Origin of the sequence: Sphingobium soli (assembly GCF_020782245.1) — a bacterium.
Classification (GTDB): Bacteria; Pseudomonadota; Alphaproteobacteria; order Sphingomonadales; family Sphingomonadaceae; genus Sphingobium; species Sphingobium soli.
This window is the reverse complement of sequence record NZ_JAJGNP010000007.1, coordinates 1-113719: the sequence shown is the minus strand read 5'-3', so window position 1 is coordinate 113719 and position 113719 is coordinate 1. Positions and strand designations below refer to the sequence as shown.

The 113719-nt window shown below is 62.8% G+C and carries 106 protein-coding genes and 2 pseudogenes (1 of these 108 cut by a window edge); 52 read left to right on the top strand and 56 right to left on the bottom strand.

What is annotated here, in order from left to right; all coding sequences use genetic code 11:
- The 3 genes in view from LL253_RS10855 to LL253_RS10845 are tightly spaced (at most 59 nt apart) and all read left to right on the top strand, a layout consistent with a single transcriptional unit that may run on beyond the window.
- Positions 1 to 909, top strand: partial view of a Rieske (2Fe-2S) protein gene (locus LL253_RS10855; RefSeq protein ID WP_009823724.1) — the 3' portion only. 30 nt of this gene lie to the left of the window's left edge; only the last 909 of its 939 coding nucleotides appear in the window; its start codon lies beyond the left edge, outside the window; its stop codon occupies positions 907 to 909.
- A gap of 14 nt (positions 910 to 923) precedes the next feature.
- Positions 924 to 1997 (top strand): aromatic ring-hydroxylating dioxygenase subunit alpha, encoded by a 1074-nt coding sequence (locus tag LL253_RS10850; RefSeq protein WP_062731378.1) that lies wholly within the window; start codon positions 924 to 926, stop codon positions 1995 to 1997.
- Positions 1998 to 2056: 59 nt separating this feature from the next.
- A complete protein-coding gene (locus tag LL253_RS10845; protein ID WP_062731507.1) occupies positions 2057 to 3133 on the top strand; it encodes an LLM class flavin-dependent oxidoreductase in 1077 nt (358 codons plus the stop codon).
- Between the two features lie 92 nt (positions 3134 to 3225).
- Here LL253_RS10845 and LL253_RS10840 read toward each other — a convergent pair whose 3' ends face one another.
- From LL253_RS10840 to LL253_RS10785, 12 genes are all read right to left on the bottom strand, one after another.
- Positions 3226 to 4881, bottom strand: coding sequence for an FAD-dependent oxidoreductase (locus tag LL253_RS10840; RefSeq protein ID WP_062731508.1), 1656 nt, complete (start codon positions 4879 to 4881; stop codon positions 3226 to 3228).
- 75 nt (positions 4882 to 4956) lie between these two features.
- Entirely contained in the window at positions 4957 to 5937 is a 981-nt protein-coding gene (locus LL253_RS10835) for a TIGR03619 family F420-dependent LLM class oxidoreductase (protein ID WP_009823728.1), read from the bottom strand.
- Between the two features lie 27 nt (positions 5938 to 5964).
- Positions 5965 to 6513 (bottom strand): 2-phospho-L-lactate guanylyltransferase, encoded by a 549-nt coding sequence (gene cofC, locus LL253_RS10830; RefSeq protein WP_037543848.1) that lies wholly within the window; start codon positions 6511 to 6513, stop codon positions 5965 to 5967.
- 23 nt (positions 6514 to 6536) lie between these two features.
- A complete protein-coding gene (gene cofD / locus LL253_RS10825; protein WP_062731379.1) occupies positions 6537 to 7463 on the bottom strand; it encodes a 2-phospho-L-lactate transferase in 927 nt (308 codons plus the stop codon).
- Positions 7460 to 8197 (bottom strand): coenzyme F420-0:L-glutamate ligase, encoded by a 738-nt coding sequence (gene cofE, locus LL253_RS10820; RefSeq protein WP_062731380.1) that lies wholly within the window; start codon positions 8195 to 8197, stop codon positions 7460 to 7462. The genes cofD and cofE overlap by 4 nt, the downstream gene beginning before the upstream one ends.
- A gap of 10 nt (positions 8198 to 8207) precedes the next feature.
- Positions 8208 to 8864 (bottom strand): NADPH-dependent F420 reductase, encoded by a 657-nt coding sequence (gene npdG, locus LL253_RS10815; protein ID WP_062731381.1) that lies wholly within the window; start codon positions 8862 to 8864, stop codon positions 8208 to 8210.
- A gap of 43 nt (positions 8865 to 8907) precedes the next feature.
- Positions 8908 to 11247 (bottom strand): 5-amino-6-(D-ribitylamino)uracil--L-tyrosine 4-hydroxyphenyl transferase CofH, encoded by a 2340-nt coding sequence (gene cofH / locus LL253_RS10810; RefSeq protein WP_062731382.1) that lies wholly within the window; start codon positions 11245 to 11247, stop codon positions 8908 to 8910.
- Complete coding sequence (locus LL253_RS10805; RefSeq protein WP_062731383.1) at positions 11244 to 12251, bottom strand: LLM class flavin-dependent oxidoreductase; 1008 nt, start codon at positions 12249 to 12251, stop codon at positions 11244 to 11246. The genes cofH and LL253_RS10805 overlap by 4 nt, the downstream gene beginning before the upstream one ends.
- Positions 12252 to 12352: 101 nt before the next feature.
- Positions 12353 to 14734 (bottom strand): TonB-dependent receptor, encoded by a 2382-nt coding sequence (locus LL253_RS10800; RefSeq protein ID WP_062731384.1) that lies wholly within the window; start codon positions 14732 to 14734, stop codon positions 12353 to 12355.
- Positions 14735 to 15022: 288 nt separating this feature from the next.
- Complete coding sequence (locus LL253_RS10795; RefSeq protein WP_062731385.1) at positions 15023 to 16117, bottom strand: CaiB/BaiF CoA transferase family protein; 1095 nt, start codon at positions 16115 to 16117, stop codon at positions 15023 to 15025.
- Positions 16117 to 17046: a BKACE family enzyme gene (locus LL253_RS10790; protein ID WP_062731510.1), complete on the bottom strand. Its 930-nt coding sequence runs from the start codon at positions 17044 to 17046 to the stop codon at positions 16117 to 16119. The genes LL253_RS10795 and LL253_RS10790 overlap by 1 nt, the downstream gene beginning before the upstream one ends.
- 83 nt (positions 17047 to 17129) lie before the next feature.
- On the bottom strand, positions 17130 to 19811 hold the full coding sequence (locus LL253_RS10785; RefSeq protein ID WP_228227161.1) for a LuxR C-terminal-related transcriptional regulator: 2682 nt from the start codon (positions 19809 to 19811) through the stop codon (positions 17130 to 17132).
- 237 nt (positions 19812 to 20048) lie between these two features.
- Here LL253_RS10785 and LL253_RS10780 point away from each other — a divergent pair, with 237 nt between their 5' ends.
- The 3 genes from LL253_RS10780 to LL253_RS10770 are packed head-to-tail and all read left to right on the top strand — an operon-like array spanning position 20049 to position 22374.
- Entirely contained in the window at positions 20049 to 21050 is a 1002-nt protein-coding gene (locus LL253_RS10780) for a quinone oxidoreductase family protein (protein WP_009823739.1), read from the top strand.
- Positions 21047 to 21823, top strand: coding sequence for an SDR family oxidoreductase (locus tag LL253_RS10775; protein ID WP_009823740.1), 777 nt, complete (start codon positions 21047 to 21049; stop codon positions 21821 to 21823). The genes LL253_RS10780 and LL253_RS10775 overlap by 4 nt, the downstream gene beginning before the upstream one ends.
- A gap of 44 nt (positions 21824 to 21867) precedes the next feature.
- Positions 21868 to 22374 (top strand): nuclear transport factor 2 family protein, encoded by a 507-nt coding sequence (locus LL253_RS10770; RefSeq protein ID WP_009823741.1) that lies wholly within the window; start codon positions 21868 to 21870, stop codon positions 22372 to 22374.
- A 35-nt stretch (positions 22375 to 22409) separates the two neighbouring features.
- On the opposite strand, the gene LL253_RS10765 is transcribed toward LL253_RS10770, so the two are convergent.
- Genes LL253_RS10765 through LL253_RS10745 form a run of 5 tightly spaced genes read right to left on the bottom strand, consistent with a single transcriptional unit; the run spans position 22410 to position 28694 of the window.
- Positions 22410 to 23237: an SDR family NAD(P)-dependent oxidoreductase gene (locus LL253_RS10765; protein WP_062731386.1), complete on the bottom strand. Its 828-nt coding sequence runs from the start codon at positions 23235 to 23237 to the stop codon at positions 22410 to 22412.
- A complete protein-coding gene (locus LL253_RS10760; RefSeq protein WP_062731387.1) occupies positions 23234 to 24112 on the bottom strand; it encodes a MaoC/PaaZ C-terminal domain-containing protein in 879 nt (292 codons plus the stop codon). The genes LL253_RS10765 and LL253_RS10760 overlap by 4 nt, the downstream gene beginning before the upstream one ends.
- Before the next feature lie 23 nt (positions 24113 to 24135).
- Positions 24136 to 25293, bottom strand: a complete 1158-nt coding sequence (locus LL253_RS10755; protein ID WP_062731388.1) for an acyl-CoA dehydrogenase family protein — start codon at positions 25291 to 25293, stop codon at positions 24136 to 24138.
- Complete coding sequence (locus LL253_RS10750) at positions 25290 to 27458, bottom strand: 3-hydroxyacyl-CoA dehydrogenase NAD-binding domain-containing protein (protein WP_062731389.1); 2169 nt, start codon at positions 27456 to 27458, stop codon at positions 25290 to 25292. The genes LL253_RS10755 and LL253_RS10750 overlap by 4 nt, the downstream gene beginning before the upstream one ends.
- Positions 27459 to 27491: 33 nt before the next feature.
- Entirely contained in the window at positions 27492 to 28694 is a 1203-nt protein-coding gene (locus LL253_RS10745) for an acetyl-CoA C-acetyltransferase (protein WP_062731390.1), read from the bottom strand.
- A gap of 152 nt (positions 28695 to 28846) precedes the next feature.
- On the opposite strand from LL253_RS10745, the gene LL253_RS10740 reads away from it, so the two are divergent.
- Together LL253_RS10740 and LL253_RS10735 are read left to right on the top strand one after the other, a co-directional pair.
- Entirely contained in the window at positions 28847 to 30517 is a 1671-nt protein-coding gene (locus LL253_RS10740; RefSeq protein WP_062731391.1) for a class I adenylate-forming enzyme family protein, read from the top strand.
- Positions 30518 to 30558: 41 nt separating this feature from the next.
- Entirely contained in the window at positions 30559 to 31341 is a 783-nt protein-coding gene (locus LL253_RS10735; RefSeq protein WP_062731392.1) for an SDR family NAD(P)-dependent oxidoreductase, read from the top strand.
- Between the two features lie 7 nt (positions 31342 to 31348).
- Here LL253_RS10735 and LL253_RS10730 read toward each other — a convergent pair whose 3' ends face one another.
- Complete coding sequence (locus LL253_RS10730; protein WP_228227160.1) at positions 31349 to 32059, bottom strand: GntR family transcriptional regulator; 711 nt, start codon at positions 32057 to 32059, stop codon at positions 31349 to 31351.
- A 128-nt stretch (positions 32060 to 32187) separates the two neighbouring features.
- Here LL253_RS10730 and LL253_RS10725 point away from each other — a divergent pair, with 128 nt between their 5' ends.
- From LL253_RS10725 to LL253_RS10675, 11 genes are all read left to right on the top strand, one after another.
- On the top strand, positions 32188 to 33039 hold the full coding sequence (locus tag LL253_RS10725) for a fumarylacetoacetate hydrolase family protein (RefSeq protein WP_009823750.1): 852 nt from the start codon (positions 32188 to 32190) through the stop codon (positions 33037 to 33039).
- 52 nt (positions 33040 to 33091) lie between these two features.
- On the top strand, positions 33092 to 34048 hold the full coding sequence (locus tag LL253_RS10720) for a VOC family protein (RefSeq protein ID WP_062731394.1): 957 nt from the start codon (positions 33092 to 33094) through the stop codon (positions 34046 to 34048).
- A gap of 5 nt (positions 34049 to 34053) precedes the next feature.
- Entirely contained in the window at positions 34054 to 34794 is a 741-nt protein-coding gene (locus LL253_RS10715) for an alpha/beta fold hydrolase (protein ID WP_083951077.1), read from the top strand.
- A complete protein-coding gene (locus LL253_RS10710) occupies positions 34791 to 35567 on the top strand; it encodes an SDR family oxidoreductase (protein ID WP_062731395.1) in 777 nt (258 codons plus the stop codon). The genes LL253_RS10715 and LL253_RS10710 overlap by 4 nt, the downstream gene beginning before the upstream one ends.
- Position 35568: 1 nt before the next feature.
- A complete protein-coding gene (locus tag LL253_RS10705) occupies positions 35569 to 36123 on the top strand; it encodes an NADPH-dependent FMN reductase (protein WP_062731396.1) in 555 nt (184 codons plus the stop codon).
- A 62-nt stretch (positions 36124 to 36185) separates the two neighbouring features.
- Entirely contained in the window at positions 36186 to 37349 is a 1164-nt protein-coding gene (locus LL253_RS10700; RefSeq protein WP_062731512.1) for an acyl-CoA dehydrogenase family protein, read from the top strand.
- A gap of 9 nt (positions 37350 to 37358) precedes the next feature.
- Positions 37359 to 37817, top strand: coding sequence for a hypothetical protein (locus tag LL253_RS10695; protein WP_062731397.1), 459 nt, complete (start codon positions 37359 to 37361; stop codon positions 37815 to 37817).
- Positions 37814 to 38203, top strand: a complete 390-nt coding sequence (locus tag LL253_RS10690; protein WP_062731398.1) for a MaoC family dehydratase — start codon at positions 37814 to 37816, stop codon at positions 38201 to 38203. The genes LL253_RS10695 and LL253_RS10690 overlap by 4 nt, the downstream gene beginning before the upstream one ends.
- Positions 38204 to 38223: 20 nt before the next feature.
- A complete protein-coding gene (locus LL253_RS10685; protein WP_228227159.1) occupies positions 38224 to 38778 on the top strand; it encodes a VOC family protein in 555 nt (184 codons plus the stop codon).
- A gap of 14 nt (positions 38779 to 38792) precedes the next feature.
- Positions 38793 to 39632, top strand: coding sequence for an alpha/beta fold hydrolase (locus LL253_RS10680; RefSeq protein WP_228227158.1), 840 nt, complete (start codon positions 38793 to 38795; stop codon positions 39630 to 39632).
- Complete coding sequence (locus LL253_RS10675; RefSeq protein ID WP_062731400.1) at positions 39629 to 40384, top strand: SDR family NAD(P)-dependent oxidoreductase; 756 nt, start codon at positions 39629 to 39631, stop codon at positions 40382 to 40384. Before LL253_RS10680 ends, LL253_RS10675 begins: the two co-directional genes overlap by 4 nt.
- A 15-nt stretch (positions 40385 to 40399) precedes the next feature.
- On the opposite strand, the gene LL253_RS10670 is transcribed toward LL253_RS10675, so the two are convergent.
- Positions 40400 to 41458: an alpha/beta fold hydrolase gene (locus LL253_RS10670; protein ID WP_228227157.1), complete on the bottom strand. Its 1059-nt coding sequence runs from the start codon at positions 41456 to 41458 to the stop codon at positions 40400 to 40402.
- 85 nt (positions 41459 to 41543) lie between these two features.
- A complete protein-coding gene (locus LL253_RS10665) occupies positions 41544 to 42068 on the bottom strand; it encodes an ester cyclase (protein WP_017180908.1) in 525 nt (174 codons plus the stop codon).
- Positions 42069 to 42230: 162 nt separating this feature from the next.
- Between LL253_RS10665 and LL253_RS10660 the strand changes: the two genes are divergently transcribed.
- From LL253_RS10660 to LL253_RS10640, 5 genes are all read left to right on the top strand, one after another.
- The gene (locus LL253_RS10660) at positions 42231 to 42686 is read left to right on the top strand and encodes a nuclear transport factor 2 family protein (protein WP_017180907.1); all 456 of its coding nucleotides are present in this window, start codon (positions 42231 to 42233) and stop codon (positions 42684 to 42686) included.
- A gap of 39 nt (positions 42687 to 42725) precedes the next feature.
- Positions 42726 to 45062 carry a membrane-bound PQQ-dependent dehydrogenase, glucose/quinate/shikimate family gene (locus tag LL253_RS10655; protein WP_017180906.1) on the top strand — a complete coding sequence of 779 codons (2337 nt, stop codon included), beginning with the start codon at positions 42726 to 42728 and terminating at the stop codon, positions 45060 to 45062.
- A 141-nt stretch (positions 45063 to 45203) separates the two neighbouring features.
- Positions 45204 to 45647: a nuclear transport factor 2 family protein gene (locus LL253_RS10650; protein WP_174302225.1), complete on the top strand. Its 444-nt coding sequence runs from the start codon at positions 45204 to 45206 to the stop codon at positions 45645 to 45647.
- On the top strand, positions 45640 to 46641 hold the full coding sequence (locus LL253_RS10645) for an NADP-dependent oxidoreductase (protein WP_062731402.1): 1002 nt from the start codon (positions 45640 to 45642) through the stop codon (positions 46639 to 46641). Before LL253_RS10650 ends, LL253_RS10645 begins: the two co-directional genes overlap by 8 nt.
- Positions 46642 to 46663: 22 nt before the next feature.
- Positions 46664 to 47389, top strand: a complete 726-nt coding sequence (locus LL253_RS10640; RefSeq protein WP_017180903.1) for an SDR family oxidoreductase — start codon at positions 46664 to 46666, stop codon at positions 47387 to 47389.
- A 30-nt stretch (positions 47390 to 47419) separates the two neighbouring features.
- On the opposite strand, the gene LL253_RS10635 is transcribed toward LL253_RS10640, so the two are convergent.
- Positions 47420 to 48568 (bottom strand): NADH:flavin oxidoreductase, encoded by a 1149-nt coding sequence (locus LL253_RS10635; protein ID WP_083951079.1) that lies wholly within the window; start codon positions 48566 to 48568, stop codon positions 47420 to 47422.
- A gap of 113 nt (positions 48569 to 48681) precedes the next feature.
- Positions 48682 to 48888, bottom strand: coding sequence for a ferredoxin (locus LL253_RS10630; protein WP_062731404.1), 207 nt, complete (start codon positions 48886 to 48888; stop codon positions 48682 to 48684).
- A gap of 96 nt (positions 48889 to 48984) precedes the next feature.
- Here LL253_RS10630 and LL253_RS10625 point away from each other — a divergent pair, with 96 nt between their 5' ends.
- From LL253_RS10625 to LL253_RS10585, 9 genes are all read left to right on the top strand, one after another.
- On the top strand, positions 48985 to 50370 hold the full coding sequence (locus LL253_RS10625) for an aromatic ring-hydroxylating dioxygenase subunit alpha (RefSeq protein WP_017180900.1): 1386 nt from the start codon (positions 48985 to 48987) through the stop codon (positions 50368 to 50370).
- Between the two features lie 28 nt (positions 50371 to 50398).
- Positions 50399 to 50974, top strand: coding sequence for an aromatic-ring-hydroxylating dioxygenase subunit beta (locus LL253_RS10620; RefSeq protein WP_017180899.1), 576 nt, complete (start codon positions 50399 to 50401; stop codon positions 50972 to 50974).
- 14 nt (positions 50975 to 50988) lie between these two features.
- Entirely contained in the window at positions 50989 to 52158 is a 1170-nt protein-coding gene (locus tag LL253_RS10615) for an NAD(P)/FAD-dependent oxidoreductase (RefSeq protein WP_062731405.1), read from the top strand.
- Positions 52155 to 52967: an SDR family NAD(P)-dependent oxidoreductase gene (locus LL253_RS10610; protein ID WP_009823773.1), complete on the top strand. Its 813-nt coding sequence runs from the start codon at positions 52155 to 52157 to the stop codon at positions 52965 to 52967. The genes LL253_RS10615 and LL253_RS10610 overlap by 4 nt, the downstream gene beginning before the upstream one ends.
- Positions 52964 to 53596, top strand: coding sequence for a TetR/AcrR family transcriptional regulator (locus LL253_RS10605; protein ID WP_009823774.1), 633 nt, complete (start codon positions 52964 to 52966; stop codon positions 53594 to 53596). Before LL253_RS10610 ends, LL253_RS10605 begins: the two co-directional genes overlap by 4 nt.
- A 4-nt stretch (positions 53597 to 53600) precedes the next feature.
- The gene (locus LL253_RS10600) at positions 53601 to 54827 is read left to right on the top strand and encodes an acyl-CoA dehydrogenase family protein (protein WP_228227156.1); all 1227 of its coding nucleotides are present in this window, start codon (positions 53601 to 53603) and stop codon (positions 54825 to 54827) included.
- Positions 54828 to 54915: 88 nt separating this feature from the next.
- On the top strand, positions 54916 to 55836 hold the full coding sequence (locus LL253_RS10595; RefSeq protein WP_062731407.1) for a quinone oxidoreductase family protein: 921 nt from the start codon (positions 54916 to 54918) through the stop codon (positions 55834 to 55836).
- Positions 55837 to 55840: 4 nt separating this feature from the next.
- Complete coding sequence (locus LL253_RS10590; protein WP_062731408.1) at positions 55841 to 56425, top strand: gamma carbonic anhydrase family protein; 585 nt, start codon at positions 55841 to 55843, stop codon at positions 56423 to 56425.
- A gap of 10 nt (positions 56426 to 56435) precedes the next feature.
- Entirely contained in the window at positions 56436 to 57035 is a 600-nt protein-coding gene (locus tag LL253_RS10585; protein ID WP_062731409.1) for a malonic semialdehyde reductase, read from the top strand.
- A 43-nt stretch (positions 57036 to 57078) separates the two neighbouring features.
- Here LL253_RS10585 and LL253_RS10580 read toward each other — a convergent pair whose 3' ends face one another.
- The 3 genes from LL253_RS10580 to LL253_RS10570 form a co-directional block, all read right to left on the bottom strand.
- Positions 57079 to 58302, bottom strand: a complete 1224-nt coding sequence (locus LL253_RS10580; RefSeq protein WP_062731410.1) for a cytochrome P450 — start codon at positions 58300 to 58302, stop codon at positions 57079 to 57081.
- An 80-nt stretch (positions 58303 to 58382) separates the two neighbouring features.
- Positions 58383 to 59546, bottom strand: coding sequence for an acyl-CoA dehydrogenase family protein (locus LL253_RS10575; RefSeq protein ID WP_009823780.1), 1164 nt, complete (start codon positions 59544 to 59546; stop codon positions 58383 to 58385).
- A 2-nt stretch (positions 59547 to 59548) separates the two neighbouring features.
- The gene (locus tag LL253_RS10570; RefSeq protein WP_228227155.1) at positions 59549 to 60268 is read right to left on the bottom strand and encodes a GntR family transcriptional regulator; all 720 of its coding nucleotides are present in this window, start codon (positions 60266 to 60268) and stop codon (positions 59549 to 59551) included.
- 196 nt (positions 60269 to 60464) lie between these two features.
- Between LL253_RS10570 and LL253_RS10565 the strand changes: the two genes are divergently transcribed.
- The gene (locus LL253_RS10565) at positions 60465 to 60821 is read left to right on the top strand and encodes a hypothetical protein (protein ID WP_009823782.1); all 357 of its coding nucleotides are present in this window, start codon (positions 60465 to 60467) and stop codon (positions 60819 to 60821) included.
- A gap of 53 nt (positions 60822 to 60874) precedes the next feature.
- Here the strand turns inward: LL253_RS10565 and LL253_RS10560 are convergent, their stop codons facing one another.
- Genes LL253_RS10560 through LL253_RS10550 form a run of 3 tightly spaced genes read right to left on the bottom strand, consistent with a single transcriptional unit; the run spans position 60875 to position 63223 of the window.
- Entirely contained in the window at positions 60875 to 61582 is a 708-nt protein-coding gene (locus tag LL253_RS10560) for a TetR/AcrR family transcriptional regulator (protein WP_062731412.1), read from the bottom strand.
- Positions 61583 to 61589: 7 nt separating this feature from the next.
- Positions 61590 to 61955, bottom strand: coding sequence for a nuclear transport factor 2 family protein (locus LL253_RS10555; protein WP_009823784.1), 366 nt, complete (start codon positions 61953 to 61955; stop codon positions 61590 to 61592).
- Positions 61956 to 61972: 17 nt separating this feature from the next.
- Complete coding sequence (locus LL253_RS10550; RefSeq protein WP_228227154.1) at positions 61973 to 63223, bottom strand: acyl-CoA dehydrogenase family protein; 1251 nt, start codon at positions 63221 to 63223, stop codon at positions 61973 to 61975.
- Between the two features lie 222 nt (positions 63224 to 63445).
- On the opposite strand from LL253_RS10550, the gene LL253_RS10545 reads away from it, so the two are divergent.
- From LL253_RS10545 to LL253_RS10525, 5 genes are all read left to right on the top strand, one after another.
- Positions 63446 to 64282: an SDR family NAD(P)-dependent oxidoreductase gene (locus LL253_RS10545; RefSeq protein WP_062731414.1), complete on the top strand. Its 837-nt coding sequence runs from the start codon at positions 63446 to 63448 to the stop codon at positions 64280 to 64282.
- Between the two features lie 23 nt (positions 64283 to 64305).
- On the top strand, positions 64306 to 65883 hold the full coding sequence (locus LL253_RS10540) for a phytoene desaturase family protein (protein ID WP_062731415.1): 1578 nt from the start codon (positions 64306 to 64308) through the stop codon (positions 65881 to 65883).
- A gap of 3 nt (positions 65884 to 65886) precedes the next feature.
- A complete protein-coding gene (locus tag LL253_RS10535; protein ID WP_228227153.1) occupies positions 65887 to 66981 on the top strand; it encodes a phosphotransferase in 1095 nt (364 codons plus the stop codon).
- A gap of 15 nt (positions 66982 to 66996) precedes the next feature.
- Positions 66997 to 68139 carry an epoxide hydrolase family protein gene (locus LL253_RS10530; RefSeq protein WP_062731417.1) on the top strand — a complete coding sequence of 381 codons (1143 nt, stop codon included), beginning with the start codon at positions 66997 to 66999 and terminating at the stop codon, positions 68137 to 68139.
- A gap of 138 nt (positions 68140 to 68277) precedes the next feature.
- On the top strand, positions 68278 to 69426 hold the full coding sequence (locus tag LL253_RS10525; RefSeq protein WP_062731418.1) for a protein kinase family protein: 1149 nt from the start codon (positions 68278 to 68280) through the stop codon (positions 69424 to 69426).
- Between the two features lie 69 nt (positions 69427 to 69495).
- Here the strand turns inward: LL253_RS10525 and LL253_RS10520 are convergent, their stop codons facing one another.
- The gene (locus LL253_RS10520) at positions 69496 to 70710 is read right to left on the bottom strand and encodes an aromatic ring-hydroxylating oxygenase subunit alpha (RefSeq protein ID WP_062731419.1); all 1215 of its coding nucleotides are present in this window, start codon (positions 70708 to 70710) and stop codon (positions 69496 to 69498) included.
- Positions 70711 to 70849: 139 nt separating this feature from the next.
- Between LL253_RS10520 and LL253_RS10515 the strand changes: the two genes are divergently transcribed.
- Positions 70850 to 71944 (top strand): phosphotransferase, encoded by a 1095-nt coding sequence (locus LL253_RS10515; RefSeq protein WP_062731420.1) that lies wholly within the window; start codon positions 70850 to 70852, stop codon positions 71942 to 71944.
- Between the two features lie 13 nt (positions 71945 to 71957).
- Here the strand turns inward: LL253_RS10515 and LL253_RS10510 are convergent, their stop codons facing one another.
- Genes LL253_RS10510 through LL253_RS10500 form a run of 3 tightly spaced genes read right to left on the bottom strand, consistent with a single transcriptional unit; the run spans position 71958 to position 74053 of the window.
- Positions 71958 to 72785 carry an SDR family NAD(P)-dependent oxidoreductase gene (locus tag LL253_RS10510; protein WP_062731421.1) on the bottom strand — a complete coding sequence of 276 codons (828 nt, stop codon included), beginning with the start codon at positions 72783 to 72785 and terminating at the stop codon, positions 71958 to 71960.
- Between the two features lie 58 nt (positions 72786 to 72843).
- On the bottom strand, positions 72844 to 73224 hold the full coding sequence (locus LL253_RS10505) for a VOC family protein (RefSeq protein WP_062731422.1): 381 nt from the start codon (positions 73222 to 73224) through the stop codon (positions 72844 to 72846).
- 16 nt (positions 73225 to 73240) lie between these two features.
- A complete protein-coding gene (locus tag LL253_RS10500) occupies positions 73241 to 74053 on the bottom strand; it encodes an SDR family NAD(P)-dependent oxidoreductase (protein ID WP_228227152.1) in 813 nt (270 codons plus the stop codon).
- Between the two features lie 159 nt (positions 74054 to 74212).
- Here LL253_RS10500 and LL253_RS10495 point away from each other — a divergent pair, with 159 nt between their 5' ends.
- On the top strand, positions 74213 to 74845 hold the full coding sequence (locus tag LL253_RS10495) for a glutathione S-transferase family protein (protein ID WP_009823797.1): 633 nt from the start codon (positions 74213 to 74215) through the stop codon (positions 74843 to 74845).
- A 4-nt stretch (positions 74846 to 74849) separates the two neighbouring features.
- Here the strand turns inward: LL253_RS10495 and LL253_RS10490 are convergent, their stop codons facing one another.
- From LL253_RS10490 to LL253_RS10475, 4 genes are all read right to left on the bottom strand, one after another.
- Entirely contained in the window at positions 74850 to 75632 is a 783-nt protein-coding gene (locus LL253_RS10490) for a hypothetical protein (protein WP_062731424.1), read from the bottom strand.
- Positions 75633 to 75666: 34 nt separating this feature from the next.
- Positions 75667 to 76509: a dehydrogenase/reductase SDR family member 1 gene (locus LL253_RS10485; protein ID WP_062731425.1), complete on the bottom strand. Its 843-nt coding sequence runs from the start codon at positions 76507 to 76509 to the stop codon at positions 75667 to 75669.
- An 80-nt stretch (positions 76510 to 76589) separates the two neighbouring features.
- The gene (locus LL253_RS10480) at positions 76590 to 77963 is read right to left on the bottom strand and encodes a phosphotransferase (RefSeq protein ID WP_062731426.1); all 1374 of its coding nucleotides are present in this window, start codon (positions 77961 to 77963) and stop codon (positions 76590 to 76592) included.
- Positions 77960 to 78352 (bottom strand): nuclear transport factor 2 family protein, encoded by a 393-nt coding sequence (locus tag LL253_RS10475; protein WP_062731427.1) that lies wholly within the window; start codon positions 78350 to 78352, stop codon positions 77960 to 77962. The genes LL253_RS10480 and LL253_RS10475 overlap by 4 nt, the downstream gene beginning before the upstream one ends.
- A gap of 161 nt (positions 78353 to 78513) precedes the next feature.
- Between LL253_RS10475 and LL253_RS10470 the strand changes: the two genes are divergently transcribed.
- Genes LL253_RS10470 through LL253_RS10460 form a run of 3 tightly spaced genes read left to right on the top strand, consistent with a single transcriptional unit; the run spans position 78514 to position 80066 of the window.
- On the top strand, positions 78514 to 79215 hold the full coding sequence (locus LL253_RS10470; RefSeq protein ID WP_062731428.1) for a hypothetical protein: 702 nt from the start codon (positions 78514 to 78516) through the stop codon (positions 79213 to 79215).
- Entirely contained in the window at positions 79215 to 79796 is a 582-nt protein-coding gene (locus LL253_RS10465) for a cytochrome c oxidase subunit 3 (protein WP_062731429.1), read from the top strand. The genes LL253_RS10470 and LL253_RS10465 overlap by 1 nt, the downstream gene beginning before the upstream one ends.
- Before the next feature lie 12 nt (positions 79797 to 79808).
- Positions 79809 to 80066: a cytochrome C oxidase subunit IV family protein gene (locus tag LL253_RS10460; RefSeq protein WP_017183047.1), complete on the top strand. Its 258-nt coding sequence runs from the start codon at positions 79809 to 79811 to the stop codon at positions 80064 to 80066.
- 5 nt (positions 80067 to 80071) lie between these two features.
- Here the strand turns inward: LL253_RS10460 and LL253_RS10455 are convergent, their stop codons facing one another.
- From LL253_RS10455 to LL253_RS10435, 5 genes are all read right to left on the bottom strand, one after another.
- Positions 80072 to 80509 (bottom strand): nuclear transport factor 2 family protein, encoded by a 438-nt coding sequence (locus tag LL253_RS10455; protein WP_037544051.1) that lies wholly within the window; start codon positions 80507 to 80509, stop codon positions 80072 to 80074.
- Between the two features lie 43 nt (positions 80510 to 80552).
- The gene (locus LL253_RS10450; protein WP_062731430.1) at positions 80553 to 81359 is read right to left on the bottom strand and encodes an SDR family NAD(P)-dependent oxidoreductase; all 807 of its coding nucleotides are present in this window, start codon (positions 81357 to 81359) and stop codon (positions 80553 to 80555) included.
- 71 nt (positions 81360 to 81430) lie between these two features.
- Entirely contained in the window at positions 81431 to 82483 is a 1053-nt protein-coding gene (locus LL253_RS10445; protein WP_062731431.1) for a class I SAM-dependent methyltransferase, read from the bottom strand.
- A complete protein-coding gene (locus LL253_RS10440; RefSeq protein WP_037543856.1) occupies positions 82476 to 83498 on the bottom strand; it encodes an LLM class flavin-dependent oxidoreductase in 1023 nt (340 codons plus the stop codon). The genes LL253_RS10445 and LL253_RS10440 overlap by 8 nt, the downstream gene beginning before the upstream one ends.
- A gap of 12 nt (positions 83499 to 83510) precedes the next feature.
- Positions 83511 to 83885, bottom strand: a complete 375-nt coding sequence (locus LL253_RS10435; RefSeq protein WP_228227151.1) for a limonene-1,2-epoxide hydrolase family protein — start codon at positions 83883 to 83885, stop codon at positions 83511 to 83513.
- 219 nt (positions 83886 to 84104) lie between these two features.
- Here LL253_RS10435 and LL253_RS10430 point away from each other — a divergent pair, with 219 nt between their 5' ends.
- From LL253_RS10430 to LL253_RS10420, 3 genes are read left to right on the top strand one after another with little or no spacing between them, the layout of a single operon-like run.
- Positions 84105 to 85481: a hypothetical protein gene (locus LL253_RS10430; RefSeq protein ID WP_062731432.1), complete on the top strand. Its 1377-nt coding sequence runs from the start codon at positions 84105 to 84107 to the stop codon at positions 85479 to 85481.
- Between the two features lie 16 nt (positions 85482 to 85497).
- Entirely contained in the window at positions 85498 to 86910 is a 1413-nt protein-coding gene (locus LL253_RS10425; protein ID WP_062731433.1) for an acyl-CoA reductase, read from the top strand.
- The gene (locus LL253_RS10420) at positions 86907 to 87986 is read left to right on the top strand and encodes an aldo/keto reductase (protein WP_062731434.1); all 1080 of its coding nucleotides are present in this window, start codon (positions 86907 to 86909) and stop codon (positions 87984 to 87986) included. The genes LL253_RS10425 and LL253_RS10420 overlap by 4 nt, the downstream gene beginning before the upstream one ends.
- Here LL253_RS10420 and LL253_RS10415 read toward each other — a convergent pair whose 3' ends face one another.
- The 9 genes from LL253_RS10415 to LL253_RS10375 form a co-directional block, all read right to left on the bottom strand.
- Positions 87987 to 89699 carry an N-acyl-D-amino-acid deacylase family protein gene (locus tag LL253_RS10415; protein WP_062731435.1) on the bottom strand — a complete coding sequence of 571 codons (1713 nt, stop codon included), beginning with the start codon at positions 89697 to 89699 and terminating at the stop codon, positions 87987 to 87989.
- Positions 89700 to 89714: 15 nt separating this feature from the next.
- Positions 89715 to 91172 (bottom strand): acyl-CoA reductase, encoded by a 1458-nt coding sequence (locus LL253_RS10410; RefSeq protein ID WP_062731436.1) that lies wholly within the window; start codon positions 91170 to 91172, stop codon positions 89715 to 89717.
- 8 nt (positions 91173 to 91180) lie between these two features.
- Entirely contained in the window at positions 91181 to 92596 is a 1416-nt protein-coding gene (locus tag LL253_RS10405; protein WP_062731437.1) for a long-chain-fatty-acid--protein ligase, read from the bottom strand.
- A gap of 157 nt (positions 92597 to 92753) precedes the next feature.
- Positions 92754 to 93641, bottom strand: coding sequence for a helix-turn-helix domain-containing protein (locus LL253_RS10400; RefSeq protein ID WP_062731438.1), 888 nt, complete (start codon positions 93639 to 93641; stop codon positions 92754 to 92756).
- An 84-nt stretch (positions 93642 to 93725) separates the two neighbouring features.
- Entirely contained in the window at positions 93726 to 95009 is a 1284-nt protein-coding gene (locus LL253_RS10395; protein WP_062731439.1) for a spinster family MFS transporter, read from the bottom strand.
- Positions 95010 to 95386: 377 nt separating this feature from the next.
- Positions 95387 to 95665, bottom strand: coding sequence for a hypothetical protein (locus LL253_RS10390; protein WP_439646642.1), 279 nt, complete (start codon positions 95663 to 95665; stop codon positions 95387 to 95389).
- A 135-nt stretch (positions 95666 to 95800) separates the two neighbouring features.
- Positions 95801 to 98233 (bottom strand): TonB-dependent receptor, encoded by a 2433-nt coding sequence (locus LL253_RS10385; RefSeq protein ID WP_062731440.1) that lies wholly within the window; start codon positions 98231 to 98233, stop codon positions 95801 to 95803.
- 296 nt (positions 98234 to 98529) lie between these two features.
- Complete coding sequence (locus tag LL253_RS10380) at positions 98530 to 99924, bottom strand: phosphotransferase (RefSeq protein ID WP_062731441.1); 1395 nt, start codon at positions 99922 to 99924, stop codon at positions 98530 to 98532.
- 119 nt (positions 99925 to 100043) lie between these two features.
- Positions 100044 to 102416, bottom strand: a complete 2373-nt coding sequence (locus LL253_RS10375) for a TonB-dependent receptor (protein ID WP_062731442.1) — start codon at positions 102414 to 102416, stop codon at positions 100044 to 100046.
- Between the two features lie 338 nt (positions 102417 to 102754).
- On the opposite strand from LL253_RS10375, the gene LL253_RS10370 reads away from it, so the two are divergent.
- The 3 genes from LL253_RS10370 (at position 102755) to LL253_RS10360 (ending at position 106868) form a co-directional block, all read left to right on the top strand.
- Positions 102755 to 103666, top strand: coding sequence for an SMP-30/gluconolactonase/LRE family protein (locus LL253_RS10370; protein WP_062731443.1), 912 nt, complete (start codon positions 102755 to 102757; stop codon positions 103664 to 103666).
- A 92-nt stretch (positions 103667 to 103758) separates the two neighbouring features.
- Positions 103759 to 105381: a GMC family oxidoreductase gene (locus LL253_RS10365; RefSeq protein WP_062731444.1), complete on the top strand. Its 1623-nt coding sequence runs from the start codon at positions 103759 to 103761 to the stop codon at positions 105379 to 105381.
- On the top strand, positions 105378 to 106868 hold the full coding sequence (locus LL253_RS10360) for an aldehyde dehydrogenase family protein (RefSeq protein ID WP_062731445.1): 1491 nt from the start codon (positions 105378 to 105380) through the stop codon (positions 106866 to 106868). The genes LL253_RS10365 and LL253_RS10360 overlap by 4 nt, the downstream gene beginning before the upstream one ends.
- Before the next feature lie 9 nt (positions 106869 to 106877).
- Here the strand turns inward: LL253_RS10360 and LL253_RS10355 are convergent, their stop codons facing one another.
- The 5 genes and pseudogenes from LL253_RS10355 to LL253_RS10335 all read right to left on the bottom strand — a co-directional run.
- Complete coding sequence (locus LL253_RS10355) at positions 106878 to 107627, bottom strand: SDR family NAD(P)-dependent oxidoreductase (protein WP_026149569.1); 750 nt, start codon at positions 107625 to 107627, stop codon at positions 106878 to 106880.
- A gap of 112 nt (positions 107628 to 107739) precedes the next feature.
- Positions 107740 to 108915, bottom strand: coding sequence for a hypothetical protein (locus LL253_RS10350; protein ID WP_228227149.1), 1176 nt, complete (start codon positions 108913 to 108915; stop codon positions 107740 to 107742).
- The gene (locus tag LL253_RS10345; protein ID WP_228227148.1) at positions 108902 to 110047 is read right to left on the bottom strand and encodes a sulfotransferase family protein; all 1146 of its coding nucleotides are present in this window, start codon (positions 110045 to 110047) and stop codon (positions 108902 to 108904) included. The genes LL253_RS10350 and LL253_RS10345 overlap by 14 nt, the downstream gene beginning before the upstream one ends.
- Before the next feature lie 136 nt (positions 110048 to 110183).
- Positions 110184 to 111077, bottom strand: a complete 894-nt coding sequence (locus LL253_RS10340) for an AraC family transcriptional regulator (RefSeq protein ID WP_228227147.1) — start codon at positions 111075 to 111077, stop codon at positions 110184 to 110186.
- A gap of 49 nt (positions 111078 to 111126) precedes the next feature.
- Positions 111127 to 111324, bottom strand: a pseudogene (locus tag LL253_RS10335) (integrase core domain-containing protein); the annotation flags it as partial.
- Between the two features lie 58 nt (positions 111325 to 111382).
- Here LL253_RS10335 and LL253_RS10330 point away from each other — a divergent pair.
- Entirely contained in the window at positions 111383 to 112606 is a 1224-nt protein-coding gene (locus tag LL253_RS10330) for an IS256 family transposase (protein ID WP_062731446.1), read from the top strand.
- A gap of 49 nt (positions 112607 to 112655) precedes the next feature.
- Positions 112656 to 113300 carry an IS630 family transposase gene (locus LL253_RS10325; protein ID WP_157078242.1) on the top strand — a complete coding sequence of 215 codons (645 nt, stop codon included), beginning with the start codon at positions 112656 to 112658 and terminating at the stop codon, positions 113298 to 113300.
- 132 nt (positions 113301 to 113432) lie between these two features.
- On the opposite strand, the pseudogene LL253_RS10320 reads toward LL253_RS10325, so the two are convergent.
- Positions 113433 to 113719, bottom strand: a pseudogene (locus LL253_RS10320) (hypothetical protein); the annotation flags it as partial.

The window sequence follows — 113719 nt, the reverse complement described above, 5'->3', positions numbered from 1 at the left end:
GTCGCACGGTCCGAGGAAGTGACCTCTCAAAAGCCCCTGTCCGTCGACATCGGCGATCAGCCGGTCGTGTTGTGGCGCGACAATCAGGGTATCGCCCGCGCGCTGGAGGATCGCTGCCCGCATCGTCGCGCGCCTCTGTCGCTCGGCTGCATCCGGGACAATGGCCAGATCCAGTGCGGCTATCATGGCTGGAGCTATGACGGCGAGACGGGGCGGCTCAAAGAAATCCCGAACATGAAGGATCAGCAGAAATTCCCGCCGATCTACAAGGCCAATGCCTTTGCGGTGACCGAACAGGCCGGCTTCGTGCGGGTCTGCCTCAACCCCAAGGCGCAGGCGCCGCTCAGCGCCGACCCGAAATATACCTATGTCGGCACCGTCAACGTCAGTTGCAGCCATCAGGAATATCTCAACGCTCTCTATGATGACCCCAGCCTGATCCTGTCGATCCGTGGTGTCCGCTTCAGCCCCTATCTGATGTCGGAACTGCACGAGGAAAACGGCCTGCTGGTGATGGAGCGCAACTGCCAGTGGCATCCGCTGCATTGGCCGTCGCACTTCGTGGCCGAATTTCCGCTCACCCTGCTGACGCGCACCCATCCGCTGACCGGCGAAACGCAACTGACGCTGCGTGACGACCAGTTTAACGATCTGCTCCATGCCGTCCTCTCGCCCGTGCCTTCGGCGCGGGGCGTGACGGCGGTACGCTGGCGCGCCGAACTGGGCGTGCGCCATCCAGGTGTGCGGGGCGCCGTGCTGCGCGGGATCAATCCGTTGTCGGTTCTCGCGTCGGTTGACGGATCGAAATTGCGCGCCACCAAGCCCACCGTCTCGCTGCATGGCGAGGATTTGCGCAAGGTGATGCTGGAAACCACGCCAGCGACCCATGATCAGACCGTAGCGGCCTGAAGGAGGATTTGAAGATGCTCGAAACCGCCGATCGTCCCGTCTCGCACGACGACAATTCCGCCGCGCCATCGGGTGGCAGCCCGATCGCGCTGAATGCCATCAACCGCTGGGTGCCGCATAATCTGGTGATGCGCGACAGCTGGTTTCCGGTAGCGCATGATTATTCCGTGACCGGCAAGCCCGTCCGTCGCGCCGTCTATTCACACCCCATCTTCCTGTGGCGCGACAATGGCGTCGCCGTGGCGAGCGAGTTCCATCCCAATGAGCGGATCGCCCGCGACAAGAGCGAGTTCACCAACGCCCAGGGCCGCTATCCGGTAATGGAGCATTATGGCGTCGTCTGGGTATGGTTCGGCAATCCGCTGGCCGCCGATCCCCGCCATTTGCCCAGCCTGCCCTTCCTCCCGCCCAAGGGGGGCCTGCCGCGCCACATGACCGCGACCGTCCGTTTCGAAAGCTCAGCGCCGATCAGCCTGGAAAACCTGATCGACCTCACCCATGCCGACTTCCTGCACGCCGATGTCGTCGGCGACGAACGGTCGGACAGCGAGACAGTGGAAACCTTCTACGACAGCGAGACCGTCACGATGGTCCGCACCTGCGTCAACAAGTCGGTCGCGCCGGTGATGAAGTTCTTCAGCGGCATCAAGCAGCCGACCCAGAATGTGCGGCAGGTGATCCGCATCTATCTGCGCTCTCACTGCGCGATTGCCTATGGCCGCTTTAGCCCCGGCGACGATGTGCCTCTGTTCCACCCTTGCACGCCCGAAACACGGGACCGCACGCGGATGGAAATGGTCATGAACACGTCCAACGCGGGACTGATGTTCCGTCATGTCATGCCCAAGGCAGGCTACAAGGTGTCGCGGCAGGACAGCTATATGACGTCCCCGCAAAGCCCGCGCTACATGCGCCATACCGACCGCAAGGACCTGCACAGCAAGTTCGACCAGGCCGGGCAGCGCTATCGCATGGCGATGATGGAGCTTGCGGACCGGCAGGCGAATGGCGATTTCGCCTATCGTGACAATGTCAGCGCCGATTGCAGCGACATCATTGGCCTGCGCAAGGAACTGTTCCAGTTCTGATCTGATCTCTCCCCATGGGCGGACGGCAGCGTCCGCTCTTTTTTCTTTTCGGAGACGCCATGTCCACGCTCGTCAATGCCGTCGGCGGTCAACGCCGCTGGTGGGCCGTCATGCCTACCCTGCCCGCCCCCGCCATGGCGGGCATCGGCCAGCAAATGGAACAGGCGGGTTTCGAAGGCTGCTTTTCGCTGCAGATTTACGGGCCGCCCTTCGTGCCGATGGCCGCTACCGCCGCGCTGACCGACAGCCTGAAGGTCGGCACGGGCGTCGCCATCGCGGGAACGCGCAGTCCGGTGGAGACCGCTTATGCGGCGATGGACGTCGATCGCATTTCCAATGGCCGTTTCGTGCTGGGGCTGGGCTCCAGCATCAAGAGCTGCGTCACGGGCATGTATGGGGAGCCGGAACGCAAGCTGCTGTCGCACCTGCGCGAAAGCGTCAAGGTCATCCGCTACGTCATCGCCAACGCGCATAAGGGGCTCGATCCGGTCGCAGGGGAATATTTCTCCGCCGATTTCGAGGAAATGATGCTGACCGCCCCGCCGGTGCGGGAGGAAATCCCGATCTGGATCGCAGCACTGCAGGACAAGATGACCGCGCTGGCGCTGGAGGTCGGCGACGGCCTGATGGTCCATGCCCTCTGGTCGGCAGCCTATACCAAGAGCCGCCTGCCTTTCATCACCGACACGCTGGCCCAATATGGCCGCAAGCGCGGGGATATCGAAATCAACGCCTGGCCGTGGATTGCGGTCAATGACGACAAGCAGAGGGCGATCGACGACAGCCGCGCCACCGTTGCGGCCTATTCGGGCTACAAGGAATATGAGCCCTTCTTCGAGGCGATCGGCTTCGGCGATCAGGCCCGCGCCTGCCAGCTCAGCCTGGGCGAGCATGGCGATATCGGCAAGGTCATCGGCAATGTTTCCGACGATATGGTCGAAGCCTTCGTGACCTGCGGGCCGGTGGACGAAGTGCTCGAAAAGATCGAGCCGTTCTGGGATGTTGTGGATTCGCTTTGCCCGATGACGCCCTATCGGGACCTGACCATGGAGCAGTTGACCGACTATAATGCGGGCCTGTTCAAGCTGGTGGCGACCGCCCGAGCGCGCGCGGGCATGGTTGCCGAACCGGCGTAGCAGCCTGCGGCCCTCTCAGAAGTTGAAACGGCAGAAGCCGGGATCGGGATATTCCTTATCCCGGCTTTTGCCGTTAACCCGCCCGAAAAGGATCATGCCAGCACCAGTGTCTCGGCCATGGCTTTGCCCGCGATGAAGCCGGTCACCATGGCCGGGCCGACATTGCAGCCATGGGCCGGCGACTTGCCGCGCCAAATGGAATTGGCGTCGAGTCCTGCGGCGAACAATCCCTCCACCGGCGCGCCATCGGTGCCGATCACGCGGCACTGCGCGTCGATCTTGAGGCCCACGGTCGTCGACCCGTCGCCCGGATGGATTTTGATGGCATAGAAGGGCGCGGTTTCCACCCGGCCCAGGCACGGGTTGGGCTTATGCTTGGGATCGCCGATCTCGATGTCGATCTGCGTGTCGCCCTTGCCGAAATCCGGATCCTTGCCGGTCTCGGCATAGCGGTTCATCTTCGCGACCGTCGCCATCAGGCCATCGACGTCCACCCCGATCTTGCCGGCCAGTTCGCGCAGGCTGGGCGCTTCCGTGACATAGCCCGCCGCGATCAACTTTTTCAGGCCGCCACCGCCGGGATAGACCATGCCCATGCCATATTTCTTGATGAAGGCGGCGTCGCCGATGATGTGGGCGGGCACGGTGCCGCTCTTGTGCATGGCCTCCACGAAATGGACCGAAGCCTCGTTCCCGAACCGCTCGCCCTTGGCATCGACCGCGATGCAGCCGGGCTTCGACATGTCGATCAGATGGGCATAGCGCGCGACATAGCCGTCCGGCCGCGTCATCTTCGACACCACGGCCCAAACCGCATTGACAAGATTGTCGCCGTCCAGCGAAGCGCCGGCATCCAGCCCCATATTCATCCCGTCGCCGGTATTTTCATAGGGGAGGATCGAGACATGCTCCTCGGCATAAGGGATGTAAGCCTTGCGCAACTGCTCGCTGGCGGAAAAGCCGCCCGACGCCAGAAGCACGCCGACCCGCGCCGCGATATCCTCGCCATTAACGCGCACACCGGTCACGCGGCCGGCCTTCACCAGCAACCGATCGACGGCGGCGTCCTTGCGGAGCGTGACGCCGGTATCGATCGCCGATCGGATCAGCCGCGCCGCCAGCGCGTTGCCCATGGTCAGCCGCGTACCGCGCGGATAGCGACGAACCTTATCCAGGCCGAACTTCGCGGCCAGCTTGCCGAAATGGAACAGCGACTTGGGCGAGGGCATTCCCGCCAGATAGGGTAGATCGAACAGATCGATCATGAAGCCGCCCGGCGCATTGAACTCCTCGCGCGCGGGACGAAGATCGGCGAAATGATCGCCCAGTTTCTTACCGTCATATTCCTGCGGCGACAGCAGGCGGCCATGATCGGCCGCACCGGGGACTTCCGGATACCAGTCACTACTGGGCGGCGAGAGCAGGAAATGCACCTGGCTGTTCTGGTCCAGCCATTCCACCATTTCCGGACCGGCATCGAGATAGGCGTCGATCAGCGCGGGATCGGCCGTCGGTCCGATGACGTCCAGCACATATTGGCGCGCCACGGCGCGGCTGTCCTCGACACCGGCCGCCCTGGCCTGCGGACTGTCGGGGATCCAGATGCCGCCGCCCGAAACCGCAGTCGTGCCACCGAAATGTGCGGCCTTTTCCAACACCAGAACCGACAGCCCGGCAGACGCGGCCCTGATCGCTGCCGTCATGCCGGCCGCGCCCGATCCCACCACCACAACATCATATTCGGCCATCAAGTCCTCCCGATCCTTCTTTCGAGAACCAAGAGGGAAAAGCGCAGCCTTCCGCGCCTTTCCCCCGGCAGGTTTTCAGATTTTGGGCATGATTTCCTCGGCCACCCATTGGAGCCGATCGAGATATTCGGTCAGCCCGGATATCCCCGGCGGCAGAGGAACGATGGTTTCATTGACCCCCAATCCCTTCAACCAGCCCACCTGATCGATGACCTTCTGCGCATCCCGCGTTCCGGGCGCGCGCGGGTCATCCATGATCTCGTGATGGGCGCCGACGTTGAGCATTTCCAGTGCAAAGAACAGATCGATCGGCCGCCCGTCATATTCCGGCTGCGAACGGATGAAATCGAGGCATTCGGGGAATTTTTCCGGTGGCGTACGGAAGGGCGACCAGCCATCGCCGAATTTCGCCACCCGCCTGAGCACCGGTTCGGCGTCGCCCCCGAGCCAGATCGGCAAGCGCGGCTGCTGCACCGGCTTGGGCGCGAAACCGACATTCCTGAACCGAACGAATTCGCCTTCAAATTCGGGCTTTTCCGACGTCCACAATTCGATGATCGCGGCGATATACTCGTCGGCCATGCGTCCGCGCTGGTGGAAATCGACATTCAGCATGTCGAACTCTTCCTTCAGCCAGCCGACGCCGAACAGGGCCGTGGCCCGCCCGCCGCTCAGCCAGTCGAGGGTCGACCAGGCCTTGGCCTGAACGATCGGACTCTGCAGCGGCAGGATTGACACCGAGGAGCTTAATTTCATCGTCTTGGTGCGGCCGGCCAGGAAGGAGAGGGCAACCGTGCCATGGACATAATGGTCGCCTGACAGGCCAATATGATCTTGCGGAATGATGAAATGTTCGCCCAACATGCACTTGTTGAAGCCCAGTCGATCGGCCGTCGCCATCGCCTGTCCGATGTCGTCCCCGGTCAGGCTGTATTCCCAAGCTTGCGTCATTGCCGCGACATGCATGCTGTTGGGCACGCCCACGTTCAGTTTCATCGACCGATCCTCCCTGATTTCCAGATCGGCAGGTAGAATGGCCGGGATCGGTTCGACCACACCTTCCCTTGGGAAGGATAGCGCCGGTCAAGATTTCAGTCTTGCCGCGCACATATCATGCAGTTCAGCCAAATCGGCGGGCGTGTCGATATCGAAGCCAAGAGCGGCCCGTTCCACGATCGCGGCCCCCGGACGCTGCTGCCTGTGGGGCGTAAGGCTGTCCCGTCCGAAGGCGAAGCGGAAGGGGTTGGCGTCCCGGAGTGCCACCGCATTTGTGCCGCGGCCGTGCCGATCCGGCGCGAAGGCACAGCCGCGATCGTCAGCGGCAGTCAGCAAGGCCTGGACGTCTTGCACCGTCAGATGCGGCAAATCGGCATGGATCACGAGCAAGGGGCGATTGCCCAATTGCGCCCGCGCGCTCTCCAACTCTGGATTGAGGCCTCTGCCGCTGTCGGGCAACCAATGCGACGGCCATTCGGATACTTCCGTCGGCGCAAGAAGGTATAGGGAATTGATCGCATTCACATTGGACAGACAGGTCATGACCCGCGCGGCCATCGCCGACGCCAGCGCCATGCGTTCGGCCGGTTCCAGCGCTTCCCGAAGTCGCGACTTACTTTCCACACCCTGTTTCAAGGGGACGAGGGCAGCCCAGTCCGTCACGAACGAAAGCTGATCGCGAGATCGAGCGCCGCCTGCGCCACGCGAATCTTGTCATCCGGAGTCGTCATCAGGGTCGCACAACGCCCAACGACAATGTCCGGCGCCTCGCAACGGTCTCCGTTATCGATCAAGATGGCGTCGATCAGCCCGGCATAATGCCGGGCGATGCTGTCATTATCGACCGCCATGCTCAATTCCTGCATCAGCTTGGCGGTCGGGCCCTTGACCGCCGTGCCGCCGACAAGTGGAGACACGGCGATGACGGGCGCCTTGGTCTGTTTGATCGCGGAGCCTATGCCGGGCACCGCCAGTAACGGATCGATACTCAGAAATGGGTTTGATGGGGCCAGCAATACAGCGTCGGCCGACTGGATCGCCTCGATGACGCCCGGGGCTGGAACGGCGTGCGTGGCGCCCTCGAACATGATGTGTCGCACGGCCGGCGCGCAACGCTGTTCGACGAAATAGCGTTGAAACTCAAGCCGTCCCTGGTCCGTAACCAATATCGTCGCGAGCGCCTGGTCGCTCATGGGCAGTATCCGGGTGGCGATGCCCCACTGGGCGGCAAATCGCGCCGTGATCTGCGACAGGCTCTGCCCTTGCGTCAGGGCATGGGTCCGCGCCACATGCAGGGCCAGGTCGCCATCACCCAGTTGAAACCAATCCTCTCCCCCCAATTCGCGAAGGGCCGCCATGAAACTCCAGCTTTCGCCTTCTCTGCCCCAACCCTGCGCACTGTTTGCCTTGCCTGACAAGGTATAGAGCAAGGTGTCGATATCGGGCGATATATGCAGTCCCAGATGCTGGAAATCATCCCCAGTATTTACAATCGCCGTCAACGCATCACTGGCCGTGATGCGCGACAGACCCAGAACCAGCTTTGCGCCGCCGACGCCGCCGGTCAAAACAACGACGCGCTTCATGCAAACAGGTCTTCATGAACGGGGCGCACAAGATCGGCGGCAGGGCGAGCCGTGCCGGTCAGCGGGTAACCTCGCACCAGAGCTGCCGGTATGCCCTCCGCGCCTTCTCCGGTAGCGAGGCAAGCGGCCGTCGCGACAATATCGGCCAAGGCAACCTGGGTAACTTCCAGCGTCCGGCCATCGCGATCCAGTTCACCCCTGCGATCCTGCAACGCCGGCAATCCGGCGGCGCCGATGGCCACCGCCACCACGCCCATCCGCCAAGGCCGACCGAAACTGTCAGAGATGACCACGGGCAGGCCCAAGCGCGCGTGCAATTGCGAAGCCGTTCCATCGGGATCGACTGGAAGGAGCAGGGCGCGATCTCCCTCCCCCGCCCCGATATTGGAACGATCGATTCCAGCATTGGCCATGACATGACCCAGCCGGTGGCGCGCAATCAGGACATGAGGTACGGCGCGCAGGACGGCGCTGGATTCATCCAGAACCAGTTGCACGAGCCGAGCATCCTTGCGCGTAATATCGGCGAGGCGCTGCGCCTCTTCACCGGGCTTTACGTCAGCCAGGGATATAAACCGCCCCTCTGCTTTCGACACGATTTTTTGCGTCACGACCAAGATGTCGCCCGCGCGAGGTTCGACACCGCACTGGCCCAAAGCCATATGAAGGATGTCAGCCAGATCATCGCCCGGTCTGACCTCTCCAATCCCGGTCAAAGGTACGATTTCGATCATCGACTAAACCTCAAGCTTCGGGCGGGATCAAATCTCCTGTGATACGAATGCCCGCGCCGTCAACCTTATAGGTCTTGTTCATGAAAATGAGGATCGACGTCAGCGCCTCGGCGGCGGCGGAGTTTACCAGCGCGCCGCCGTGAAGCCCTCTCAATCCCATGGCGTCTGCCAAGGCAACGACGCGACCTCGGGCATTCTTGTCGTCGCCAAAGACCAGCACGTCGCAACCGACATCGATGTCCTTGGACAGCTTGTGCGCGGCGACATTGTGAAACGCAGACACGAGCGTCACGCCCTCTCCCAAAACCGCCTGCGCCTTTTGGGCGGCGGAGCCTTCGTCGGGCAACTGGACCCGCATCACCTTGGGCGGGACGAGGGGAACGGTCGTATCCACGACCAACTTGCCAACAACATGCGGTGCGATGTCGCGAAGTGTCGCCTCCTGCGCGGCGAAGGGCACCGTCACGATGATGATGTCCGCATTCGCGACGACATCCACATTGGCGCCGCCCCGCAGGCCATGCCCCAATTCCGCAGCGGCCTTTTCCGCACTTTCGGCGTTGCGCGATCCGATCGTAACAGGATAGCCGGCACGCGCCAGCCGCCAGGCGATTGCAGCGCCCAGATTACCGGTGCCGCCCACGACGGCGATGGCGGGAAGAGTCATATATTTTCCTTCAATGAAACTGGCGAGCGACGTTGCAGGTCGGTCACGATGGTTCAGCCAATACGGCGCGACGCGGCAGCACCGGCTCATAAAGCGTTGTGCGCTGGCGCACCGGGCGCCCGACGGATGCCGCCAGAGCCTGCATTTCCCTGGGACCGAATTCCTGCCCATTGACGCCACCGGCGGCCCGGGTGATCGATTCGTCCATCAGCGTGCCTCCCATGTCATTGGCGCCCGCCTTCAGAATCGCAGCGGCGCCCTCCGGCCCCATCTTCACCCAGGACACCTGGATATTGGGGATCACCGGATGCAGCGCGATGCGTGCCACGGCGTGCATCAACACCGCTTCGCGATAGCTGGGCCCCGATCGCGCCAGCCCTTTGCGCCATATCGGCGATTCCATATGGACGAAGGGCAGCGGAACGAATTCGGTGAAGCCGCCCGTCTCCTCCTGCAATCCGCGAATGCGCAGCAGATGGCGCGCCCAATGCTTATATTCCTCGACATGGCCGAACATGATCGTGGCCGTGCTGCGCAGGCCCACCCCATGGGCCACGCGCATCACCTCGATCCATTCGTCCGCTGTCACCTTGTCCGAGCAGATGATGGCGCGAACTTCGGGGTCCAGTATCTCCGCCGCCGTACCGGGCAGCGTGGACAGCCCCGCTTCCTTCAACCGCGCCAGATAATCCTCCAGCGGCAGGGCAAGCGTGCGGGCGCCATGCGTCACTTCGAGCGGCGAAAAGGCATGGATATGGATGTCCGGCGCGGCCTCGCGCACCGTCTTAAGGACATTGAGATAGGTATGCCCGTCATAATCGGGATGGATCCCGCCCTGCAGGCAGACTTCGGTCGCGCCGCGATCCCAGGCTTCGGCCGCGCGGCGTCCGACCTCTTCCATGTCGAGCCTGTAGGCCGGACCGCGCATGGCCTTGGTGCTGCCCTTGGAAAAAGCGCAGAAGCCGCATTTATAGAGGCAGATATTGGTATAGTTGATGTTGCGGTTGACCGCATAGGTCAGCATGTCACCCACGGCCTGCCGCCGCAATCGGTCGGCCCGCTCGACGATGGCGGCAAAATCATCCTGCTCGGCATCGAACAGGGTCACGATGTCCGCTTCGCTCAGCCGTTCACCCTCCTCCGCAGCGTCAAGGATGGACAGGATCGATCGGGAAGCGAGAACCGGCTCCATCACCATGGTGTCGGGCGCGGGATCGCCATGCCCCGCGGACCATTCGTCCACCTTGGGCAAGCCCCGCCCGTCGATGGCGCGCAGGATCTGGGTGGCAATGGCTGGCGCAGCCCAATCCCGCGCAGCAAGCGCATAACGCGGGCCGATGGCGAGCCGCTGCATCAATATGCGGCCTGCGGCCTTTGTGGCGTCCTCCAATATCTCCAGATGCGGCCAGGGCGCCTCCGGGTTCACATGGTCAGGAGTGACCGGCGACACCCCGCCCCAGTCATTGACGCCGGCCCGGATGAGCGGCGCCAGATCGACGCGATCATGGAGATTGGGCGGCGCCTGGATCGTCATCTGCGGCCCCAAGATGATCCGGGCGGCGGCGATGGACCAGAGATGATCGTCGAGCGACGGTTCGGCATGATCCGCCATGCGCGTCCCCGGCTTTGCCCGGAAATTCTGGATGATGACTTCCTGAATATGCCCGTAGCGGCGATTCAGATCGCGAATGGCGACGAGCGCCTCCACCTGTTCGTCGCGCGTTTCGCCGATACCGATCAGCAGGCCGGTCGTGAACGGCACGCGCGCCCGCCCGGCTTGCTCGATGGCGGCCAAGCGCAGGGCAGGCGTCTTGTCGGGCGATCCGAAATGCGGGCCGCCGCGCGCGCACAGGCGATCGGAGCTGCTCTCCAGCATGATACCCATGGAGGCGGCATGAGGCCGCAACTGCGCATAATCCTCGCCGATCATCAGGCCGGGATTGAGATGCGGCAGCAAGCCCGTCTCGCGGAACACCAGTTCCGCCATTTCGGCCAGATAGGACAGGGTCGAGTCATGCCCGAGCCCGCTGAGAGCCTCTCGCGCGGCGGCATAGCGGGCCTCGGGCCGATCGCCGAGCGTGAAGAGGGCTTCCCGGCAACCGGCCGCCGCGCCAGCGCGGGCGATGGCCAGAACCTCGTCTCTGCCAAGATAGGCATCACCCGCGCGGGCCGGCGTGGTGGCGAAGGTGCAATAGTGGCACACGTCGCGGCACAATTTGGTGAGGGGAATGAAAACCTTGCGGGAATAGGTCACGCGACGGCCATGCGCCGCCACCGTCATCGCCTCCGCCGCCTCCATCATGTCGCCGAGCGACCGGGATCGCAGCACCGTCGCGATGCCCACTGCTTCGTCTTCGCTCAGATACAGTAGATCCAGTGTCACATCATACTCCGCGCTCGGGCAAGCCCGCGAATGGTTTCTAGCGGCGCGGCGTGCCCGGGCAAGGCCGCGATGAAGGTCGAGACACCCATCGCCTCCATGCGCCGCAGCATGTCCACCGCCGCATCGATTGGTCCCGCCAGCGTATCGAAGTCGGCCAGAAACTCGGTCAAACCCAATTCCTCCATCAGGGCCACATTCCTGCCGCCCACGACCACATGCTCGGTCGGATCATAACGCGCGTGCAAGGCGTCGATCTTGCCGCGAAACTGCGTCGGGACACGCGCCAGGGTTTCGGGCGTTCGGAAGGCCATGCCGTTGACGACGATGAACGCCTTGAGATCGTCTATGGCCTCGGCCCGTGTGGGGCGGATCGAGGCGAAGGATACGACCCAGATATCGATCGACAGGGGATCGCGGCCCGCCGCCTGCGCGGCATCCCGGACGGTATCGATCCGGTCCTTCAGCGCGTCGAGATGGCGTTCGCCCGCGAACAATATGACGCCGTCGGCCTGCTCACCCGCCAGCGCCAGCGCCTTGGGACCGAAAGCGGAATAATAGATCGGAATCGGGCGAGCGAAACGGAGCGGTGTGATCTGCATGCCGTTCATCTGCGTTGGCCGTCCGGCGAACAGATCCCGCAGCGCCGCCAGTTCCGTTCGGATTTCCCGCTGCGTGGCGGGCGGGCGGCCGATCGCCATGACCGTGCTACCGCCCGTCGCCAGGCCCAGCGCCACGCGCCCGCCGGAGAGATCGTCGATGGTGCTGAGGGCGGAGGCCGTCACCAGCGGATGTCGCATGAAAGGCGAGGTGACCAGTGGCGCCAAAGTCGCTTTCGGCGCGTCAAGCGCGGCGAGGGTCAGCGACACGTAGAGTTCATGCCAACCCGCCGGCGAATCGCCCACGCTGATAAGCTCAAAACCAAGATCGGAGGCAAGACGGACCTCTTCGCGAAATCCGTCCAGCAGATCCCCCCACATGCTGCATATGCCGAGCTTCATGGTCATCCTCTCGAGAACTCCCTACGACCTGTCGTCTCGCTGCAAACCTGTCCTTGTAGAGGGGGAAAGGCGGGCAGGTCGCTCACCCCTCCCCTCTCACGGGCGCGTCAGAACGTGTATTTAGCCGTGACGCCCCACGTCCGCGGATCGCCGGCATAGACCGAACTGGTTGGGAAGGACGGCAGAAGAACGCTGGAAGCCGAGACATATTTCTCGTTGAAGAGGTTCTTCACATAAATGCCCAGATCAAGGCCCGTACCGCCTATCCCGCGCCAATCCAAACGCGCGTTGGCAAGTTGGTAACCCGGCAGCTTTTCGCCATTCTGACCGCCAAAATCGTCGGTCATGAACAGGTCGGCGTTGACCACCACATCGCCGTCTGCCGGGCGGATCGGCAGTGTCCAACTCACGCTGGCCGTGCCGGAGAAACTGGGCGAATATTTGTTGATCTGGCCCTCGCCCAGCGCGATGGTCGAAGGCAGTCCGGCAGGAACGGTCAGGCTTTCCACCTTCACATTGGTATAGGCGGCATTAAAACCGACGGTGAGGCTGCGCACGGGGCTGATGGACGCCTCCAGTTCGACACCCCAGATCCGCAGATCGGCGACATTCGCGGCCAGGGAGCCGTTGGTCGGCGAATCCGGCGTGCCGTTCGGAACGGTCGTCTGCGTGTTCAGGAACTGAAGTGCATTCTTATATTTGCTGTAATAGGCGGCCAGATTCAGGCGCCCACGCGCGGACCCGACTTGATAGTCATATTTGGAGCCGATCTCGACGTCGGTGATTGTTTCCTCACCCGTCTTCTGGAAGGGACGAAGGTCTGCGCAGACGCCTCCGGTCGCCACGCAGGCCGGATCCGTGCCGCCCGTGGTAAAGGGTGTTTCGAACAGCGGCGTGTTCACATTGACGCCCCGATAGCCCCGTCGCGACACGATATAGAGCAGCCAGTCCGGGGTCGCTTTATAGTCGAGGCCGATGGTCCAGCTCGGCTCCTCGCCCTTGTTGGATACGGTGCCGACGCCGTCGGCCAGATTGAGGGCCGCCGTGCTGAGGCAGGTGGATTCGTCGACATAGGTCGTGCCGATGGTGCCGCCGCAGGCCGACACCTTGTCCCAGCTGTAGCGAGCGCCGAGATTGAGCTTCAGCTTGTCGGTGAATTCATACCCGATCTGGCCATAGACCGCCCAGTTCTTGTTGCGGACGTGGGCCGTCACCGCAGGCGCCGGGACGCCGCCCACCGAAAATGCCGTGAACTGCGATCCACTGGGACCATCGGGCTTATCATTATTATAGAAGGCGCCGACGATGAAGTTGAACGAGCCAAAATCGCCTAGCAACTGGGTTTCATTTGTTAGATATTGCCGATCCAGCACGGAAGACGCCGTGAAAAGGGTAAACGGCACGGCCGAGGGCGCGGGAGACGGCAGACCCGTGGGGATTTGCAGTTGCGGCAGCCCGCCGGTGTTGATCAGCTGATAGCTGTAGTTCTTTCGATAACCGAAAATGTTGCGTAGCGTCAGATCGCCGAAGCTGAAGGACGTGTCATTGGTGATCGCCCTGGTCTTGCGATAGGCCGCGCCGCCGTTGATGCCGCCGTCGAACGACCCGCGACGATTGGCTTTCTGTGCCTGCAAAGCTGCCTGCACCTGTGGCTCGACAACCCCCAGGCCCAGCGCGGCAAAGGGGAAATTCTCGCGCAGCAGATAGAGACCGCCGGCGAGTTCGTCGCCTTTGAAATATTCATAGATGGTGGTGCTCTTGAGGCCCTCGAACGGCTCGACCAGCAGCGAGAACCGGTAGGCGTCCTGATGGATATTGTCGAATCCCGGGCCGCCGTCGAAGGCGATCGTCCGGGGGTCTTGACGACGGATCTGGCCTGCAGCGCGGAAAGCGACCTTATCCTCGATAATCGGGATATTCACCGCGCCTTCGAGTTCGCGATAATCGAACCGTCCATAGGTGCCCTCGACATAGCCTTCGAAGGCGTAGCTCGGCTTCTGGCTGCCGATCACGACCGCGCCGCCCAAAGTGTTGCGGCCGAACAGCGTCCCCTGAGGCCCCTTGAGCACCTGAATGCTGCCAATGTCATAGGTCGGGACGTTCGAGCCGACCGAAGGCAAAGGGGTGTCGTTGAGATAGATGACAACACCGGGAGTCACCTCGCCCAGGGGCAACTGGCCAATGCCGCGCAGGGTCAGCGCGACATTGTCCTTGCCCCCTTCGGAGGAGAAGGTGAAGCCGGGGGCGATCGTTTTAACGTCGCTTACCGTCTGGACGGTGCTGCGCTCCAGCGCCTCTGATGAAAAAGCGGAAATGGAAACCGAAACGTCCTGCAGTCGTTCTTCCCGGCGGCGAGCCGTGACAACTATGTCACCGGCATTCGCACTATCCGCCTGCGGCGCGGGCGAAGCGACGGACTGCGCCCATGAGGGAAATGCCACCGCTGCGGCACTCGCAACCAATGCCAATTTCAGTGCGGCCAATCGCATAAAAATCCTCCCAATCAATTAGTTTTCCCGTGCGACCTGCGTGCGGCGCAGGTCTGGTCGCCTGTGGCAAAATCGACATTAGTCGCGATTTACCACCTATCGCTGGACAGGATTTCTATGGATCGGATGTAATTGATCTGGATGTGGTATTTGCACCGCAGTGGCGCGACAAGCCGCCGCGCACCGGTCTTGCCGTTCGACATAGCCAGCGACCCGGCGAACGCCCCGCCCTGATCCGAGCACGTTTTCTACGGAGGCGAATGCCGCTGTCCTGGCGCGATCCGCGCCTTAAGACCAAGCCGCGATCAGGTCCGCCGCCGACGCGACGGACGGCTCGCCAATGGCACCCGCGTCGACAGACAAGCGGGGCGCCGGCGATGGCTGGACCACTCCATGACGCTGTACGAAAGTCGCCCGCGCTTCATTATGCGCGTGCCGGGGCGCTTCCTCCATTGACAGAACCGGCGTCACGCAAGCGTCGCTCGCAGCAAATAGAGCGGCCCACTCATCCCGGCTCTTGGCCAGAAATGCCGCGGCAAATTCAACCTGCATCGCGGGCCAGCCTTCGCGGTCGTTCTGGTCATAACATCTGTCGGAGAGACCCAATCCGTCCACCATCTGGGCAAAGAATTTCGGCTCCAGACATCCTACCGCGACGTGCCGTCCGTCGGCGCATTCGTAACAGCGGTAGAAGGGCGCCGCACCATCCAGCAAATTGGAGCCGGGCGCATCTTCCCACAAACCCTTGGGCTGCCATGCGTAAAATAAGCTCATCAACGACGCGACGCCATCCGTGATACAGGCGTCGACGACCTGCCCCCGGCCCGTCCGTTGCGCCGCCAGCAGTGCGCTCAACAGTCCGAAGATCAGGAACATGGCGCCGCCGCCATAATCGCCTACCAGATTGAGCGGTACTGGCGGCGTACCCTGTCGCTCTCCCATCGCGTGGAGCGCGCCGGTGATCGACAGATAATTGATGTCATGGCCGGCCCGCAGCGCAAGCGGCCCGGACTGGCCCCAGCCCGTCATCCGCCCGAACACGAACCGCGGATTGCGCGCCAGGCAGACATCGGGGCCAACGCCGAGGCGTTCCATGACGCCGGGCCTGTATCCCTCGATCAGCCCGTCCGCCCGCTCGATCAATGCGAGCAACCGTTCCCGATCCGCGTCCTGCTTGAGATCGAGATAGGTCACAACCCGGCTGCGGTGCAGGATGTCCCCACCGACATCATCCCAGTCCCCCGCCGCGACCGATGGCGGCCGGGCGATGCGGACGATCTCGGCGCCCATATCGGCCAACAGCATCGCAGCGAGCGGTACGGGGCCGATCGCGTCGATCTCCAGCAGGCGAATACCGGCCAGGGGCCCGTTTTTTTTCGTCATCAGATATTCGTCCGGTCCGCGCCCTTGAGGTCCAGCATGGCACGCGCCTCATCGGGCGTGGCGATTTCAAGACCCATGCCTTCGACGATCTGCCGCGCAGTCTTCACCTGCTCCGCATTGGTCTCGGCGAGCCGGCCCGGGCCGCCCCACAGCGAATCCTCCAGACCGATACGGACATTGCCACCCATGGACGCCGCCATGGCGACAATGCTCATCTGACGCGCACCGGCCCCCAGCACGGACCATTCATATTGGTCGCCGAACAGCCGGTCGGCCGTTCGCTTCATATGCATGATATCGTCGGGGTGGCTGCCGATGCCGCCCAATATGCCGAAGCAGGTCTGGATGAACAGCGGCGCCTTGACGAGGCCGCGATCGAGAAAATATTTCAGGTTATAGAGATGGCTGGTGTCATAGCATTCGAATTCGAAGCGCGTGCCCAGCGGCGACAATGTGGTCAGTAGATGTTCGATGTCGGCATAGGTGTTCTTGAACACCAGGTCGCGCGATGCTTCGAGCGCGGCGGGTTCCCAGTCATGCTGGAACGACTTGTAGCGATCCAGCATCGGGAACAGACCAAAGCCCATAGTCCCCATATTGAGGCTGGCCACTTCCGGGGCGAAAGTTTGGGCGGGACGGATCCGTTCCTGCACCGTCATGGAGGGGTGCCCGCCCGTTGTCAGGTTCAATACGGCGTCGGTACGCTGCTTAATGACTTTAAGGAAGGGTTCGAACAGGTCGGGATTCTGGTCCGGCCGCCCATCGACGGGATTGCGCGCATGGAGATGGATGATGGCGGCGCCCGCCTCCGCCGCGCCGACCGCCGATGCCGCGATCTCCTCCGCCGTCACGGGCAGATAGGGCGACATGGAGGGCGTGTGGATTGCGCCTGTAATCGCGCAGCTGATGATGACCTTGCGTTTTGCCATGATATTTCCTTTCGCGCACATTGCGCCGGTCGCAGGTTGCGCGAACGGTGCAATCTATCCTTCGATAGGATATGGCGTGCGCTTCAGGGCAGGATGCCGAGCTGCCGCGCCCGCAGAACCGCCTGCGGCCGACGGCGCACGCCCAGCTTGTCGTAGATTTGCTGCATATACCATTTGACGGTGCCTTCGGTCAGGCCGAGACGGTCGCCGATTTCCCGGTTGCGCAGGCCTCCGCTCACCATCGTTAAAATGTCGACTTCCCGGTTGGCGAGGCGCCCGGTCAGGCCGAAATCATCCTCCTCTTCTTCGTCCGCTTCGATCTGTGGTCCCCGCCTCAACATCGACACAAGGCGGACGGCGAAGCGATCAGCGGGCGTTTCCAGTTCCGGCCCCTGCGAATAGGCTTCGATGATGAGAGACGCGATGACTTCTCCCTCATCGACGAAGACCCGCACCCAGGCGGCCGGTTCGGCCATCTCTACGGCAGCGCGAACGGCCCTGCGCGCCTCGGACCGGTTGCCCTGAAGCACCGCGATTTCCGCCAGCAGCAATTCGAAGATCACGGCGGACCGGACCGCTCCCGCGCGTTTGACGAATTCCAGCCACCGATAGGCGACCTTGCGCGCTCGGCCCAGCCGATGGCGCTGCATCTCGATCCTGAGCCAGGCAATCGCGATATTCTCATTGCGCCGCGTCGGGTGCAGGGTGGGAATGGGTTCGCCGTCCAGTTGCGGATCGCCCGCCAGGAAATGCTGCTCCGCCTCGTCGATCTGCCCCGCCTTGATCAAAAGCCGCACCTCTTCAGCCACGATGAAGGAGCGCAGACGATCAAGCCCACATTCGATCGCCACGAGATGGGCATCGTTAAGCGTCGACAGCGCGCTGGGCAGATCGCCCCTTGCCGCCCGCAGGCGCGCGCTGACCAGATAGCCCGACGCCATCTGATCGGAAAATCCCCATTGCCGCACGACTGGCAGATACTGGTCCGCCAGTTCCGCCGCCTGTTCAAGGTCGCCTGCATCATAGAGCAGTTCGGCCAACGGCAACGCGGGCAGCGCGGCCAGACCGGAACCTGCGCCATGGATTTCAACAGCTAACGCGAAGGCCTCTTCCAGAAAACGTCGCGCCAAGGGAATCTTGCCCTGCGCCATCATGGTCGGCGCGACCGAGGCCTTCAGGGCGATGGATGCGAAGGCCGAGCCGGGACGCGACAGCGCGCGGCTGGTTTCCGCCTCCAGCTTGAGCATGTCCTGAAAATGATAAAGTTCGCGCCGCGCCGACATGAGCTGCGCCAGCAAGGTGCAGCTGAGATAGGCATGGCTGTCGGCCAGTTCGGCGAGCAGCGGCTCCGAATCGGCCTCGACCCTGACCATGTCGTCTCGCGCCGCCGCAAGCATGACGAAGCGATGGCGGATCAGCAGGTCGAGTTGCTCGATTTCGTGCGCGGGCAGGGACTGGGCCTCGCGCTTCGCTTCACAGGCCTGCCGCGCGGCGGAAATCAGCCTGTCAGCCGAGGAAAAGGCCAGTTGGCGGATGCGTCTCCAGGCCAGCGCCAGGAGCAGATTAGGCCGTTCGGCCAGGATCGGCCAGGGCAGTTCCGCGCCGAGTTCGTCGATGCGGTAGAGATAGCCCGAATAGGTCAGTCCCTCCGCCAAGCGATCCAACTGGTCGGCGAGAAAAGCCTTGTCCCCGCTCAGCCGCGCATGTTCGATCGCCAGGGCAAGCTGGCCGGCTTCGGCAAAATATTCGCTCGCCCGTCGATGCATGACAGCAGCGCGGTCCGGTGCCCGATCGATCAGCCGGCCCAACACCATTTCGCGGAACAACCGGTGATAGGCATAGCGGCTATGTTCCTGATCAATCGCGTTCAGAAACAGGCCTTCACGAAAGACATGGTCCAGCATCGCGCGCGCATTTTCGTCGCCGGTTACCGCAGCGCAAGCGGAGGGCGTCAATTCATCGAGGATCGAGGTGTCGACGAGGAAGCGGCGGACGTCGTCCGGCTGCAAACTTAACACTTCATCATGGAAATACTCGGCAAATTCTGGGCGCAGGCCAGTCAGCCGGAGCTTGGCCGCGCTGTCGCTGGTGCGGCGATAGAGATCGCAGGCAATAACGATACCGGAAACCCAGCCTTGGGTATCGCCCACAATGTCCTGAAGTTCGCGCGAATCCACCGGCGTCCCGATAGACCGCGTGACCAGTTCCGTCGCTTCCGCCAAGGTGAAGGACAGATCGGCGACGCCCACTTCGACCAGAAATCCGAGCGCACGCATACGCGCCAGCGACAGGCCGACCGCACCGCGTGCGGCGATGATGATGGTCAATGCGTCGCGCGCGCTCGACGATAGTTGCGCCAGAAACTCCAGAATCGGCTTTGCCAGAAACTGCGCGTCATCCACAATGATAACCGGCTTTACGCTGCCCATCGTCGCGAGGGCGGATAGCCAGCTTTCGTCGGCAGCGTCACTGTCCAGTGCATCCCACGGCATACCCGCGGCAATACCTGCGGCCTTGAGCGCTTGGAGAAAGGACCGCTTACTTTCTATGCCTGCCCTTGCCGCGAGCCACAAAACGGGGCGCCCCTGCGCCCTGAGTTCATCCGCCCAGAACAGCATTGCGGTGGTTTTTCCGCTCCCAGCCGGCGCAGACACCACGGTCATGCGCGACTGCGCCACTCTTTCCGTCAGCGCCACCAATGCAGCACGCCGGATCGGCATATGAGTCGAACGCGGCGGCAAGATAGCTGTGGGCACAACGGTCATGCTCTTCTCTCCTAGCGCGGTTGGCGCGATTCGTTTGTTATGCGAAATATATTCTGCTGTTATGCGAAATATATTCTGCGCGATGAATCTATAACGCAATCCCTTTTTCCTATCGGCAGATAGGTTCCCAATGAGATGGAAAAATGTCCAGCTTTCCACCTAGGAAGCCGAGGTCGTTATGCAGCCAGCGTTGCCATACAGACCGCGGCGCGAGCAGGATATTAGGAAAGGTTGACCATGAAGGCCCTTTATCTCGAACGGATCGACGGCCCTGAATCCGTCGTGGTGGCGGAAGTCGACACGCCAGTGCCCGGTCCGGGAGAGGTGCGTGTTGCGCTGCGGGCCGCATCCATAAACCATCGTGAACTGTTCATCACCCACGGGCAATATCCCGGCATGACGGTGCCGATCACGCTGGGCTGTGATGGTGCGGGCGTCGTCGACATGATCGGCGAGGGCGTCACCGGCGTCCGCGAGGGCGATGAGGTTGTGCTCTATCCTGCACGCAACTGGGGGTCGAACCGCCACGCGCCAGCCGCCGATTTCGGCCTGCTCGGTATGCCCTTCGCCGGCACGATCGCCGAATATATCTGCGTGCCGGTCGACAATCTGGCGCCCAAGCCGGCCTTCATGAGTTTCGAGGAAGCCGGGGCCATGCCGCTGACGGCGCTGACCTCGTGGCGCGCGCTTATGTTCAAGGGACGGCTGGAAGCGGGAGAGACGCTGCTCATCAGCGGCGTAGGCGGCGGCGTGGCCACGTTCGGCCTGGCCTTTGCCGTGGCCAAGGGCGCCAATGTCTATGTCACCGGTGAAAACCAGGACGTGATCGATCGTGCCGTGGCAATGGGGGCCAAGGGCGGTCTGCTGTACACCGATCCCGACTGGCGCAAGCAGGTCGGCAAACTTACCGGCGGCATCGACGTGGTGCTGGACGGCGCGCCATCGCCCAGCTTCGCCAATTATGTCCGCGCCATCAATCCGGGCGCGCGGATCGTCATCTACGGGTCTACCGCCGGCAACGAGATCAAGTTCAACGCCACCGACATCTTCCTCAAGAGCGCCAGCATCGTCGGCAGCCAGGTCGGCGATCCGCAGGACTTCAAGGAAATGCTCGCTTTTGCCGAGCAACATGCAATCAAGCCGGTGATCGAGGCGACCTATCCGCTTGCCCAGGCCAAAGAGGCGCTTCTGCATCTGCGCGACCAGCACAAGTTCGGCAAAGTCGTGGTGACGATGTGAGCGATCTGTTCAGCCTGACCGGCAAGAAGGCGCTGGTCACCGGCGGCGCGCAAGGTCTGGGCCGCATGATCGCCGAAGGTCTGCTGCGGGCTGGCGCGACAGTCGCGATCACATCCCGCAAGGCCGACATCTGCGAAGATGCCGCCCGGGAGATGGCCACGCTGGGATCGTGCATCCCCCTCCCCGCTGACCTGTCGACGCCCGAGGCGGCGGTCGACCTCGTCGCCCGTTATCGCGAAGCGGTCGGAGAATGCCATATATTGGTCAACAACGCGGGTAAGACCTGGGGCGGGCCGATCGACAGCTTCCCTGACAAGGCTTGGCCGGGCGTGATGGCCGTGAACGTCCAGACGCCGTTCACCATGGTCCGGGAACTCCTCCCCGAACTCAGCGCGTCCGGAAAGGCTGGCGATCCGGCGCGGGTGATCAACATCGGTTCGGTCGCGGGGATGAAGACAGAGCGGCTCAGCGCGTACAGCTATGCCGCGAGCAAGGCTGCAGTCCATATGATGACGCGCGATCTGGCCGGCGATTTGGCGGCGCGTAACATCACCGTCAATGCGGTCATTCCCGGCTTCTTCCCAACCAAAATGACGGCGCATATGCGGGATGAGGATCAGGTCGATCCTGCCCTGCTGGCGCATATTCCGCTCCAACGTCTAGGTTCGCCGGACGATATTGCAGGCATCGTCATTTTCCTGTGTTCGCGCGCGGGCGCTTATGTCACCGGCGCACAGATTCCGGTTGACGGCGGGGTCGTTGGCTGCGGCTGAAATAAGCCCCCCACCCTCGCGGCCGGTAAAGAAAGATATCCGCCATGATGATCGACCTCGCCATGCTGGCGGACCGCCTCGCGATCGAGGAATGCCTCTATCGTTACGCCCATCTGGTAGATTCGATGCAGTTTCACCGCATTGCGGAGGAAGTGTTCACGGAGGATGGATCGATCGACTTTGGCAGCGCGCGTTCCGTGGGGCGGGAGGCCATCCATGCCCAGTGCATGGGTTATCAGGGCGCTCTAATGGGCTGTTCGCATAACATCACCAATGTGGTGATTGAGGTGAACGGCGACGAAGCGCGCGCAGCCAGCCGCGTCATGGCATGGCAGTGGTTCGATATCCCCGATGCCGATCCGCTGCGCCCCACCGACCTTCTCGCCGTGGGCGGCTATGAGGACAGGCTGCGGCGCACGGCCGAGGGATGGCGGATATATGAGCGGCGGGGGATCAATTTCGGCACTGGCATCGGCGCCGGATCCGTACCCGATCCCATGCGTTCCATCTTTCTGGCCATGCAGGGTCGCACGCCTGGCTGGCCCGCCTGACCGAGGGCGGGCGCCAAGGCCCGCCCATTATATCGTCAGAGTTTCCAGCCCCCGCCCGCGACGATCACCTCGCCGGTGATATAATCGGCTTCGGGCAGGCATAGCAGGTAGACGGCGCCGGCGGCTTCTTCCGGCGTGCCGGCGCGGCCCAGTGGAATGCCCTTTTCCATGGCTTCCAATATTTCGTCGCTGACGCCGGCCTTGATGTCCCGACCCTTGACGCTGATGGTCGTGCTGCCCGCCTCGCCCGCGGTCATGCGCGTCATGATGGCGCCGAAAGCCACCGCGTTGACGGTGACATTATGTCGCCCCCATTCCTTCATCACCGTCTTGGTGAGACCGACGATCCCCGCCTTGCCCGCCGCATAGCCCGACTGACCGGCATTGCCGCCAAGACCTGCCACGGACGATATATTGATGACCGTCCGGCGTGTGGCCCGACCATGTTCGGCGGTCTCCTTCTTCGCCGCGGCGGCGATCACCGGTTGCGCGGCGCGCAATATACGGAAAGGGGCATTGAGATGAACATCGAGCATGGCCATCCACTGCTCGTCGCTCGTCTTTTGAAGAACCGAATCCCAAGCATAGCCCGCATTGTTCACGATGATGTCGATCGTGCCGAAATGCGCGACCGCCGCTCCCACAAATTTGTCGCCGAAATCGGCATCCGTCACGTCGCCCACGCACACCACGGCGCGGACGCCAAGGCTTTCGATTTCACTCGCCGTCGCCTTTGCCACATCCTCGTCCAGGTCGTTCACCACGACATGGGCGCCGGCGCTTGCCAGTTTCAGCGCGATAGCCTTCCCAATGCCCCGTCCGGAACCGGACACCAGTGCGACCTTGCCATCCAATATATTCACTTCAATACGTCCCGTTCTTCCTTGAAACCACCGATGCGGGCCTCGCCGCCATCGATGACGATGCTATTCCTGTCAGGCACGCTAGCCCGAAACGATACGGCGTCGCCCCGGCGCCAGATTTCCGTCCGAACCGTTTCACCCGGCCAGACCGGCGCGGTGAAACGCACCCGCATGTCGGTCAACAAACCCGGATCGCCGCCGCAGCACAGATGGATCAACGCGCGCCCAACCAGACCCATGGTGGCAAGGCCATGCAGTATCGGCCGATCGAAACCCGCCGCCTGCGCCGTGCCCCGGTCGATATGCAGGGGGTTACGGTCGCCGGTCAGGCGATAGAGCATCGACTGATTGGCGGCCGTCGGCAGGTCGAGACAGGCGCCTGCGGGCGCATCCGGCATGACAATCGGCGCAGGCCCATCAAGATTCGACGGCCCGCCAAAACCGCCCGCGCCTCGCAAGACCCACACTTCCTCCATTTCGGCGATCGGCCGGTCCGTCGGCGTGGTTATGACACGTTTTGCCCGCACGAGAGCGGACTTGCCTAAACCCTTGTCCGCGAGACCGATAATTTCGATCCGGCCGTTGACCAACTGGCCCAGTTCGAGCGGCCGAACCAGTTTCAGCGTCTGCTCGCCATGCAGGATGCGCGGCCAATCCCAGCCCAGTTCCGGCGCCATCGGCCAGAAGCCGGGTGTTCCCAGAACCAGCGCCATGGTCGGCAAAACGGCCTGATCGCGTTCGAAGACCAGATGCCGTTCATCGATCGCGCCCAGCCCGGCGCCGACACCCAGCGCGTAGAGAATAGCGGATCGCGGATCGCAAACATCCTGTGCTTCCGGCACCCGGAAGCCGCGCAATCGTTCGACATCAAGCATTCGACCCACCCCCGGTTTTGCGGTCAGGACAGCTTACGCTCGTCCAGGCCCAGTCCGCGACCGATGATTTCGCGCATGATTTCCGAGGTTCCGGCGAAGATGCGGCTGATGCGGGCGTCAGTATACATGCGGCTGATGCGATATTCTTCCATATAGCCCGCCCCGCCATGAAGCTGGACGCATTCGTCCATCACCCGGCCTTCCAGTTCGCTGGTCAGCAGTTTGGCCGCCGACGCGTCTTCTGCGGTCAACTCGCCCGCGTTGAGCAGCATCACGCACTGGTCGACATAGGTCTGAAGCGCGTCCAGTTCGGCCCGCATCGAAGCCATCTTGAACCGCGTATTCTGGAACGCGCCAATCGGCTTTCCGAAGGCCCGGCGTTCCTTCACATAGTCGAGCGTGATGTCGAATGCGGTCTGCGCCGTCGCCATGAAGCCGATGGCCGCGACCAGCCGCTCCTGCGCCAGGAAGCGGGCGAGATATTTGAAGCCTTGGGCCGGATCGCCCAGCACATTCCCCTTGGGCACCCTGACATCGTTGAAGAAGAGCTCGGCCGTGTCCTGCGCCTTGAGCCCCATCTTCGCCAGCTTGCGCCCGCGTTCAAACCCTTCCATGCCGCGTTCGACGACCATAAGGCCCAGACCGTGGCGGCTATTGGGGTCGGTCCGCGCGGCCACGACGACCAGATCGGCCAAAATGCCATTGGAAATATAGGTCTTGGCGCCGTTCAACAGCCAATGGTCGCCCTTGTCCACCGCGCTGGTGCGCATACCCGCCAGGTCGCTGCCGGTGGACGGTTCCGTCATCGCGACGGCCAGAATCTTCTCGCCGCTGACGATGCCTGGCATCCAGCGGTCCTTCTGTTCGTCGGTGCCGAGCTTGGCGATATAGGGCGCGACCAGATCATTATGCAGGTTGATGTAGAAGCCTATGTCGCCGTGGCGCATATTCTCCTCGATGATGATCTGCTCGAAGCGGAAATCGTCGATCCCCGCCCCGCCATATTTCTCGTCCGCCCAGGTGCACAGCAAGCCCTGCTCGCCCGCCTTCAGGAACAGCTCACGGTCGACCATGCCCTGCTCGCGAAAACGTTGGGCGTGAGCGCCCACCTCCGTCGTCATGAACTTGACGACGGAGTCGCGGAACTGCTCATGCTCCTGCTCGAAAATCAGGCGCTTCATGCCGGCATTGGCTCCTTGACCCTGGTTTCGCTCGCGGGCGTGTAGAAATCCTCACCCTTTGCCGCCTTGTCGCGCAGCCATGCGGACGGCAGGAAGCGCGGGCCATAAAGCTGGGCGAGCCTATCGGATTCCTCAACGAACTTCTTAATGCCGATCGTGTCAATGTAGCTGATCGTCCCGCCGGTCCAGGCCGGGAAACCCCAGCCGTAGATCGCACCCAGATCGGCGTCCTGCGGAGTTTCCAGCACATTTTCCTCCAGGCAGCGGGCGGTTTCCATCGCCTGCGCATAGAGATAGCGCTTCTTCAGTTCCTCGACATCCCAGTCCTGCTTGACCGGGAAATGATCGGCCAGGCCCTTCCACAGATGCTTCTTGCCGCCTTCGGGATAATCATAGAACGCCCCGCCGGTCTTCCGGCCGGACCGGCCGATCTCGTCCTTCATCCGCCGCATGACGGCAGTGCCTGCGGGTGGCGTATATTTATCGCCTTCCTCGGCGATCGCCTGGTCGACAATCTTGAGCGGCAGGTCGAGCGTCAGTTCGTCCAGCAGCGCCAGCGGCCCGACCGGCATGCCGACGGCCTTGGCCGCGTTTTCGATCACCGCGGGGGGAACGCCCTCCGCCAGCATCGCCGCGCCTTCGTGGATCAGCATCTGGAACACGCGGCTGGTGTAGAAGCCACGGCTGTCGTTGACGACGATCGGCGTCTTGCGCAACTGCGCGATGAAGTCGAGGCCCTTGGCCAGCGTCTCCTTGCTGGTCTGCTTGCCCATGATGACCTCGACCAGCCCCATGCGGTCGACCGGCGAGAAGAAGTGCAGGCCGATGAACTGATCCGGGCTCCGCGACGCCTGGGCGAGCTGCGAGATCGGCAGGGTCGAGGTGTTGGACGCGAAAATGGCCTGTGCCGGCAGCACCGCTTCGGCCTTCTTCGTGGTTTCGGCCTTGATCGCCGTATCCTCGAACACCGCTTCGACCACCATGTCGCAGCCATCGAGCAGCGCGAAGTCGTCGGTCGGGGTGATGCGGGCGAGCACGGCGTCCGCCTTGTCCTGCGTCAGCTTGCCCTTTTCGACCAGCTTGCCCAGCACCTTGGCCGAATAGTCCTTGCCCTTCTGCGCGGTCGCGGTGTCGCGGTCGATGAGAACGACGTCGATACCCGCATTGGCGGACACGAACGCAATGCCCGCGCCCATCATGCCCGCGCCCAGCACACCCACTTTCTTCGCTTCAAACTTCGGGAAGCCTTCGGGACGACGCGCGCCCTTTTCGGCCGCCTGCTTCGAAATGAAGGTGGTGCGGATGATGTTGCGCGCGACCGGATCGGTCAGCAGCTTGGCGAAATATTTCCCCTCCACCGCCAGCGCCTTGTCAAAGGGCAACTGCAAGCCGTGGAACACCGAGTTTAGAATCGCGGCCGGCGCGGGTTGATTATAACCCACCTTGGCGAGACCGCCCGTATACATCATGTAGGCGGCCGAATCCTCAGGAACGGTTAGGCCCTTCTTCTGCGGCGGCGTCCAACCCTTGACGTCCCAGGGCTTGACCGGGTCAGGCACGGTCGCAAGCCACGCCTTGGCCGCGTCGATCAGCTTGTCCGCCGGGACGACCTCGTCCACGATCTTGAGCTTGAGCGCTTCCTGCGGCCCCACCGAGCGGCCCGACAGCAGCAGGTCTAGCGCGATCTTCATTCCCGCGATGATGCCCAACCGCACCGTGCCGCCCGATCCGGGCAGCAGACCGACATTGACTTCGGGCAAACCGACCTGCGCCTTGGCATCATCCACCAGGATGCGCCGGTGGCAAGCCAGCGCCAACTCGAAACCGCCGCCCAGCGCCAGGCCGTTAATCGCCGCCACCCAGGGCTTGCCGGATTGTTCGATGGCGCGGTGCATGTCGGTGGCGCGCTTCGAAAAAGCATAGGCTTCCTGCGGCGTCAGCGTGCCGAACCCATTCACCAACTGCTTGAGGTCCGCACCGGCCATGAACGTCTTCTTGGCCGACGTCAGGATGACGCCCTTGATGCTTTCGTCCGCGACAATCTGCTTCGTCGCCGCTTCCATGTCGGCGATGAAAGCATCGTTGACGACGTTCATCGAGCCTTCGGCATCGAGGGTCAGGATCGCGAAGCCGTCCTCGGCTTTTTCCAGTCGCATAGTCTTCATGGGATGTCCCGCTCTATAGTTCGGTAGGCGCGTTCAAACGCGCTCGATGATGGCAGCCGTGCCCAGGCCGTTGGCCGCGCACAAGGTGATGAGGCCGGTTTCCGCGTTGCGCCGCTCCAGTTCGTCCAGCACGGTGCCCAGGATCATCGCGCCGGTCGCGCCAAGCGGATGACCCATCGCGATCGCCCCGCCATTGACGTTGATCTTGTCGTCGGGAACGTTCAGCTCCCGCTGGAAGCGCATCACCACGCTGGCGAAGGCTTCGTTCAGTTCCCAGAGATCAATGTCCTTCTCGGTCATGCCGGCCGCCTTGAGCGCCTTGCGCGACACCGCCGCCGGCGCCGTCAGCATGATCGTCGGCTCAGACCCGATATTGGCATAGGACCGGATGCGACCGCGCGGCTTGAGGCCGGCCTTTTCCCCAAATTCCTTCGACCCGACAAGAACCAGGCCGGCGCCATCGACGATACCGGAGCTATTGCCGCCATGATGGACATAGTTCAGCTCTTCGATTTCTGGATATTTGGCCTTCGCGACCGCTTCGAACCCGGCCTTGCCGAACCCTTCGAAGGCGGGCTTGAGCTTGGCGAGGCTTTCCAGCGTGGTGCCGGGTCGCATATGCTCATCATGATCTAGCACCACGTCGCCCAGCACATCCTTGATCGGCACGATCGCCTTTTTGAAATAGCCGTTTTCCCAGGCATGGGCGGCCTTGCGCTGGCTCTCGACGGCGAAATTGTCGACATCCTCGCGCGTGTAGCCGTCCAGGGTAGCGATCAGGTCGGCGCCGATGCCCTGCGGGGCGTAATAATTGCTGAAGGCGACCGACGGATCGGACGTCCAGGCGCCCGAGTCATAACCCATTACCGTGCGGCTCATCGACTCGACGCCACCGCCGATGCCGGCCTGGATCATGCCCGAATGGACCTGCGCCGCGATCAGGCTGACAGCGTCCAGCCCGGTGGCGCAGAAGCGATGGATCTGCTGGCCCGCGACCGTCTGGGCATAGCCGGCCTGCAACACCGCCGCGCGCGCCAGCACGCCGCCCTGTTCACCGACGGGCTGGGCCATGCCGATGATCACATCGTCGAGCAGTCCAGTGTCGAGATCATTGCGGCTCTGGAGCGCCTTCAAAAGCTGCGTCGCCATTTCGACAGAGGTGATCTCGTGCAGCGCGCCATCGGGGCGGCCCTTCCCGCGCGGCGTCCGGACATGATCGTAGACATAGGCTTCCATCGTGAATTCCCGCACAGTGATACAAAATCTCTGCCCTTGCTCTTGGACCAGGAAGGCAAAGCTGCACCTATCCAACGAAAGGCGCAGGCAGACGCGATGGCTGCAATCTGATCATCATCGATAGCTGACCGGCATTTTAGGAGCGGACATCCGTGGTCACACAAGGCGAAGATTGCGCCCCATTCCGTATTTCTGCAACCACTCTGGGCGATCTGCTTCTCAAAGGGTGGGACAAGGCATCCGACAAGGAAGCATTGGTATTCCCGGGAGAACGCAAGACATATGACGATGTCGTACAGAGCGTCCTGAAGCGCGCGCGCGGCCTGAAGGCGCTGGGCATCGCGCGCGGCGACAATGTCGGCATCCTGTTGCCGTCCAGCATCGAATTTGTCGAGACCCTGTTCGCCAATGCGATGTGCGGCGCTGTCTCCGTGCTGATGAACGCACGGTACAAGGCGCCTGAAATGGCCTATGTCGCGCAAAATGCCGATCTGGCGGCGATCATCACCAATGATATGATCAGTGAGCATATCGATTTCGGTCAACGGCTGGTTGAGGCTTTCCCCGACCTGCCCGATGCCGCGGACTCCTCCTCACTCACGCTTGCGGGCGCGCCTCTGCTCAAGCGGATCGTGATGCTGGGTGGCCGTTCGGTCCCCGGTTTCGTAGATCAGGCAACCTTCGATGCGGCGGTGCAGGAAGTGGAGGAAGTAGAGGTACATGCATCCCGTCTGACCGTCAGGGTCCGCGACACCGCGATGATCCTGTATACGTCAGGGACATCGGCCAACCCCAAAGGGTGCCTGCTCAGCCATGAGGCCGTCACTCGGGAGGCATCGAATCTCGCTCGCTATCGCTGGTCCTTCCAGCCCGACGAGCGCGCCTGGTCGCCGCTGCCTTTATTCCATATCGCTGCGATGCTCTGCATGCTGGGCGCGATCGACGTGGGCGGCACCTTCATCGGCCAGCCGCATTTCGATGCCGGGGAGAGTCTGCGGCAGATCGAGGATGAACGGGTGACGATGATGTTCCTGCCCTTCGTCACTTTCCATCAGGCCATGATCACCCATCCCGACTGGGCCAAGACCGACATGTCGTCGGTGCGCCTGCAAAATAGCTGCTTCGCCTTCATGCCTGATCGCGTAGGCCAGGCCTATCGGGAGAAAGCCCCAAACATGCTCCAAGTGGGCACCATGGGCATGACCGAGGCGACCGGCATCGTCACCACCGGCGGCTATGCGATGGAACCGGAAATGGGCTTCAAGAAACTTGGTTTCCCCCTTGCGGGCATAGAGATGAAGATCGTCGATCCCGAAACCGGCGCGGAAAAGGGCGTGGACGAACGCGGCGAAATCCTCATTCGCGGCTACAATCTGTTCGACGGCTATTACAAGGACCCGCAGAAGACCGCAGAGGTGCTCGATGCCGATGGCTGGTATCATAGCGCCGATATCGGCTCGATCGACGAACATGGCCACGTCATGTTCCACGGCCGGTTCAAGGATATGCTGAAAGTGGGTGGGGAAAATGTCGCCGCGGCCGAGGTCGAGGCGGTGCTGGCCACCCATCCGGCGGTTCGTCTCGCGCAGGTCGTCGGGCTGCCGGACGAGCGGCTGGCGGAAATCCCCGCCGCCTACATCGAACGCGAAGGCGATGTGGAGGTCGAGGCGGAGGAACTCATCGCCTATACCCGGCAGCGCCTCGCTTCCTTCAAGGTTCCGCGGCATATCCGTTTCATCGACGAATGGCCGATGTCGGCATCGAAAATCCAGAAGTTCAAGCTGCGCGGCGCGTTGATGGACGAACTGGGCCTGAAGGACTGAAACACGGCGCATCGACGCCATGAAAGTGTAGGGAGAGTGACATGCGGGTGATCATCACGGGTGCTGCAAGCGGCATCGGCAGAGCCTGCGCCGAACTGCTGGCGGCCGGGTCGATGATTCCGGGTGAACACCGGATGCTGCTCGCGGATCGGGATGCCGCCAATCTGCAGGTGGTGGCCGATGCGGTCGGCCCCGCCGCCGCGACCTGCGTGGTCGATCTGGCCGAACCGGATTGCGGCGACCGGATTGTCGCGGCGGCGCTCGCGCATATGGATGGGATCGACGCCGTCATCAGCAATGCCGGCATCATCATGGGCGGTGCATTGGCCGAACTGCCGATCGGCGATTTCGATCGCATCTTCGCCATCAACACCCGCTCGTCCTGGCTGCTCGGCAAGGCCGCCCATCCGCACCTGAAGGAGAGCAAGGGCGCCTTCGTCGCGACCGCGTCCATGTCGGCCACCCAGCCTACGCCCGCGCTTGGCTTTTATTCCTCCAGCAAGGCCGCCTTGTTGATGATGATACGCCAGCTCAGCATCGAATGGGGGCCGGACGGTATCCGATGCAATACGGTGTCGCCCGGCCCCACCTACACGCCGATGACCGCTGCGGGATATGAAGATCCGTCGCGGCGCGACCAGCGGGAAGCCAATATTCCCCTGCGCAAACTTGGCGTGGCCGAGGATGTCGCGCAGGCGATCCTGTTTCTGATCGGCCCTCATGCAAGCCACATCAGCGGTGTCGACCTGCTGGTCGATGGCGGTATGAGCAACATGCTGATGCCCGCCAGCGGCGGTGGCACCGGTCAGAACCGGCAGAGCTGATATGGGATCAGAGGGCCCGATCCGCGCCAGCCGCCCATTCGATATCGGTCCCGCCCCGCGCATTCTGCGGGTCGATCAGCAGCCGCGCCGTCGCCATCAAATGGTCCGTCAGCAGCGCCTCGGCGCGGTCGGCGTCCCGCGCGAGCGCCGCGTCGACGATCTGCGCATGTTCATGAACCAGATCCCGGTCGCCATGGGCCAAAGGCACGGTGAGATAGCGATAGCGTTCCGACTGGGCATAGAGCCAGTCGCGCATCTTGAGCAACCATGGACTGTCGCACGCGGCGACCAGGGCGTGATGGAAGGCCGCATGGGCGTCGGCATAATCCTCGTTCAGACGGGCCGCCTCTCGCGGGTCGCGGGTCGGGGTCTTGCCCAACTTATGGGCCGCGCTGACGATAGAGGCTTCCCAGTCCAGGCCTCCCTTCTCGATCGCGCGGCGGAGGCATTGCCCCTCAATATCGCTGCGGACCCTGACCAGATCGGTCAAATCGCCGATCGATATCGGCGTCACCCGAAATCCCCGCGCATCGTCCTGCGTCACGAAGCCCTCGGACGTAAGCCGCGACAGGGCTTCGCGCACCGCCCCGAGACTGAAGCCCTGCGTTTCCGTAATATCCTTGATGTTGATTTTCGCGCCCGGCACCAGCCGACAGGTCAGGAGATCGTCGCGCAATTGCCGGTAGGCGCGTTCGGTCAGGCTCAGCTTTTTGGTCATCGCAACAACTATATCAGCTTCGCCACCCATGGCAATTCGACAAGATGTATTTTATGGCTTGAAATATATTTCATTCAATCCCATGCCTTCGGTTCAGTGGGTGGGACAGATTCTCAGGAGGTTTGCATATGCGGTTGGCCAAGGTAACGAAGAACGGCGCGGTCGGTCTGGCAGTGGACACGGGCGCGGGCGTCAAGGCGCTGTTCGGCGACGCTGCCCTCTATGATCTGGATGTGTTGATCGCCAGCGGCGGCAGCGCCCTGACGGATGCCGGCGCGAAAGTCAGCGCAGAGGGCGAGGAAGTGCAGGTTGAAGACCTCACTTTCCTGCCGCCCCTCGTCAAGGCGCCCAAGATCCTCTGCCTAGGTCTCAACTACAAGGATCACGCGGCTGAAGGCGGATTCACCGTGCCCGAATTCCCGACGATATTCGGCCGTTTCAATTCGAGCCTCATCGGCCATGGCGCACCGATCATCAAACCGCCCTGTTCCGATCAACTCGATTATGAGGCGGAAATGGTCGCGGTCGTCGGCAAGGGCGGCAAGGATATCAGCAAGGACGACGCGCTCTCGCATATCGTCGCCTATTCGGTGTTCAACGACGGTTCGATCCGCGACTATCAGCTCAAGACGCCGCAGTGGACGGTCGGCAAGAATTTCGACGATACCGGCGCCTTCGGTCCCTGGCTGGTAACGGCCGACGAACTGCCTGCGGGCGGTGCCGGCCTCAAGATCGAAACCCGCCTCAACGGCCAGGTGGTGCAGAGCGCGAACACCTCCGACATGGTGTTCGATGTCGTCGACACGGTCGCCCTCCTCTCCACCTGCTTCACGCTGGAAGCGGGCGACGTCCTGGTCATGGGAACCCCGTCGGGCATCGGCCTGGCCCGCAAGCCTCCGCTGTTCATGAAGGATGGCGATGTGTGCGAAGTGGAAATCGAGAAGATCGGCCTGTTGGTGAACCCCATCAAGGCAGCATGATCGAAAGGCCGGGCGCCGTTCTGTCGGTGCCTGGCCAGCCAAGGAGGGAAGGATGAACCAAAACAGCCCGTCGGGACGCCGCGCCAATAGTTTGGGCGTCCATTCCATCGATCATTTCGCGGTCGAAGTGCCCGATCTGGAAGCCGCGCGGAAATTCTACACGCTCTTCGGGCTCGACGTCCGCGAGCGGGATGACACGCTGGAATTATATGCGGTCGGCAATCCGCATCGCTGGGCCGTGCTGAGCCAGGGCGGCGACGCCAAGCGGCTGCGCTATCTGAGCTTCGGCATCTATCCGGACGAAGCGGATGCCTTTGCCGCCCATCTCGACGGCTGCGGCGTCACCCGGATCAAGGCGCCCGAAGGCGCGGAAGCCGACGGCATCTGGTTCGCAGGCTTCGATGGCCTGCCGATCAACGTTCGTGTCGCAGACAAGGCAACGCCATCGGAAAAGAGCCATTTCACCTTCGTCAGCGCGGCGCCGGGCCAATCCGGCGCGATCCCTAACAGCAAAGCGCCCAAGGTTCATCCGCGCCGCCTTTCGCATTTCGCGATCTTCGCGACCGACGTGAATGCCGCGATCGACTTCTATGAGAAGACGCTCGGCCTGCGACTGTCCGACAAGAGCGAGCCGGCCGTCGCCTTCCTGCACGGCCCCCATGGCAGCGATCATCACCTGCTGGCCCTCGTCCTGTCCGATCGGCGAGGCATGCATCACAATAGCTGGGACGTCGGGTCGGTGATGGAAGTGGGCCTGGGCGGCGCGACCATGGCCCGGGCGGGCTATGGCCCCAACTGGGGCGTGGGCCAGCATGTGCTGGGCGCCAATTATTTCTATTATGTGCGTGATCCCTGGGGCAGTTTCAGCGAATATTCAGCCGATATCGACTTCATTCCGCATGATGTCGACTGGCCGGCCGCCAACCATGCGCCAGAGGACAGCATGTTCCTGTGGGGACCCGATCCATTCCCCGAATTCATCCAGAACACTGAACCGGCGGAGGCCTGATCGTCATGTCCACATTCCTACTTCTTCACGGCGGCGGCATGGGCGGCTGGACATGGAAATATGTCCGCGAAATTCTGGAGGCCGGGGGCCACAAGGTCTACACGCCGACCTTCACCGGCTTTGGCGAGCGCGAGCATCTGATCGGCCGCGATGTGGGCAATGCGACTCATGTGCGCGACATCGTCAATGTCTTCAAATATGAGGATCTGCGCGACGTCGTGCTGGTCGCGCACAGCTATGCGGGCACGGTCGCGCCCGGCGTGATCGCGGAGGTGGGCGACCGCATCGCATCCATCATCTATCTCGACGCCATCGTGCCCCGGTCGGGGGAACGGATCGGATCCCTCATGGGCTATGTCCCGGAAGACCAGCTCGCCGCGCTGGATGCGATGCTCGAAGCAGGCGAAGGCCCGGTAGGGTCGGGCGTGCATGAAATGCAGCGGGCGGCGGCCAAGGAGCATCCCCATCTCATGGACCCGGCGCGGGAGAAATGGCTGCTAGACAATTTGTCGGACCAGCCGATGAAGGCGACCGCCTGCGTCATCCCCGTAGGTGCCGAGGCTATCGACCGGCCCGTCGACTATATCGCGGCGGCCGTCACGGTGATGACGGCGATGCACGACCGGGCGCGCGAGCTGGGCTGGACCATCCATGACCATCCGGGCGATCACGCCCTGCTGGTGGGCGATCCAGAGGGAACGACCGACCTCATTCTGAAGATTTCCGGCGCGGGAGCTCCGGCATGAATGCCGCCGAGCTGTTCTCGCTACAGGACCGCGTCGCCGTTGTTACCGGCGGGTCGACCGGCATCGGCCGTCATATCGCGACCGGCCTGGCTGCGGCGGACGCCACAGTCTATATCTGTGCCCGCACGCAGGCCAAGGTGACCGCGGCCGCGGCGGAGATTTCCGCTACCACTGGCGGCCGCTGTACCGGCCTGGTCGCAGATCTTTCGACACTTGCTGGGATCGAGGCTCTGGTCGCGGCGGTGTCCACCCAAGAACAGGCCGTGCATGTCCTGGTGAACAACGCCGGGACCATGGCCGACGCGCCCATCGACGATTATGGCGAGGACGAATGGGATCCGGTCATCGACCTGAACCTGAAGGCCCCTTTCTTCACGCTTCGGAAATTTCTGCCCCTGCTCCGCGCGGGCGGCACGGCGGAGCGTCCCGCATCGATCATCAACATCGGGTCTGTCGGCGCGCTCAAGGTCGGCCCCAAGGAAAATTATGCCTATCAGGCGTCGAAGAGCGCCATCCACTGGATGGCGAAAGGCCTCGCCAAGCGGCTGGGCCGCGACAACATCACCGTCAACGTCATCGCACCCGGATTCTTCGAATCCGAGATGACCGTCATCACCTCCAGCGAGATGCGCACGATGGTGGAATCGATGGTGCCCCGCGGCCGCGTCGGTACGCCGGAAGATCTGGCGGGCGCAGCCATCTATCTCGCCTCGCGGGCGGGCGCCTATGTCACCGGATCGGTGATCCCTGTCGAGGGAGGATTGTCGATCTGATATGACCCAACTTCATTTCGTCGCCATTGGCGGCACAATGCGCGCCTATTCCTCCACCGAGCGAGCGCTTCGCAAGGCGCTTGCCATCGCAGAGGAACGCGGCGCACGCACGACGCTGCTTGCCGGCGCGGACATCGACTTCCCGTCTTACGCGTCCGAAAATCCGGATCGTCCAGATGCGGCAAAACGCTATGTCGACATCCTGCGGTCGGCGGATGCCGTCATCATCGGCTCACCGGGTTACCACGGAGCGATCTCCGGCTTTGTGAAAAATGCGCTCGATTATGTCGAGGATATGAGCCGGGACGAGCGTTGCTATTTCGATGGTCTTCCCGTGGGCTGCGTGGCAACAGCGGCCGGCTGGCAGGCCGCGGTCGCCACGCTCCAGCAACTGCGGGTCATTACCCACGCGCTGCGGGGCTGGCCGACACCGCTGGGCATCGCCATCAACACCATCGGCGGCGAAGGCGATCCAATCGAAAACGCACCTATTCCCGGCCAGTTGGCTATGATGGTGGACCAGTTGTTCAGTTTCTGCCGACGGCCTGCCCTATAGTTGGATAGGTTCGCAATGCATCCGCAGGGCGCTTAGTCGCAGTGCCACTAACGGGAATGACGATGGATTTTTCACTCACCGAGGAACAGCAGGCGTTCAGGGACATTGTCCGCCGCTGGGTCGATGCCGAAGCCCCCAAGGACTGGATGCGCGCGCTGGAAGCCGACGAAGAAAATTATCCCTACGCGCTTTGGGACAAGATCGCCGAGCAGGGATTTTTCGGGATCGGCATTCCAGAGGAATATGACGGCCTGGGCGGCGACGTCATGATGCAGATGATCTTCGCTCGCGAATTCGCACGGACGGCCGGCGGCCTGCTGTGGGTTTGGGGCCTCACCTCCTTCGGTGGGGCGAAGACGATCGGCGCGGTCGGCACGGAGGAGCAGAAGAATCGCTGGCTGCGCCCCATGGCGCAGGGCAAGCTGCGCGTCTCGCTGTCGATGACCGAACCCGACGGCGGCACCGACGTTCTGGGCGCGATGAAGACCCATGCCGAAAAGGTCGACGGCGGCTGGACGCTGAACGGCGCCAAGATGTGGACCACGGGGGCAAAGGCGGCCGACAGGCTGCTCGTCCTCGCCCGCACCGATAAAAATGCCGAGAAGAAGCATCATGGCCTCACCATGTTCTTCGTCGACGCCAAATCGCCCGGCATCACCGCCTCGCTCCTGCCCAAGCTGGGCATGCGCGCCATGGGATCGTGCGAGGTTCATTATGAGGATGTCTTCGTTCCCGACGAGGACGTACTGGGTGAGCCTGGACAGGCTTGGTATGCGATGTTGCCCACACTCAATAATGAGCGGATCATGGTGGGCGCGCAATGTCTGGGCGCGATCGACGGGGTGCTGGAAGACGCGCTGGAATATATGCTGCAACGCAAGGCGTTCGGCGGCATTATCGGCCGCTTCCAGATTTTGCAGCATTATGTCGCAGATATCGCGACATGGCAGAAGCTGACCGAGCTGTTGCTTTACAACGTCGCCTGGATGCAGAGCAACGGCATGCCGTGCGGAACCGAGGCCAATATGCTCAAGATGGTCGCCACGGAGAATGCCGTGAAGGCCGCGGACCTTGGCATCCAGATATTGGGCGGCATGGGCTATTCGGCGGAAACCGACATGCAGCGTTACTGGCGCGACCATCGCATCCTGCGGATGACGCCGATCAGCAACGAAATGGTGCGCAACACAATTGCCGAGAGCCTCGGCCTGCCGCGTTCTTTCTAAGGACAGACCATGAGCGATCTTGACGATCTCCCCCCTGCTCCCGACGCCGCCGGCACATCGCTCGATGGCGACAAGGTCTTCACCATCACGGCGGAAGAGAATGCCGCCCTGTGCCGGTCGACCGGCGTCGAACCAGCCACCGACGGTAGCGCTCATCCCATCTACTATTATATCGCCACCCAGGTCGCCATGGGCAAGACGGTGGCAGGCGTCTGCGAAGCGTGTGAATTCGATGTCGAGGATGGCCCGATGATGGGCAGCAGCGGCGTACGGTTCGATGCGCCGCTGAAGGTGGGCGAAAGCTACAAGGTAACAGGGGAGATACTCAGCTTGGTCCGCAAACGCAGCCGCAAGCTGGGCGTCATGGACGTGCTGACCTATCGCCTCCGCCTGCACCTGCTTGATGGAACGCAGGTGCTGGAAACCGATAATGTGTGGGTATTGCCCCGCAAGGAGTTCGCCGCATGAGCCATGCCGTCGGAGACACGCTGCCGCCCTTCACGATCGAGAGCGTTAGCCCGCAAGCCATGAAGCAGTGGGCGGGGTTCCTCGCCGATCCCAATCCCATCCATCTCGATGTCGAGGTGGTGAAGGCCAAGGGTCTGGGTGACCGGGTCATCAACCAGGGTCCGATCAACGTCGCCTATATGATGAACATGCTGATGCGCGCCTTCCCGGGCGGGCGGATCAAATCGATGGATTCGCGCTTTCTGGACAATGTCTATGGCGGCGACCGAGCGGTGGTGACGGGCAGGATCGCGGCGATCGAAGGCGATACGGTGACCTGCGAATTCTCGCTGGATGTCGATGGCCGCGGCACGGTCAATTCGGGCACGGCGACGGTGGAAATTTAAAAGATCAGAGGAGAATATCAATGCCTAGCGGACCTTTTGCCCATGTGTGCATGGTCGTGCGCGATCTGGACAAGGCTATCGAGGATTGGACCAAGATCCTGCGCGTGCTCGATCCTGCGTCGCTGGAAGAGCGCCTCGTCAAATATGATGAATTTTCCAGCGGCGACGACGCCGGTATGAAGTGGGCGACCTTCGTCAACAATGGCGGCACGGAAATCCAGTTCATTCAACCGGCCCCTGGCACCCCCATGGGCGATCGCCTCGAGAAAGTGGGCGAGCATGTCCATCACCTCTGCTACGCGACCGACGACGTGCCGGGCGCGATGGAAAAGCTGAAGGCGGAAGGGCTGCACCTGCCCGGCGGCGGCCAGACCTTCAACGATCCGGACATGACCTGGCAGAAATGGAGCTGGGTCGGCCACAAGAGCACGCACGGCGCGCTGATCGAGGTCGCTTCGCCCTATGAGAGCCGTAACGACGGCAAGTGGCACCATGCACCCGGCAAATTCGCCTATAAGGGTCCCGGCGAGCATCCGTCATTCGCGGAAATCGTTCCGCCGGTCGCCGCTGAGTAATGCAGGCGCCCGGCATGACTGTTCCCACGCGGATAAGCGTGCCGGGTGACGGGCTGGAGATGGTTGCGGACGCCTATGGCGACCCTGCCGCGCCGCCCGTCTGCTTCTTCCATGGCGGCGGCCAGAGCCGCCGATCCTGGGCCGGGTCTGCCAGGCGGGTGGCGCAGGCGGGCTATTACGGGCTGACCTTCGATCTGCGCGGCCACGGCGACAGCGGATGGGCCGCCGACGGCGACTATCTGCTGGAAGCCTATGGTCGCGATGTCGAGTCCATCATCCAGGCCTTCGACAGGCCGATCGCGCTGGTGGGGGCCTCGCGCGGTGGCCAATCCGCGCTGGTCGGTGGGTCGCGCCGTGCCGATCTGGTGCGCCTTATCATGCTCGCCGACGTCGCGCCCTATATGGTCGACGACGGCGTGGATGACATTCGTGGCTTCTTTCGCGCCAGCGACTCCGGTTTTGCATCGCTGGAGGAAGCGGCCGACGTCCTCCACACCCATCTTGGCCAGCCCCGCCTGCCTGACGTGTCAGGTCTCGCCAAATCGATGCGCGAAGCGGATGGACGCCTGTTCTGGCACTGGGATCCCCGCACGACGGCGCCGGAATTTCTGCATCCCCCTTCGGAAGGGGAAGCGCTCATCATCGCAGCGCGCCGCGCGCAATCGCCCCTCGTCCTCGTGAAAGCTGAACTGAGCGAGATTGTCTCGGACGAAAGCGTCCGGCAATTTCGTTCGCTCACCCCGCAACTGGAGGTCGAGATCGCCCACGGCGTCGGCCATATGTTCACCGGCGACCGCAACGACGCCTTTGCCGATCGCCTGCTCCACCACCTCGCACTTCATCTGCCGCTATGACGAAAGGCGCGGCCTTCGTCGTCGGCGGAACCGGCGGCCTTGGCAGCGCGATCTGCAGACGCCTGTCGACCGAATGGGATCAACTCGCCATCGGCTATCGGTCCAGCCGTGAAAAGGCGTCGGCGGTCGCAGCGTCCCTGCCAAACGGTTCTTGCGAGACGCTGTCCGTCCCCTGCGACCTTTCCGATCGCGCTTCGATAGAGACCGGCATCCGCGATACGGTCGAGCAATTCGGCGCCATCGGCACGATGATCTTCGCCAGCGGGGTCGATATAGCCCAGCCCTTCGTCAGCCAGATCTGCGAGGAGCAATGGCGTGAAGTCATCGAGATCGAACTGGTCGGCTTCACCCGTATCGTGTCCGCCACCCTGCCATATTTCCGCGCCCAGGGCTTCGGCAATTTCGTCACCGTCGTTTCGGTCGCGAATTACTGCTTCCCCCCCGGCGACGCCCTGTCCTCCGTGCCCAAGGCCGGAATGGAGGCGTTGGGCCGCGCCATCGCCAAGGAGGAAGGCCGTTATGGCATCAGGGCGAACATGGTCGCTCCGGGAATCATCGACGCCGGGCTTGGCGCCGAGTTCCTCACGTCGCTTTATTCGCCGGAAATCTGGGAAACGCAGCGCAAACGCATTGCCCTGCAACGCTTCGGCAGCGGGGAGGATATTGCCGAGGCCGTGGCCTTCCTGGCTTCGGCCAAGGCGCAATATATGACCGGCCAGACCCTGATCGTCGATGGCGGCTTCAGCCTCTGAAATCGGCGGCTGCGCTCAACCCTGCCGCCGCTGCGCCGCGACGCCATCACCCCAATTGTGAATGCGCTCCCAGAAGCGGACGCGGGTCGGCGCGAAATTATGCATGTGCGCCATGCGGGGGCATATGAAGAGCTGGATGTCTTCCGCGCTCTTATAGGCCCGGGGTTCGCCCAAGGGATCGGGGACAACGTCGCGCTCGCCCATCGCGATCAGCACGGGGACGCGTACGACCGCTGCTTCGAGCGCCACCGCGCCCGGCGCGACCATATATACGCCGCAGGGCGGCGTGGTCGCCGAACGCCATTCGGGCAGCGGATCGACCAGCCCTGCCGACGCCATCATGTCGAGCGTGACGATGTCCGCAGGCTCGTCATCATGATGGAAGGACCATTGGAAAGGATGCTCGCCTGCCCTTGCCGCCGCCTGGAGCGCTTCGGCGTCGCCCAGCGTCACGCCCGGCGCCTGCGCCAGCGCCGCCGCATTCAGCACATGCGGCGCATCGAGCGACGAACGGCGCGAAATCCAGGGCCACGCGGCGGGCGGCTGTCCCGGCCGGGTCGGCACGACAGTATGGACGCCGCTATAGCCCAGCACGCCGATGCCGTGGAATGTCTGGTGATTGCCCTGCGCGACAACCGTGAAGCATCCGCCCATCGACTGGCCGATGCCAAGGCATGTGGCGTCGACGATCGGGTCCAGTCCATCGACGAGCGTGCCCGCTTCCAGCCGGGCCATGACCTGGCGCACCATCGCGTCATTGGCCGCCGCCACATTATCGAGATTGAGGGCATTGCCTTCCGGGATAGTGGACTCGCCAAATCCCAGATGATCGCAGGCGATGAAAATCCACCCGCGATCGCAATGGAAACCCGCCTCCCCGCCGCCCGATCCATCCGGCATGTCGAAGCTGTAATAGCGCCGGCAATAGCCACCGCCGGGGAAAGCGAAGCAGACGGTCGTGGGATTGGCCAGTGCCGTCATATCCGGAAGATGAACCGTGATCGCCACATGGGCGTTCATGCCCAGGGCTGCCGCCTCGCTGACATCGATCTTCAGTTCGACCGAGCGCTTCATGCCCTTGCGCATCCTTGCATGCCAAACACCGACGTCCTCCTTTGCCGAACCGGCGCGCCCTCGCCGCGCCGGTTCGGCCTGTCGATCACTTATAGGGGTCGACGGGCTGGGGAACGTCGATGACTTCCAGATCCTTCAGCATCGTCAGCACGTCGGAGATCGAATAGATGTGATCGATCTTGTCGCCCCGGAAACGCAGCCACGAGAACCACAGGACGTTGAGGTCGTTCCCGGTGGGCTGGACGCCCATATAGGGGCCGCCGGTATGCTTGCCATGATGATGGCACAGCACGCAGATCTCGTCCTCGCCGCGTCCCCACGCCTTCAGCGTGCGATAGATGCTGGGCGGGAAGGTCTTGTAGAGACCCTGCGGCGAGGTCTTCCACACATGATAGGTGCCAAGGTCGGGTCGGTTCGGGTTGTCGTAGGTCATCGTGTCGGTATTGAAAAATGCGTCCATTCCATCCCAATCGCCGCGATTGATGACCTCATGCAGGTCCATCCAGTGATTGACCATGAACGCCTGCCGCTCGGTCAGCCCGGCTGTGATGTCTGCCCGCTTCTCCTTGGACAGGACGAAATCGGCTTCCGTGAAGGGGGCGAGGCCCATAATAGTCTCCTTGATCAAAAAACGGTCCGCGGGATCGATCCCGAGGGCTGTGGTTTCTTCCCCTTAGCCACCGCACTCGGCACCTACCTAATGGAAGGCGGCGAACCTCCTCCCCTGTGCAAGCAGCGATTCTATAGAATGACGTGAGACGGAGGAGAGGCCATGACACTGACCCTGCAGGAGATGTCGGACCGGTTCGAAATTCAGGACCTGATCGTAGGCTATTGCTATGCGGTGGATACGCGCGACTGGGACACGCTGGACCGCTATTTTACCGATGACGCGGTGATCGACTATTCCGAAATGGTGGGCGTCGTCGGAAGCCTTGCGGACATCAAGGCATTTCTCTCGGCAAGTCTGACGCCAATTCTCGCCTTTCAACATGCTGTGTCCACCACCCAATATCAAATCGCGGGCGACCGGGCGCAGACCAAAACCGCCTGCTACAATCCGATGACGGTCAGCAATGGCGAAACGACCGATACTTTGGTCTTCGGCCTTTGGTATCATCACGACTTCGTCCGCACCGCGCAGGGCTGGAAGATCAGCCGCCTCTACGAACAGAAATGCTATCGGATGAATGTGCCGGACTGGCTGGCGGCCCAATTGCCCGCCTGAATTCCTGCCACGCCTTTCCGGATTTCGAGGGGGAGCTCGATGCGCCGCTTTCTGAACATGCTGTTCGTTCTGCTTCTGCTACTCGCAGGTCTGTCGCTGCTCTGGCTGGGCGGCCAGCTCGCGCTGCTCGGCGGGTCGATCTGGTATTGCGTGTCCGGCCTCGTCATGACGGTCACCGCGTTTCTCGGCTGGCGCCGTTCGCCGCTCTCGATCACCCTCTATTGGGCCTTTCTCGTCGCCAATCTGGGTTGGTCGCTCTGGGAAGTCGGACTGGACGGCTGGGCGCTGGCGCCTCGCTTGGCCATGCCCGTCGCCATGGGCCTGTACATGCTCACGCCCTTTTATCGGCAGCATGTCGGTCTTGGCCGCCCCCTGCCCGGCGGCCGCGTCCTGTGGCCGGCTCTTCTCCTGCTCTTCATGGGTGGGATCGGCAGCGCTTTCTGGGCGGATCGTTCGTCCCCAGCTGCCAGCGCGCGCTGGGGAGCGGGACCGGCAAGCCCGGCCGACGGCGACTGGGTCGCCTATGGCAACGACCGGGGCGGGTCGCGCTACTCGCCATTGGCCCAGATCACGCCCGCGAATGTCGGCAATCTCGAAAGGGCATGGACCTACCACACCGGCAAGCTGACAGACGGCAAGCAGGGCACTGCCTTTCAGGTCAACCCCCTGAAGGTGGGCAACCGCCTTTTCCTGTGCGCGGGCAATAATGATGTGATCGCGCTCGATCCCGAAACGGGCCGGCAATTATGGCGGCACCAACCCAAGACCGATCTCGCCGGCGTCTATGGTCTCGTCTGCCGCGGCGTCACCTATTACCGCGTCCCGCAAGCCCATGGCTATTGCGCTGAACGCATCTACACCGCGACGCTCGACGCGCGGCTGATCGCGCTCGACGCCGCCTCCGGCGGGCTATGCCCCAGCTTCGGTAAGAGCGGCCAGGTCGATCTGAAAGCGGGACTGGGCACGGTCGACAAGGGCTATTATTTCGTGACCTCGCCCCCCACCCTCGTTCGCGGCCGCCTGGTTCTGGGCGGCTGGGTGATGGACGGTCAGAAAATCAGGGAGCCTTCCGGCGTGATCCGGGCGTTCGATGCCGTCACGGGTAAATTTTCCTGGGCCTTCGACATCGGTCGGCCCGACGATCACGGCCTGCCGCCGCCCGGCGGCGTCTTTACGCCGGGCACCCCCAATAGCTGGGCGCCGATGAGTTCGGACGACAGGCTGGGCCTCGTCTATGTGCCGACAGGAAACGCTACGCCGGATTATTTCGGCGGACATCGGACCGCGAACGACGATCGCTATTCCAGCGCCGTGCTGGCGCTCGATGCGGAGAACGGGTCGGTGCGCTGGTCCTTCCAGACGACCCATCATGACCTGTGGGACTATGACGTGCCCGCCCAGCCCACGCTGGTCGACCTGCCCGGCGGCGTGCGCGGCCTGCTCCAGCCGACCAAGCGTGGAGAAATTTTCTTCCTCGACCGGGCGACTGGCAAGCCCATTCTGCCGGTGGAGGAACGCCCCGTCCCGCAGGGCGCCGTTCCGGGCGAACGCCTTTCCAAAACCCAGCCCTATTCGGTTGGCATGCCCAGTTTCGGCGGTCCGCGCCCTACGGAAAAGGGAATGTGGGGCCTGACGCCGATCGACCAGGCGATGTGCCGCATCCGCTTCCGCCAGGCCCGTTTCGACGGGGACATGACCCCGCTGTCGACCGAACATCCAACCCTCACCTGGCCCGGCTATCTGGGCGGCATCGACTGGGGAGGCGTATCGGTCGATCCCGGGCGCGGCCTGATGATCGTCAACAACAATCAGGTCGGCAATTATAACCGCCTGATCCCTCGCGCCGTTGCGGACCGGCAGGGCATCAGGCCGATGACCGCCGCCCATATGAGCGATGTCGGCGGCCCCGTCGCCCAGATGGGCGTCGCCTATGCCGCCCATATCGCGCCGTTCCTCTCGCCGCTCGCCATTCCGTGCCAGCAGCCCCCCTATGGCCGCATCAACGCGGTCGACCTGAAAACAGGGAAGCTGGTGTGGAGCCGACTGTTCGGCACCTCCCGCGACAGTGGCCCGCTGGCCCTGCCGACCTTCGTGCCCATCCCCATGGGCGTGCCCAATATCGGCGGATCGGTCGCGACCGCGAGCGGCCTCACCTTCATCGGCGCGACCCAGGAGCATATGTTCCGCGCCTATGAAACCACCACCGGGCGGCTGCTGTGGAAGGCGCGCTTGCCGGCGGGTGGCAACGCCTCCCCCACCACCTACTGGTCAAATGCCAGCGGGCGACAGTTCGTGGTCATCGCAGCGGGCGGACACGGCGCCATGCTGTCAGGTGCGAGCGACGCGTTGATCGCCTATGCCCTGCCTAAGCCATAGCGGGGAGCGAGAAACGGGCGCCCCGGCACCAGCTAAGCAAACGCGACGAGTCGCGGGTAGATGCCGCCCAATCCTATCCTTTGGCGGGCAAGATTGGCCAAGGGGGCTTTATGTTTCTTCGAGAACCAAGGGGAGAAAAACATGTCTGCACATGGCAGTCTGGTGAGACGCTTGCCTGTCGGCGCCGACGATGAACGCGCGATCAAACATGTGCTGCTGCGTTACGCCACCGGCATCGACACGCGGGACTGGCCGCTTTTCCGGACCTGCTTCGCCCAGGATTGCGAGACCGATTACGGCAGCTTCGGACATTGGCGCGGGCCGCGCGAAATCGCCGAATATATGGCCGAAGCGCACCGCCACATGGGGCCGACGCTGCACCGCATCACCAATATCGTGATAGAGAAGCGCGACGACCAGGTGCACGCGCGCAGCTATGTCGACGCAATCCTGCCGGAGGCGGCCCAAGGCGGCGTCACCCATCGCGCGGCCGGCTATTATGACGATTGCCTGGTCCGCACATCGGACGGCTGGAAGATTTCCCGTCGGAAATTCACCATGGTCAAGGCAGGGCTGGATGACTGAACTCAACCGTCAGGTTCTGCTGACGTCGCGTCCGGCGGGAATCGCGCAGGCCGAAAATTTCGCGATCGGGCATGCGCCGATCCAACCGCCCGCGCCGGGCCAGATCCTGGTGCGCAATCATTATCTCTCGATCGAACCCGCCATGCGCGGCTGGATCGCCGATGCAGGCAATTACGCCGCGCCCGTCGCCATCGGGTCGGTCATGCGCAGCCTCGCCTCGGGCGAGGTCGTGGCCTCCGCACATCCCGACTATACTGTCGGTGAGCATGTATCCGGCTGGTTCGGCTGGCAGGACTATGCCTGCGTCGCAGCCGATCAGGTCGTGCAGCGCACCACCGCGGCCGAGATGCGGGCATCGCTCGGCATTCTGGGCATCAACGGCATGACGGCCTATCTCGCGCTCACACTCGTCGGCCAGCCCCGCGCGGGCGAGACCATCGCGGTATCGACGGCGGCCGGCGCCGTCGGTTCGGCCGTCGGCCAGATCGCCCGCATCCTGGGTTGCCGCACGATCGGAATCGCGGGCGGGCCGACCAAGGTGCGGCGCTGCGTGGAGGAATATGGCTATGACCACGCCGTCGATTATCATGCCGGGAATGTGGAGGCAGCGATCGCCGAGCACGCGCCGGAGGGCATCGACATCTATTTCGACAATGTCGCAGGGGCGATCAGCGATTCGGTTCTGCCGCATCTGGCCCAACGCGCGCGCGTCATAGTGTGCGGAACGGCATCGATCGACCGCTGGGATCCATGGCCGATGGGGCCGCGCGTCGAACGGCATCTGCTGGTCAAGCGCGCCCGCATGGAGGGCTTCGTCATCTTCGACCATCTCGATCGTTATGCCGAAGCGACGGCCCAATTGCGGACATGGATCTCGCAGGGCCGCCTCACATGGCGCGAGGACATATTGGAGGGGATCGAGGCCTGCCCGGCCGCGCTGGCCGGTCTTTATCGCGGCGAAAACGACGGCAAGCGGCTCGTCCGTCTCGTCTGATCTGGGAAAAGGACACCACGTCATGGAGAATCTGGAAGGGCAAATCGCCATCGTCACCGGCGCATCGTCGGGCATCGGCGCGGCCAGCGCCCGTGCGCTTGCTGAAGCGGGCGCAACCCTGGTGCTGGTCGCACGCCGCGCCGATCGCCTCACCGCACTGGCCGATGAACTGGGCCGTGGCAGCACGGCGTACGCAGCCGATATGGCGGATCCGGACGCGCCGCAAAGGCTGCACGATTTCGTCTTGGGTCGATTCAGCCGGGCCGACATATTGGTCAACAATGCCGGTATGCTGCATGCCGCGCCGATCGACGCATTCGACCTCGACCAGCTCCGCCCCATGATCGCGATCAACTATGAGGCAGTGGTGCGCGCCAGCACCCTTTTCGCGCGGACAATGAAGGCGGCCGGCAAAGGCCAGATCATCAACATATCCAGCATCGGGGCGAACATCACCGCACCCGGCGTGGGCGTCTATGGCGGCCTCAAGCGCGCGCTGGAGGCCTTTACCGACTGTCTTCGGGTCGAGCTTGCCGGATCGGGCGTCAAGGTAGGGATCGTCGCGCCGGGCACGACCAGCACCGAGATTTTCGAGGATATGAAGGCCAGGGGGCAGCCGTCCTGGGACAGCTTCATCCCGCCGATGCAACCCCGCGACATTGCCGAAGCCGTCGCCGTCATTGCGCAACAGTCCGAACGCACCAACATCGCGCGCATTCAGGTCTATGCCGCAGCGGACAGCCATTGACGCCCCGGCCCGTGCCGGAGCGTCCTGCCATCAGTCAAGCGTGGCGTAGGCGTCCAGCCGGAACGGATTGACCGCGCCGCCATCGCGCATTTTCGCCACCCATTGCGCGTCCATCAGGAGGGCGCGGCCGACCGCAATCAGGTCGAATTCGCCGCGCGCCATCCTGTCGGCCACCAGCGCCAGATTGTCGGTCATGACGGTCGGCTGCGCGAAGGAGGATTGCAGATCCTTGCTGAGGCCCACGCCGCCGACCGCGATGGTCGGCTTGCCAGTCAGCTTCCTGATCCAACCCGCCAGCCCCATGTCGGAACCCTCGAAGGCCGGCGCCGTGAAAATGCGGGTGCTGGCGTCGAATATATCCACCCCCGCCTCGACGAGCGGGGCGAGCATCGCTTCCAGTTCCGCAGGCGTCTCAGCATTTCGGGCGTCATAATCCTGGAGCTTCCACTGGGAAAAGCGGAAGATGACCGGAAAGTCCGGGGCGGTCACGGCCCGGATCGCCCGCACCAGTTCGACCGCAAAGCGCGCGCGCTCAGCGATCCCGCCGCCCCAGCGGTCTTCCCGCACATTGGTATGGCGCCACAGGAAACTGTCGATCAGATAGCCATGCGCGCCATGCAGGGCCACGCCGTCGAAACCCACCGCCTTCGCGTTGGCCGCACTGCGGGCGAAGGCGGCGATCAGGTCGCCGATCTCGCTGTCGGTCAGCGGGGCGGTGGGCACGCGCACCTGTTCCAGATAGTCGGGAGAGACCATCGCCTTGTCGGTCGGCCCCCAAATACCCGAGGGGCGCGCCGAGGGCGCGTCGGGATGATAGCCTGTGCCCGGCACGCGTATGACGCCCTGATGCCACAACTGAGGGATGATGAGGCCGCCCGCCGCATGCACGCCGTCCACGATGGTGCGCCAGCGCGCGAGCGCTTCGTCGCCATGCAGGACGGGCGAAGCGCCACCCCCCATGGTTTCACGTCCCACGGCGGCGGGATGATCCACGCCCACCCCTTCGGTAATGATCAGGCCTACATCGGCTTCGGCCCGTCGTCGATAATAGCCCGCCACGCCGTCCGAGGGGATGCCGCCCGGCGAGAAATTGCGCGTCATCGGCGCCATCACGAACCGGTTGCGCAGGTGCAGCGAGCCCATCGTGAACGGTGTGTATAAAATCTCGGCCTGCCCCATCAAAGCGATCCTCTCCTCTGCCTGTCAAAAGACCGTGCATCCGCGGATGGGCCCCGAAAACCTATCCTCTGACAGGACATCCGCGCCCAATACCCGAGCATGCTCGGGTCGACTCAGGCGGCTTTGACGGCAAGGGCGGACTGCGGACAGGCCTGCGCGCCTTCCCGGGCCTGCTCCTCTAGTCCTTCAGGAACGATTTCGTCGTCGACATACACGATGCCATTGGCGTCAAGCTTGTACACTTGGGGGCAAATTTCGGCGCAAACGCCATAACCGCAGCATGCCGCCTTATCGATTACCACTTTCAGTTTCTGGCTCATCCTGCCTCTCCTTCTTGGCCTAACATTACACCTTGAACAGATTTAGTTCAATATGTATAACACGACTCAATCAAGGAAATCCTCCAGGAGAGCAACATGCTGCACAATGCCGGGCTGACGCTGAGCGACGGAACAACGCTTGACGATCTCATCAACCGCGACATGAACGAGGTGTCGCTAAGGGTGATGAATGACAAGGAGCTGTACGAGCTGGAGATGGAGCGGGTTTTCGCCCGCACCTGGCTGCTCCTTGGCCATGAGTCGGAAATTCCCAAGGCCGGCGACTATGTCATGCGCGACATGGCCGAAGACAATGTGATCGTCTCGCGCGACCGCAGTGGCGAAATCCACGTCATGCTGAACGTCTGCCCCCATCGCGGCATGAAGGTCTGCACGGCCGAAGCGGGCAATGCCCACGCCCATCGCTGCATTTACCATGGCTGGGCCTTCCGCGCGGACGGCAGCTTCATCGGCGCGCCGATCGAAAAGGAGCAGATGCACGGCAACAAGCGGTCCAAGGACGAACTGGGACTGAAGAAGGCCCGCGTCCATCTCTATGGCGGCCTGATCTTCGCCACCTGGAACAAGGATCTGTCGTTCGAGGATTATCTGGGCGACGCCAAATTCTACCTTGATCAGCTTTTCTGCCGTACGGACAACGGCCTTGAGATGCTTGGCCCGCCGCAGCGTTTCGTGCTGCCGTGCAACTGGAAGATTCCCGGCGAACAGTCCGGATCGGACGGCTTCCATACCCTGACCCTGCATCGTTCGCTGATGGAAGGCGGCATCATGGGCGGCACGGCCGAGTCGATCTATGACACCGCGCCGGGCATGTATGGCGTCGACCTTTCGGTGCCGCAGGGCCATACGCTGCGTTGCCTGGAGGCGGCCCAGACCTTCAAGATGTTCGCCGACGTCAGCTTCGAAGGCAAGTCGACCGAGGAGCGGCTCCACCTGCTGCCGCCGCCGGGCATCACCAAGGAATTGATCCCGCAGCTGTTCAAGAATCTGTCGGAGGATCAGGTCAAGCAGTTGGCCAACATCCCACCCCAGGTGGGCGGCATGTTCCCGAACATTCTGATCGCCTTCATCTTCGCCCCCCGCACGGATGGCGGCGCGTCGGGCGCCCTGTCGCTGCACACCTATGTGCCCAAGGGGCCGGACAAGGTGGAGTTCGTGAATTTCATCTTCGCGGAAAAGGACGCACCGGAAGACGTGAAGCGCGACATGCTCCAGAACGCCATCTGGTCGACCGGCACATCGGGCACGATCGAGCAGGACGATGCCGACACCTGGCCGCAGATCATGCGCAACTCGCGTGGTCATATGAGCAAGACCGTCACGCTCAAATATCAGGCGTTGCACGGCCATGAGCGTCCCGAAGGCTGGGTCGGCGGCGGCGATCTCTATCCCGGCTTCACCAAGGACGACACGCAGTGGGCCTGGTGGATGGCCTATTATAATCTGATGGCCGAAGCGTGAGCCGTCGCGACGAGAGAGGACAGATATCATGGTGAACTACGCGACCGCCGCCATCGACAAGACCAGCGTGCTGCGCGGTCTTGTCTCCACCAAGCGGGTGCCGCTCGGGTCGGAAGTCTATAACCGCCTGCTCGAAACCCTCTATGACGAAGCCGCCGCGCTCGACGAACGCCGGTTCGACGACTGGGTGGCGTATCTCGAGCAGGATCTGAGCTATACCGCGCCCCTTCGCCTCACCCGCAACGGCCCGAACAAGGACCGCGACGTGGTGCGCACGATGAAGCATTTCGACGAGAATTACGGCTCCATCCTGATGCGGACCGGTCGCCTGGCGAAGAGCGCCTGGGCCGAAGATCCACCATCGCGCACGCGCCGCTTCGTCACCAATGTCCGCGTCGCCGAGAGCGAAACGGCTGGCGAGTACGAGGTGGTGAGCTACCTCTATGTCGAGCGCAGCCGCCTGGACAATCCGGATAACGAGACGATCAGCGCCGAACGCCGCGACATCTGGCGGCTGGTCGACGGTGCTTACAAGCTGGCCAGCCGTGAAATCATCGTCGACCAGTCGACGCTGGGCATGTCCAACTTCGCCATCTTCCTTTGACCGGAGCGGCTTAGGTGACGGGAACCCCGCATATCGTGGTCGTCGGCAGCGGCCTTGCCGGTTATGGCGTTCTGCGTGAGCTTCGTAAGCTCGCGCCGGACGCCCGGCTGACGCTGGTCACGCAGGATGACGGGCATTTCTACTCCAAGCCCGCTTTGTCGACCGCATTCGCCAAGGGCAAGGTCGCCGATACGCTGATCACCACGCCGGCGGAAAAGATGGTCGCGCAGTTGAAGCTCGACCTTCGGGCCGGCCGTATCGTTGAAGCGATCGACCGGCAGGACAAGGCCGTCCTGACGACCGGCGGGCCGATCTTCTACGATCGGCTGGTGCTGGCGCTGGGCGCCGATCCGGTTCGCCCGCCGATCGACGGGGACGCCGCGCACCGCGCGCTTGCGGTCAACAATCTCGACAATTATCGCGAATTTCGCGAAAGATTGCCGGACGGCGCGCGCGTGCTGGTGATGGGCGGTGGCCTCGTCGGCATCGAATTTGCCAACGACCTTTCCGCGAGCGGCTATCAGCCGGTGGTCGTCGACATGCTCGGCCATCCTCTCGCCCAACTCGTGCCGCCGGGGGTGGGCCAGATGATCCGCGACGCCCTGTCCGAAAAGGGCGTTGAATGGCATCTGGGCCGCAAGGTTCTGGCCATCCACAAGGGCGGAAAGGGGATCAGAGCCGAACTGGACGACGGCCTGGTGATTGAGGCTGCGGCTGTTCTGTCCGCCGTCGGGTTGCGCCCGCATATCGCGCTTGCGCAGGAGGCCGGGCTGGAGGTCGCGCGCGGCATCAAGGTCGATCAGACCGGCCGCACCAGCGATCCCGCCATCTATGCCATCGGCGATTGCGCCGAATATCCGCAGGGACTGGCGGCCTATGTCACCCCGATCATGGCGGCGGCCCGCGCCATCGCGCCCAGTGCGTTGGGCACGCCGACGGACATCCGCTTCCCGCCGCTGTCGGTCCAGGTCAAGACCACCGCCTATCCTGTCGTCCTGCTGCCCGCTCCTGTCGGCGTGGACGGGCAATGGCAGGAAGTCGCCAATGACGAACGCGGGCTGAAATATCATTATAAAGACGCGGACGGAACGATCCGCGGCTATGTTTTCACGAAAGACTATTGCCAGGACCGCATGGACATGGACCGTGCCCTGAGCGAGCAGATGACAGGAGTGGCAGCGTGACGGGATTGGTGAAGGACAAGGTCGCAATCGTCACGGGCGGCGCGAAGGGGCTGGGTTACGGGATTTCCCGCTGCCTTGCACAGGCGGGCGCGCATCTCCTGATCACCGGCCGGGATGGCGCCGCCGCTGAAACGGTCGCCGCGGACATCACGCAAAGCTTCGGCGTCCGCTCCGTCGGCATGTCCGCCGACATGGGCGTCAAGACCGAAGTAGAGGCGATGATCGAGCGCGCCGTCAGCGAATTTGGCGGGCTGGACATATTGGTCAACAACGCGTCGCAGCTTTCGCCCAACGTCCTCCTCGAACAGAAGACGGACGAGATGCTCCAGCGGACGCTGGAGATCGGTACCTGGGGCAGCTGGTGGGCCATGCGCGCCGCCTTCCCGCATATGAAAGCGCGCGGCGGCGGTTCAATCATCAACTTCTATTCGATCGACGCTCAGACCGGCGCCTGGCTCCACGCCGACTATAATATGAACAAGGGTGCGATCCTGGGGCTTACCCGGACCGCCGCGGTCGAATGGGGACGCTTCAACATCCGCACCAACGCCATCGCGCCGACCGGCATGGGGCAGGTGTTTGCAGACCTCGCGGAAAACGTCCCCGGCTTTCTTGAGATGGCGACAGCCAGCAACCCGCTCAAACGCGCGGGCGATCCCGAAAAGGACATCGGCCCGGTCGTCCTGTTCCTGGCGTCCGAGATGTCGCGCTTCGTCAATGGCGAGCTGATCAATGTGGATGGCGGTCAGCATCTACCGGGCTATGTCAGCGTTCCGCACAACCTCGCCGAGATGGAAGCCCAGACATGAAATTGATGCCGCACACCGACTGGAGTGAAATCGTCGCGACGGATCAGTCCGGCAGCGTCCAGAAGATCATGGACGGCACGTTGCGCGCGATCAACTCCATCGGCGCGCGGCGCCTGTCGATGAGCGACATCAGCGAAAGCAGCGGCGTTTCGCGCGGCACGCTCTACCGTTATTTCGCGTCCAAGGAAGAAGTGCTGGCGGCCTTTAGCGAATATGTTTGCAGCAGCTTTGAAAAAGGCATTGTGGAATCGGGCGAAGGCATCGCCGAACCGATCGAGCGCTTTCGCGCGGTGATGCGCTTTTACGGCCGCTTTACGATCGAGCGTTCGCCCGAAGGCATTTTCGAGGTCGAACCTGCCTTCCATCTCAATTTCCTGCGCAGTCATTTCGGCCGCCACAAGGCCGCCGTCCAGCGTGCGCTAGCGCCCGTCTTCGACCATTTCGACAGCCTGATCGGCCAGCGGATCAACCGGGACGCCTTCTGCGACACCATGGTCCGCCTGCAACTGAGCACGCTCATCATTCCCGCCACCCCGGATTGGCTGGCCATCTGGAACAGCGCCCCCGATCGATTGTGCGACTGGGCATTGCAGATCGCCGGACACCATAGCGAACATGAGAAAGGATGAACTGATGGCTACTGCCCCCAAGGTGGATAATGAGATCCAGTGCGGTTTTGCCGAAAAGGCTGTCGCTGACGCGATGGTGGAAAAGGCGCGCAGCTTGCGCGCTTTCCTGCAGGGCGAAGCGCCCGAGGGCGAAAAGCGGCGCAGCCCCACGCCCACTGTCGACAAAATGCTGAAGGAAGAAGGCTTCCTGCGCATGCTGCTGCCGCAACGGCTGGGCGGCATGGGCCTTTCCCCGACAGATTTCTGCCGGGTGCAGATGGAAATCGCCAAGGGCGATCCGGCGATCAGCTGGGTGATCCAGATCATCAACGGCACAAGCTGGATCACCAGCCTTGCGCCCGACGGCGTGCAGGACGCTGTGTTCGGCGACGGTCCCCAGCCGGTCTGTGGCGCCTACAACCCGCCCGGCAAGGCCCGCAAGGTTGACGGCGGCTGGATCATCAACGGCTCATGGCCTTATATGTCCGGGTCGCGGCAGTCGAACTGGGCGCAACAGGGCGTCGTGCTGGAGGGGTATGACGGCCCGGTCGTTCCGGGCATCAGCATGTGCTATCTGCCGATGGACAGCATGACCATCCAGGACACATGGTTCGTTTCCGGCATGCAGGGCACCGGCTCCGACACGGCGGTCGCCAAGGATGTATTCATTCCCGAAGCCCAGATGGTGCTGATGGATGAACGCGCCGGCCAGATCGACCGGACCAAGCGCCATTTCGGCGCGCCCTCCGATCTGCTGCCCGCCGTCCCGGTCGTCCGCACCACGGGCATTGCTCAGTTGATCGGCGCGGTCGAGGCCATGTTGGAGATCGTCACCGCCGAGGCTCCCAAAAAGCCGGTGCTGACGACGATTATCGGCCCGCGCACCAAGTCAGGCGCCTATATGCGCGATCTGGGCGAGGCGGCGGCGATGATCGACACCGCAAAGCTGATCCTGTTCGACCTGACTGCCAAGCTGGATCGCGTCGGTCTGGGCGAAGAATTCACCCTGGCGGAAAAGGCGAAGCAGCGCGCAGGCGGCGCGCAGATGATCGAACTGGTTCATGGCGCCAGCGAGTCGCTGATGTTCCAGGCCGGTTCTTCGGGCTTCGCACTGGACAAGCCGATCAACCGCTACTGGCGGGACATTTCGATGGCGCTGCGGCACATCCAGAATATCCCGACCATCGGCTATGAAATCTATGGCCGGAACCTGACCGGCGCCGATCCGATCTCTCCGCCGGGCGCCTATTGAGGTCGAAAAAAGGGTCGCCCCTTTCCCAGTGGGCGACCCTCTCTTTTCCGCGGCTAGGCCGCATCCATCACTACCATAGGGGAATGCCATGCGGGCCGCCCTGATCGACAGCGATGGCGGCTTCGCGCTGGCCGATCATCCCGAACCGACCGCGCAGCCCGGCCATCGCGTCATCGACGTCGCGGCCGCCGGAATCGGACCCACGGACCTCATGCGCGCGAAGGGCTTTTTCGGTCCCGTCGATGCGCCCTATGTGCCCGGCGGCGAGGGTGTCGGGCATCTGGATGATGGAAGCCGCGTCTACTTCGGCCATAGCAGGCCGCCCTTCGGCGCGATCGCGGAACGCACGCTTGTGGCCGAGGAGGAAATCTGGCCTGCTCCCGACGGCCTTTCCGACGACCAGCTGATCGCCCTCGCCATCTCCGGCACCGGCGCGCTGATCCCTCTGGAAGAGGCGCGGATCGCGAAGGGCGAGTCCGTCCTCATTCTCGGCGCGACCGGCCCTGTCGGGCAGATCGGCGCGCAGGTCGCCCGGCTGCTGGGCGCGGGCCGCGTCGTGGCGGCGGCGCGCGGCCGCGAACGGCTGGAGGCCATGCAGGCCGCCGGTCATGCCGATGCGATCGCCCTGTTGGGCGAGGGCGATGACGAGGCGGCGCTGAAAGCGGTCTCGGAAGGCGGCTATGACGTCGTGCTCGACATCATCTATGGTCCACCCGCGCAAGCGGCAATGCGCGCCACGCGGCCCGGCGCGCGCATGACGAGCATCGGTGTGCAGGCCGGACCAACGGTCACGCTGTCCCTGCGCGATCTCGTCTTCCGCAGCCATATCGGCGTCGGCACCGGACAACGGCCGGCCAGCGAGCGCCGCGCCGCCTATGACCGGCTGATCGCCATGGCGATGACACAGGGCCTGACCGTCGACACGCGCCGCTATGCCTTTGCCGATGCCGCCGACGCCTGGGCGGCGCAGGCCGGCAGTCCCCATGGCAAGATCGTCATCACCCGCTGATCCCATGAGGACTCCCGCCTATATCGATCCCACCGCCCGCCTGTTCGGCGATGTGCGGCTGGGCGACGATTGCAGCCTCTGGCCCTATGCCGTCGTCCGTTCCGAACGGGTCTATGTTTCGATCGGGCGCTGCGCCAGCGTGCAGGACCATGCGATGGTCCATATCGGCTGGGATGATCCCACGATCATCGGCGACTATTGCACCATCGGCCATCGCGCGGTGGTCCATGGCTGCATCATCGAACCTGCCTGCCTGATCGGCATCGGCGCGACCATCATGGAACGCTGCGTCATAGGGCGCGGCTCGATCGTCGCCGGACACAGTTTCCTGCCGCCAGACAGCGTGATTCCACCCCATTCGCTTGTCATGGGCACGCCCGGCCGTGTTGTCCGCCGCATCGACAAGCTGCGCGCGAACATCGTCGATGCGTTGCTCTATCGGGACAATGGGCGCGCTTATGCCACAGGGGCGCATCGCATCTGGGAGCATGCCGACATGGCGAAGCTGGGTGACGAAGCCGATGCTATTCTTGCACGCGAAGCTGCAGGCTGGGATGACCGGGGCATCGGCGAAGCCACCACAGGATAAGAGAGCGATCATGCCGGACACGCCCGATATTGCCAGAGACGCCATGCTGGACCTGCTGTTCCGCGACGCTCGCACCCATAATCAATGGAGCGCCCGGCCGCTTTCGGACGAGACCGTCCGACGCCTGTACGATCTCGCCAAATGGGGGCCTACGACGGCAAACAGCAATCCGGGCCGCTTCGTCTTCGTCCGCTCGGAGGCCGCGAAGGCGCGCCTCAAACCCCATCTGAGCGCGGGCAATGTGGACAAGGTGATGCAGGCGCCCTGCACCGTGATCATTGCAGGCGATACCCGGTTCTACGAATTTTACGACAAACTTTTCCCCTCCCACGACATGCGCAGCACGTTCGAGGGCAAGGACGCGCTGATCGCGGACACAGTGGCGCGTTCTTCGACACTGCAAGGCGCCTATCTCATCATGGCGGCGCGGGCGCTAGGCCTGGATTGCGGCCCGATGTCCGGCTTCGATCAGGCTGGCACCGATGCGGAATTTTTCCCGGACGGCCGGTGGAAGAGCAATTTCCTGTGCAATATCGGCTATGGCGACCCGACCGGGCTCTTTCCCCGCAACCCCCGGCTCGATTTCGAAGAGGCCTGTCTCGACCTCTGATGTCGGGCGAGGCGTCCGCCACAAGGCGAACGCCTCCCGCCATTCAGCTTGCGGGCGTCCACACCAGCGGCAGCGCGACCGGCTGGATCATCCCGAGATGGCATTCCACCTGATGGCCGGGCGCGATGCGGAAGTCGGGAATGCGGGCGAGAAACTCCTCCATTGCGATCCGCAGCTCGCGCCGCGCCAGATGCATGCCGACGCAGGTATGGATGCCGAAGCCGAAACCGACATGCCGTGGCCGCCGGTCGAGCCGAACCTCGGCAGGCGCGTCGAACTCGGCCGGATCACGGCCGGCGAGCGTGGTCGACATCGCCACCTTGTCGCCGGGCATGAAGCGGATGCCGGCCACTTCGGTTTCCTTCTTGCAGGTTCTGAAGGTGGTCACCGCGCCATAAGCCCGCATCAGCTCATCTATGGCGTGCGGGATTTCCGACGGATTGGCGCGCAGAAAGGTCTGATCCTGCGGATGGCTGCCCAGATGCCGGAAATGCAGGCCCATATTGGTCGAAACCGTGTCCAGACCGCCAATGAACAGATTGAACATGAAGCCCAGCAGTTCGTCGTCGGTCAGCGCCCGGCCATTGATCTGTCCCTTTACGCCGAAACTGATGAGGTCTTCGCGTGGATTGGCCCGCCTGTCCTCGATCTCTCCGCCCAGATAGGCAAGCACGCTACGCGTCGCCTCCGCGATCTTGGACAGGTCATGATTGTGGAGCAGGTTCATTTCCCATTCCATGAACTCGCTCATCCGATCGTGCGGCAGGCCCATCAGTTCCATGAACACCTTGATGGGGAATTCAAAGGCAAAATCGCCCATGAATTCGCACTGGCCGCGCGGGGCGAAGGCATCGATATATTCCACCGCATAGAGCCGGATCTTGTCTTCCAGCGCCGCCATCGCCTTGGGTGTGAAGGCCGGGTTGACCATCTGGCGAAAAGGCCCGTGGGCAGGCGGGTCGAGTTCCGCTGGCGAGTTGATCCAGTTCCCCCCCACCAGCTTGGAGAAAGGCGAAAAGTCGGTCGAGGAGAAATGATCGGTGTCGAGATATATCTCGCGCAGATGCGCCATGCGGCGCGGCACCCAGGCGGGCGTGCCCCCCGGATAGGCGTGGGTGGCGTAGATGATGTCAGGCCCCTCATGCACCTGCATCGCCAGATCGTCGAACGGATCCTCTGTCGTCGTCATGCCGAAGATGAAGGGGAAATCCTGGCTCACCAGTTCGAGCGGCACATGATCGGGGATCGGTTGCTCGGGAAACATCATCGCACTTGCTCTCCTTGTCGTCTTTGCCGGAAATTTCGGGCGGACATTGAGCCACCGCCCACGCGCCAGACACCTGTCCTTCAGAAGGATCGCGGCAGCCCCAGGCTTTCCGCGATGCCATTGCGCACCATTTCGTTGGTGATGGGACCGATGCGCCACAGGCGGCTGTCGCGCCAGTAACGCTGCATGTCGGTTTCCGCCGAATAGCCCATGCCACCCAATATCTGGATGCCCATGTCCGCCGCGGCATTGGCGTTTTCGGAAGCCATGAGCTTGAGCATATTGGCCTCGACGCCGACATTCTCGCCCCGGCTCTGCTTGTGCGCGCAATAATGCAGCATCAGTTCGGTCGTCTTCTGCATGGTCGCGATGTCGGCGACATAATGTTGCAGGCTCTGGAAGCGGCCGATGATCCCGCCAAAGGCCTTGCGCTGTTTCATATAGTCGAGCGCGTCTTCCAGCACGCCATCGATGACGCCCAGGCAGAAGGCGCCTACCATGATGCGCTCGTTGTTGAGCGTGGGCAGCAGCATGTACCAGGCCTTGTCGGGTTCACCCAGAACATGCTCGTCCGCGACGAGCGCATTCTCGAAATGAACGGAGCAGCTGCCCATCGACCGCATACCCAGCTTGGCCAGTGGCGTGATCGTCACGCCCGGCGTCTTCGTCGGCACCCAGAAGAGGGTCAGGCCCTGATGCTTCTTCTCGACGCCCCTGTCGCTTCGCGCGATCACCAGCAGATAATCGGCGACATGGGCAGAGGAGGACCAGATCTTCTCGCCATTGAGCCTCCACCCGCCATCGACCCGGTCAGCCGTGGTGGCCATCGCGCCGAGGAGGTCCGTGCCGCCGCCCGGCTCGGTGAAGGCGATCGCAGCCTTCAGCTGGCCCGTCGCGATCAGCGGGAGATATTTCGCTTTTTGTTCGGCCGACCCGTAAAGCCCGATGGATTTGGACCCTGCAAAGCTGGTGATGCCCCATATCCATGCCAGTCCGCCCAGCGACCGGGCCAGTTCCCGCGCCAGCAGCATCTGCATGACGACGTCGCCGCCCTGCCCGTCATAATCCTCCGCTATGCCGACGCCGTGGAAACCCGCTTCGGTGAACTTGTCCCACAGCGCAAAGGGATAATGATGCTCGTCCTTTTCCAGCGCGCGCGCCCAGTCCTTGGGCACTTCGCTGTTCACCCAGCGGCGCACCATGTCGCGGAAAGAGCGATATTCTTCGGGCAGTTCGAAATCCATTGTCAATCCTTTTGGAGTTGGTCCAGATCGCCGCCCGCCATGGCCTCGGCATCGCACAGGGCGATCAGGCGCGCCGCCATCCGGTCGAGGCAGGCCAGCACGCCATCCTGATCGCCCGCCAGAAAGGCCTGCAGTATCGCCTCATGCTCGCGGAGGCCGCTTTCGCGGAGGGTCGTGATGCCATGCAGAAAAATGAAGCGGGCGATCAGCCCGCGCCGGTCCAGCGTCGACCGCAACAATTCACGGCTCTCCGAGGCCTTGATGAAGATCGTGTGGAAATCGAGCCCGGCCATGATCGCGGCCATATATTCGCCGCTCGCCAATGCCGCGCTATAGCGCGCGATCGCTCGTTTCAGCGTCCGGATCTCCGCAGCGCCGATGCGGGGCATGCCCCAGGCATAACCCAGCCGCCACAGTTCGGCCTGCACGCGGATCAGGTCACGGGTCACGTCAGGGTCGATCGGCGTTGCCCGCTTCAACCGGTGGGTTTCGACTTCGACCAGCCCTTCGGACGCCAGTGTGCCCAGCGCTTCCCTGACCGGCGTCGCGCTGACATTCAGGTCCTGCGCCAGCGCCGTTTCCCGCAGCAGCGCGCCGGGCGGAATGACACCCGCCACGATCCTCGATCGCAACACCGCCGCCACGGCCTGGCGCCGCGTCGCCGGGGATTGCAAAATCTCGGGCGAGTCAAGCCGTTCAAGAGCGGATGTCCAATAGACCATGGATGTATCCTGCGATTCCATATTCTATAGAATGCAGCACGGTGAAACGGTCCGTTCCTCTCCAAGGATAGGGTGTCCGGACAGCGAACCGCTATAGGGTCGCTGCATGAAATGCCCGAAATGCAAAACGCCGCAGAACGGTTATGGCGGGTGGTGCCGCGCTTGCGGCCATGCTGGCGGCAATGTTCGCCGGGCTATGCTGTGGACGTTGATACCCACATCGATCATCGCGGCCCTGTTGCTCGCCCGAATCGGCTATGCCGAAGTCACGCGGCAGGGCAGCAGCCGTAACAGCTACAGTAACGCCATCGAAACCCAGAATGCGAGCGGCCGCAGCGCTGCCTTTGCCAAGCTCATGCATGATGCAGGGCAGACATGCTCGCGCACGTCCAAATCCCTGTTCAGGGGAGATATCGGCACTAACGCGGCCTGGGCGCTACGCTGCGAGGATAGCGGCGACTGGCTGGTTCTGATCGCGTCCAACGGCGCGACCCGCATCGCGAGCTGTGGTCCGCTGAACAAGGCCGGGACGCCCTGCTGGACCCAGCTCTAGCGCCTCGGCTTTTTCTGAGTTGACGCTCTCCGATTGCAGTCCGGGTCGGCCGGTCAGCCAAGCCCCTCCCCGCTCCGCCACCAGCCAAGGCCGGGCGCGGCCCGCATCATCATATCCCATGCCAGCACGCTCGCCGCTGCGATGGCGGCTGGTTCCGCTCCCAGACCGGCGAAGGTGCGTTCGATCATCTCGTCGATATAGGCGCGTGGCTCGACCGACCGGAGCATCAGGCGCCGCCGCGCCTCGATCGTCATGCCGACGATCAGATCCACTGCCACGTCGATCGACCGGAACTGCATCTGCCCGCCATCCCGCGCGGCCTTCAGCGCATCGCGCACCAGCAGGTCGAACATGCTCGCCCGCGCGAAATAATCGACATAGTCGACGCGGCAGGTAAAGCCGCCCCAGCGCGGATCATGCCAAGCCCGCGCCATCGCCATCACCGCGCCGCCGACCGCCCGGACCAGCGGGTCCGTCACATCGTCGAACAGCCTGCGGAAATCGGCAATCAGGTCCGCGGTCATCCGCTCGCCCAGTTCATTCACCGCAGCGTCGAGGGACTCGAAATATTTGTAGAAGCTGCCGCGCGATACGTCCGCTACGCGGATCACGTCTTCGATCACCAGACTACCGCTGCCCTGCCCCGGCTGATACAGGTCGAGCACGGCGTCGAGCAGCCGCTCGCGCATCCGGGCGCGCCTGATCGCAGCCGCCGCCGTGCGCGGATCGACATCAGCGGGAGCAGGCGCGGCGTCGGACATCGCTTCCCTATTGCATCGGGTGGAAATAGCGCGCAAGCAGGCTGCCATCCTCGCCGAATATATAATGTTCGATGCTGTGCACGCAGACAGGATGCCCGTCATATTCACCTTCGTTGCGGACATAGATGACGGCTTCGTTGCCGCTCACCTTCACATCCTCGACGAACAGTTTCCATCCGACATATTGCGCGCACAGGGCCTCCAGCTTGTCCCATCCTTCCTGCACCGGACCGGTGGCCGGGTCCTGCACCTTGAATCCGCCCGGCGCGATTGCGCGGAAGGCCGCCATGAAATCGTCGATCCGGCCCTCGCTGAACATCTCGGCCTGGGTCTTCAGGAATGTCGCGATTTCCTGTGCGGTCGGTTGTGTCATGATATGTCCTTCTCCTGTCATTTCGGTTCCGCCCAGATCGGGGCCGGCGTGATGTCGGGCAGCAGGGCGATATTGGATCGCAGGCCGGTAATTGCCCGGCCATATAGCTCGATGGAAAGCTGTCCGTTCAACGCATTGTGACGGGTGCCGACGCTCAGGTCGCGCCAGATCCGCTGCAAGGGGCTGGAAAGGGCGAAGGCGCCCGGCCCGGCGATATCCATCAACCGGTTGCCCGCCGCGCGCAACAATTCCATCGCATAGCCGCAATCGGCCTGGATCCGCGCCTTGTCGAAGCCGGTGAGTACGCGGTGCTGCGCGGTTTCGTCCAACATCCCGGCGGCACGGCGCACATGCAACCAAGCCGAATCGATCTCCATCGCCGCGCGGCCGGTCATGCCGACCAGAGCCTCTGAACCGCTCTGCCCGGCATAGGTCCAGCCCACTATCTGTCGCCTGGGCATCGCCTGAACCACGCCTTCGAGCAATGCCGTCGCCGCGCCCAGCATCGGCGCGAGCACGCCCAGCGGGAATAGCGGCTCCATCGGCCATCGGTCGCGCGGTTCCAACCCCTCCATCGCCAGGATCGCCTCGGCCGGTGGCGTACGCGATGACCAGAGGATCAGTTCCTCCGGCACGAGCAGATCCCGCGCGACGATCATGTTGCTGCCGGAACCGGCCATGCCAGCGACATGCCAATTGTCCTCGATCGAACAAGCAGGGTCGCGCAGATCCAGAAATACCAGAGCCGGTTCAACACCCCCATCCGTTTCGATCATGACGCCGTTCAGCGCCCAATCGGCGTGCAGGCACCCCGATCCATAACCCCAGCGCCCCGACACGCGATAGCCGCCCGACACCGCAACCGCTTTGCCCGAAGGCGCGGAGGCACTGCAAAACAGTTCCTCGCCGGTCTGGAACAGCCGCTCCGTCATGGCCGGCGGCAGCGCGAACGCCGTTCCGGTAATTCCTGACAGCAGACCATAGGCCCAAGCAGTGCCGACGCAGCCCTTGGCCAGTTCGGCAACTGTCTCGATATGGGTGGATAGCCTGTGGCCTGGCCCACCGGCGCGTTCGGGCGCCGTGATTTGGAACAGGCCGGATGCGCGCAACGCCTCCATCACCGCCGGAACGATCCGCCGCTCGCGTTCGCACGCGGCGGCATGGTTCTCCAGCAAGGGCCGCAGCGACGCGGCGATGCCTACGGGGTCGGCCACGAAGGCCACGGGCCGCTTGTGCGCCGGAGGTTCTTCTACCGTTTCAGATCGCATCCGAATCATCGCTCCTCGCCGTTTCCAGATATAATGACGTTATTGTCATTATATGGCAAGCACGTGCGGGCGGTCCTACCCGTCCCACCGTCTTGCGGACCGTTGCATTTTCGTTTCGACGCGACCTGCCTCCCGATAGGCTGTAAGCCGACGCTCCTCTTCTAGGGTCCGCGCAATCGCGACAGCGCCGATAAGGCCGGCTCCAAGAGAGGACTTGCACCGATGCGTAAAATCGACCTTCCGCCCTTCGACCGCGCGGCTTTCGCCGAGAAATATGGGCCTTGGGCCATCATCGCTGGCGCGTCCGAAGGGACCGGCGCCTGCTATGCGGAACAGCTGGCCGCCATGGGCATCCATCTGGTGCTGGTCTCGCGTCGGCAGGAAGCGCTCGATGCGCTGGGTCAGCGGCTGGCAACCGAGCATGGCATCGAATATCGTGCCATCACCGCCGACCTCACCGAACAGGGCGCCGGAAGCCGACTGCTAGAGGCGACCGCCGATCTGGACATCGGCCTCTACATATCCAATGCTGGTGCGGACGGCGCAGGCAACAGTTTCTTCGGCGAACCCGTCGATCGCTCGCTGCGGCTGCTGACCATGAATGCCGCCAATGTGCTGGAAGCGGTGCATGGCTTTGGCAATCGCTTCCTGAAGCGCGGCAAGGGTGGCGTCGTTATTATGTCGTCCGGCGCGGGCCTTGGCGGGCAGCCCTGGCTGGTCATGTATTCCGCGACCAAGGCGTTCGAGCTCAACTTCGTCGAATCGCTCTGGGCCGAGCTGGAAGGACAGAATGTCGATATCGTCGGTATCGCGGCCCCCATCATGGATACCCCGACCCTGCGCCGCGCGACCGAGGGGCTGGGAATGGATTATTCCATGGCCTATGATCCGGCCGATGTCTGCGCGCTCGCCCTTGCCAGCCTGGGCAAGGAACCGTTGGTGATCGTTCCCGATGGTCCGGACGAGGAGAAAATCCCGCAGATCCAGGCCGACCGCAAGACCCGCCTCGTCGCGCTGGCCGAATGGGGCAAGGCCTATACCGCCGCGGCGAACGGCTGACCGGGCAAAAAAGGGAAGAGGTAATGATGGATCAGGTCGACGTCGTCGTCATCGGCGCAGGACATAACGGCATGGCCGCCGCCGGATATCTGGCAAAGGCCGGCAAGAAGGTCGTCGTGGTGGAGCGTCTGGCCAAAGTCGGCGGCATGACCAGTTCGGGCTATATGATCCCCGAAGCCCCCGACCATCTGGTGACGCCCTGCGCCGTCGAACTGCTGTTCGCCCGTAAATCCGGCATTATCGAGGATTTCGACCTGCCCAAATATGGCCTGCGCACGGTCGATCCCGATCCGACCTACGCCTATCTCCATCCCGACGGCAGCTCGATCGCGCTCTTCTACGACTATCACCGCACGGCGGAGGATATTGCCCGCATCAACCGCAATGACGGCAAGGCCTATCTGGAGTTCATGAAGACACTGAACGTCATGATGGACATCGGCTTTCCGCTGATGATGGCGGAGCCGGGGCGGCCGGACGTCAAGAACCTGTCGAAGATGATCGGCAGCGCCGTCCGCAATGTCCGGTTGAAGGACGAGCTGATCGCCATGTCGAAGGCGACGGCGGACCAGATCGCCTGCGAACGGTTCGAGCATCCGGCGACGATCGCCCTGCTGCTGGGCATCGCGGCGGGGGCCGGCCCGGTCGATGACGACGGCAATGCCGCCGCCTACATGATCTTCGCCGTCACCCACAAATATGGCACCGGCAAGCCGATCGGCAGCCTGCAATCCTTCGCCGACGCGCTCGCGCGCAGCATCGAGGCGTCGGGCGCGAGGATCGAACTCAATGCGCCGGTGGCGGAGATCATCGTCGATGACGGCGCGGCAAAAGGGGTGCGGCTGGAGGACGGCCGGGTCATCCGCGCGAAGATGGTCATCGCAACCTGCGATCCCCGTACGGCCATGCGCCTCACGACGCCCGGTGGCGTGCCGCGAGCGCTGACCCAGCGGATCGAACATGCCCCGGCGAACCGCTCGAACGCGGCGCCCTTCCTTGCCAATATCGCCATGTCGGGGCCGCTCAGCCTGAAGAAGCATCAGGATCTGCGGCATGACGACGCCGATCTCAACAAGGCGGTGGGCCTGATCGGCACGCCGGAGGAAGTGCGCGAGTCCTTCGCCATGGCGCGGCGCGGCGATATTCCCGACCGGCACGCCATGTCGCTCAGCCCCTTGTCCAATTCCGATCCGACGCAGGCGCCTCCGGGCGGCTCGCTCGCCTATGTCTATCTGCCGGGGGTGGCCGTGGACGCGCGGGAGGGCTGGTCGCCCGCACTCAAGGACCGGACCATGACATCTGTCATCAGTCATTTGGGTGAATTTTATGAAGGTTTGGGCACGGAGGTCGGCCGCTTCGTCGAAACCGCGCGGGAACGCGAGACGCGGCTCAACGTGACCAATGGCTGCGTGACCCATATCGATTTCGGCGCGCTGCGTTCGGGCGTCCATCGGCCGGCCACCGGTTTCGGTGGTCCCAAGCCGCCCTTCCCCGGCTTCCTGATCGGCGGCGCGGGCGCGCACCCGGGCGGGGGCGTGTCCGGCATTGCCGGACGGATCGCCGCCAACCGGGCGCTGCGCGAACTCAAGAAGATCAGATAAGCGATGTCGAACATACCCAATCCGGTCGGCATCCCCGCGCATTTGGACCATGTGACGGCGCAGTGGCTGACGCAGATCATGCAACCGCGCTATCCCGGCATCGTGGTCGAGGGGATGGAGCAGGTTTTCCTCCGCAACAGCCACACCACCAAATATCAGGTGAAGCTGACCCTCAACGATGTCGGCAAGGCGGCGGGCATCCCCGACAATGTCTGCCTTAAGGCCAATTGGGCGCAGTTCGACAGCCAGGGCATTTGCCGCCTCGAAGCGCGCTTCTACGAGGATTTCCGCCGCCACGTCGCATTTCCTGCCCCGCGCTCCTATTTCGAGGCATGGGATCCACGTCCCGACAGCGGTCAGGGCCTGGTCGTGATGGAGGATCTCACCGTCGAGGGCGGCCATTTCGGCATCAGCACCGACCATATGGGCGTGGAGGAAGCGGCCCGCGCGGTCGCCAGCGTTGCCCGCATCCATGGCGCCTTCTGGGACAGCCCGGTCCTACACGCGGCCGACTGGCTTCCCGTCTCCATGGCGACGCCGGTGGACACGCAGCAACTGACCATGATGTACGGCTTTGCCGAGCAGAACCATTCCAAGCCGGACTATCAGGCCTTCCTGCCGGGCTGGATCAAGGGCGATCTCTCGCGCCTGCATGGCGTCTACAACGCGCTGATCGATTTCGCGCAGACCAAGGAACAGGGGCCGTGGTGCCTAGTCCATGGCGACAGCCACCAGGGCAACAGCTATGTCCGCCCCGATGGCGAGCGGGTGTGGCTCGACTGGCAACTGGTCCGCAAGGGTCGGCCGATCCGCGACTTCACCTATTTCGTGCTGGGGGCGCTCACGATCGAGGAGCGGCGCGCGCATGACCGGGAATTGCTGCGCCACTATCGGAACTGCCTGATCGAAACGGGGGCACTCGGCGTCCCGGACGACGACACGCTATGGGAATATTATCGCCGCTGGCCGCCCTATGCGATGCAGGCGTGGATCGCGAACATGGACGAATGGGGCCAGAAGGGCATGCACATCGTCGAGCGCATCTTCGTGGCGGGCGAGGATTTGGGCACGGTCGCCGCGCTCGGCGTGCAATTTTGACGTAAGGATGATCGGATGACCGACGCCGTCACGGCCTTCCGCGCCCATGTTCCCGAGGCGGCACTGGACGATCTGCGCCTCAGGTTGCGCCGTACGCGCTGGCCCGAGGCGGAGACGGTCAGCGACTGGAGTCAGGGCGTGCCGCTGGCGGCGCTGCGTGATCTGTGCGCCTATTGGGCAGACGGCTATGACTGGCGGCGGTGTGAAAGTACGCTCAACGCCCTGCCACAGTTCACGACCTCGATCGATGACCTTTCCATTCACTTCATCCATGTACGCAGCCCCCGGCCGGACGCGCTGCCGCTGATCCTGACCCATGGCTGGCCGGGATCGGTGCTGGAGTTTCTGAAGGTGCTCGGACCGCTAACCGATCCCGCCGCCCATGGCGCGCCGGACGCGCCAGCCTTCCATGTCGTCATCCCCTCGCTGCCAGGCTACGGCTTTTCGGACAAGCCGACGGCCGCAGGCTGGGGCGTCGAGAGGATCGCGCAAAGCTGGATCCAGCTCATGCGCCGCCTCGGTTATGACCGCTTCGCCGCGCAGGGCGGCGACTGGGGCGCGGCGATCACAACCGCCATCGCCATGGCCGCGCCGCCCGAATGTATCGGCGTCCATCTCAACATGCCGCTGGTATTCCCGGAGGAAAACGACTTTGCCGACCTGACACCGGCCGAGGCCAGAACGGTCGAACGGATGCAATATTATCAGGAGCATGATTCCGGCTACGCCAAGCTGCAGGGCACCCGACCGCAGACGATCGGCTATGGGCTGGCGGACTCGCCCGTGGCGCAAGCCGCCTGGATCTACGAGAAGTTCCAGGCGTGGACCGACAATCAGGGCGTGCCGGAGAATGCGCTGACACGGGACGAAATGCTGGACGTGATCAGCATCTACTGGCTCACCAACAGCGGCGCGTCGTCCGCGCGGCTCTATTGGGAAAGCGCCAATGCGTTTCAGGCGCGTCAATTGGACCTGCCGGTCGGCGTCAGCATCTTCGCGCAGGAGATTTTCCGTCCATCACGGCGCTGGGCCGAACGCAGCTACCTGCGTCTCATTCACTGGAATGAGCTGGATGTCGGCGGCCATTTCGCCGCCTTCGAGCAGCCGGCGCTGTTTGTCGCGGAATTGCGGGCCTGTTTTGGCGCGATGCGAAGATAGCGCCTGCCGCAATCTCCTACCACCCGGCAGGCTCGACTCGTCTTCCGTCGATCAAAATTGCCTCCGCATCGGGATCGTGCCGGATGACTGCACAGACGCAGAGCGGCGGCGCGGCTTAAAAGAGAGAGAGGATAATGCATGAGCGAGCCTGCCATCGCCCCCCCTGCCGTCATCGATCGGCATCTTGTCCCCCGTCCCTATCCCGCCCGCACCGCGTCCCTGCCCCACGGCCGCTTCACGCCGGACGCCGCATGGCTGGGATCATTGTTGGCCAACAAATATCCGGGCGTCGTCGCGCAATCGATGGAGGTCGTGCAGTTGTTCGACAGCCACACCACCAAGTTGCGCGTCGCGGTGGACTGGAATGATGCCGGGCGGGCCGGCGGCTTGCCGCGCAATCTGTGCATCAAATCGAACTGGTCGGGCATGTTCGACAATGTCGACATCCATGCGCTTGAAGCGCGCTTCTATCATTTCCTGACGGACAAACTCACAGCCAATACAGCCACATGCTATTATGCCGACTGGGACGATGACGGCTCGGCGCGGGGCGTCATCGTGCTGGAAGACCTCATCGATCGAGGCGGCACGTTCGGCCACTCGACCCAGCATGCCGGCGTCGACAGGGTCGCGACCGCGCTGGCGGACCTGGCAAAGCTGCATGCGGGCCTGTGGGAAAGCCCGTTGATCACGCCCGAAGCGGCGCCCTGGCTGCCGACATCCATGGCGGTGCCGGTCGATTATGACCAGGTCCGCATCATGTGGCACTGGATCGAAGAGAATCTGAAAGACCCCAATTTCCGCGCCATCGCGCCCAGACATTATCTGGACGACGCGCGCAGGGTCGAGCGCGCCTATGACCGGCTGGTCGCCTTCGAGCGCGCCTTCGACGCGCCCTATTGCATCATCCTGGGCGACTGCCACCAGGGCAACACCTATATCCTGCCCAATGGCGAGCGCATGTGGGTCGACTGGCAACTGGGCCGGCGCGGGCGCCCATGGCGCGACCTCACCTATTTCACCGTCGGATCGCTGACGATCGAGGAGCGTCGCCAAAATCATCGCGACCTGATCGCCCATTACCGCGACTGCCTGATCCGGGAAGGCGCGACCAATGTCATCGATCTCGACACCATCTGGACGGAACAGGTGCCGCGCTGGGTGATGTACGGCATCCAGGCCTGGGTGGCGAACATGGACTATTGGGGCCAGAACGGCCTGCCGATGAACGAGCGGTTCTTCGCTGCGGGCGAGGACCTGGACAGCTGGAAATTGCTGGGCGAATGACGATCATGCCCCTGCCGCGCTCGAACCGCGGCAGGGGCATCGATTTAATGGCGGCGTTTCGGCGCGCGGTCAGCCGCTGCGCGGCGCCATGAAGGACGCGATGCGCGGCTGAACGCGCAAGTCCGTCGGTACATGGTCCGGCCCGATGCGCCGATCGATTTCTTCCTCGAACCAGTAAAGCGCGCGCTCCTGATAGCCGGCCCAGATCGAAGGGATCGTCCCGTTGCGCAGCGATTGCTGGATATTTTCGAACAGGCACAGATCCTCGGACAGAATATGTTCGGTCGCCGCGCGCATCCCCTGCCAGTAGAGCTTGTCCTCTTCGCTGTCGGTCGCCCATCCCATCTGGCGCACTTCCATGACAGACCGGTCGGACCCCATCGGCCAGAAGCATTGCAGGTTGAATCCCACCGGATCGAGCGAGAAAAATGTGTTGGGAAAGGTCGGCAGCGCAACCGTATTTTCGAGGAAAACCGGCGCGATGTCGTCCGGTTTGACCGGCGGGGTCTTGAACAGCGACTCCCCGCCCTTCTTCCGCGTTCCGAACCGCATATGACCGCCTTCATAAAGCGCGATCACGAAACTGCGCGAATCCAGATGCGGCGCTAATGTCGTGGGATGGACGGTGTTGACATGATAGATCTCAAGGAAATTATGATAGGCAATCTTCCAGTTGCACGCCATTTCGACGAAGAAATGATCCTTCACCACCATGCATTCCAGCGGATATCCTTCCGTCAGCGCCACGAATTCTCCCAGGAAATTCTGCAACGGCTCAGCGTCATCATCGAAATTGATGAAGATGAAGCCGCGATAGGTATCGCACTTCACTTCGATCAGACCGTTTTCCGCCTTGTCGAGACAAGCGAAATCATGCTGGCTGGGAACCGATTTGAGGGTGCCTTCAAGGTCGTAGCCCCAGGCGTGATAGGGGCAGATGAAGCGCATGGCGCGCCCCTGTGGCTCAAGCAGAAGCGGGGAACCGCGGTGCCGGCAGGCATTGTGAAAGGCCCGGATTCGACCGTCCTTGCCGTGGGAGAGAATGACCGAGCGGTCCAGATGCTGGAACAGGCGGTAGGAACCGGGTGCCGGCAGGTCGGATGCAATGCCGGCCAGCAGCCAGGTGCGATTCCAAAGCCTTTCTTTTTCCAGCGCTTCGAAACGCGGGTCGGTGTAGCGGCCGGCTGGAATCGGAGGAAGGGCCGGAAAATCGCTGGGATGCTCGGATCGCTTCAACTGCTCCTCCATCGTCCGGTTGAGCAATTCCAACGCAGCTTCACGCATAGCTCTCTCCTGTAAAAGCCCGCAGGCTCCGTTTCAATCAGACTGGCCACATCACGGTTCAAGGAACCTGCAATTGGATAGGGTCATCACTGTCATAGTCCCGGCAAGCTGATAGCCCTCTGCTCCGATGAGTATGCTTATGGCCTTGAAACATCCTACATCCACGGACGGAATCACCGTCGATTATATCAATCAGCTACTGGCCACGGCGGGCACGGGCGCAACCGTCACCGACATGCGCATCATCGACGCCAAAACCTATGGCGAGCAGATGGTGTCGACGGCGGGGCGCGTGGCAATCGAGGTCGATTATAGCGATGACACGGCCCCTGACCTGCCCAACCGCCTGGTGCTCAAGCTGACCCGGGCGGTCGATGAGATCATGGCCCCCTTCTACGCCAATGAAGTGGCCTTCTACCGGGGCATTCGGCCGGAACTCGCGATCGAGGCGCCGCGCTGTTTCGGTGGCGACTTCAATGCCTCCACCACGCATTTCGGGCTGTTGCTCGAAGATCTGGGCGTGCGGGGCGCGACCTTCCCCAATACCACCATGCGGACCGGGCCGGACGATGTGCGGGCCTTGCTGGATCAGCTGGCCCGGCTGCACGCGCGCTTCTGGGAATCACCCCGCTTCGGCGCGGATCTGGCCTGGGTCGAAACCCATGTCGAAGGCGCGGTCGCAACGATGATGAATGAACTCGCGCCCGCCTATATCGCGCATGAGGTCGAGACGGAAAATTTCAAACGGGAAATGGTGCAGCGGCTCCGCACCACGCCCGACAGGCTGCTTGCAGGGGTGCAGGGGGTGCAACGACATCAATCGACCCTGCCTCAGACGCTGCTGCATGGCGACACCCATCTCGGCAACAGCTACCGCCTGCCCGACGGAACGGCGGGCCTGCTCGACTGGCAGCTCATGGTGCGCGGCTACGCGATGCACGACGTCAACTATATCGTGACCACCGGCCTTTCCATTGCGGACCGGCGGGCGCATGAGCGCGATCTTCTGGGCTATTATCTGGATCGCCTGGGGCGGGAAGGCGTCGCACGCCCTCCTGCCTTCGACGATGCCTGGGCTGAATATCGGCGAACCCTGATATGGGGCGTCTATATCGGCTGGCTGACGACCCCCGTCGTCAATTATGGCTGGGAGATCAACGTCATGAACCATCTGCGGCTGACCACCGCCTATGAGGATCTCGAAACCGCAAAGCTTGTCGACGCGCTGTTTTAACGGCGCTGACCGACTATAACTGATTGCTCCCCGATGCGGTAAACAGTCGCTGAAAATCGACCATCGTGGGCTGATGCGCGGTAAAACCGCCGTCCACCGGGATCATTGCGCCGTTGATGAAGCGGGACTCGTCCGACGCCAGGAAGGCGACGACATGGGCGATGTCGCGCGGGCTGCCCAGCTCCGGGTTGAGATGATGGTCGAGCAATACATCCTTGACCGCTTGCGGCGTCGTTTCGACGGCCGTCTCGCTGAGGACGAAGCCGATGGCGATGACATTGGAGCGGATGCCCTGCTTGCCATATTGGGTCGCAAGGAAGCGGCTGAGGTTGATGAGCGCCGCCTTGGACGCGCCGTAGGCCGTGAGCGTCATTTCCCCCAGCAGGCCGAAACCGGACGCGGAATGGATGAGCGACCCGCCGCCCCCCGCGATCATAACCGGCAGCGCATGTTTGCACAGCAGCATCGGTCCCCGGGCATTGACGGCAAAGGCCTTGTCCCAGGCGCCGGTGTCGAGATGGACGACATCGCGATCGAGCCGGCGCTGCTCGGTCGTCTGATAGGCGGCATTATTCTGGAGTATGTCGATCCGCCCGTGCCGGCCCGCGATCCGCGCAACCGCAGCGGAAACGCTGTCCTCGTCGGTCAGGTCGAACGTCTCCGCTTCGGCACGGAGATTCTTGGCGCGCAACGAATCCGCCGCCGCCTCCACCCGATCCGCCAATATGTCGGAAAGGATCACGGTCGCCCCCCTCTCGGCCAGCACGGTCGCCACCTCCAGGCCGATGCCCTGCGCCGCGCCCGTCACGATCGCTACGCGACCAACCAAGGATCCCACCATTTCGCTTCCTTCTATCCACGTGACAAACGCTGAGCGCCAACCAGCGATACCTAACCGCCTAGGGCGGATCGAAACAATAGGCGCAGATCTTGTTGCCGTCGGGGTCCAGCAGATAGGCGCCATAGGCGTGGGGCACGGCGCCGCGGGGCCCCGGCGGCCCGGCATCCTCGCCGCCCGCAGCCAGACCAGCGCGATGAAAATCATCGACCGCGCGGCGATCCGGCGCCTTCAATCCCAAAGTCGCACCATTGCCGCATGTCGCCGGGCCCTGAAGCGGGCGCAGGATCAGCAATTCGGGCACCCGTCGCCCATAGCCGACGCCCTGATCCAGAAACGGACCGAGATTGACGATCCCCAGCGGCGCAAGCACCGCATCGAAGAAACGGGCGGACCTTTCCAAGTCGTTGCTGCCAAGGCAGATATGCGTGAAGATGCCCATCCCGCCCTCTATCTGCTCAGTGCGCCCGGCTCATGCCTTCCAGCATATCGGCGACATAGGGCGTATGATGAACGATCCCGCCATCCACGCCGATCACCTGCCCGGTGATGAAGGCCGCGCCATCCGACGCCAGGAACAGCACCGCACCGGCAATATCTTCCGGCACGCTCTCGCGCGGGAGCAGGACATGCCGCTGGATCATGGCGATCTGCTCAGGGGTCATCATCTCCCGGGCCAGCGGGGAGAGCACGAGGCCCGGCGCGACCGCGTTGACCCGGATGTTAAACCGGCCGAACTGCACCGCCGCATTGCGGGTCAGCGCGTTCACGGCTGCCTTGGACGCGGAATAGGACGGATTGTTGATGTCGCCGGTCAGCGCCACCCCGGTCGAGGTGTTGATGATGGAGCCGCCGCCGCCCGCAATCATGTGCGGCGCGACCGCCTTGATCATCAGCATCGTGCCCCGCGCATTGACATGAAAGGCGCGATCCCAGGTCGCGGCGTCGAGATCGAGAAGCGAGCCATCGACCGCCATCTGCTCCAGCCGCGTGTCGGCGGCATTGTTGTGGAGGATGTCGATGCGCTGATGCTGCCGCATCACATCTACGACCAGCGCCGTGATGCTGTCCTCCTGTGCGAGATCGAGGGCCATCCCATGTGCCTGCCCGCCCGAGGCCCGAATAGACTGGGCGACGGCTTGCGCCCGTTCAGCCGCAATATCCGCCAGGATCACCGTCGCGCCGGCCCTTGCCAGGGCCCGTGCGCAGGCCTCCCCGATATTGGCCCCCGATCCGGTGACGATAGCGACCCGTCCCGATAAATCCGTCATGGGCATCTTCTCTCCTGTCTGTCATGGGCGCGGCACCATCGGGCTTCCGCCGCAGCGGGACGCTGCCACGGCAGGTGCCCGGCGATACCTAGACAAAGATAGGTTTGGCGGAATTGATAAGCCGCGCATCTATGGCGCTCCTCAAGCGGAGAGCCCTTTATGAGCGTCACCATCTTTCAACTCGACCGGTCCCGCTCTGAACGTGCGGTCTGGTTGATGGAGGAAGTGGAGTGCCCCTATGACATTCGCTTCTTTGCGCGGCTGGAAATGCTCGCGGCGGAGCCGGCCTACAAGGCTTTGCATCCGCTGGGTTCTTCGCCAGTGATCGAGGCCGACGGACAACGCATCGCCGAAAGCGGGGCGGTCATGGACTATCTCGCCACGACGCAGGGGAACGGTGCGCTCCGCGCCAATCCCGGCGACTCCGACTATGCTGACTATCTTTTCTGGTTCCATTTCGCCGAATCCTCCCTGATGCCCGCGCTGGTGACGGAGATCATGGCAGAACGGGCAGGCATCGCGCAGGATCATCCCTCCCGCGTCGCAGGTCGGGCTCATTCGGCGCGCCTGCTGAAACTTGTCGACGACCGGCTGACGCATGCCCCCTATATGGCGGGCGACCGGTTCACGGCGGCCGACATCATGATGACCTTTCCATTCACCACCACGCGATTGTTCATGTCCGTCGACGTGGAAGGGCATAAGAACATCGCGGCCTATGTCGGGCGGATGACGGCGCGTCCGGCCTATTGCCGGATGCGCGCCATTGTCGACCATCCCCCGATCACCTGACGGATCAGCGCATCGCCAGCTTTTCCGCGCCGCCCGTGCGTACCCGATCTCCCATATGCGCACGGGCACGCTCCTCCTCCGCCAGGCCAACGGCGGTCGGATGCTGGACATCGTCCTTGGTAAGGCGGGGTGTCGCAGGATCCCATTGAGTGATGCGTATCCCATCAGGCTGGAGCAGGCCGTTGGTCGCCAGCAGGGTGTCGGCGCCTCGCCACGCTTCCAGGGCCGCCGCCGGATCGTTGATCCTGTAGATCGCGACATAGCGATGGTCGGGCGTCATCGGGATCATCTGGCCAAAGGTGCGAAAGGTCAGGAAAGCAGCCGATTTGACGCCGGGTCGAACGGCCGCTTCACGAAAATAGTTTTCCGCATAAAATCGTCTGAAATGGTCGTCGCTGTCCGCAGGCGGGTTCAGTTCCTCCAGGATGACGCCGCCGGAATGCCCGACGTCCGGATCATTGTCCTGAAAGAGCAGCGGATAATAATGAAAGTCATAGAGCAGGCTGTCATCAATGGCGTCCGATACCTGCATCCGCGACGTCAGCGCATTGTCCAGATGTTCGCGACTGAAGCGCACCGGATCGAATACGTCGTAGAGGGCGAGATATTGCCAGTCGAAGCCTTCGGGCGGACAGGGTTGCTCCCCGGCAAGCCGGAAACGCTGTGCCGTGACCGATCCCCGGAAACGCAGCGCATCGCGAATATGGATGTTGCTGTACCAATCCTCCATATCGGCCTCCCGGCCCGGAACGGCTTTGGTCAGCACGACCAGCACGGCATCGATCATCGCTTTTGCCTTTCCTCTCCTGATTTCCGTTCTCTCAGCCCTGCCGGACGGGCGGCGCGAAAGGCGTCGGCGCCCCCATCGTCGCCCGATAGGACAGGGGCTGCTTCCCGTCCGTATCCCTGATGCCGTACCGCTCCCCCAGTTCCGCGCCGATCAGCGCCTGGCCCGACAGGGCGGCAAGGTCCGGATCCTGCGCCAGGCGATCGAGGACCAGGCCCGAAAATTCCGGCGTTTCCCAATGGGGCATGGCGGCGCGCAGGTCTTCGGGGATCATGTCGGGCGGCATGGCCTTCACCGCGTCGGTCAGGATGAAGCCCGGCCAGAAAGACACGACGGATACGCCGTGCGGCGCAAGATCGACCGCCATGTCGGCGGTCATCTTGTCCGTTCCCGCCTTGGCCGCGCCATAAGCCGGCCCGTGGAAATAGGATACCGCGCCATAGAAGGAAATGCTGGCGATCAGCCCCCTGCCCGCCGCCACCATCAACGGCGCCGCATGATAGGCCGCGACATAGCTGGAGCGCAGGCCGATGGTGATCATGTCCGCCAACCTGAGCGGCTTTTCCCAGAAGCCGCCCGGCGCGACCAGGTCGAGGCCGTAAACGGCGGCGGCATTGTTGACGAGCAGGTCCAGCCTGCCATCCGTCCGCTCGGCGAGTTGCGCGAACGCTCTTTCGACCGCATCATCATCCCGGTGATCGCACAACAGCGGGATGCCCTTGCCGCCCGACCGTTCGATTTCTTCCACCACCGCGTCAAGCTGCGCCTGGTCGCGTCCGGTGATCGCCACCACATGACCGCGCGAAGCCAGACCCCGCGCCATGCCGCGCCCCAGCCCGCGCGTCGCGCCTGTCACCAGCACTATCTTTTCGCTCATATCCTGCTCCTTTCCTCAATATTGATGTGGCCACGAGGGACGGGGCCTGACCTGTCCAATGGCAGAGGCGCGACCGCCCTTCAGTCGGAGCGCGTCGCCGGCAGGACGACATGGCGCGCCGCCTCGCCCAGCGCGGTGGGTCCGAACAGTTGCAGCCGCCGCCCCTCGATGGTCGCGAGCAGCGCGATGAGCGCGGCGTCCTCCTCCGGTCCCGCTTCGAGGATATACGCTTCCAGCGCCTCGGCGGCGTCAGCCCAGCGGTCGAAGCGGCGGCCAAGAAGCGCGGACACATCGGCGATGTTGCGCGCGACCATGTCCGCCCCATGATCGTCGGCGCGCTGTACCCATTCGATCAGTTCGGCGACCTGCGCCTTGTGCGTCTCCGCCGCCTCCCCCGTCACCGGCAACGCGCCGAGCGTATCGACCAGTTTGGCCAGAAGCGGCGCATTGTCGCCCGTGCGCTGTTCCAGCGGCGGCAGTTCGGGCAACGCATCGCCGGTCAGGTGCGAGAGCGCCAGCAAGATGGAACGGCGCAGCGCAAGATCGAACATCAGATAGACCGAATGCGGATCGCCGGGGGATGGCTTGCCGACCGTCCCTGTGAACTGCATCGTGCCGAGCAGTGAGAATTGCAGCACATGGAAAACCACCGCGTCATGATCGACCGGCTCGCCCGTCGCTTCCTCATAATAGCGGACCAGTTCCGGCAGCGGCGCACCCAGCGGCTCATAGCTGTTGCGCATCCCCATGGTGGCGATGTCGACCAGCGGATCGCCGATCATCGAAAATTCGAAATCGTAGAGCTTGGTCATCGCCCCCTGATCGACCAGATATTGGCCCGAATCGAACTGGATGAAGCTGGCGCGATCGCGGTGCCGCGGTACATTGCGGCGCAGCCAGCCCATGACGAATTCCAGCAACGGCTCGGGTCGACTCTTCGTCCGCCGATAATGCGGCATATAGGCATCCAGACCGACCAGCGCGATCGCCTCTGCGCCCTCGGGCCGATGCACGCCAGCGGCCATAAAGGGTTCGACCGGCAACCGGTGCATCGCGGCGACGGCCTGCATATAAACGCGGCCGATAGCGCTTTTCGTCGCGGCATCGAGCGCCGAGAAATCGCGCGTCCCTTCGATCGCCTCCATCACGATGCAGGGCGGATCGGCGAGATAGCCGTAAATCTCCGGCACCGGAAGCCCCTGGCCGTGCAGCACGGCGATAACATCCGCCTCGCGCTTGAGGTCGGGGAAGATCGATACGTCGCCGCCCCGGTCGCCGCGCAGGTGCAGGCGGCGGACCGTCCCTTCCCTTTCGACGTCGATGAACCAGGACGGGCGCCAGCGGACGAGGCGTTCAAGCCCGACGACCTTGCCGCCGGTCAGTTGCTCGACAAAGGCGGTGATTCGGCCGACCCCGGCATCGTCATAATTGTTGAGCGGCGCGGCAGTCGTCACTGCCCGCTCTCCCCGGCGGAAAAGGCCTCGGCCACGGCGCGGGTGTCCATATATTCCTTGCCGGATACGATCTGCCCGTCCCGGATGATCAGCAGATTATGATAGTCGTTGCGATAGACCCGGTCCGGAAAGACCATCTCGCCCCGGACTTCCACAGCCACCCGATCCCCTTCAGCGGTGATCGCGATCACCTCGGCCGTGCGCTTCTGCGCGCTCAGCAGTCCGCCCTTCACGCTGGCGATGAAGTCGGCCCGGCTCATGTCGCCGTGACCCAATATCCACCACTGGCAATCGGGATGCTGAAGCGCTTCGATCGTCTCGACATCGCCCTCTTCCACGGCCCGCATATAGCGGTGGGCCACTGCCTTGTTCGCCTCGATATCGCTCATCACTCTCTCCGATGCTTCTATGCCGAATTCGCCGACGGTCGTGGCGGACTATTGCCCTTGTGCAGGCGCAACCGCCGTCAGGAACCCTATCCATGGGCGGGTGGCCCTGGCGCGATCGCTCCACAATCTCGCTCGTACAAGAAAGTGGAGGGGGAGAGCGCATGACGACCAAGAGCATGACGATGAAGCTATGTACCTATATGGGCGCAATAGCCGGGACGATGATGTTCGTTGGCATATGGCCGGTCGCGCACATGTTCCCGCCGCTCGACCCGTACATGCCCGCAGCAGAGGTCGCAGCCTATTATCGCAGCCACCAGATCGGCATATTGGCGGGCGCCATCCTGATCGCCTCTTCTTCCGTGCTGTTTTTCCCCTTCCTCGCCGCGATCGCCACCTTCATGAAGAAGATCGAAGGGCCGATTGCGCCCTTGACCTGGGCCTTCGTGATGGTCGTGGCCTTCGGCTTTGTCACCCTATTCTTCGCCGGGTTGATCTTCACGGCGGCCGCCTATCGGCTCGACCGGCCGGACGCCGTCGTCAGCACGCTGAGCGATATCGCCTTTCTGCTGTTCGTCATGCCGGCCGTACCTGCCTTCGTACAGAATCTGCTGACCGGCTTCGTCATTCTGGGCGATCGCCGCGCGCAACCCATCCTGCCGCGCTGGCTGGGCTATATGAACCTGTGGACCGGCGTGCTGCTGCTGCCCGGACTTGCGATCGGCCTGTTCAAGACCGGTCCCTTCGCGTGGAATGGCGCCCTGGCCTTCTGGCTGCCTGCGGTCGTGTTCGGCATCTGGTTCAACCTTATGATTGTCGCCATGCTCGGCGCGATCAAGCGCGACGCGCTGGGTGGCGAATAATGGCGGCGTCGCAAGCGGTTGCCTCGTCTCCGCGCGGCCATGTGCCGGGCGAGGAAGGCGTATGGGTGTTCATCGGCGGCGACCTCATCGTCTTTGCCGTCTTCTTCGTCACCTATGCGCTCGCCCGGCAGCAGGAACTGGCGCTATTCGAAAGTGCGCAGGCGCTGCTCGACCGGCGCCTTGGCCTGCTCAACACGCTGCTGCTGCTGACCAGCAGCCTGTTCGTCGCGCAGGCCGTCGCGGCGGTCCGCCGGGGCGACGACAGGGCGCGCCGGTTGCTGCTAGGCGCGATCCTGCTCGGCAGCGGCTTCGTCATCGTCAAGGCGTTCGAATATTCGGCCAAGATCGCGCAAGGCTTCACGCTCAACAGCAACAGTTTTTCGATTTATTATTATATGTTTACCGGCATCCATCTGGTGCATGTGCTGATCGGGCTAGGCGTGCTGTGCTTCACCTTGTCGCGCTTCGACCGGGCCGGCCGGAGGCAGGGGGGCGTCGCCCTGATCGAGGGAAGCGGCGCCTTCTGGCATCTGGTGGACCTGCTCTGGATCATCCTCTTCGCGCTCCTCTACCTGCTCTAGGAAAGCTGTTTCATGGCCATGATCTGGCGTAGCCGCATCACATGGGTCTGGGCGATGCTGATCGCCGCAACCTTTCTGTCATTCGAAACGATGGCGTTGGGCAATGCCTTTCTGCTTCGCTCCGTGATCCTCGTCATCGCCTTCACGAAAGTTCTGCTCGTCGGCCGCGAGTTCATGGAGTTGCGGCACGCGCCGCGCTGGCTGCTCTGGGGATTCCAGAGCTGGGCGATCCTGACCTGCCTGGTCCTGATCGCCCTGTTCCGCACCTGACGCGATCAGACCGGCACTTCCGTCCCGCCTGCCGCGGCTTCGTCAATGCCCATCTTGCGCGTGAGGTCAGCCATATCGAGATATTCGCGCCAACGCGAAATCAGCCCGGCGTCGTCAAACTCATAGATGGCGACCATCTGGTGCGGACAGGGCCGTCCCATGATGATGGCGGTATCCGACCGCTCCTGCATCACCATCCGGTCGTTGGAGAGGATGTTCACCTCATTGCACTTGTTGTTCGTGGCGAAGGCCATTTGCCGCTCGATCTCAGCGCGCAATGCCGTCTTGCCCTTCACCACGGGACCGCCGGGAACCCAGAGCTGCCATTCGGCGTCCTCCGCCATCATCGACAGGATCTTCTCGACATCGGGCCTGCTGGCATCGCTGCCGTCGCCCCAGGCATCGCAAAATTCCCCGACCTTCCGTTCCAGTTCCACGCTCATCATCCTCTCCTTTTTCTGATTTCATCCTGCCTTATTTTGCCGTTCATCCGGGGGACAAGGCCCGCGTGACGCTGATGAACGGCACGGTGCAGCTCTGACCGCCATCCACCGGATACAACATGCCGTTGACGTAGCGGGATTCGTCGGACGCGAGGAACAGCGCCATGGCGGCAATGTCTTCCGGCTCGCCAATAAATGGCGTGTTGAGCACCTCCAGAAACAGCCGATCCATCTCGGGCGTGGACCATTGCATCTTTGCCGGCGTCTGCGTTGGACCGGGTAAGATCGCATTGCTGCGGATGCTCCGCTTGCCATAGGTGGCGGCGATCGCCTGCACGAACCAGTTGAGCGCAGCTTTGGACGATCCATAGCTATAGGCTGTGATATCCCCGCCCATGGAACTGCCCGATGAGGTGGAGATGATCGACCCTGCGCCGCGCTCCAGCATGTGCGGAATGGCGAGCTTGCTCGCCAGAACGGCGCCCAATACATTCACTCTCAGATTGGCGAGGAAGATGTCGGGATCGAAGGCCAGGAAATCCATGTCGCGCATGGCGTGGTCCTGATTGACGTATAGCGCATTGTTGAACAGCACGTCGATGCGGCCGAAGTCGGCGATCGTCTGGCTGACCATCTTCTCCAGATCGGCCTGTTCGCCGACATCGACGGTCATCGCACGCGCCGATCCGCCGGCGTCGACAACGGCCTGCGCGGTCATCTCGGCGGCTTCGGCGCGAATGTCCGCGACGATCACCGTCGCGCCTTCCCGCGCGAACATCAGCGCGCTGGCGCGTCCGATGCCGCTCCCGCTGCCGGTGATGATGCAGATTTTGTCGGCAAGGCGGGTCATGTGGCGTCCTCTCCCTTATGATTCATTGGCTCTTTGGCGATCCCGCCGCTTCGATAAGCGCCCTTCGCGCTTCAAACCGTCTTCCGGATCGACAGGATCAGGATAAAGGCACGGCTGCGCTGAGGATCGGCCTCGACACGGGTCGCGACCCGCTGCACCAGACTGGCCAACAACGCGTCCCGGTCGCGGGACGCATCGACCCGCGTCAGGAAGTTGGGGCCGTTGGCCGCACCCATCATGGCTGCCCACAGCCGCCCCAGTTCGGCCGCATCGCCGGATAGCTGATAAGCATCCCAATAGGGATCAGGGGACGGGATCGCGGCGAGATGCTCCAGTTCCAGTTCGGGCACCAGGCCGGCATCGAAAGGCGCTTGTATCTGATCGGGCGAACGCCCCGCGGAGGGCGCCGTCATCCTTAGCGTCTCCTCGGCGTTGAGCAGGCCTTCGCCTTCCATGTCGACGATCGACTGCCAGAAATTTCCGGCCATCCATTCGAAGCCGTGGCTGTCGGGTCCCCTGCCCATGAACTGACAGATCAGGCGTCCTCCCGGCCGCAATTCGACAGCGCGCGCCTTCAGGAAGGCCAGCCAATCCTCCGCCAGCACGGCCTCGACGGCGGCACGCGCCTGCGCGGACCGACTGAAGATCGCCCAGCCATGATCCGCGACATCGACCGGATTGCGGCTCATCCAGTGCAGCGCGTTGGAGGACCAGCCCAGGTCGACGCTGCCGGGCGGCAATATCGCATCGAAATAGGATCGGCCGATCACGGATGGAAAGACGCCCTGTCGGCCATTCAGATAGCTGGCCGGATCCCGGTCCAGCAGGCCGAACAGCGAGGTGAAATCGTTCGAGGGCAGATCCGTATGCACGACCTGCACCGGCCGCTGCGCGTCGTGCGCGCGAACCAGATCGATAGCTGTCGCCATCGGCGCCATCGAATTGCGTCCTTGCGACGCGCCATAATCGACAATGGTGACGGGACCGACAGAACCGTCCCCAATGGCCCGCGCCGCTGCCTCCAGCAGGGGAAGCGCGGATTGCAGATTGGCCTGTTGCAGACCCGAATGGCGGTTGTAGAGCCCGTCCCCCGCCATGGCCGCGACAGCGGCGGGATCAGCCATAAAATGTCTCCGCGATGCGCTGCGTGTAGATCGCGCTTTTTTCGGGCGACAGGCCATAATGAGGGATCACCGGCGTAATCGCGTCGGCCAGGGCGGCGCGCCGGGCAACCCGGCTGCGCACCTCATCAACCGTTCCAACCACGGCGATGCTCTCCACCATTTCGTCGGAGCAGGCCGCCGCCATACCCGCCATGTCGCCCTGCGCGAAGGCGGCCTGGATCGCCGATGCCTCGCGGCCGAAACCGATTTCCTCGAAATAGCGCAGATATTGGGGTGACTGGCTGTAATAGGCCACGGTCCCCCGACAATCTTCGATCGCTTCGCGCCTGTCATCCGAAATCGCCGTGAATATCGAGATGTTGAGCGAGAAGTCCTTGCGCGCCCGCCTGGCCCGATCCAGCCCGGCCTTGATTTGAGCGGCCACTTCCCGCTCGATCCAGGCATCGTTCCACAGTGGGTGCCCGAGCAGCCCGTCGGCGATTTCCGCCGCCTGTGCGCAGGCCTTCTGAAACACCGCCGGCAGAACGATGGGAATGTCGCCGCGCACCGGCTTGTGCAGCAGGCGGAAGTGCGAAAGGTCGAGACGATGATAGTCGCCCGCCAGTTCGGTGAGTTCGCCCGTATGCCCGCGTGCGACGATGGCGCGGATCATGCCCACGATCTCACGCATATGGGCGAGCGGCTTGCCATAGGCGCTGCCGAACGATCCCTCGATCTGGCTCTGCGCGCTGGATCCCAGTCCCAGCACCACCCGGCCGTTGCTGATGAGGTCCAGGTCGATGGCGCTGCAGGCGGTTTCCAGCGGACTGCGCACGAACGCCAGCGCGATGCCGGTCCCCAGCTTGATGCGCTGCGTAGCCGGGGCGACGGTAGCCAGCGTCGTAAAGGGCGCGCCGAACATCTGGGGCGCCCACACGCCTTCCACGCCCGCCGCTTCGTAGCTCTGTGCCAGCGCCGACAGATCGGCGCCCGGCATCGGGACGATCTGCGCCCAGACAGCCTTGCGATCGGTCATCCCCATCCCCCTTTAAAAGCCGCTTGTGTCGAAATAGTCACGCCAGGCGACGATATGGGACCCATCCATTTCCAGCGCACCCATCAGCCGCAGCGAGAGCATTTCCTGCCCATCCGGTCCGTAGAAAATATCGCTGCGCTCGGTCAGGACCACGTTGCCAGCGGCCGCCGCATGATGGACCACGACCTCGCAGCGTTCGAAAGGAATCCGGCCCAAAAAGCCCGCGACGAACTGCCTCGCCTGATCGATCCCGACAGTCGTCGCCACGCCGACATTTTCCCAACGCGTATCCGCCGTAAACCGGCGCTCCATGGCGGACAGCATGTCGTCGCGCGAGCCGCTGCTTTCCCGAAAAAACGCCAATGCTTCGTCCAGTGGACCGGGCATGTTACCCCCTGCTCCTGTGTTGCGCGGGCATCATGGCGCGAGGCGGCCCCCTTCTGCCCTGCCGAAAGATAGCCATTGGATTTTGATGGAGGCTTCGGCACGCCATCGGGCGGAAAGGTCATGCTGAGAATAGTATGTCCTCCCCATAACAGTGAATCGAGCGGCCAAATATCGGACGTCGCCTATACTTCCCGGCAAAGCTGAGAGGAGTTTTCACTGATGAGCGCCGTTGACGAATTGATCGCCCTTGCCCGGTCGCCCGATCCGTTCCGTAACGCCCCGGACAATCTGGCCGACCTGCAACTGGAAGCGGCGCGCGAGCGCTTCGCTGAGCGCCGCCAGCAGATCAGGGTGCTCGACAAGCGGGCGAAGGAAGCTGGCATCGGCAGGATCGACAGCCTGGCCGATCTCGTCCCGCTCCTGTTCGCCCACACCAATTATAAGAGCTATCCCGAAGCGTTCGTCGACAATGGCCAGTGGAAGCATATGAACATGTGGCTCGGTACGCTGAGCAGCCATGCCACCGACAATATCGACGTTGCGGACGTGCGCGACATCGACGAATGGCTGGATCGCGCCAGGGCGGCGGGCCACCATGTCTTCGCGTCGAGCGGGACGTCGGGCAAATCCTCTTTCCTAAATCAGTCGACGCAGGACCGCGACCTGTCGCTCGCCGCCTGTCTGGCCGCGGCCGACCTGTCGACACCGGCCTATGCCCCCGATCATGGCCGCTCGGTCTTCACCATGATGCCGCCGCGCGGCACCCATAAGATGATCGAATTCTGCAACGTCCATTTCCCGCGCTGGGCCGCGCCCGGCGAATTTCATCGCCTGAGCGACTGTCCGATGCGCGCCTTCGACGCCATGCGCCCCGCGCAGCTGCGCCGCCTGCTGGCGGCCGGCAAGGTCGGTCCCGGTGAGATCGCCGCCTACGAGGCGGAGATCGAGGCCCGTCAGCAGGCGCGCGCCGGCGAGTTCGACGCCTGGATGGACCTGCTTGTCAGCCGCCGGGATCGCCCGCTCTATATCGGCGTCATGTATGGCGTCGCCTGGCAGATCGTGCAGGCTCTGCGCGCACGCGGGATCGAGGATGGCGATTTCCATCCCGACACGCTGATGAGCTTTGGCGGAGGCACCAAGGGGGCAGCGGTCCCAGCCGACTATAAGGAACAGATTATGGGCTTTTTCGGCGTCACGCCGGACCGCATCACCAGTTCCTATGCCATGGTCGAAATGAGCGGCTTCTGCGCCAAGATCCAGCCGACCGAATCCTATGCAGTGCCGCCATGGATCATCCCCCTCATCCTCGACAAGCCTGGCGAAACGCTGCTGGGCACGACCAAGGATACGGGCCGGGTGGAAGGCCGCATGGCGTTCTTCGACATATTGGCGGACGGCCGGTGGGGCGGCATCATTTCCGGCGACAAGGTGCAGGTGGAATTCGGCTCCGGCCTGGAAGGCGTGAAGACGCCGGTTGTCCATGCCATCGCCCGCTACGCCGATCTGGAGGCGGGCGAGGACAAGCTTAGTTGCGCCGGATCGATCGATTCCTACGTGCGCGGATCGATCACCGCGCCCCAGCCGGTCGCGGCCTGAACGACAGGAGGCAGACATGCTGCATGAAATCATCGCTGATAATGATCGGCTGCTCGTTCCCCATGTGATAAAGGGTGTGGTTCAACTCGACGCCGCCGTGGAGCATCGTTCGCGGGCCAGCGGCTCGACGGTCATGACCCCGTCGATCGATCTGGACTCGCTGATCTGGCAACGCAGCCAGCCCGGTCCCGCCTTCGACACGCAGCTTGCGGAGATCGTGGATTTCCTCGTCGAGGTCGGCAAGGCGCTCGATTTCGACCGGAATATCCATCTTCAGGAGGCCGCGGCCTATAATCTGCGCTGTAACAGCCTGGGCGCGCGCATTCTCGAGAATTGCTACCGCGACATCGCCTGGTTCTTCACCCGCGACGCGGTCGAGGCGGAGGCCGAACAGTCGCTGGGATCGCTTGACCTGCTGGATGGATGGGCGCGACGCGACATTCAGGGCACGGCCTTCGACATCCGCGCCTTCCCGCCGCGTATGGTGCATATTCTGGCCGGCAACGCCCCGATCGTGCCGCCGGTCACGATCGTCCGAGGGGCAATCAGCAAGGGCGTCCACCTGCTGAAAATGCCGTCCAACGACATGTTCACGGCGACCGCCCTGCTGCGGACGATGGCGGATGTCGGCCCCAACCATCCGGTGACGCGGTCCTTTTCCGCCGCTTACTGGCGCGGCGGCGATGCCAGCATCGAAAATCACATCCTGCGCTCGCAATATTTCGACAAGCTCGCCGTCTGGGGCGGCGAGGCGGCGGTGCGCCATGCCATGCAATATGCCGCGCCGGGCTTCGAGATCATGTCCTTCGATCCGAAGGTGTCCATCTCGCTGATCGGTCGCGAAGCCTTTGACGGCGTCCCCCTCGCGACCGTCGCCGAAAGAAGCGCGGCCGACATCATCGCCTTCAACCAGGATGCGTGCAGTTGCGCCCGCTTCCAGTTCATCGAGGGATCGGACGATCAGGTCGACCGCTATTGCGAAGCGCTGGTGGAGGCGATGGGCCAGGACATCCGCTATGGCGCGGGGTCCGACGGCCCGCTGCCGCCCGCCATGCTGATCAAGGAACTGAACATGCTGGGCAATCTGGAGCCCATCTATCGCCTGTTCGGGCGGCCCGACGGCCGGGGCATGGTCATCCGCTCCAGCGAACCGGTGTCGTTCAATCCGGGCGGCAAGCTCGTCAATGTCGTCACCGTCGATCGGCTTGCGGACGCGATCCAGCATGTCACCGTCGCGACCCAGTCGGTCGGCGTCTATCCCCCCTCCCGCATTGCCGAGGTGCGCGACGGGCTTGCCTCGGCGGGCGCCCAGCGCATCGTCGGCCTCGGCAACATCAACACCGGAAAATTCGGCGGCCTGCCGCACGATGGGGGATGGCCCGTGCACAAGATGATGCACTGGGTCGTCACGGAAGCAGCGAAAGATTGAACCAGATCATGACACAGACGACTATTCAGGCGCTGTCGCTCGACAGCTATCGCCTGCTCGGCCGCTCGGGCCTGCGCGTTTCTCCGCTGGCGCTCGGAACCATGACCTTTGGCGAGGAATGGGGCGCTGACGAGCAGGAATCCCGCCGTATCTTCGACAGCTATGTCGACCAGGGCGGCAACTTCATCGACACGGCTGGCTATTATGCCGACGGCGCGTCGGAGATATTGACGGGCAAGTTCGCGGAGGCGAAGCGCGAACGGCTGGTTCTTTCCACCAAATATTCGCTGACCCGCTCAGTCGGCGATCCCAATGCCGCTGGTAACAGCCGCCGAAACATGGTGCAGACGGTGGAAACGAGCCTCAAGCGGCTGAAGACGGATCGGATCGACCTGTTCTTCCTGCATGTCTGGGACGATATGACGCCTGCGGACGAGATTTTGCGCGCGTTCGACGACTTGGTGAGGCAGGGCAAAATCCTCTATCTTGGCCTGTCGGACACTCCCGCCTGGCAGATGGCCCGGTTGCAGACCATGGCGGAATTGCGGGGCTGGAGCCAGTTGGTGGCTTTGCAATCCGAATATAATCTGGTGGAGCGCACGGCCGAGCGTGACCTTATCCCCGCCGCCAAGGCGCTGGGTATCGGCGTCATGCCCTGGTCGCCGCTGGCGAGCGGCATGTTGTCGGGCAAATATGCGACGGGCGGCAGCGCGCATGTGGGCGAAACGGGCGGTCGCGGCTTCCTGCTCGAAGCGGGGGGCCGCGTCGATGCGCGCGTTGTGACCATCGCGGACGCGGTTAAGGCCGTCGCCGACGAGATGGGCGTCACCTCGGCGCAAGTGGCGATCGCCTGGACCCTGGCCAATCCAGCGGTCATATCGCCGCTGGTAGGCGCGCGGACGATGCGGCAATATACGGACAATGTCGCGGCGCTTGGCGTCACGCTGGAGCCCGCGCAACTGGAACGGCTGGATGCGGTGAGCCGCACGCCGCTCGGCTTTCCGCATGATTTCCTTGCCTCACCCTTCATCCGCCATGGACTGACGGGCGGAACGAGTATCCGGCTGCGCGCCTGATCAGGCGGCGCGGATCAGCCTTCCGGGACGCGCGCCGGTGTCGGCGCCGTCCCGCCGGGTGATGACCCCGCTGACCATCGTGGCGCGATAGCCGGTGGCGGGCTGCGCCAGGCGACGCCCGCCGCCGGGCAGGTCATGCACGATATGGGGGGCATGCAGGCGCAGCGCACCATGATCGATCAGGTTGATGTCGGCCTTCAGCCCCGGTTTCAGCCGCCCCCGATCGCGCAGTCCCAGGAAGTCGGCATTGTCGGCGCTCAGCGCCTTCACCGCGGCCGGGATCGTCAGCTGCTCGCCGGCGCGATCGCGGGTCCAGTAGGCCAGCATCGTCGTCGGATAGCTTGCATCGCAAATGATGCCATAATGCGCGCCCCCGTCACCCAGTCCCACGATGCTGTAGGGATCGCGCATCATGGCAAGGGCGGGATCGAGCGACTTTTCCGCATAGTTGGAAAAGGGCATCAGGATCAGCGCATGCCCGTCCTGCTCCAGCATCAGGTCATAGACCAGCTCGACCGGACTGACACCGCGCTGTGTGGCCAGCGCGGCGATGCTCTGCTCGGGCGACGGCTCATAGTCCGGCTCGGCACCGAGAGGATAGATATTGTCCCATGTGCGCAGCAAGCGGTGCAGCGGCGTCGGCGTCTCGTCCGGCTCCTCCGCGATCAGTCGCGCGCGGAAAGCGGGATCGCGCATGATGGCGACCTTTCCCGCCAACTGCCTGTCGGCGATCGCGCGATAGCTCGCACAATGGCTGAACGCGTTGGCCGATGTCGACAGGCCGCACATCGCGCCCATAGGCCGGGGGAAAACCTGCGCCAGCACCGCCGCCGCACCGCTGCGATTATGTTCGGCCAGCGCATCCATGGTCCGCCGCCAGCCCTGCGGATCGGTCGACCATTGGGCCAGCGAATAGGTCAGCGGACGCCCCGAGGCGCTGGTCATGCGCTTCATCAGGTCAAGATCGCTGGCCCAGTCGGCGGTATCGAGATTGGGGATCATCTGCAGCACGCCGCGCCCGGCATCCCCGACCGATCGGGCGATCGCCACCAGTTCGTCGCTGTCCGCCTGGAAGGAGGGGATGAAGGCGCCGTCGCCGCGCCGATGCACCAGCGATCGTGATGTGGCGAAGCCGAGCGCGCCGGCCGCCATCCCTTCCGCCACTAGATCCGCCATCCGCGCGACATCTGCCGCGGTCGCCGGCTCGCGGTCCAGCCCGCGCTGGCCCATTGCATAGACGCGCAGAGGCGAATGGGGAATATAGGCGCCGACATCGGCGTCCCAAGCGCGCGCTTCCAAGGATTTCAGATAGTCCGGGAAGCTTTCCCAGTTCCAGGGCAGCCCCTTGGCCATCACCGCTTCAGGAATGTCCTCCACCCCTTCCATGACATTGACCAGCGCCTCGCGGTCCTCCGGCCGACACGGGGCGAAGCCGACCCCGCAATTGCCGATGACGACAGTGGTGACGCCATGGTCGGCGGACGGCACCAGACTGTCAGACCAGGTGACCTGCCCGTCATAATGGGTATGGACATCGACGAAGCCGGGCGTGACGAGCAGGTCGCGGGCGTCGATCTCCTCGCGACCCCGTACGACATCGGCACCGATCGCCGCGATCCGGCCATCCACGATGGCGATATCCGCCTCGAACGGATCGCCGCCGCATCCGTCGACGATCGTTCCGCCCCGGATCACCAGATCAGCTTCCACCATGTCCTTGGCTCCCCTTCAGCCTGCGAGCGCGGCCAGCATCTCGCCCGATGCCTGTTCTTCGGTCACCCATTTCAGCATGCGGCGCACCGGCTCGATCGCGTCCTGCCGTTCCATATTATGCTGCATCGTCGCCGCACCGCCCAGCGACACGATCCGCTGCGCGCCTTGGAAGGCGAGGCGGTCGCGCAGCTCGTCCTTGAGGCTTTCGGGAAAGATGCCAATCGTCTGGGTATAGGCGTTGACCGCGCTGACGGCCGTTTCCCGGCTGTCGATCGGCACGATATTGCCCACCCGGCAGGCGAGCGTGCGGGAGAAATCGACCGGATATTCTTCCTGGCTGACGATGACCGCGCCTTCGTTGGTGCGGCCGCCGAAGATGCGATAGTCCTCGTCATTGAGGCGGATGCCGTCGATCTCGGCCTTGAGCGCGCCGTCGAAAGCCTTGTGCGGCGTGCTCAGATGATCGGGCAGGCGCTGGAGCGCGTCGAAGGTCATCTGCCCCAATCGGTTGGCCCGCTCCAGCCCGACGTCGTCCGTGCCGCATTCGACATAGATGACGCGCGCGGACACGCAGCCTTCCTGATTCTGCGCGCCGATGTCGAGCGCCAGACGGCGCGCCACCTGCCCCAGCGTCGCGTCATCGGCGAAGGCCTCGCGACCGATGATCGTTCCCGACAGCTTGGGATCCTGAGTAATAAGGTCGATCCCTGGTTGCAGATAGCGGGTGATATGCTTGACCGAATCGAACCCGCCCCAAGCGACGATCTTTTCGACCCCGCGCGGATCGTAGATCGCCGATTCCACCTGATCGTCGCCGCCCTTCCAATAGGCGACGGAGACATGTTTCGACAGCGGATGGTCGGGGTCCATCTCGAGCATGGTTCGCACCAACGCGGCGGCCGTCAGCGGATCGTTGGACGGCAGCTTGATGATCGCGTCGGACCGGGTCAGCGCATTGCGGATCACAGTCAGGATCGACACGATCGGCGCATTGCCGGCAATGACGTGCACGGTCCGCGCACCGAAGGCGCGCGTGCGGGCGGTGAGACCCGGAAATCTGCCAGCCCCCTGATCCACCCAGCCTTCCAGATAGTCGATGCCGCAGGAGCGTTCCATCATCCGCCGCATTTCGGTGCGATCGAAGGCCGCGCCGATATACTGGAAATGGACGCGCAATATACTCTCGGACAGGCCGGAGGTCTGACAGGACAGGCGAAATGCCTCCTGCAAATGCCGGTTCTGGCCGAAATCGAGCCGCTGCCCCAGGGCGACGAGGAAATCGAGTATCTCGTCAAAGCTCAGCGCATAGAGGTCGGCCATGGCCGAAGGGGTGCGCAGCGGCAGGCGCGCCACATGTTTGGCAATGTCAGGCGCCGAGAAACTAACGCCGCCTCGGCGGCCGCCATAGTCGACCTCGGCATCATCGATAATCTGGCCCCGGATGATCAGGGGCACGCGGAATGGATCGGTCATGGCTCTACTCACATCGACAGTTCGGCAAGAAATTCGAGGGCGCGGTCATGCGCTTCGGGGGCACCGGCGCACACGATGCGGTCGTCGCCGCCTTCCTGCTCGCTGTAGCGGCGCACCGGCGGAATGACGTACGGCCCGGCGCGGCCGCAGGCGCAGGGCTTTTCCCAGCCGGCCAGCGTGATCTCGTCCCCCGTCACCAGCCCAGCCCAATAGGTGTTGGGCATCAGGTCGAACGAGGCATAGCGGCCGGTCAGGCCATCCTTGCGCGGCAGGGGCTTTCCGGTCGCCGGATCGAGCAGGAACGGGATCTGGATGGGTGGGACGTGATAATGGCCATGCTCGCACATCATCGACAGACCCATCTGCTCTGATGTGGCGTACATTTCATAGATGGTGTCGAAACCCAGAAATTCGATCACGCGCTCGCGCCAGTCGTCGGGCAGTTCCTTGCCCTTCTTGCCGCCGCCGGTCAGCAACACGCTGCCCTTGCCGAAGACGTTCTTGAGACCGCGTTTCAGCCCCTCCTCCGCCCAGTCGTAGAGGATGGCCCACATCGCCGTCACATAGACGTCGCGTCCACCGAAGCGCCGCTGCGCCTCGCTGAAGAAATGCTTGAGGTCGTCGGGCCGGCGGCGCTCCAGTTCCAGCAGCGCCTCCCGCCGTTCCAGCAGGACCGGCGGAATGTCGATCATGCCGGCCTCGCCCCGCGCCTCCGCCGCGCGCAGGCGGCCGCCCAGCGAGGCGATGTCTGCACTGAACCGGGCGTCGGGATAGAGGAACAGGGTATTTTCCTCACCCTTGGCATAGAGATCGACCTGGATGCCGTTGCCGCGCTGCATCGCGGCAGCGCCGTAGCGATAGCCCGGAATGATGATCGGCATCCCGTCCTTCACGATGTCCGGACCCCGGTCCGGCCACCAGTCGCGGATGATGACCCCCGAATGGACGATGGTTTCACGCCACTGTTTCTTGGTGCGAGGGACGAAGCTCAGCTTGCCGGTGGTGCCGGACGTATGCTGGACGGTCAGGTCGGTTTCCGCGTCGAGCAGGTCGATCCAGTCGTCGATCGTCTCGATACCGCTGGCATCGACGTGGGAAATGTCGCTGGTCGTCAGGCCCGCGAGCCATTTGGTCAGCTTGTCGAAACGGCTCCGTTCCAGATAGCTGATCGGATAGGATTTGTAGACGGTGTGCGGAAACAGAAGCGGCGCCAAATCGTCGATCGTTTCGATCGCGTCGATGCCCTGCTCGCGCGCCAGCTTGTCCAGCACGGACAGGCCGGGCCGCAATTCGGCAAAGCGCTTGCGAGCGCCGTCCAGATGCAGCCGGTCGATCTCCTCGCAACTGAGCGTGAAGGCTTGCGCATAGGGCGCATCGTGGAAACTGGTGGGATCGGCGATCAGTCGATCGAGATAGCTGCTCATAAGAAAATCCGTCCTTCTTGATGGGACGGATTGTGGCGGGGGCGAGGCGTTCCCCGCAATGCCGATGCCTACAGCCGGAACGCCCAAACATCGTCAGGCGGACATGAAGCGCGATGCTTCACATCATATCGGATCGGCGATCCAACGCAGAACTGGTTCAGCGCAATGCGCCACGCTCTTCGCGAAATTCGCGGGGGGTCATGCCGGTCGCCTTCCGGAACGCCGCCGAGAAAGCGGCAGCGCTCTGGAAGCCGCATTTGCCGGCGATTACCTTGATCATCGCCTCGTCGCGGACAAGCAGGTCTTGCGCACGCGCGATCCGGCGGCTGGCGATATAGTCGGTCAAAGTGATGCCAGTGGTGGCCCGGAAAGTCCGGATCAAGTGACGCGGGCTGGTGCGGATTTCGGCGGCCAGATCGGCCACCGAAAGCATTTCGGCCAGATCGGCCTCTATTTTATCCTTGATGCGACGCAAGCGCCAGCCGGGCATCTGCCCATGTGCGCTGCGGTCATCATATTGGGCTTGGCGAAAATGCCGGCACAGTTCGACGACGAGCATCAACGCCATGCTTTCGAGCAATATATCCTGTCCAAAGCCCGGATTGCGCAATTCCTCCACCAGCCGGGCAAGGCCCTGACGCACCCGACCGATCTGAACATCCTGACATGCCGCCAGATCGGCGACGCTGTCATCCTCGAATAATTGCATCGCCCGGTCGTTTTCAAATGTCAGGCACAGCAGGCTGTGCTCGCCCGGTTCACTCAGGGTCGCAAATGCGCCACCCTTGGGCAGAAAGACGACATCGCCTGGCGGGTCTGCCAGTTCGCGTTCGCTGTTGAAGAAACGAGCAGTGGGGCAGCGCGGGCCGATGGAAAAATCCAGATAGTAGGAATCAGGTTGAAAAACCGATCGGCTGCTCTGGGTCCATCCGAAGTGACGGATATCGGCGAAAATGCCATTCGTGTGGAACCGCCGTTCCACATGGAAATGCGACGCAGTGTGCGGGGCACAAAGCGGCAGACCAAGATCGGCTTCATGTCGCATCCTCAACCTCCTCGCCATCGATCAAATATTGGCTCGATCCTAAAGCGCAGGATCATTATTTCCCTGTAGATCGCGAATGGCAAGTCAGTGCCGATCATGATCGTGCACGTCCGAGACTACCCATCGGCTCGCCAATGCAAACAGACCGGCGGCCAGTATGAAGAAGCAGGATCCCAGGCTGAGCGACAGGCGCAGCCCCTGCGCGCTTGCCGCCTCACAGGCCGCGACTGCCCGCTTGGCACACTCGGCAAGGCTGATGCCTGCCGACACCCGCGCGCTTTCCCCCAATATGTCGCTGGCAAGACCGATCAGCGGCGGACCCAATCCATAGCCTAATATGGAACTTGTGGCGATAATCACGGCGGAGGCCATGGCGCGCATATGCGGGGGCGCCACGTCCTGTCCGTGCGCATACATGGCAGGCATATAGAAATGCTGCCCCATGGATCCGAGCACCATCAACGCCACCGCAAGGCCAACCGTCGGAATCTGAAACGCGAAGGCATATAGCGCCCCACACCAGAGCAATCCGAAGGAAGGCAACCAGGCCTTGATTCGCGGGTAGCGACGCGCGCCCAGATCCATCATCGGGCCGCCCAGCAGCGTGAAGACGATGCCGACGCCACCGATCACCAACCCCATCAGTGCCGAAGCATTGGCCAGGGACAGACCATGTCCGCGCATGAGGAAGGATACCATATATTGTTGATTGGCATAGCTGCCGATCCCGGCGACGCCCCCCGCGACGGCCACCAGGGCGAAGCTGCGCCGGGCCAGCAGCTGGCGGCCGGTGTCGATGAAAGACGCAGTATGGTGCGGTCGGGGCTCGCTCCGCAGCGGTTCCGGTACGGTGGCGCGGAACAGTAGAGCCATGACGATGCCTGCCATCCCGCAGATGAGGAAAGCCGTGCGCCACTCATAAGCGGCGATCAGAGCGCCCCCGCCCACCGCTGCGACGATGGCGCCGAAGGGACCAGCGACCGCGAAGATGGCGATGGCGGTCGTTCGACGTTGCGCGGGGAATGCATCGGAGATCAAAGAATGCGAGGCCGGCGTGCATCCCGCTTCGCCAATGCTGACGGCGGCGCGCCCGACGAGCATCTGGACGAAATTGGCCGCAATTCCGCAAAAGGCCGTCATTGCACTCCACAATGTCAGCGAAATGGCGATGATCCCGACACGGCGGCCGCGGTCAGCCGCGCGCGCGATCGGGAAACTGAAGACCGTGTAGAGTATGGCGAAGGCGGGTCCGCCAATCAGGCCAAGCTGAAAATCGCTGAGATGGAGATCGACCTTGATCATTTCCTGGGCGACCGAGAAGAGCAGTCGATCAATATAATTGAGGCAATTGAGTAGAAACAGCGCCACAATTGTCCACGATAACAGTGATCGCCTGCCGGCGGAAAGCGATGCGTTTTCCGCTATCGGTTGCGGACCTGCATCCACTATTGACGGATTGCGCATCACTCATCCTATTTCATCTTTATCGACTGTAATGAAGGTTATGCCAACACCGCACCCTATGCCTCCGCCACGACTATCGCCGGGACGACAGATGTCGCGCCGGAGACATATTCCTTCCTATATGGCTCCCCGTCGATTCCCCGGATATTGCGCAACAAACACAGGCAAAGGGGGGGATTTACGATGATCGCAGTCCGCGCGCCCGCCATGTCGATCTGCGGGCCGCCGCTTGGCAAAGTCGCGCCACGCAGGACCGCATCATGATCCAGTCGATCGGCATCTTACAGGCAGCGACGCCGTTTCCCGCCATATCGCTTCCCGCAATATTCGCCCAGATCGCGCATATCCTTCGCCGCTGCCGCAGCCTGGTGTTGCTCGCAGGGAAATTCCTTTTCACGCGCCTCGACGCGCTCGCACAATTCTTCGATATCGCATCGTGAAAGAATGTTCTTTTCACGCAAATAGCAGACCAGGCTTTGCAATATGATCAAAGCCTTGTCGCCACTGTCCACCGATTGACTGATATCCATTTTTCGACCCTGGACCTTGAAATACGGCATAACTGCTCGTTTCTTGACCGGGCAGTTATGCAGCAGATCAGCGATGGAACTCCTGACGAAAGATAGGATCGTTCACACAGGCCGGATCGGATCCATGAGTGAAGTGGACGAAGCCACATCACCCATGCCCCTATGTCAGAAGCGATAGGAAACCGTTGCGCCCCATGTGCGCGGCGCTGCGGTAAAGCCGATCGCGGTGCCGAAGGTGCCATAACCGTTGAATATGGCGTTATAATATTTTGCCTGCGTCAGGTTGCGCCCCCAAAGGGTGAACTCCATTCCGCCGTCGAGCTTGAAATTCAGGCTTCCGTTCAGCACGCCATAGGCCTTGAGCCGACTGAAGCTGTTCTGCGTATCGATGAAGCTGATAGCCGCCGCACGCTCCGCCGCATCGTTCACACCATCGTTGAGCGCCGGTGTCGTCAAATCCGCAGTGGCATAGTCCTGGTAAACGGCAGAAGTGTAGGCATAGTCGGCATGCAGCGCAATTTCGCCGCCTTTGACCGGGAAACGCTGCGTCGCGCCGATGTTCCAGGTCCAGCGCGGCGCGCGCGGAACGACCTCACCGCTACGATCTACCGTACCGCCCAGGCCCGCCGCAGTGAATGATCCCGCAGCATATTTCGCCTTAAGCCAGGACAAGGCGCCGCTCAATTCCAAGCCCTGCCACGGAATGAGCGTACCTTCAAATTCAAGGCCATAGGCCTTCACATCGCCTGCATTCTGAACGAACTGGGTCAGATTAGCGCCAACCAGGGCATTGACGACATTCTGGGCGCCGTTGCGCCAAATGTAGAATCCAGCAAAATTAGTTCGCAGATGCCGATCGAAAAAGTCGCCCTTGAAGCCGATCTCGGCATCCTTCACCTTTTCCGGCGCAAAGGAACTCGCATCGGGCGGGGTCGGACGCGAATTGAGACCGCCGGCCAGTGCGGCGCCACCCGTCTTTGCATAGATGAGCTTGCCGTCTCCCAGTTCGTAGTCGATGCTGGCAAGCCAGGCGGGATAATCAAATTTGGCCGTCACAGGATCCGTGCAATCCGAACCGGGGGCGACCAGATTTGCATTAGCACCCACGGCGCATAGCCCCGTAGCGGGCAACGTGATCAGTCGGCCGTTGGAGAGGAACGAACCGGAAAAGCCCGGAATTCCTCCGATATAGCCCATGCGGTTGATCGAACGCTTGTCCCAGGTATAGCGGAATCCGCCGGTCACGCGCAGCCGTTCGGTCAGGCTGTAGTTGACTTGGGCGAACAAGGCTTTCGATTCCGACTTGTATGTGGCCAGGTTGGTATTGGCCGGGGCCAGGTTGAAACCGAAGTCGGTATCCTGGAAGACGAGCGACTGGGACTGCTCATCGCCCGTTTCCTTGAAATAGAAACCGCCGAAAATGAACTCCAGCTTCCCCAGGTTACCGGAGAATTGCAGTTCCTCGCTACGCTGCTTTTGCGAATAGTCGCTCGCATAAGATGCGATCTTGGCGGGCGTGCCGTCAAGATCGGTACCATCCCCGGTATCCGCCTCGCGATAGGCCGTTATCGATTTGATCTTAACGTCGCCCAGATCATATTCGATGGTCGCACGGACACCCCACGTCTTGTTATAATTATATGGCGTATCGATGTTGGCGTTGCCCGTGTCGGGATCATTATATGTTCTGTAAAAGCGGCTCTTGCTCTGAAGGAAGCTGGCGATGTCGAATTGACCGGAATATAGTGCGAGCGCCGGTCCGGTCGGGTTGATACCGCGCAGAGCGACGTTATTGTATGTATCCTTGATATTGGCATAGTCGGCCGACAGGGACACAGTCATCGGGATCGCGGACGGCTCCCAGTTCAGCGTGGCACGGCCCGCGATATCGTGATCGATACGGGCCGCATCGACCCCTCTTATCGGATTGTCGCCAAAACCCTTGCCCCTCTCGCCATAGCGGCCAGCCAGGCGCAAGGACAATTCATCGCCCGAAATCGGCAAGGTCAGCGCGGATTCGATGGACCAGCTTTCATAGTTACCGATACGTCCGGTTACATAGCCGCCGAAATTTCCGTCCGGCTGCACAGTTGTCATGTTGAGGGCGCCACCCGTCGTGTTGCGTCCGAACAAGGTTCCTTGGGTTCCGCGCAAGACCTCGACCGAAGCCAGATCGAGAAGTCCGAGATTCCCGGCGATAGGTCGCCCATAATAGACGCCATCGACATAGATGCCGACCGCAGGATCGGAAAATGAGTTAGGGCTGTTCTGCGCATTGCCACGGATGGCGAGATATATGAGCGATGCGTTGCCGGTGCCACCGGATTGCACCGACAAACCCGGCGCCGCCCGGCCCACATCCGCCACTTCGACAATCTGCCGTTCAAGCAGCGCAGTCGGATCGAGCGCCGTGACGGCAACGGGAACCGTCTGAAGATTTTCCGACGTGCGGCGAGCCGTCACGATGATGTCGCGCACGCCGCTATTGTCATCACCGCTCGCACTTTGCTCGACCGCTTCTGCCGCGTGGCTTACGCCTGCACCACCGACACCCAATACCGTGCCGGCCATCAGGATTGCGCGGAATATTTTAACCATTTCATCCCCTCCACTATTAATATTATTCAATAACGGAATTTAATTACCATATTTATTTTTATTTTTATGCATTTATATTAATGGCACTAAGAGAAGAAATATTATATACTTATATTATATCACCGATCTAAGGCCGCGAATATGATCTTGAAAACTAGATCAGTGCGATATTGGGCAGTATATCAAGTACTTTACTGTTTCGCCGTCGCCGGTTATTCCACCCTCCGAATTTTATCGTTTCATACGCAGAAGACACATACCGTCGGATAGGTATCCTGACCCAGAGGCCCACGCACTTACCCCCGTAGCAAGGGCTCCATGGGCACCAGAACAAGATGATCGGCAGGCGCATCGGGACCTGCGATCACCAGGCATTGTCGCAGCATCCGCCGGTGAAAGAAGCGCGTCAGGGCGGCATGGTCGGCAGGCGTGCTCTTTTCGATGAAGCGCATCAATGCGGCCTCACCCGCGGCGGCATCGGCATAGGCCGTACCCAGCAGCGCCTCGACGTCCTTGCCATCCTCTTCCCGCAGCCAATCGCGATAGCGCAGCTGGTTCCGCAGATAGTGAGGGATCGAGGCAAGGATATTACGTTGCCAGCCCTGTAGCGATCCGCTTTCCGGCAGACGTTCGATCTCCGCCTGCAATTTATGAAGTGCCAGATCATTCTGGTCGACGGCGGCGGGCGGCGGAAGCGCAATGTCGTCGAGCGCCACGCCCAATATCTCGGCCAACGCCTCCATACATCGCCGTCCGATCATCGACACCTGTACCGCTGCCTCGACCCAATCGCCGCCGCGCCCCTTTTCGTGCATCCCGAACAGGGGACCGTAAATGGCTTCGGCGAGGAAGGACACGGTGTGATAGGCGATCGCGTCAAAATCGAGCGGTACGCCGATCGCCGTTTCATAGTGACGGAATAGAGCGGCGACGTCGCCCATATTCTCGATCGGGTGGCGCCCCCGGAAGCACGCGAGATCGCGCATGGGATCGCCTAGATGACCGATTTCCACATCCAATATGCCGGTAACCTGAGTACCGTCCGAAAGGAACTGGCCGCAATCGCCCGTGACGAAGGAGATGGATTCCCGATGTCGGGGATAGTTTCGATGCAGCCATCGCGCGCAAAATTCCAGCAGCGGATCTGTGATGCCCTGCTCGACCGTCATGGCATGAAAGCGTTCGAAATTATGCAGGGCGATCTCGCGCGCACCCTGCGGCAAATGGGCTCCGCCTTCGATGAAAGCCTGACTTGGCAGGCTGTGGATGTCAGCCAATACCTCCATATAGCGTAGCGATGCGGCCCACCGATCCTCGGTCATCACCGACGCGCTTTCGATCGCCTCCTGGACCAGGCCGGGATCCCGGCCGCCTTCTATCCATTCCATCACGATGGTGTTGGGTTGGTCGCACATGCCCAATATGGCTGGAATGGGAATGCCATTTTCATGCAGTGCGCGCTGCATGCGCATTTCATACGCAAGCGGATAGGGATGGGTCGGCCAGGTGCGGTCGCCCTTGAGCAGAAAGTCGCGCTTCACACCATTTTGCTGCGCGCTAGCGCGCCAGACCGGGCGCCAGCGCCGCTGCTTTTCGAGCACGACTTCAGAACAACCCAGGACATCCTCGAGCCATCGGCTGAGCTGTTCGCGGCTTTCGGCCTGATCCTGATCGGCTTCGGTCTGCGCCATCGACGGTCCTCTCCATAGTCTTTTTCTGTCCATTATGGCCGGTGCGTCATCCGCCTTTTATGGGCCGGGCGGCCGTTGCGGAAAGATCGGGCTGACGCACCGTTTTTTAGTGCCTGCCCTCAATCGCCAAACCGATAGCGAACCTCCACGCCATAGGTCCTCGGCGCGCCATAGAATCCACTGAATATCCCGAGCGCGGCCGATCCGACATTGCTCGACGCCAGATATTTCTTGTCGAACAGATTACGTACGAAGAAGCTGACATCCGCCTTGCTGCCGCCGACGCCGTTCAGGTCCAGCCGTCCATTGACCAGGTCATAGGCGGGCAGCACCTGGTCGGAAGAGCGCACCTTGCTGGAATGATAATAGTCCAGGCTAAACACGGTTTCCGCCAGCGAGGGCGGTACCGGAAGCATCCAGCGCGCGCCGGCCGTGACCGTCGTCTTCGCGACCAGATTGAACGGCACTTTGAGCGCTGCAAGATAGGATTGGAGATCGGCAGGCACCGTCAGCGAGCGCGACTTGAGGTCGAGGAAGGTCGCACCGGCGTCGAAGGACAATGTCGACGTCGGCTGGATGCGGGTCGAAAGGTCGATACCCGCGACCCGGGTCTTGCCCGCATTGACCAGCAGCGTCCCGCCGCTCGGATCATTGCTGGCGTCGCAATCGCCGTCCGGAGATTTCGGCGGATTGGTTCCGCCCGGTGCGATTGTGCTGCAACTCGCCTGCGTATTGAGGCCCGAAATGGGCACCTGCACATTATTGTACCAGCCGACAAAGGGCGACGCATTGAGCTGCAATTTGACGTCGCCCATGGTGAAGTCGGAGCGGATACCGACCTCCACATCCGTCACCTTTTCCGGCGCGAATGACTGGAAGGGCGTGAGCCGCCCAGCCAGCGTCGGGCTGTTAATCCCGCCCGCACGATAGCCCCGGCGCGTCACCGCATAGAGGAAGATCGCATCCGACGCCTTCCAGTCGATGCCTGCCTGCCAGGTCAGCGCCTTGGACGAGGTCTTGTTGACGCTCGAATTGCGGATGGTTGCCGCGCCGTCCGCGCATTCTTCCGGCGAAACGACGGGCTGGTTGTTCAGGCCGCCGCCGACACAGGCCTCGATCTTGTCCCAGGTATGGCGCACGCCCAGATTGACGTGCAGCCCGTCCGCAATCTCATAATTGACATTGCCGAACAGCGCCCGGCTCTTTTCGCTGTAGAAGCTGTAGTTGAACCGTGCATCCGTGATGCCGGGCAGGATGAAGACCGGTATGTAGGTGCCAGACGGCTCGAGCGGCTTGCTGTCCAGATAGAAGGCGCCGACCAGCCAGTCTAGGCGATTGCCGAGCGCCGACCCCTTCAACTGCACTTCGTCGCTGATCTGCCGGACGTCGGATGTCTGGCGCCCGCCCACGATTGTCACCGGAAGCCCGGCAGGAATCGCGCCGCTGCCATCGGCGATCAAGGTAGGCAGCCCATCCACGCTGGAATAATAGTCGACCTTGGTGCGCCGATAGCCGAAGATATTGACGAAGGTGAAGTCGTCCGACAGATCGAACTCGGTCCGGTTGGTGATACCGAAACGCTCGACCTTTTCGAACGCGTCGACGTCCGAATTGATTACGCGCGGCCCGCGCGCGCGCTGCAAGGCCAGTTGCGCCAGAGCCGCCGCCGCCGTGCCCGTCGCCGTCAGCCCGTTGGGACCGGGCAGCACATTCGTCAACACCGACGCGCCGCCGACCGCATCATTATGGTAATAATCGACGATGAGCGTGTTGCGGAACGCGGCGCTCGGCTCGAACAGGATAGACCCGCGGATCGCTTGCGAATTGAGGTCGTCGGGGTCGCCGCCGATGCCGATATTCTTGGTCCAGCCATCGCGCTTCTGGATCTGGCCGGCGATGCGGATGGCCAGCGTGTCGGACGTCAGCGGTATATTGACGGCGGCTTCCAGCAGCCGGGCGTCGTAATTGCCGTAGGACGCCTTGGCATATCCCCCCAGCTTATAGTCCGGCGCCGTCGGATAATAGAGGATCGCGCCGCCAGTGGTGTTACGGCCGAACAGCGTCCCCTGCGGCCCCTTGAGCACCTGAACGGACGAGAGATCATAGGTCGGAATGCTGGACCCGACCGTAGGAGACGGCACTTCGGCGAAATAGCTGATGACGCCCGGGGCGCTGTTGCCGGCCAGCGCCTTGGACTGGCCACGAATGGAGAAATTGCTGTTCTCGCGCCCGCCCGAACCCGCCAGGAATACGCCCGGCGTCTTGATCAGCAGATCCTGCGTATCGCGGATATTGGCCTGCCGCAGCGAATCCGCGCCGAACGCCACGACAGAAACCGGCGTCTCCTGAATATTCTCGGCAGTCCGGCGCGCCGTCACCACGATGTCGCTGCTGTCCACCTCTTGCGGCGCGGCGGAGGATGATTGCGCCAAAGCCACCTGGGACGTCGTCAGCAACAGCCCCAAGGGCAGGATGAAACCGGATATCTTCATTCTTCTTCTCCCTGATGGCCAGATATGACCTTTGCCTTTGAGAGCCGGTCTGCTGCCGGCCTTTCCTGTTCATAGGATCGAGGATGGATGGCCGTCGCCCCGCGCCGCATGCCAATTTCCGTCGATCGCGTTTTCGCGGCGCCTGAATATGCCGGTCTGCCTGCGCACTATGTCGCCATCCCCTCCGCATTCCCCCGATGGATCGGGTGTGCAGCGGATAAGACGCCAATCCGCGCCTTCAATTACCTGTCGAAAGGAGGGTCCGATGGCGGTTCATGCCGATATCCACCGGATGACGTACGGTCGGGAAAGGCTGACGGCCCATAGGAGAGGAAGAGATGACCGTTTTTGCAAGCGGACTGTTGATGCCCGAAGGGCCGATCGCGCAGCCCGATGGAGGCCTGATATTGGTCGAGGTACTGGGCGGACGACTGTCGCGCTTGGGACCGGACGGCGTGCGCTCCACCATAGCCGATCTGGGCGGCGGCCCGAACGGAGCGGCGATCGGGCCTGACGGGCGAATCTATGTCTGCAACAATGGCGGTTTCGACAAGCTGATCCTGCCCGACGGCAGCCTTATGCCGATCGAGGCCCCTCTCGACACGCCCCCCGGCGCGATCCAGGTCGTCGATCCCGCCAGCGGCGCTTTCGAAACCTTATACGCATCCACCGAAGCTACTCCCTTCTGGGGACCGAACGACCTCGTCTTTGACGAAACGGGCGGATTTTGGTTCACCGATTTCGGCAGGGATCGCGGCGCGGCGCGAATGCGGGGTGGCCTTTATTATGCCAAGGCCGACGGGTCGGACATCCGACTGGTCGCCGGACCATTGGATGGGGCGAATGGCGTCGGCCTATCGCCAGATGGACGCACCCTCTACGTCGCCCTCACCTATGAAGCGCATCTGCTGCGCTATCGATTGTCAGCGCCTGGTATAATCGACACGACGGCGTCGCCGACCCCGGACGGGCACAGCATCGTCGGTCGGGCCGGACCTGGTCAATTTCTCGACAGCTTGGCCGTCGACAGCGCCGGACACATCTGCTGCGCCTCGCCCGGCCAAGGCGCCATATTGATCTTTCCTCCCGAGGGCGGAACGCCTCAGCAAATCGAAACGGGCGATTTCCTCACGACCAATATCTGCTTTGGCGGCAAGGACGGGCGGGTGGCCTTCGTCACGCTGGGCAGTTCCGGCAAGGTCATATGTATCGACTGGGACGCCCCCGGCCTGCCTCTCGCATTCGGCTGACCTTCCTCTTAAATAGCGCCTCCTGCCCGCCGACAGGTCAAGCAAGGCAGCCATTGTTGTTCTCTCGCGCCATGCCCCGGAAAAGAGCGACCATGTCAGCTGATTGTTATGACTATATCATCGTCGGGGCGGGGTCTTCCGGCTGCGTGCTGGCCAATCGACTGTCGGCAGACCCGACCGTCAAGGTACTGCTGGTGGAGGCGGGACTGGACGACAGCAGTCCGTTGATCGCCATGCCGCGCGGTATCGGCAAACTGCTGGCGCCGGGCAATCCCCATGTGTGGGATTACGCCGTATCGCCCGGCGGCAACGCACCCCAGGAAATATGGCTGAAGGGCCGCGCGGTTGGCGGGTCCAGTTCGGTCAACGGCATGGTCTATGTGCGGGGCGCTCCGGCCGATTATGATGGCTGGGAAGCGGCAGGCTGCACAGGCTGGGGCTGGCAGAATATAGGCCGATATTTCGTCTCTCTGGAGGACCATGCGCTGGGCGCCAAGGCGTGGCGCGGTGCCGGCGGCCCCCTCAAGGTCAGCGTCCACCCTTCCGGCGACCCGCTGTGCGAAGCCTTCCTGACAGCCGCCGAGCAGGCCGGCACGCAACGGGTGGACGACATGAACGACATGCCGGCCGTGACCCAGGGCGGCATGGGCTATCAGCCGACATCCACCTATCGCGGCAAGCGCTTCTCCGCCTCCCGCGCCTTTCTGAAGCCCGTGCGCGGCCGCCCGAATCTGGATGTTTTGCCGCAGACTGACGCCCTGCGTATCCTGTTCGACGGACAGCGAGCGGGCGGTATCCTGCTGCGCAACAAGGATGGCGTGCAGGAGGTCGCCGCCCGGCGGGAGATCATTCTTTCCGCAGGCGCGGTGCAGAGCCCCAAGCTGCTGCAATTGTCGGGCATCGGTCCCCGCGCCTTGCTCGAATCGCTTGGCATCCCGATCGTCGTTGATGCGCCGGGTGTCGGCGCCAACCTTCGCGAACATCGCTATTTGGGTTTCAACTACAGGGTCCGGGGGAACAGCCTGAACCAGAAACTGTCCGGTGTCGGCCTTATCCTGTCAGCTTTGCGCTATGCCTTCGGGTCTACTGGGCCGCTGACCCATGCAGCGCATGAAGTGGGCGGCTTCGTCAAGACCGATGCCACGCTCGACCGGCCCGACGCGCAGGTCGGCATGGGCCTCTACTCCTTCCACACGGACGACAGGGGCGCGGTGGCGCTCGACCCCTATCCCGGCATGACCATCATTGCTTATTATATGCGGCCCGACAGCCAGGGCCATGTCAGGATAAGTTCGGCCGATCCGGACGTCCCGCCGGTCATCGACGCCAATCATCTGGCGACCGATGCCGACAGGAGCCATTTCGTTGCCCTGTTTCGCTGGCTCCGTCGCCTGGCGCAACAGCCCGCGCTCAAGGACTGGATCGTCGAGGAAACAGGCAAGACCGTCGACATAGAGGCGGACGAGGACATTCTTGCCAACGCGATGGCCCTTGGCGGCACATCCTTTCACATTTGCGGGACATGCCGCATGGGCGCGGATGAAACCTCCGTCGTCGACCCCCAGCTTCGCGTGCGCGGCGTCACCGGCCTGCGCGTCGTCGATACCTCCATCATGCCGACGATCGTATCGGGCAACACCAATGCGCCGGCCATGGCCATCGCGCTCAACGCCGCGGACATGATCCTGCGGCCCAGACAGGAAACCATGCCATGACCGTGCCGTTCACGACGTTCGACAAGCTTTATATCGATGGCGCCTGGGTCGATGGCGGGAGCGAACGCGACGCCATCATCAATCCCGCCACCGAAGCGGTGATCGGCCACGCGCCGGTGGGTAACGCCGCCGCCGTGGACGCTGCGATCGCAGCCGCGCGCGATGCGTTCGACACGGGCATCTGGCCACGCATGGCCATGTCCGAACGCGCGACCAGTCTGCGCCGGATGCATGCCGCACTGGATGCGCGCAGGCAGCAGATCGCGGCGCTGATCATCGCGGAAGTCGGCTGTTCACAGGGCATCACCCAAGGCATGCAGGTCGCTAATCCGCTCGACCATCTGCTGGCCGCGGTCGAACATTCGACGCGCGACGACAGCGTTCGCCTGCCCATCGACATCACCCCCGATCCCTTCAATCCCGACGGGCCGAAGAAAATAGGCGGGACGACCGTGGTGCGCGAACCGGTGGGCGTGGTCGCGGCCATCACCGGTTATAATTTCCCCTTTCTCATAAATCTGGCGAAGATCGTTCCCGCGCTGCTGGCCGGCAATACGATGGTGCTGAAGCCGTCGCCCTTCACACCCTTTTCCGCGCTGCTGTTCGGGGAGATCGCCGAAGAGATCGGCCTGCCCAAAGGCGTGCTGAACATCGTTACCGGCGGACCGGAGGTTGGCACGACCCTGACCTGCGATCCGCGCGTCGATCTCGTCACCTTCACCGGATCCGAAGGCGTAGGCGCCGCTATCATGGCGCAAGCCGCCCCCACATTGAAGCGCGTGCATCTGGAACTCGGTGGAAAGTCCGCACTGATCGTCCGCCAGGATGCCGACATCGCCCGCGCCGCGGGCATGGCGGTTGCAGTGCTCTCGGTCAATGCGGGCCAGGGCTGCGCCCTGCTCACGCGCCTCGTCGTCCATAACAGCATCAGGAAAGCGTTCGTCGAAACCGCCTGTGCCATCGCCAGCCAGTTCAAAATCGGCGATCCTGCCGATCCCACCGTGGCGATGGGGCCGCTGATCCGCGAATCCCAGCGGGAAAAGGTCGAAAGACTGATCACTATCGGCCGCGACGAGGGCGCGCGGATCGTGCATGGCGGCGGGCGTCCGGCCGGTCTCGACAAGGGCTTCTTCACCGACATCACGATCTTCGACGATGTCGACAACAAGATGACGATCGCCCAGGAAGAGGTGTTCGGTCCGGTCGGCTGCGTCATCGGCTTCGATACCGACGAAGAGGCGATCCGCATCGCCAACGACAGCCGTTATGGCCTGAATGGTGGCATCGAAACCGCAGACGCTGCCAAAGGCTATGAGATGGCGATGCATATCCGTGCGGGCAGCGTCATGCTCAATGGTGGCACTGGGCGTATGACCTATGCGCCCATCGGCGGCTACAAACGCTCGGGCGTGGGCCGGGAATATGGTCCCGACTGGCTGCACGAATATCAAAATCAAAAGTCGGTCTTCTATCCTATCGGCGGATAGAGCCGCTGCCTAACCTGCGGTAATGCCGCCGTCGACCGCCCAGCAGGCGCCATGCACATGACGCGCCCGATCGGAAGCCAGGAACAGAAGCGGCTCGGCCACATCCTCGGGCGGACAGGGCGGCCGCATGCCGGTGTAGCGCGCGAGGAGCCGGGGATCGGCGAAATCGGGGAAGGACATGCCCTGTGTCATTTCCGTCCGCATCGGGCCAGGCGAGAGGATGTTGATCCGCACGGGACTGTCCATCATCTCCATCGCGAGCGACAACGTCAAACCGACCAGTCCGAATTTGGAGGCGGTATACGGCGCCAGATAGGCCTGCCCCATGAAACCGGCGGTGGAGGCCACGCAGATGATATTCCCGCCGCTCTCGATCAGGTGCGGCATGGCCGCCTGCATGAGAAAGAAGGGGCCGGACAGGTTGGAGGCAATGGTCCGGTTCCATTCCTCCTCCTTGATGTCCGCCAATCGGTGAAACATGACATCGGCGGCGATATTGCACAGCACATCCAGCCGGCCGAATGCCGTCATCGCCCCTTCGATAGCCTCCCTACAGCCATGCGGCTCGCCAAGATCGCAAGCCAGCTCGACACACCGGCCACCCGCGTCGCGGATCAACCGCCCGGTCTCTTCCAGCTTGGCTCGGCTGCGCCCGACAAGGCACAGTGCCGCGCCTTCCCGCGCGAAGGCGAGGCTCGCCGCGCAGCCCAGGCCCGACCCGGCGCCGGTGACCAGTACGACCTTGCCTGCAAAGTCCATCCGCATATCCTCTTCCAAAACGGGCCGTCGGCGGGGTTAGAATGCCACGCTGATGTCTGCCATAAGGGTGATTACGGCGTGGCCAACCTTTCCCCGGATGGGGTTGATCCCCTCACCAGCGCCGTCGCCATTGCGCGCCGCGCCGACGGTTACGGATCATCTCATCCCGCTGCTCCGGCGTGACAAGCGGCGTGTCGGCAGGAAGATGCGAACGGAGTTCCGCAGCCGGCACGATCCTGAGCGTCGGCTCCGGCCCGGAACTCGCGCCGGTCCAGCGCAGCATCAGCGATCCTTCATTGCGTCCGGCCGGATCAAGCCAGTTGGGCACGCCCGGATCGTCCAGTGCGATGACGGCCCGGAAGCGGCCGTCGCCGTCCAGACGCGCCTGCGCCGCGTTGAGGCTGCTCTGATGGTTCATCCAGTCGATCGTGTTCCACAGCGGATCGTTGAGCTGGACGTTCCAGTAACGCACCTGATCGGGCACCGCCGTGTCGATGATCATCGCCTCCCCCGGCTCCAACCGGAAGATGCCCTGATAATAATGCTGCCCGGCCACGCCGCCGCGACCGGCCCAGTCATCATATTCCAGCCTGTTGACGAAGCCCTGCGCCCGCTGCCGCTGGCCATAACCCAGGGCGAATGCGGCATAGCGTTCGACGAACGCTGACAGGCGATCGAGCCGATGGACGATCTCGGCTGCGGGCACCGGACCGCCGCCCACGCGCCGGTCGACCCGTTCGATCGCGATGCGTAGATCGCGCCCCACGCCCCAGTCATAATAGGCATGGCGCAAGCCGATCGTGACCGCGCGCGGGTCTAGCGGAAACCAGTCGCCCGCATGATCCGGCCGCTCCCCGCCCAACACGATGTCGAACGCCCCGTCCGGTCCCAATGTGCAGGCATCCAGATCGATCATGCCCACCGAAGGCCCGAGATCTTCCATCGGTCCCAGACCGCCCGCGACCAGATCAAGGAACACGAAAACCCCGTCCCCCCGCGTGCCCGACAGCCTGTAGACGCCGCTGCCGTCGATCCGCGCCGCGCCATAGATGAAATCGGGATTGACCCCGACCGTGTTGAGGATGCTGCTGACCGAGGGTACGAAATCGGGATGATCGGGATCGGCGAAGGCCGTCTGATAGCCGGTGGCGAGGATAGCGAACAACAGGCGGTGCGCCTCGGCCCGGGCCTGTGGATCATCGGGATCGGCCAGCCTGTCCAGCATGCCTTCCGCCCCCACCATCCGCTCCAGCCAGGCGCGCCACTGGGACGTTTCAGAGATAGGCATGGTAGGTCTCGATATATTCGGCGAACCTGTCGCTCACCTGTTCGGCGGTCAGACCGTAATCGGCCAGACTATAGCTGCGCGGCCCATGCTTGCCCGCCGGATTCTCCCGCAGCCAGCCCAGCATGCCCTTTTCCGACTCCGGCGTGAAATCCCAGCCGAAATGGTCATAGGCGGCCCGGATGGTCGAGACCGGGTCGGCGACGATGTCCTTGTATCGCATGTCGTAAATCGGCAGGTCCGGATGCGCCCTGCGATAATCCATGCAGAACTTCACCCCATCCCACCAGAGTTGCAGGAACTCGGCGCCCAGCGCATGCAGATCGAGTTGGTCGTAGGACGGTCCACGAATGACGCTGATCAGTTGGGAGATCGAGGCGATGACGGTGGTCGGGTCGCGATGGGGCTGAATGAAGATCGCATCGGGATAGACGCTACGCAGCGCGGGGAGCTTATACATATGCTCCTGAATCTTGAGCACCCAATGCCTGCCGGGATGCCGCCAACCCAGATGCTGAAGCCACATCTTGTGGACCTCGTAGCGAAAGGTCGCGTCGATGCCCTTGAACCAGTCGTAGAAGCGCGGGAGATGCTGGAACATGCACGGATTGCTGCTCTGAAAGGAGGTCGTCATGAACGATCCGCATTCCTGCGGGATTTTGGCGCCCAGCGGATGGGCTTTGAGCAATTCGTCGGCATCACCGCCCAATTGCGCGCGCAAATGTTCGTCGAACCGGGAGATGCGCGGGTCCGTGTCGGCGGTTGCCGCTTCGGGAGGAGGCGATGGTTCGGCCACTTCCCACATCAGCGGCGTGCGGATCTGCGGGTCGCCTTCCATCAGGGCGTGCAGGAAACTGGTGCCGCACCGGGGGAGGCCGAGGATGAAAAGCGGCTGCCTGATTTCGACATCGGCAATGTCAGGATAGCGCGCTCGGTCGTCGGCGATCGCCTTCAGCCGGGACAAGTCATCGGCAATGATATGCAGTGCACGCACATGGCCATTGGCGTTAAGTGCCCGGTCTTCCGCCATTGAGGCAAGCAGTTGCTCCAGCCCCGGCCGCACATTGTCGCGTAAATAATCGGGCAGCGGATACTGCGCCAACAGCGCGTCCGCGTCCGGAAATTCAAATGTCATTGCCATCCTCTCTCAAACTGGTCTGACGACCATTTTGGGCAGGATGACTGGTCCGGACACCGATGAAAAGCCCAGGTGCCATCGATGTCGCCTATCGGAAACAGATGTCGAAAATTGCGGCTACATCAGTGGGCGCTCAGTGGATCAAAAGCCGGTCACGGAATTGCCGCGGCGAACACCCTTCTATCTGGCGGAACGCCACACTGAAGCTTGCCGTATTGGCGAAACCACAGCGATAGGCGATCTCCTTGACCAGAAGCGATCGGTCCATCAGTAGGTCCTTCGCCAGAGCGAGCATATGACGACGACAAAAGGCTGCGGGACTTTCGCCCGTCGCGGTGCGGAACAGGCGTTCATAATGACGGACGCTGATGCCGCGTTCCGCCGCCAACTGCCCGATCTCGACCCTGCCGGGCTGCTCCCGGATATGTGCAACAAGGCCAGCCAGATAGCGCTGGTCGAACGTCCGGCGACTGGTGAACTCTGGTTGGCTTTCTGGACCGAATTGCTGCACCATTTCGGCTGCGAGGCCGACGCTGATCGAATCCAGAATGAGTTGCGAACACAGCCCCGGCGCCACCAGTTCCTGCTGGGCCCTTAGAAGCAGTGCTCTGACATGGGGATTGCGCATGTCTATGGTGTCGCGCAATTGTTGATTGGAAAGTTCCATGGGCAATCCAGTGATCGCGGGAATATCTATTCTGCAAAATAGCGATCTTTGCTCGCGTTCCTGCCAATGCATTTGGAACGGACACGCGGCCGGATAAAAGCGTACCTCGCCCTGCTCGCAAAAGTCGCGAGCAGATGCGAGATATCTGCCCATAGACGGGAAGCGGGTCAATTCGAAATAGCTGCAGGGCGGCGTGAAGACGATCTCGTTTCGTTCTCGCCAGAAAAACCGCCGGACTTCAAAGCGCGCACCAACTGTAGCCCTCGCCGCTTCGAGAGACGTTTCGAATTCCTGCGGGAATATGAAGTCCAGGCTTGTACCCTCAGGATGACGGTCAGAATCATAAGGTCTTGTAAGCATATCAGCTGTTGCTCCTGATCTGCCCCCACCGAGTGGACCGGTTTCTTTGTTAGTGGATTATTCGCGCCGCCGCCATATCCGGATGGAGGTGGAGCGAAGCGGAACCGGAGGCCGGATATGGCGGTGTCGCCGTTTCTGGCGCCGGCGGTCGGTAACCCAAGCTGCTGTGCGGGCGCACGGTGTTGTAATGCCGCCGCCAGGTTTCGATCAGCACCTTGGCCTCCGCGAGGCTGTAGAAGATCTCGCCAGGGACTGTCAGGAATTTCGTGTGCGGCGAGGCATAAAGGGCAACAAGGAGACCCAATATGTCACGACGGAAAGAACCCTCGATACCGAACGACATTCTCGACCAGTTGCTGGCCGGCACTGACGCGGCGGCGGCGCTCGGCCAGGGCGGCCTGCTCGATACCCTGAAGAAGGCATTCGCCGAACGGGCACTCAACGCTGAGATGGATCACCATCTTGGCCAGGAGGAGCAAGGGAACAACAGCCGGAACGGCTATGGCCGCAAGACGGTGACGACCGACGGGGGACGGATCGAGATCGAGGTGCCGCGCGATCGAGCGGGCAGTTTTGATCCGCAGCTGATCGCCAAATATCAGCGCCGTTTCCCCGGCTTTGATGACAAGATCATCTCAATGTATGCTCGGGGTATGAGTACGCGGGAGATCACCGGTCATCTGCGCGACCTGTATGGGATCGACGCCTCGCCCGATCTGATCAGCACGATCACCGACGCGGTGCTGGAGGAAGTCGCAGCCTGGCAGCAACGGCCGCTGGACCCAGCCTATCCGCTGGTTTTCTTCGATGCGATCCGGGTCAAGATCCGCGACGAGGGGATGGTGCGCAACAAGGCGATTCATATTGCCCTGGGCGTCATGGCCGACGGCACCAAGGTGGTCCTGGGGTTGTGGCTGGAGCAGAATGAAGGCGCCAAATTCTGGTTGCGCGTCATGAACGAACTGCGCAACCGCGGCGTTGAGGATATCATGCTGGCCGTCGTCGACGGCCTCAAGGGCTTCCCCGACGCCATCACCGCCGTCTTTCCCGAAGCGATGGTCCAAACCTGTATTGTCCATCTGCTGCGCAACTCGATGGATTTCGTGGCGTGGAAAGATCGCAAGGCGCTCGGAACGGCCTTGAAGACCATCTATCGGGCCGTTGATGCTGCAGCCGCCGAAGAAGCCCTGACAGCGTTCGAAGCCAGCTTCTGGGGGCAGCGTTATCCCGCCATCGGCCAGAGCTGGCGCCGGGCATGGCCCGAGGTTATCCCGTTTTTCGCCTTTCCCGACGAGGTCAGGCGGATCGTCTATACGACAAATTCAATAGAGGCCCTCAATTCCAAGCTCCGCCGCGCTGTTCGTGCCCGGGGCCATTTCCCCAATGATGAGGCCGCCACCAAGCTCCTCTATCTGATCTTGAACCGATCGGAGAAAGAGTGGAAAATGCCGCCGCGTGAGTGGAACATGGCAACAGCGCAATTTGCCGTGCTCTTCGGCGAACGTTTCATCAGGGCCATGACGGCCTGATGGTCAACCGCCTCGCCGCACACGAAATTCCTGACAGTCCCCTGGAGCGATCTGGAATGCCGCCAGGCGCCTTGGGCTGTCGTTTAAAAAAGACCTGCGCGCGGCCGAGCAGGACCGGCCCGACGTGGCCGCACGGCGCAAGCTGTGGAGAGCGACGCAACCGTTCCTTGATCCTGAAAGCCTGGTCTTCCTCGACGAAACCGGGGTGAACACCAAGATGGCGCGGCTCTATGGCTGGTCGCCCGTTGGCGAGCGCTGCCGCGACAAGGTGCCGTTTGGACATTGGAAAACAATGACCTTCGTCGCCGGGTTGCGCCTCACCGGCATGACCGCGACTTGGGTGCTCGATCGCGCGATGGATGGCGATGCTTTCCGCATCTACGTCCAGCACGTCCTCGCGCCGACCCTCAAACGCGGCGATGTAGTGGTTCTCGACAACCTGCCCGCGCACAAGGTCACCGGCATCCGCGAAGCGATCGCCGAACGTCGGGCTCAGATATTCTACCTGCCGCCTTACAGCCCCGACATGAACCCGATCGAGATGGCGTTCGCCAAACTCAAGGCGCTCCTAAGGCAGGAACCGGCGCGCACCGCCGACGCGCTCGTCGAACGTATCGGCACGCTGCTCGATCGCTTCCTGCCAGACGAATGCGCCAACTTCTTCCTCGCCGCAGGATATCAACGCTCATGCTGAAAATGCTCTAGAATACGGTCACCAAATATCTTCTCGAAAACTAGCTGATCGTGCTCACGATTGTTAGACGAATAATGATCCGCTATCTCCACCGCCGTCTAGCGATCGAGCCCGCGCTAATATGTATGAAGGTCAGGGAACCGACCTCGCCTGAACGTCCCTACGCGATCCGAAGACATCGGACCCGAACCGCTTTTGCAGATGGATCGCGACCAGAGCAGCATAGCGGCGTTGGCGGGCGCCGTTCGGGCTATGATAAATGCCCATCGCCTTCCAGTAACTGCCGCTCATCTTGAGCGCGTCGAGAAAGATCCAGCGTGCCGCCTCGGCGTTGAAGCAGGGTGTTGATTTCCACTGAGAAGTGACCCGGGTAGGGCGTAAATTTCCACTGAGAATTGACCCATGTTGAACTCGTCCCT

Excerpts from the sequence above, each read along its gene's own strand:
- LL253_RS10680 (WP_228227158.1), top strand. The coding sequence starts at position 38,793 with ATGACTGTTCCCACGCGGATAAGCGTGCCGGGTGACGGGCTGGAGATG.
- LL253_RS10410 (WP_062731436.1), bottom strand. The coding sequence starts at position 91,172 with ATGACCGATCCATTCCGCGTGCCCCTGATCATCCGGGGCCAGATTATC.
- LL253_RS10745 (WP_062731390.1), bottom strand. The coding sequence starts at position 28,694 with ATGGAAGCCTATGTCTACGATCATGTCCGGACGCCGCGCGGGAAGGGC.
- LL253_RS10635 (WP_083951079.1), bottom strand. The coding sequence starts at position 48,568 with ATGGGGCAGGCCGAGATTTTATACACACCGTTCACGATGGGCTCGCTG.
- LL253_RS10735 (WP_062731392.1), top strand. The coding sequence starts at position 30,559 with ATGCGGGTGATCATCACGGGTGCTGCAAGCGGCATCGGCAGAGCCTGC.
- LL253_RS10525 (WP_062731418.1), top strand. The coding sequence starts at position 68,278 with ATGAGCGAGCCTGCCATCGCCCCCCCTGCCGTCATCGATCGGCATCTT.
- LL253_RS10750 (WP_062731389.1), bottom strand. The coding sequence starts at position 27,458 with ATGAAGACTATGCGACTGGAAAAAGCCGAGGACGGCTTCGCGATCCTG.
- LL253_RS10350 (WP_228227149.1), bottom strand. The coding sequence starts at position 108,915 with ATGCCTATCTCTGAAACGTCCCAGTGGCGCGCCTGGCTGGAGCGGATG.
- LL253_RS10720 (WP_062731394.1), top strand. The coding sequence starts at position 33,092 with ATGAACCAAAACAGCCCGTCGGGACGCCGCGCCAATAGTTTGGGCGTC.
- LL253_RS10700 (WP_062731512.1), top strand. The coding sequence starts at position 36,186 with ATGGATTTTTCACTCACCGAGGAACAGCAGGCGTTCAGGGACATTGTC.
- LL253_RS10845 (WP_062731507.1), top strand. The coding sequence starts at position 2,057 with ATGTCCACGCTCGTCAATGCCGTCGGCGGTCAACGCCGCTGGTGGGCC.
- LL253_RS10435 (WP_228227151.1), bottom strand. The coding sequence starts at position 83,885 with ATGCCCGGTCCACTGGACGAAGCATTGGCGTTTTTTCGGGAAAGCAGC.
- LL253_RS10690 (WP_062731398.1), top strand. The coding sequence starts at position 37,814 with ATGAGCCATGCCGTCGGAGACACGCTGCCGCCCTTCACGATCGAGAGC.
- LL253_RS10425 (WP_062731433.1), top strand. The coding sequence starts at position 85,498 with ATGCTGCATGAAATCATCGCTGATAATGATCGGCTGCTCGTTCCCCAT.
- LL253_RS10330 (WP_062731446.1), top strand. The coding sequence starts at position 111,383 with ATGTCACGACGGAAAGAACCCTCGATACCGAACGACATTCTCGACCAG.
- LL253_RS10685 (WP_228227159.1), top strand. The coding sequence starts at position 38,224 with ATGCCTAGCGGACCTTTTGCCCATGTGTGCATGGTCGTGCGCGATCTG.
- LL253_RS10485 (WP_062731425.1), bottom strand. The coding sequence starts at position 76,509 with ATGAGCGAAAAGATAGTGCTGGTGACAGGCGCGACGCGCGGGCTGGGG.
- LL253_RS10565 (WP_009823782.1), top strand. The coding sequence starts at position 60,465 with ATGCTGTGGACGTTGATACCCACATCGATCATCGCGGCCCTGTTGCTC.
- LL253_RS10430 (WP_062731432.1), top strand. The coding sequence starts at position 84,105 with ATGAGCGCCGTTGACGAATTGATCGCCCTTGCCCGGTCGCCCGATCCG.
- LL253_RS10535 (WP_228227153.1), top strand. The coding sequence starts at position 65,887 with ATGTCGAACATACCCAATCCGGTCGGCATCCCCGCGCATTTGGACCAT.
- LL253_RS10585 (WP_062731409.1), top strand. The coding sequence starts at position 56,436 with ATGCCGGACACGCCCGATATTGCCAGAGACGCCATGCTGGACCTGCTG.
- LL253_RS10370 (WP_062731443.1), top strand. The coding sequence starts at position 102,755 with ATGACCGTTTTTGCAAGCGGACTGTTGATGCCCGAAGGGCCGATCGCG.
- LL253_RS10455 (WP_037544051.1), bottom strand. The coding sequence starts at position 80,509 with ATGAGCGTGGAACTGGAACGGAAGGTCGGGGAATTTTGCGATGCCTGG.
- LL253_RS10725 (WP_009823750.1), top strand. The coding sequence starts at position 32,188 with ATGCGGTTGGCCAAGGTAACGAAGAACGGCGCGGTCGGTCTGGCAGTG.
- LL253_RS10365 (WP_062731444.1), top strand. The coding sequence starts at position 103,759 with ATGTCAGCTGATTGTTATGACTATATCATCGTCGGGGCGGGGTCTTCC.
- LL253_RS10795 (WP_062731385.1), bottom strand. The coding sequence starts at position 16,117 with ATGACGAAAAAAAACGGGCCCCTGGCCGGTATTCGCCTGCTGGAGATC.
- LL253_RS10360 (WP_062731445.1), top strand. The coding sequence starts at position 105,378 with ATGACCGTGCCGTTCACGACGTTCGACAAGCTTTATATCGATGGCGCC.
- LL253_RS10340 (WP_228227147.1), bottom strand. The coding sequence starts at position 111,077 with ATGCTTACAAGACCTTATGATTCTGACCGTCATCCTGAGGGTACAAGC.
- LL253_RS10600 (WP_228227156.1), top strand. The coding sequence starts at position 53,601 with ATGGCTACTGCCCCCAAGGTGGATAATGAGATCCAGTGCGGTTTTGCC.
- LL253_RS10805 (WP_062731383.1), bottom strand. The coding sequence starts at position 12,251 with ATGACCATGAAGCTCGGCATATGCAGCATGTGGGGGGATCTGCTGGAC.
- LL253_RS10390 (WP_439646642.1), bottom strand. The coding sequence starts at position 95,665 with ATGCCGTATTTCAAGGTCCAGGGTCGAAAAATGGATATCAGTCAATCG.
- LL253_RS10780 (WP_009823739.1), top strand. The coding sequence starts at position 20,049 with ATGAAGGCCCTTTATCTCGAACGGATCGACGGCCCTGAATCCGTCGTG.
- LL253_RS10545 (WP_062731414.1), top strand. The coding sequence starts at position 63,446 with ATGCGTAAAATCGACCTTCCGCCCTTCGACCGCGCGGCTTTCGCCGAG.
- LL253_RS10550 (WP_228227154.1), bottom strand. The coding sequence starts at position 63,223 with ATGCGATCTGAAACGGTAGAAGAACCTCCGGCGCACAAGCGGCCCGTG.
- LL253_RS10715 (WP_083951077.1), top strand. The coding sequence starts at position 34,054 with ATGTCCACATTCCTACTTCTTCACGGCGGCGGCATGGGCGGCTGGACA.
- LL253_RS10650 (WP_174302225.1), top strand. The coding sequence starts at position 45,204 with ATGTCTGCACATGGCAGTCTGGTGAGACGCTTGCCTGTCGGCGCCGAC.
- LL253_RS10475 (WP_062731427.1), bottom strand. The coding sequence starts at position 78,352 with ATGAGCGATATCGAGGCGAACAAGGCAGTGGCCCACCGCTATATGCGG.
- LL253_RS10595 (WP_062731407.1), top strand. The coding sequence starts at position 54,916 with ATGCGGGCCGCCCTGATCGACAGCGATGGCGGCTTCGCGCTGGCCGAT.
- LL253_RS10850 (WP_062731378.1), top strand. The coding sequence starts at position 924 with ATGCTCGAAACCGCCGATCGTCCCGTCTCGCACGACGACAATTCCGCC.
- LL253_RS10540 (WP_062731415.1), top strand. The coding sequence starts at position 64,306 with ATGATGGATCAGGTCGACGTCGTCGTCATCGGCGCAGGACATAACGGC.
- LL253_RS10670 (WP_228227157.1), bottom strand. The coding sequence starts at position 41,458 with ATGAAGCGCTCGGTCGAACTGAAGATCGATGTCAGCGAGGCGGCAGCC.
- LL253_RS10770 (WP_009823741.1), top strand. The coding sequence starts at position 21,868 with ATGATGATCGACCTCGCCATGCTGGCGGACCGCCTCGCGATCGAGGAA.
- LL253_RS10605 (WP_009823774.1), top strand. The coding sequence starts at position 52,964 with ATGAAATTGATGCCGCACACCGACTGGAGTGAAATCGTCGCGACGGAT.
- LL253_RS10800 (WP_062731384.1), bottom strand. The coding sequence starts at position 14,734 with ATGCGATTGGCCGCACTGAAATTGGCATTGGTTGCGAGTGCCGCAGCG.
- LL253_RS10760 (WP_062731387.1), bottom strand. The coding sequence starts at position 24,112 with ATGCTTGATGTCGAACGATTGCGCGGCTTCCGGGTGCCGGAAGCACAG.
- LL253_RS10345 (WP_228227148.1), bottom strand. The coding sequence starts at position 110,047 with ATGACATTTGAATTTCCGGACGCGGACGCGCTGTTGGCGCAGTATCCG.
- LL253_RS10710 (WP_062731395.1), top strand. The coding sequence starts at position 34,791 with ATGAATGCCGCCGAGCTGTTCTCGCTACAGGACCGCGTCGCCGTTGTT.
- LL253_RS10620 (WP_017180899.1), top strand. The coding sequence starts at position 50,399 with ATGGTGAACTACGCGACCGCCGCCATCGACAAGACCAGCGTGCTGCGC.
- LL253_RS10450 (WP_062731430.1), bottom strand. The coding sequence starts at position 81,359 with ATGACCCGCCTTGCCGACAAAATCTGCATCATCACCGGCAGCGGGAGC.
- LL253_RS10465 (WP_062731429.1), top strand. The coding sequence starts at position 79,215 with ATGGCGGCGTCGCAAGCGGTTGCCTCGTCTCCGCGCGGCCATGTGCCG.
- LL253_RS10645 (WP_062731402.1), top strand. The coding sequence starts at position 45,640 with ATGACTGAACTCAACCGTCAGGTTCTGCTGACGTCGCGTCCGGCGGGA.
- LL253_RS10470 (WP_062731428.1), top strand. The coding sequence starts at position 78,514 with ATGACGACCAAGAGCATGACGATGAAGCTATGTACCTATATGGGCGCA.
- LL253_RS10500 (WP_228227152.1), bottom strand. The coding sequence starts at position 74,053 with ATGACGGATTTATCGGGACGGGTCGCTATCGTCACCGGATCGGGGGCC.
- LL253_RS10705 (WP_062731396.1), top strand. The coding sequence starts at position 35,569 with ATGACCCAACTTCATTTCGTCGCCATTGGCGGCACAATGCGCGCCTAT.
- LL253_RS10415 (WP_062731435.1), bottom strand. The coding sequence starts at position 89,699 with ATGGTGGAAGCTGATCTGGTGATCCGGGGCGGAACGATCGTCGACGGA.
- LL253_RS10785 (WP_228227161.1), bottom strand. The coding sequence starts at position 19,811 with ATGACCGTTGTGCCCACAGCTATCTTGCCGCCGCGTTCGACTCATATG.
- LL253_RS10440 (WP_037543856.1), bottom strand. The coding sequence starts at position 83,498 with ATGACCGATCGCAAGGCTGTCTGGGCGCAGATCGTCCCGATGCCGGGC.
- LL253_RS10555 (WP_009823784.1), bottom strand. The coding sequence starts at position 61,955 with ATGACACAACCGACCGCACAGGAAATCGCGACATTCCTGAAGACCCAG.
- LL253_RS10510 (WP_062731421.1), bottom strand. The coding sequence starts at position 72,785 with ATGGTGGGATCCTTGGTTGGTCGCGTAGCGATCGTGACGGGCGCGGCG.
- LL253_RS10405 (WP_062731437.1), bottom strand. The coding sequence starts at position 92,596 with ATGAGCAGCTATCTCGATCGACTGATCGCCGATCCCACCAGTTTCCAC.
- LL253_RS10445 (WP_062731431.1), bottom strand. The coding sequence starts at position 82,483 with ATGGCTGATCCCGCCGCTGTCGCGGCCATGGCGGGGGACGGGCTCTAC.
- LL253_RS10385 (WP_062731440.1), bottom strand. The coding sequence starts at position 98,233 with ATGGTTAAAATATTCCGCGCAATCCTGATGGCCGGCACGGTATTGGGT.
- cofD (WP_062731379.1), bottom strand. The coding sequence starts at position 7,463 with ATGAAGCGCGTCGTTGTTTTGACCGGCGGCGTCGGCGGCGCAAAGCTG.
- LL253_RS10490 (WP_062731424.1), bottom strand. The coding sequence starts at position 75,632 with ATGATCGATGCCGTGCTGGTCGTGCTGACCAAAGCCGTTCCGGGCCGG.
- LL253_RS10730 (WP_228227160.1), bottom strand. The coding sequence starts at position 32,059 with ATGACCAAAAAGCTGAGCCTGACCGAACGCGCCTACCGGCAATTGCGC.
- LL253_RS10560 (WP_062731412.1), bottom strand. The coding sequence starts at position 61,582 with ATGTCCGACGCCGCGCCTGCTCCCGCTGATGTCGATCCGCGCACGGCG.
- LL253_RS10755 (WP_062731388.1), bottom strand. The coding sequence starts at position 25,293 with ATGAAGCGCCTGATTTTCGAGCAGGAGCATGAGCAGTTCCGCGACTCC.
- LL253_RS10695 (WP_062731397.1), top strand. The coding sequence starts at position 37,359 with ATGAGCGATCTTGACGATCTCCCCCCTGCTCCCGACGCCGCCGGCACA.
- LL253_RS10400 (WP_062731438.1), bottom strand. The coding sequence starts at position 93,641 with ATGCGACATGAAGCCGATCTTGGTCTGCCGCTTTGTGCCCCGCACACT.
- LL253_RS10520 (WP_062731419.1), bottom strand. The coding sequence starts at position 70,710 with ATGCGTGAAGCTGCGTTGGAATTGCTCAACCGGACGATGGAGGAGCAG.
- LL253_RS10460 (WP_017183047.1), top strand. The coding sequence starts at position 79,809 with ATGGCCATGATCTGGCGTAGCCGCATCACATGGGTCTGGGCGATGCTG.
- LL253_RS10380 (WP_062731441.1), bottom strand. The coding sequence starts at position 99,924 with ATGGCGCAGACCGAAGCCGATCAGGATCAGGCCGAAAGCCGCGAACAG.
- cofE (WP_062731380.1), bottom strand. The coding sequence starts at position 8,197 with ATGATCGAAATCGTACCTTTGACCGGGATTGGAGAGGTCAGACCGGGC.
- LL253_RS10675 (WP_062731400.1), top strand. The coding sequence starts at position 39,629 with ATGACGAAAGGCGCGGCCTTCGTCGTCGGCGGAACCGGCGGCCTTGGC.
- LL253_RS10665 (WP_017180908.1), bottom strand. The coding sequence starts at position 42,068 with ATGGGCCTCGCCCCCTTCACGGAAGCCGATTTCGTCCTGTCCAAGGAG.
- LL253_RS10515 (WP_062731420.1), top strand. The coding sequence starts at position 70,850 with ATGGCCTTGAAACATCCTACATCCACGGACGGAATCACCGTCGATTAT.
- LL253_RS10580 (WP_062731410.1), bottom strand. The coding sequence starts at position 58,302 with ATGATGTTTCCCGAGCAACCGATCCCCGATCATGTGCCGCTCGAACTG.
- LL253_RS10570 (WP_228227155.1), bottom strand. The coding sequence starts at position 60,268 with ATGGTCTATTGGACATCCGCTCTTGAACGGCTTGACTCGCCCGAGATT.
- LL253_RS10505 (WP_062731422.1), bottom strand. The coding sequence starts at position 73,224 with ATGGGCATCTTCACGCATATCTGCCTTGGCAGCAACGACTTGGAAAGG.
- LL253_RS10355 (WP_026149569.1), bottom strand. The coding sequence starts at position 107,627 with ATGGACTTTGCAGGCAAGGTCGTACTGGTCACCGGCGCCGGGTCGGGC.
- LL253_RS10790 (WP_062731510.1), bottom strand. The coding sequence starts at position 17,046 with ATGGCAAAACGCAAGGTCATCATCAGCTGCGCGATTACAGGCGCAATC.
- LL253_RS10495 (WP_009823797.1), top strand. The coding sequence starts at position 74,213 with ATGAGCGTCACCATCTTTCAACTCGACCGGTCCCGCTCTGAACGTGCG.
- LL253_RS10840 (WP_062731508.1), bottom strand. The coding sequence starts at position 4,881 with ATGGCCGAATATGATGTTGTGGTGGTGGGATCGGGCGCGGCCGGCATG.
- LL253_RS10530 (WP_062731417.1), top strand. The coding sequence starts at position 66,997 with ATGACCGACGCCGTCACGGCCTTCCGCGCCCATGTTCCCGAGGCGGCA.
- npdG (WP_062731381.1), bottom strand. The coding sequence starts at position 8,864 with ATGACTCTTCCCGCCATCGCCGTCGTGGGCGGCACCGGTAATCTGGGC.
- LL253_RS10640 (WP_017180903.1), top strand. The coding sequence starts at position 46,664 with ATGGAGAATCTGGAAGGGCAAATCGCCATCGTCACCGGCGCATCGTCG.
- LL253_RS10625 (WP_017180900.1), top strand. The coding sequence starts at position 48,985 with ATGCTGCACAATGCCGGGCTGACGCTGAGCGACGGAACAACGCTTGAC.
- LL253_RS10375 (WP_062731442.1), bottom strand. The coding sequence starts at position 102,416 with ATGAAGATATCCGGTTTCATCCTGCCCTTGGGGCTGTTGCTGACGACG.
- LL253_RS10660 (WP_017180907.1), top strand. The coding sequence starts at position 42,231 with ATGACACTGACCCTGCAGGAGATGTCGGACCGGTTCGAAATTCAGGAC.
- LL253_RS10655 (WP_017180906.1), top strand. The coding sequence starts at position 42,726 with ATGCGCCGCTTTCTGAACATGCTGTTCGTTCTGCTTCTGCTACTCGCA.
- LL253_RS10630 (WP_062731404.1), bottom strand. The coding sequence starts at position 48,888 with ATGAGCCAGAAACTGAAAGTGGTAATCGATAAGGCGGCATGCTGCGGT.
- LL253_RS10590 (WP_062731408.1), top strand. The coding sequence starts at position 55,841 with ATGAGGACTCCCGCCTATATCGATCCCACCGCCCGCCTGTTCGGCGAT.
- LL253_RS10575 (WP_009823780.1), bottom strand. The coding sequence starts at position 59,546 with ATGGATTTCGAACTGCCCGAAGAATATCGCTCTTTCCGCGACATGGTG.